Consider the following 114239-nt stretch of genomic DNA (forward strand, 5'->3'; position numbering starts at 1 on the left):
GCGCCACCTGACCAGCGTCCGGCTACGCGGCACGGCCATCGCCTGCGCCGACTGCCACACCGTGCCGAGCGCCGTGAACCACGCCACCGGCACCGCCACGTGACCTGGGGGCCTGGCCAGGACCGGTGGCCTGGTCCTGACCCCGGCGACCATCACGGCGGCCTGGGAGACGACGCCGACGTGCACCAACTACTGCCACGGGCAGGAGTGGGCGGCCAACGCGACCTACCGGCGGTGGTGACGGCGCCGAGCTGGACGGGGGACGGCGGCGCAGGTGGCGTGCAACTCCTGCCACCTGGCCCCGCCGACCTCGGCCATCCACCCGGTGCCGTACCCGACCACCACCAACTGCTCGAGCTGCCACGCCGGGTACAACTGCGTCACGTCGAACCTGGCGGCCTGCACGGTGAACCTGACCACCCACCTGAACGGGTGCCTGACTCCAGCGGCGGGACGTGCTCGTCCTGCCACGGCACGGCTGGCCGGGTCTCGGTGACGGGCACCTTCGGCCCGGTGAACACGGCCAACAACCTGCTGGCGGTGCCGCCCAACGACACGGCGGCGGCGGCCACCGGGGTGAGGGTGGGTCCGCAGCTCTCGCACGCGGTGCCGCAGACGCCGGCCCAGCAGATCTACAAGCCGGTGCTCTGCTCGGAGTGCCACGGCCTCGCGGTGAACAGCTACACCAGCGGCCCACCAACTCGGCCACCGATCTCACCTTCGCCAACGCCACCGCGGCCAACCTGGGCGGGATCATCCCGGGCATCGTGCAGAACACGGCGCCCACGGCGGACACCTGCACCACCGACCGCCACGGCGCCTCCTTCACGGTGGCGCAGCAGGGCGTGACGACCACCTGGTCGTGGAACACCGGCGTGGCGGTGGCGTGCAACTCCTGCCACGCCTCGCCCCCGACCGACCCGGTCCACACCTCGGTGCCGAAGCCCTCGGCGGCGACGGTCTGCGTGGCCTGCCACGCCTCGGTGGTGAACGCGGGCGGCACCATCGTCTTCACGGGCACGGGCGTCGCGGCCACCACGCTGCACATCGACGGGACGCGGCAGACCAGCACCGCCACCTGCTACAGCTGCCACGGCACGCTGGCGGCGGGGAACGCGGCGCCGCCGGTGGCGACCAACGGCAACACGCTGACGACGCAGCCCAAGGTGGGCGCCCACCAGAAGCACCTGACCGGGACGGCCCTGCGCTCGACGGCCATCGCCTGCGCGCAGTGCCACACGGTGCCGACGCTGATGAACCACGCCACCGGTTCGCCCAACGTGGCCTGGGGCACCCTGGCCACCGGCAGCGCCACGGTCATCCCGACGCCGGCGGCTGGCGCTGTCGCCGCGGCCTGGGAGACGACGCCGACCTGCACCAACTACTGCCACGGCGGGAAGTGGGCGGCCAACGCCAACTACCTGGGCGCCACGCCGGCGCCGACCTGGACCGGGACGGCTGCGATGGTGGCCTGTGACGACTGCCACCGGGCGCCGCCCACCAGCTCGGCGCACGTGGGGGTGACGTCCACCAAGAACTGCCAGGACTGCCACCCGGGCTACAACTGCACCACCGGGAGCATGGCGACCTGCACGGTGAACGCGGCCAACCACAGCACCGGCGCCTACGAGCCGGCGGTGACGACCTGCCGGAGCTGCCACGGGTCGGCCACCAACTTCGCCCCGCCGCTGGCGACCAACGGCTCGACCACCGGCGTGAAGGTGGGCGGGCACCAGGCGCACCTGGTGGGCACCACGCAGCGCGCCACGGCCATGGCCTGCGGCGACTGCCACACCGTGCCGACCCTGCAGACCCACTCCAACGCGGTGGTGGGCTTCACCTGGAACGCGCTGGCCACCACCGGCGGGCTGGTCCCGACGCCGTCGGCGGCCACCGGCCTGGGCGCGGCGACCACGCCGACCCTGACCACCTGGGAGGCCACGCCGACCTGCACCAACTACTGCCACGGGCAGAAGTGGGCGGCCGACGCGGTCTACCGCGGCACCATCACGGCGCCGAACTGGAACAGCGGCGTGACGCAGCAGGCCTGCGGCACCTGCCACCGGGTGGCCCCGAACAACACCAACCACACGGCGGCCAACGCCGGGACCCAGAACTGCAGCGCCTGCCACACCGGCTACGCCTGCCTGGTGACCAACCTGGCGGCCTGCACGGTGAACAAGACCATCCACATCAACGGGGTGGGGGAGGCGACCGGCGGGTCCTGCATCGTCTGCCACGCCACGACGGCGGGGGCGCGGCGACCCATCGTGCCGGAGTTTGCCCTGGCCTGGTCGCACAAGCGGTCGGCCGCCGGCGCGGTGACCAACTTCGACTGCGCCGTCTGCCACATGGAGGGCGACCCCGCCACCGGCAACGCTGTCTCGGGCGTCCACCAGAACGGTGTCATCAACCTGCGCGACCCGGATCTCGGGACCGAGATCGTCAACGTGACCTACACGGCCGCGACGGCCACCACCCCGGGCAGCTACGGCGTGGGGACCGGCGTGCTGAACATGGTCGACTTCAGCCGCAACCTCGCGAGCAACGTGCTCGAGCCGGCGGTGCAGGCCATCATGGTGAACCAGTGCCTCAGTGCCATGACGCCAACGGCGCCAACAGCGCGCTGGCGCGGGTGCCGGGCGGGACGGCGCAGAAGCCGTTCAACACCACCATCTCGGGCGCGGCCTACACCGGCGCGGGCATGACGGCGGGCGGCATCCTGGGCGGCGTGGTGGACGTGGCGGCCTCCTTCGCCACCACCAACGCCTCCTACCACCCCATCCTGGGCCAGCAGAACAACTCCTTCGTCGGCAACCTGCGCATGCAGCCGCCGTGGAACACGCGCAGCCCGGCCAAGACCCCCGGCACCATCGGCACGGTCGCCTCCTACGGCTTCCTGATCTCGTGCTGGGACTGCCACGCGCCGCTCGGCACCACCAGCGCCACCACCCCTGACCGCCACGGTCACGGCCCACGGCGGCGCCACCACGCTGCGCCAGGCCGGCTGGACGGTGAACGCCACCAACATCTGCACCGTCTGCCACCTGGTGGTCCCGCTGGTGGGCGCCACCACCAACTCGCACGGCGTGGGCTCGGCCTTCTCCGGCGGCGGCAACAGCGGCCCCGGCGGCATCGCCCGCACCTCCTGCTGGCGCTGCCACGGCAGCCTCAACACCGGCAAGCCGGCCCGGCCCATCTCGGCCCAGGACGTCCACGGCTTCAACGCCATGTCGCCCAGCCTGGGCACCGACACGCTGTGGCCGGTGGGCGGCACCAACACCTACCGCCCCTTCGGCTTCATGCGCAGCGCCGGGGCCAGCGGCATGTGGGTGACCACCAGCTGGAAGCCGCTGTCCGGGCCCAGCGTCCCGGCGGGCACCGCCACCTGCGGCGGCACCGCCGCCCTGGGCGCCGGCTGCTCGAACAACGACCACCTCGGCTACACCCCGGGCGGCGTCTACTAGCCGCGGCGGGACCAGGCGGTCGAGGCACCTGCGCGCCGCACCCTGGCTCCGGCCAGGGGCGGCGCGCTGCTTCGTGGGGAGCGGGCGAACCGCTCCACCCGAGCCGGCCGAGCGCCTGTCCAGCGGAGGCGGGGCCCTGGAGGGCCCAGACGGGGCGACGCGCTGGTATGATGAACGGACCACCCATGACGCCCGAAGACCCCACCGCCCCGGCGCCGCCGGACGCGGCCGAGCCGACCGCAGCGCAGGCCGACCCGACGCAGCCCGCCGCACCAGCCGCCGCACCAGCCACTGGTCCAGCCACTGGTCCAGCCGCGGGACCTGCCGCCCCGCCCCCCGCCGCCGCGCCGCCCGGGCGACGGCCGCCGAGCCTGGCCCAGCGGGCCTACGGCCTGCTGACGTCGCCGAAGCTGGCCATCGGCATCCTGGTGGTGGTGCTGGGGTGCTGCGTGGTCGGGGTGACGGTCTACCGGGAGGCGGCGGCCGGGGAGGTGATCTTCTCGACGCTCTGGTTCAACGGGCTCCTGGTGCTCCTGGCGGTGAGCTCGGCGGCGGCGTTCTTCAGCCGGATCTGGAAGCGCAAGGCCTCCCTGGTGCAGGCCGGGATGATCATCTTCCACCTGAGCTTCCTGGCGGTGCTGGGGGGCGTGGTGGTCAACAGCCTCTTCCACTTCAAGGGCGTCCTCAGGCTCACCGAGGGCGAGACCCTGCCCAACGGGCAGGCCGAGAGCTACGACCAGGTGGAGTACGGGCGGTTCTTCGACCCCGCCTGGCTCACCGGCGAGACCACGCTGGTGAAGATGCACACCGGCTACAAGGTGGACGGCGACGACAAGCGGGCCGCCTACGAGGATCGCGGTGGGCGAGCCGGGCGACACCACCACCGGGGTCATCTACGTGACCCGCGACCTCGAGCACGACGGGGTGCGCTACCTCTGCTCCAAGGAGGGCTACTCGGTGCTGGTGGTCATGACCGACCCGGACGGCAAGGACCTCTACGGCGTGCACGTGCCGCTGCAGAGCTACCGGCAGGCCGACGGCAGCTACCTGTACGCGGCGGGGACGCAGGTGGAGGCGGCGGCGTTCGAGTACCCACAGCCGCCCGAGCACCCCCGCGGCACCCTGCGGGTGGGCTACTGGCCCGGGGTGGAGCCGCGCAGCGGCCAGGTCAGCCTGGAGCTGCGCCCCACGGGCCGGCCGGGGTGCTGGCGGCCGAGAAGAAGGCGCTCTTGCCGGTGGGCGGGCTGCTCGACCTCGGCGACTTCAAGCTCTCGCCCAGGGAGATTCGCTACTGGGTCGGCATGGACGTGCGCTATGACCCAGGCCTCAACACCAGCCTGGCCGGCCTCTGCTTCGGGCTGCTGGGCATGGTGCTCACCTTCGCCGGCCGGCTGCGGCAGGGTGGGGCGAAGCGGCGGGCGGCACAGGGCTGACACACCGGCGCGCCGCGACCCGGCGCGCCCGAGGGGGGACGACGATGAGGACCGAGCAGGTGCTGTTCTGGGCGGCCGTGGCGCTCTACGGCGTGAGCGCCTTCAGCTACATCATCGGGTTCATGGCCCGGGCCGAGAAGCTCTTCCTGGCCGGGGTGATCACCGCCGCCCTGGGCTTCCTGCCCCACGTCGCCAGCATCGCCTGGCGCTGGGGTGTGGGCGGCGTCAACCCCTTCATCACCACCTCCGAGTCCATCGCCCTGGGCATGGCGGTGACGGTGCTGCTCTACCTGGTGGTCCAGCTCTCCACCAGCGCGGTGCGCCCCCTGGGCGTCCTGGTCATGCCGGTGGCCTTCACCATGATGGGCTGGGCCGGCACCCTGCAGACCGAGGTGACCGGGCAGCGCGTCCCGGCCCTGCAGAGCGCCTGGCTCTGGGTCCACATCGTCGGCGCCACCACCGGCTTCAGCGCCGTGCTCATCGCCGCCGCCCTCGGCCTGCTCTACCTGCTCAAGCAGCGCGGCCAGGGCGGCCTCTACGACCGCCTCCCGGCGCTCGAGGCCCTCGACGCCCTCAGCTACCGCTTCGTGGTCGGCGGCTTCACGCTCTACGGCGTGATGATCGTCTCCGGCGCCTTCTGGGCCGACCAGGTCAAGGGCACCTTCTGGAACTGGGACCCGGTGGAGGTCTGGTCCCTCATCTCCTGGCTCATCTACGGCATCTACCTGCACCTGCGCATCACCTTCGGGTGGCGCGGCCAGAAGCTGGCCGTTTATTCCATCCTGGCCATGGTCGCCATGATCGTCAGCTACTGGGGCATCCCCTTCACCATGGAGACCTTCCACTCCGGCTTCCGCATCGAGCACTAGCCGGCGCCGAGCACGCGCCGACGCCCGCACCGGCGCCGGCGCTGCCCCGGGGGGGGGAATCGAGGAGACACCGTGAAGCTGTGCATCATCAAGCCCCCGCTCCCCTTCGGCTGGACCCCGGTGGCCCCGCCCATCCTGGAGTACCTGGCCGCCCTGACCCGCCAGGCCGATCCCGACATCGAGATCGAGCTCTACAGCGCCAGCGCCACCCCGGACGTCTTCGACGACCTCCAGTGCGACCTGGCCGCCATCAGCCTGCTCACCCCCACCGCCGTGCCCGGCTACCGCATCGCCGACGGCCTGCGGGCCCGCGGCATCAAGGTGGTCCTGGGCGGCATGCACGTCTCGGCCTGCCCCGAGGAGGCCGCGCAACACGCCGACGCGGTGGTCACCGGCGAGGCCGAGGGGGTCTGGCCCCAGGTCCTGGCCGACTTCAAGGCCGGCGCCATGAAGCCCCGCTACCAGGGCCAGCAGCTCGAGCTCGAAGGCCTGCCCACCCCGCTCTACGGCATGCTCAAGCACGGCCACGACTTCCGCATCGTCAGCACCGCCCGCGGCTGCCCCTACCCCTGCTCCTTCTGCACCGTCAGCAAGGTCTTCGGCGCCAGGATCCGGATGCGCCCCATCGACGACGTCGTCAAGGACGTCGACGCCATGCCCGGCAGCCTCTACATCAACGGCGACGAGAACATCTGGTGGCTCGGCAAGACCCAGCGCGCCATCGACCTCTTCACCGCCCTCAAGGGCAGCAAGAAGCGCTGGATGGGCTTCGGCTCCCTCGCCCCCGTCCTCTCCCCCGACGGCGCCCGCATGCTCAAGGCCGCCCGCCAGTCCGGCATGCTCACCGTCTGGGTCGGCTGGGAGTCCATCACCGACCACGGCCTCGAGGAGTACCGCGCCGACCGCAAGGTCGGCATCGACCGCGAGCGCGCCGTCAAGACGCTCAAGGACGCCGGCATCGACGTCTCCCTCTTCTTCATGCTCGGCTCGCGCGCCGACTCCATCGACGACTACCGCCGCGCCGTCGACCTCGCCGACCGCCTCGGCGTCTCCATGCACCCCTCCCTCGCCGTCCCCTATCCCGGCTCCACCCTGCGCGAGCAGTACCAGCCCTTCCTCTTCAAGGACCTCGGCTGGGAGTACTACACCGGCGCCTACGCCCTCTACGAGCACCCCGACCCCCGCATGACCCCGGAGGTCCGCGAGGAGCTCTTCTACCAGACCTCCCTCGAGCTCCTCTCCCTCCCCAGGGTCCTCAAGCACATGTTCAAGGTCCCCGCCTCCGGCTTCCCACACGCCCACATCCTCTCCCTCATGAACCAGCTCCCCGTCCGCAAGGGCATGCGGATCGCCTACGAGAAGTGGAAGGTCGCCAAGGACGGCCTCCGCCACCGCCAGGTCACCTCGCCCCCCGCCTAGCGCTCGGCGCCCACCGCCCCTGCGCTCCCTCTCCCCCACCGGGGGAGAGGGCCGGGGTGAGGGGGCCCGCCCGGCTTCCGCCTACGCCGGCTGTCCGGCCGCGTCGCCCGCGGCCCGGGCCAGCCAGCGCGACAGCTCGGCCACGAACCGCTCCTGCGTCAGCCCCAGCACCGTGATCCCCTCGGCCGCCAGGAACCTGGCCGCCACCGGCCCGGGCGGCTCCGCCAGCACGGCGAAGTGCGGACCGGACGAGCCCTGCAGCACGCCGCGGGCCAGCAGCCGCTCCAGCGAGCCCTCCAGCCCGCACCCCAGGAAGAGGAAGCCGGCCCCGTGGCGGCGCCGCTGCACCGCCGGCGGGATCGGCGCCTGCGTCTCCAGCGCCACCAGGGTATCGGCCAGGTCCTCCTCGGTCGCCAGGAACGAGGAGGACGGCGGGCAGCCGCCGCGCGGCTGGTAGACCACGGTCTGGGCCTCGTCGGCACCCACCAGGCCGGGTGCGGACGCCTCGGTGAAGAAGACGCCCCCGCCGTCGCGGGGGGCCACCCCGTGCAGCAGCGCCACCGAGCGCCCGCCCGCCCGCGCCACCTCGCGCAGCAGGTCGAGCAGCGTGGCGTCGAAGGCGGTGGAGACCACCAGCGGCAGCGTGGGCAGGCCGGCCAGCAGGAAGTGGAGCGGGCTGGCCTCGCCGCGCGCCGCGAAGGCCTCGCGCAGCAGCTTCAGCAGCCCCCGCCGACCGCGCCTGCGCTCCAGCCGTCCGGCGACCTCGGCCAGGTCGCCGGCGGAGGTGGCGCCGGCGGGCCAGGCGGGCTCCGCCGGAGGCACCTCCTGGCCCGCTGCGGCCCGCTCGTCTGCCTGGTCCTTGCGGACCAGCCAGGCCGCCAGGGCCGGGTCGCTCGCCGGGAAGGGCGGGGCGCGCAGGACGGCCGGCCCGAGGAAGGGGGCCAGGCTCCCCTCGAGGAGGCGCGCAGCGATGACGTCCAGGAGCCTCGTCATCGCGCCCTCCCCTCAGGCCGCAGCGCCCTGCTGCAGGAGGCGGCCCCCCGCGCGGCCCGGCTGGGCGCGGCGGTGGTCGCCGGTGGAACGAGCTGGCAGGTGGGCCGTCACGGGGGCTGCCCTGTGCACGGCGCGTTCCAGGCCGGGGCCTGCCGCCTACCGCCCGAATGGACGCGGTGCGGCGGGTCCTGCCAGGATGGCCGCCCGGAAACCGCGCCGAACGCTGAGCAGCTTCCGGGCACAGCGCCCCCGGCGGGCTCCCGCCGGCGAACCCGCCCGCCCCGGGCGGGCTCTCACCCCTCGAACCAGCCGGGCGCCCCTGGTGGCAGCCCGTGGAGACCCGCCGTGCACCTGTCCCGCTCCGCCTTCCTGGCCCCCATCCCCGGCTCGCCCGAGGCGGTGCTGGTGCAGCCGCTCACCGGGCAGGCCTGCCTCATCGACCTGGCCCGCGGCGAGGCGCTGGCTCGGCTCGCCGCCGGAGGCGCCATGCCCGGGGGGCTCGACGAGGGAGCGCTGCGGGAGGCGCGCTTCCTGGTGGAGTCGGAGGAGGAGGACCGGGCCCTGCGCGAGGGCGCCTGGGCCGACTGGCACGCCGAGCACGCCCTGACACCCACCCAGCTCATCGTGGTGCCCACCTTCGGCTGCAACCTGCGCTGCACCTACTGCTACCAGGAGGTCTTCGACCCTTCCGGCAAGGGGCTGATCGCCCCGGAGGTGGTGGAGGCCATCTTCCGCTACGTCGACCAGCACCACGCCGCCGAGCGCCCGCGCCCGTACCTGACCCTCTTCGGCGGTGAGCCGCTGGTGGACGCGCCCGCCTACCACGAGCGGCTGGCGCAGCTGCTGGCCGGCGCCGAGACGCGCGGGCTCGGGGTGGCCACCGTCACCAACGGCTACGACCTCGAGGCCTTCGTCCCGGCGCTGGCCGCCGCCCGGGTCAAGGAGGTGCAGGTGACGCTGGACGGCCCGGCCGCGGTGCACGACGCCCGCCGGCCGCACGGCTCCGGGCGCGGCACCTTCGAGCGGATCGTCCGGGGCGTGGACGCGCTGGTGGCGGCCGGCGTGCCGGTCAACCTGCGGGTGGTGGCCGACCGCGACAACCTCCCGCGCCTGCCGGAGCTGGCGCAGCTGGCCGAGGCGCGCGGCTGGCTCGAGCTGCCCGAGCGCCGCTTCAAGACGCAGGTGGGGCGCAACTACGAGCTCTTCGGCTGCGCCGCGCGCCAGCAGCAGGGGGCCCTCTTCGACCGCGTCGAGCTGTGGGCCGAGTACCTGCGCCTGGCCGAGGCCAACCCAGTGCTCCGGCGCTTCCACCGCCCGCGCTTCCACGGGGTGCGCCACCTGGCCGAGCAGGGCGAGCTGCCGGTGCCCAGCTTCGACGCCTGCCCGGCGGCCAAGAAGGAGTGGGCCTTCACGCCCGACGGCGGCCTCTACGGCTGCACCGCCACGGTGGGCAACCCGAGGTACCGGCTCGGCTCCTTCCACCCCGAGATCCGGCACGACCAGGCGGCCATCGCCCCGTGGCGCGCCCGCAACACCGGCACCATCGCCGCCTGCCAGGGCTGCGACGTGGCGGCGGTCTGCGGCGGCGGCTGCGGCGCCCTGGCGGACTCGCAGGGACACGGCATCGGCGGGCCCGACTGCCGGCCGGTCAAGGCGCTCTACGGGCTGGGCGCCAGGTTCTACGGGCTGGGCTGACCCCGGGCCGGCCCCGGGCCGGTCCCCAGGTGGAAGCCGGCGGGCCCGGCCGCGCCCCGCCTGGCCTATGGCACCTGCCCGAGCCCGAAGGCGGCATTGGGCTGGTCCGGGGCGAAGGCCAGCACCTGCTCGAAGACCTCCCGCGCCTCCTTGTGGCGCCCCAGCTTGAGCAGCGTCCAGGCCAGGCCAGTGGCGATCTCGGCGCTGGCCGGGTAGGCCGCCAGGGCGCGCCGGTAGAGCGGCTCGGCCTCGGCGTAGCGGGACTGGCTGTAGTGGATCCAGGCCAGCCGGCCGAGGGCGGTGAAGTCGTTGGGGGCCAGCGCCAGCACCTCCAGGCCGGCCCGCTCGGCGTCCTTCCAGCGCCGGAGCGCCATCAGCGGCAGCATGGCGCCGAGCCGCGCCTCCACCGAGGCCGGCTGCAGCGCCGCCGCCTTCAGGTAGGCCTCGGCGGACTGGGCGTGGCGCCCGGCCAGGTAGTGCAGCCAGCCCTTGCGCAGCTGGGCCACGTAGGTGCCACCGGCCGGTCCGAGCCGGAGCAGCAGGTCGTAGGCCAGGTCGCGGTCGCCGCGCGCCTCGGCGGCGTAGGACTGGCGATAGAGGTCCGGACCGCCCTCCTGGGCCAGGGCCAGGGGGGTGGCGAGCAGGGCGGCGAGCAGCAGGACGGTGCGCATCGAGTCACCTCGGGTGGAGCAGGTCAGAAGGAGAAGACCAGCCCGGCGGCCAGCCGGACGGTGGTGCTGTCGACCGGCGCGGCGCCGGCCACCGGGGTGCGCCAGCCCTCCAGGTCGGCCCCCAGCCAGCCGCGCACCAGGCCGCCCATCGGGAAGCCGAGCTGCAGGCGGGCGGCCCACTCCAGGTCGTCGGGGAGGTCGAAGAGGGCCCGACCGGCCAGGTCCCAGGGGCGCCGCTGGGTGCCGAGCTCGCCCGAGAGCGCCAGGCTGAGCGGGCCGCGCCACTCCAGGCCGAGCAGCGCCGCGCCCACCTGGGCGCCGTCCAGCCACTGGCCACGCCAGCCGCCGCGCAGGGCCAGGTGGCGCCACAGCGGCAGCGCCGCCGACCCCTCCAGCTGCGCCACCGGCAGATCCTCGTACCAGGTCACCGCCCCGGCGGCCCGCCACTCCAGCCCGGCCACCGCCCAGAGCGAGAGCCCGGCGCCGGCCCCCTGGTAGCCGTACAGCTCGGTGGCGCCGTCCACCTGGGCCGTGGAGCCGGAGATGGCGGCGCCGTGCAGCGTCACCCCCCAGGCCGGCGCCGCGTACCCCAGCGACAGGTGCCCCTCGTGCTGCACCGGCGCCCCGACCGTGCCGGCCGAGGCCCCGCGGCCGCGCCCGGAGGAGGCGCTGGGCGGCACCAGCGCCCGGTAGAGGCCGCCCACGGCCAGGTGATCGGCCACCACCGCGTCGAGCGAGAGGGCCGCCACCGCCAGCGAGCCGCGCGAGGGGTGGCCGTCGGCCGAGCTGCCCGCGCCGTAGACCCCCAGCCAGGCCTGGCTGCGGGCGCCGCGCAGGGCCCGCGCGTCGTCGAGCCCGCGGCGCGCCTCCTCGGAGCTGGGCGCCAGCCTGAGCGCCGCCCGGTAGGCCTCGGCCGCCGCCGGGTACCTGCCGGCGCGCAGGAGGTGGTAGGCCCGCGCCAGCTGGAGCGGGAAGTCCTGCGGCCAGGTGGCGGCCGGTCCGGCCAGCAGCGCCGCCGCCGCCTCGTGGCGCCCCTCCGCCCCCGCGGCCGCGGCCGCCGCCATCGCGTCGTCGTAGGCGTCGGCGCGCGCCCGACCAGGCGCCGCCAGGCTGGCCGCGGCCAGCAGGGCCAGGACCGCCGCGCCGGCGCGCCCGAGGGTGGTGCGCCTAGCCACGGTCCACCTCCGCCGCGCGCTCCACCCGGCGGGCCCGCCAGGCCTCCTGGTCCAGCCGCACCTCCATGGTGCGCGGCCCGCCGGCGTCGAAGGTGGCCGTGGTCTGGAGCGCCCGCCCCCCGGCCCGGCCCTGCCCCCGCACCTCCAGCACCTCGCCGCGCCGCGTGGCCGTGAAGGACACCGCCACGCCGCCCTCCGGCAGGAACGGCTCGGCCAGGTCGGTCACCCAGCGGACCCAGCGCGGCCGGAAGCGCCGCCGCGGCAGCACGTCGTCCCAGGCCAGGCCGTCCGGCAGCTCGTAGGGCACCCGCGGCGCCGCCGCGGCCAGCAGGTGGAGCGCGCCGTCGCGCCGCCCAACCTGGTCGTAGACCACGAACTGCCGCCCCTGGTTCTCGAACCAGAGCCTCGCCCCGGTGGCCGGGCACTCCAGCGTGAGCTCGCCGAGCAGGCCGATGCGCGAGACCACCACCTCCTGGTGGACCTGCCCCTGCGGCCCCTCCACCTCGAAGGACAGCTCGCCGCCGATGGGCAGGGCGAAGGGCACCGCCCCCTCGTCGCGGCGCACCAGGCCGCGCACCACCTGGCCCTCCTCCGGCACCAGCCAGCGGTGCAGCACCGGCGCGGCCTCGTCGCCGGTGATCACGTCGGCCAGGGAGAGCTCCAGGGTGGGCGCCCCCACCCGCGGCGTGCCCTGCAGCTGGAAGTGCAGGTGCGGCACGAAGGAGCGGCCGCTGTTGCCGCAGGCGCCCAGCCGGGCCCCCTGCCGCACCACCTGCCCCTCCTTCACCTCCAGCGAGCCGGGCGCCAGGTGGGCCACCAGCGAGAAGAGCCCGGGGCCGTGCTGCAGCAGCACCAGGTTGCCGAAGGGCCGGCGCGCGTCGTGGGCGCCCGGCGCGTTGTCCGGGACGTCGCCCACCACCTTCACCACCGTGCCGTCGGCGGCCGCCAGCACCGGCAGCCGGTAGCAGCGGTGGTCCCTGAGCTCCCGCCCGTCGCCGCCGTGGGTGGCCCCGCTGGCGTCGGCCACCTCGAAGTCGAGGGCGTGGCGCCAGGCGCCGCGGTGGGTGTGGGCGCCGTCCACGCCCTGGGTCACCACCCACCGGCCGGCGAAGGGCGGGGCGAAGCGCACGCCGTGGCCCGGACCGAAGCGGGCCACCCGGGTCCGGTAGAAGGCCAGGTTGGCCTCGGGGCTGCCGGCGGCGAAGTCCACCGCCTTGGGGGCGCCGTCGCGCACCCGCTGCCGCAGCGCGGTGAGCGCCACCAGCATGGTCACGTTGAAGGGCAGGAAGAGCACCGGCAGCCCGAGCGGCCGGAAGAGCGCCAGCGCCCCGGCCGTGCCCAGGCTGGTGAGCAGCGCCGCCGCCCCGGCCAGCAGGAAGGCGGCGCGCTGCGGCACGAACCAGACGCCGCCCAGCGCCACCGCCGCCAGCATGGCGTTGGCGTGCAGCACCAGCAGGGAGGGATCGCTGGCGAAGGTGAAGACCTGGGCCGAGAGGACGGCCGACACGGCGTAGCCGAGCAGGGTCAGCAGGGTGGCGATGCGGCTGTAGAGCACCAGCGCGGCCAGCACCACCACCCCGGCGCCCAGGCTGGGCGAGAAGAGGATGGCCCCCAGGCTGCGCAGGTAGAGGTCGGCCGCGGCCGGCAGCCAGGGCGGCGGGGCCGGCGGCACCAGCGCGGGCGCCGCCCGCGCCACGATGCCCACGAACGGCGCGGCCGCCAGGGCCAGCCAGGTGACCAGCACGAAGGGCAGCGAGAGCGAGGGCAGGTCCAGGGCGGCGCCCAGCACCGAGTCGAGCGAGGCCTCCAGGAAGACCACCGCCACCACCGCCAGCGCCAGCAGCGCCGCCGCGCCCGGCCCCGGCTCGAAGAGCGCCCCCACCGCCAGGCCGATCAGCAGCGGGTTGTAGCCGTAGCGCCCGCGGGCCGAGGCCGCCTCGCTCAGGCCCAGCAGCCCCACCAGGGCCCGTCCCAGCAGCACCGCCGCCAGGCCGTGCAGGCCGAGCCGCGGCGACAGGGCGGTGGCCAGCAGCAGCAGCGCCCCCACGCCGCGGTGGTCGGCCAGGATCACCTGGGAGTAGGCGGTCAGGGCCGCCGAGAGCGCGGGCGGCAGGGCCGGCAGCTCCCCGGTGGCGGCGGCGGCGCGGCGGCCGGCCTCGGCGGTCACCGGGAGAGCCACGCCGGCACCTCCTCCTGCGCCAGCAGCGTCTCCACCGACTCGCGCCGCCGCACCAGCGAGGCCTCGCCGCGCCGGGAGATCATCACCACCGCCGGGCGGGCGGTGATGAACTGCATCCACTGGGTCACGTTGTAGGCCCCCACGTTGCGCACCACCACCCGGTCGCCGGTGGCCAGCGGCGGGAAGAGCAGCTGGTCGCGCACCACGTCGATGGCCATGCAGAGCGGCCCGTAGAGCACGGTGGGCTCGGGGGTGCCGGTCGTCTCCTGGGCCGGCACCACGTCGTGGCGGTACCAGAAGGCGGTGAAGAGCGAGTTGACGCCGGCGTCCAGGATGACGGCGCGCCGGCCGTCGGGCAGCCGCTTGTTGGCGTGCACCGTGGTGACGAGCGAGCCGGCCTCGTCCACCAGGGCCCGGCCGGTCTCCAGGAAGATGGCCGGGTCGCGCCCCTCCGGCGGCGCCAGCGCCGCCAGCCCCTCGGCGATGGCCTCGGCGTACTGGGCGAAGGAGGGCGTCACCTGGTCGCCCGGCAGGTACTGGGCGTGCAGGGTGTTGCGCGACGCGAACCCTCCGCCCAGGTCGATCCACTCCATCACCAGGCCGTGCTCGCGCAGCAGCAGGTTGGAGAGCTCGGCCAGCTTGCGCGCCTCCTGCCGGTAGGCGTCCACCTCCTGCACGAAGGTGCCGATGTGGGCGTGCAGCCCGCACAGCTGCAGCACCCCGCCCGCCTTGAGGCGGCGCACGGCGTCGAGCGCCTGGCCCGACTCGAGGTTGAACCCGAAGCGCGACCAGGGGGGCGTGCCCGGCACGGTCATGTTGACGCGGATGGCCACCTTGGGGCGCAGCCCGAGCCGCCTGGCCACCACCTCGGCCAGCGCCAGCTCGTCGAAGTGGTCGAGGTGCACCCGCACGCCGGCGCGGAAGGCCTTCTCCAGCGCCCCCTCAGGCTTGTAGGGCCCGTTGAAGATCACCTGGGTGCCGGGCACGTGGCGCAGCGCCTTGTCGAGCTCCAGCTCGCTCACCACCTCGGCCAGCGACCCCTCGCGGTGCATCACCTGGCAGACCGCGTCGAGGTAGTTGGTCTTGTAGGACCAGGCCAGCCGGGCGGTGGGCAGCCGCACCGCCAGGGCGTCGGTGAGCTCGCGGTGGCGCGACACCAGGGTCCGCTCGCTGAAGACGAAGAGCGGCGAGCCGAAGCGCTCCACCAGGGAGGCCACCGGCACGCCGTCGAGCTCGGTGAGCGGGCGCAGCCCGGTGACGCGCGAGAGCTTGTTCATGAGGCCGGCCTGGTGCTTCACCAGGGTGGGGCGCTCGTAGGGCTGCCTAGCGGGCATGGACGGCTCCGGCGGGGGTCGAGGTGGGGGAGGCGGGCGCCGGCCGGGCGGCCGGCGCCGGCAGGGCGCCCGCCGTGGCCAGCGCCTGGAAGTCGGCCATCGAGGCGATCTGGTCGAGCGAGATGCGGACGAAGAGCGTGCCGGCGCGGAAGTCGGTCATCGGCGGGACCACCTCGCCGCGGGCCAGCCTCACCACCGCCCAGGGCAGGTTCTGGCCGGCCCCGGCCGAGAGGAAGCACCAGGCCGGGAAGCGCGGGTTCACCTCGATGAGCAGGTAGCGGTCCTCCCGGGTCTTCAGGATCTCCAGCTCGCAGGGGCCGCGCCAGCGGGTCTCGGCGAAGAAGCGGCGCGCCGCCTCGAGCAGGTGCGGGTCCTTCACCGCCACCCCGGCCCAGCCCTTGCCCTTGTCGGAGAGGAGCAGCTTCTTCATGGGCACCGCGCCCACCATGCCGCCGCGCCCGTCGCCCACCGCCACCACGTCGTACTCCTCGCCCTCGTGGAAGCGCTGGGCGATGACCGGCAGCCCCCACTTCGCCACCGTGGCGTGGAAGGCGGCGGCCGCCTCGTCGGGCGCGCGGACCACCGTGGCGCCGTAGAAGACCCCCTTCACCACCAGCGGGTAGGGCAGGTCGGCCTGGAGCCGGTAGACGTCGGCGGCGTCGGAGAGCACCGCCTGGGCCGGCACGTCCAGGCCGGCCCGCTGGCCCAGGTCGGCCAGGCGCACCTTGGAGCGCAGCTCCAGCTGCTCGCGGCTGGGCAGGAACATCCGGATGCCCCACTGGCGCAGCTCCGGCTCCAGCTCGATGAAGGCCGCCAGCTCGGAGTCGAGGGTGGGGATGATCACGTCGAGCGGCCGCTCGGCGTGCACCTGGCGCAGCCGCTCGCGCAGGGCGTCGACGCCCTGGCTCGGGTAGGGCAGGAGGTAGCCGCCGGCCAGGTCGAGGTCCTGGTGGTAGAGGCCGGAGTCGAGCGCGTCGTAGGCCAGCCCGACCACCTGCCCGCCGAAGGCCGGCTCGGCCCGCAGGGCGCGGATGACCCCCACCCCCGGCGCCGGGTTGTCCGTGGCGTTGAGGCCGGTGACCGCCACCGTGAGCGGGCGGGGCGCCGCGCTCACGGGACCTCCGCGCCGGCCGGCAGCCAGCCCTGCTCGCGCACCTGCAGCAGGAACTCGCGCACGTCGCGCGCCAGGTCCGCGCCCGGCTCCACCTCGAAGGTGTCGCGCAGCGTGGCCTCGATCTCGGACTGCGGGGAGCCGCGCCGCAGCCCCTCCAGGATCACCTTGCCCGGCAGGTTGAGGCTGTAGGTCTGCCCGCCGTACGGGTCGAAGACGAACCCGCTCTCGCTCACCGCCAGATCCCGCAGCCGCTGTCTCGAGTCCATGAGGCTCCTTCTCGTGTGCCAGAGGGAACCCGCGGGGGGAGCGCCGGTTGCGGCCTTTCACCGTGCGCGAATTGTCGCAACCGGCTGAAAGGAGGAACGTTTCGTTCAGTTGAACGTTCAGCCGGACCTCGGGTGCGGCCGAGGCCAAACGCCCGGCCACTCCGGCGCGCTGCGCCTCAGGCGGACGGGGTGGGGCTTCCCTGGCTCAGGCGGCCGGGGACGACGCGGCGCTCAGGCGGCCGGGGGCGCGGCGGGCTGGTCGGGCTTCTTCGGGCCGGGCGACGCCACCACCAGGCCGGCGAAGCCGAAGAAGGCCGCCGCCACCAGGGCGTTGGAGGTGATGGCGCAGGTGCCGGTGCGGCAGCCGATGAAGTACGCGTAGGCGGCGCCGCCGAGCGCGCCCACCAGGCCGCCCAGCAGCGTGCGGCCGTGCCGCGCCAGCCAGGCGGGCGCGGTCACGGCGTCACCGGCGCCGGCGCGCCGAGCAGGGCGTCGAGCTGCCGCTTCAGGTCGGCCGGTCTGATGGCGCCGCCGGTCATGCGGACGCCGGCCTCCTCGCCGCCCCGGAAGAAGACCAGGGTGGGGCTGCCGAGCACGCCGAGGTCGGCGGCCACCTCGCGGTTGCCCTGCCGGTACATCTTGTAGACCCGGACCCGGCCGTCGTACTCGGCCGCCACCTTCTCGAGCCGCGGGGCCAGCGCCTCGCAGGGCGGGCACTCGGTGGAGAAGAAGTCCACCACCACGGGCTGAGGGGCCCGCAGCACCTTCTCGGCCCACTCCGACGCCTGGATCTCGGTGACGTGCTCGCTCATCTGGAGGTCGCTCCTGCGCAGGGGTGGCGGGGGAGGATCACCCTCCCCCGCCGGAACGTCACGTCAGTCGTGGCAGCCCGTCACCAGGCGGGACGACTTGGCGCAGCACTGCGCCGCCTGCTCGACGGCGCAGCAGGACGGCTTCGGCTTGGTCAGCATCTTCATGTGCTTCTCCTCGTTGACTGCGGTGCTCCGGCTACGACTTCAGCTGCTTCTCCAGCTTCCCCTGCAGCGCGCGGGCGGCGTCGCAGTCCTCGCAGGGCGCGTCCGCCTGCTTGGCGTGCACCTCGCAGGTCTTCAGGCAGTTGGACAGCGACTGCACCAGGATGCGCAGCTCCTTGGCGGTCAGCTCGTTCGTCGTCATGTGGTCCCCTTCACGGTGAGGCTGAGCACCCGGACGCCGCCCTTCTCGTAGGGGGCCGTCCGGACCAGCACGGTGACCTCCACGAAGCCGGCCGCGCGGACGGCGGCCAGGTACTCGGCCTCGGGGATGGCCCCACCGTAGCAGGCGGCCCAGGCGGCGGGGTCGCGGCGAACCGCCTCAGGCAGCGCCTCCTCCGACACCACGTCGGAGACCACGAAGCGGCCACCCGGGCGCAGCACCCGGCGGATCTCCCGGTAGACGGCCGCTTTGTCCGGGGCGTGGTTGATGGCGCAGTTGGAGGTCACCACCGTGGCGCAGCCGTCCGGCAGGTCGAGCGCCGCGAGATCGCCCAGCAGGAAGGAGACGGTGACGGCCTCCGCCGGCGTGGCCTGGCGCGCCGCCGCCAGCATGGCCGGGCTCCCGTCCACCCCGACCACCCGCCCGGAGGGCCCGACCAGGGCCGCGGCCCGGAGGACGTCGCGCCCCCGGCCGCAGCCGAGATCCACCACCACGTCGCCCGGCCCGGGGGCCGCCAGGTCGAGGGCGCCGCCGCACGACAGCGAGCCCGGGCGGGTCGCCAGCGCGTCGTAGCGCGCCGCGACGGCGTCGTGCAGGGCTGCCTTGGTGGGCGTGGGCGTGGTCACGAGGAGTGGGGCCCGGGCCCGATGGGGCCTGGCCTGTACCAATCAGAGCCCAGTTCCGGCCCGAGGGTTCACCCCCGTACGCGGGAGACGGCCCGCCGGTGGGTTCGCCCGGGCGCGGGCCCAGCGAGGGCGTGGCGGGCCCTCGAGGTGCGGCGCATGGCCGCGCTTGACCCGCCGGGCCCACCCCTGTTCCATGGCGCCTCGATGGCCCGCCACGACCACCGCAGCCCGCCCCGCCGCGCCCGCCTCCTCCAGGCCCTGCTGGCCGCCGGCCTCCTGGCCGGCTGCCGCGCCGCCACCCCCGCCGCGCCGGCCAGCACCGCCGCCGCCCGGCCCGAGGCGCCGCCCGCCTGGGAGGCCGACAACCCCCTGCGCCCCCTGCCCGAGCCGCCGCTCGGCAGCCCGGCCGACTTCGCCGCCGTCCCCTGGGTGACCCCGGCCAAGGTGCGGCTGGGGCGCTGGCTCTTCTTCGACGCCCGCCTGTCGGCCGACGGCACCATCTCCTGCGCCTCCTGCCACCGCCCGGAGCATGGCTTCTCGGAGCCGACGCCGCACTCCACCGGCGTCGGCGGGAAGGAGGGCGGCCGCAAGGCGCCGCCCATCCTGAACGCCGCCTTCCCGGTCTACCCCGCCTACTTCTGGGACGGCCGCGCCGCCAGCCTGCTCGAGCAGGCCAAGGGCCCCATGGTGAACCCGGTGGAGATGGGCGCCACGCACCAGGGGGTAGTGGCCACGGTGAGCCGCCTGGACGGCTACCGGCGCTACTTCGCCGAGGCCTTCGGCGACCCCGGCGTGGACATCGACCGGGTGGCCGAGGCGCTGGCCGCCTACGAGGCCACCCGCCTCTCCGGCAACTCCAAGGTGGACCGCTTCGACGCCGGCGACGAGGCGGCGCTGGACGAGTCGGAGCGGCGCGGCCGCGACCTCTTCTTCGGGCGGGCCGCCTGCAACCAGTGCCACCTGGGGCCGGGCTACACCGACGGCAAGTTCCACAACCTGGGCGTGGGCTGGCGGGAGCCGGAGCCGGGGGCGCCGGCCGCCTCGGGCTTCGCCGACCCGGGGCGGGCCGCCATCTCCGGGGACCAGCGCGACCTGGGCGCCTTCAAGACCCCGTCGCTGCGCGACTGCTCCAAGCACGCCCCGTACATGCACGACGGCTCGGTGGAGACGCTGCGCGAGGCGGTGGCGCTGTACTGGCGCGGCGGCGTGAAGAACCCCTGGCTCTCCGAGCGGATGGAGCAGGTGGGCTTCCGCCGCTGCGAGATCGACGACCTGGTGGCGTTCCTCCAGGCGCTGGACGGCGAGGGCTACCAGGACACGGCGCCCAGCGCCTTCCCGCGGTAGCCGGCCGGCGCCGCCCGGGCCGCCGCGGGGCCGCGCCGCGTCAGGGTGAAGCTGCCCACCATGGCCTCCAGCTCCTCGGCCTGGCCGTTGAGCTCGCTGGCCGCCGAGGAGGACTGCTCGGCGCTGGCGGCGTTGTGCTGGGTGACCTTGTCCATCTCCGAGACCGCCTGGTGGACCTGGTCGATGGCGCCGGCCTGGGAGCGGGCCGCGTCGGCGATCTCGCCCATCACGCCGGTCACCTTCCCCACCGAGGTGACGATCTCCCCGAGCCGGGCCGCCACCTGCCGCGCCGTGGCCTCCCCGTGGCCGGCCTGCTGCACCGACTCGCGGATGAGCACCTCGGTCTTGCTGGCCGCCTCCTTGCTGCGCAGCGCCAGCGAGCGGACCTCCTCGGCCACCACCGCGAAGCCGCGCCCGGCCTCGCCGGCGCGGGCCGCCTCCACCGCCGCGTTGAGCGCCAGCAGGTTGGTCTGGAAGGCGATGTCGTTGATGTCGCGGATGATCTGCGAGGTCCCCTCGGCCGAGGCCTTGATCTTGCCCATGGCCCCCTGCATCTCCTCCACGCTGGCGGCGCCCTGGGTGGCGGCGGCGTGGGCCTGGCGGACCAGCCCGTCGGCCGCCACCGCGTTGTCGGCGGCGTGGCGGCTGGTGCCGGCCACGGTGTCGAGCGAGCCGCCCACCGCCTGCAGCGAGGCGGCCTGCTCGGAGGCGCCCGAGGCCACCGCCTGGGCCGAGGAGGCGATCTGCTGCGACGCCCCCGAGACGTGCTCGGCCGCCGCCGCCACCTGGGCCATGGCGCCGTGCAGCGCCTCGGCGGTGGCGTTGACGGCGCGCTGGATGCGGGCGTGATCGCCCTGGAACTGGCCGGTGACGCGCGCCGTCAGGTCGCGGGCCGCCAGCTGCTCCAGCACCGCGGTGGAGGCCGTCACCGGGGCCACCACCGCGTCGAGGGTGCGGTTCACGCCGGCCACGATCTGGCGGAACTCGCCGTGGTGGCGCTCGGCGTGGGCGCGGGCGTCGAGCTGGCCGCCCACCGCCGCCGTCGCCAGGCCGTTGGCGTCCTCCACCAGGGCCCGGATGGCGGCGATGCAGCCGTTCAGGTCGTCGCGCAGGCGGGCGAAGTCGCCGGGCCACTGGTCGCGGACCTGCTCCGGGATGGCGCCCCGCGAGAGGCCGTCCACCACCAGGCGGGCCGCCTGCACCGGGCCGGTCACCGCGTCGAGCGTCCGGTTCATGCCCTCCACCACGACGCGGTAGTCGCCCAGGTGGCGCGCCGGGTCGGCCCGCGCCGCCAGCTGGCCCGCCACGCCGGCGGCCGCCAGCGCCTGCACGTCGGTCACCAGCGCGCCGATGGAGCGGCTGGCCGTGTTGAGGTCGTCCTGCAGCTTGGCGAAGTCCCCGGGCCAGGCCTCGGTGAGCGCCGGGGGGAGGTCGCCGCGGGCGATGCCGTCGAGCACCGCCCCGGCGGTCCGGATGGGACCGGTCACCGCGTCGAGCGAGGCGTTCATCCCCTCCACCACCCGGCGGAAGCCGCCCTGGTGGCGGCCGACGTCGGCGCGGGCCGAGAGGCGGCCCTCCGCGCCGGCGCGCGCCAGCGCCTCGGCGTCGGCCAGCAGCGCCCCGAGCGCGTCGATGGAGCGGTTGAGCGAGTCCTTGATGAGGTTGAAGTCGCCGCGGTAGTCGGCGGTGAGCCGCGGCGGCACGTCGCCGCGGGAGATGCGGTCGAGCCGCTCGGCGGTGGTCCGGATGGGCTCCAGGAAGGCGTCCATGGTGGCGTTCATCCCCTCCACCACCTCCTGGAAGTCCACCGCCACCCGGCCGGCGTCGCCGCGCGCCTCGAGCCGGCCCTCGGCCACGGCCCTGGTCAGGGCGCCGGCCTCGGCGGCCAGCGCCTTGACCGACCGCGAGAGCACGCGCGCGATGAGCAGCCCGGCCACCACCAGGGAGAGGCCGCCCAGCGCCAGCAGCCAGAGCACCACCTGGCGCGCTCGCGCCAGGGCCTGGCCGGCCTGCTGGCGGGCCTCCTCCACCTCCAGGCGGTTGGTCACGATGGTCTTCATCAGCCTGGCGTCGGCCTCCATCGCCTCGGCCAGGAGCGGCAGCCAGAGCTCGAAGGCCCGCCCCTGGGCCTCCCCCACCTCCGGGGCGTAGGGGTTCTGCCCGCGCCCCAGGAGCGCCTCGCGCTCCGCCAGGTGCCGGCGCACCTCCACGGCGCGGAGGCGCCAGGCCTCGATGGCCGTCCACCCGGCCTGGTAGGCCGCGGCGGTGTCGGCGCCGTGCGGCAAGGCGCTGAAGGCCTGGTGCCCCTCCTCGATCCGCGCCAGGGCCGCGTCCAGGGAGTCCATGAGGCGGCGCCGGACCTCCACCGGCATGGACCGGCCGTTGAGGAGGCCGGCCAGGTCGCGCTGCACCTCGGCCTGCCCGGTCTCGATGTCGCCGAGCGCCAGCGACGAGGGGAAGTTCACCGCCGAGGTCCGGTCGGCCCGGTCGCCGCCGTCGTCGACCAGCGCGTAGACGTAGGCAGCGCCCGCACCCGCCGCGACCACCCCCGCCACCACCGCCACCCTCAGCTTCCTCGCCAGCGTCCAGGTCATCGCCATGTGCACCCTCGATCCGATTGAGCGCACTGTGCGTTGCAGTCCCCGTGCCCGGACCGGAGCGGTCCACGTCCCTCTTCACCAGAGGTTGCGCCGGTCCAGCGCGAGGCGCCGGCCACCCGGGGTTCACCCGGCCCCGCCGCGAGACCCGGCCACCTCCCGGGAAGCCCCTGGCGCATGGTGGTGGGTCCAGGTCGGCCGGGGTGGGCGGTCCCTCCCACCCCCCGGGGCCGCGGGTGTCAGACGCCGCTGCCACACTCCGGTCCGTGCGCCGCTTCGTGACCCTGGACCTCGAGACCGTCCCCGACGAGGGGCTGGTGGCGGCGGTCGACGGCGGCCCCGGCCGGACCTACGCCGAGCAGCTGCAGCGGGTGGTGGCCGAGCGGCGAGCCCGCACCGGGGGGCGCAGCGACTTCCTCCCCCTCCCCTACCACCGCCCGGTGGCCGCCTGCCTGGTGGAGGCGGTGGAGGACGGCGGCTTGCTGGCGGTCGCCGACGTGGAGGCCTGGACCGACCGCCGCAGCGGCGAGGCCGCCTTCCTCGACCGGCTCTGGGGCCGGCTGGAGGGGGCCACGGTGGTCACCTTCCACGGGCGCGGCTTCGACCTGCCGGTGCTGGAGCTGCGGTCGCTCAAGCTGGGCGTGCCGGCGCCGCGCTGGTTCGCCGGGGCCCGCCGGCCGGGCTCACCGGAGCACCTGGACGTGAAGGAGCTGCTGGCCGCGCCCGGCGCCTCGGGCGCCGCACCGCTCGACCTGTACGCCAAGCTGGTGGGGCTGCCGGGCAAGGAGGACGTGGCGGGCGAGGACGTGGGCGCCCTCTACGCCGCCGGCGACCTCGATCGCATCGCCGCCTACTGCATGACCGACGTGGTGCAGACCTTCCTGCTCCTGCTGCGCTACCGGCTGCTGGACGGCTCGCTCACGCCGGACGGCTACGCCGACAGCGCCGCCCTGGCGCGGGAGCGGCTGCCCCGCCTGTTCGCCCGGCGGCTCACGGCCGGCGAGCAGGCCCCGCTGTCCGGCTTCCTGGACCGCTGCGCCGGCTTCTTCGGCGAGCCGGCCCGGCCGGTCCTGAGGCGCCGGGCCCTCTAGCGTCCGGCGCCGCCCGCTGGTCTCGAGGGGGCGTGGCGGCGTAGAAGGTCGCCATGGACTGGAAGATCTTCGCCGCCACCTTCACCTCCATCTTCCTCGCGGAGATGGGCGACAAGACCCAGCTGGCCACCATGTCGCTGGCGGCCGGCTCGTCGCGCTGGTCGGTCTTCGCCGGCTCGGCGCTGGCGCTGGTGGCCACCTCGCTCATCGCGGTGCTGGTGGGCGAGGGGCTGACGCGCGTCGTCTCCCCGCTCTGGCTGAAGCGCGGCGCCGGCGCCCTCTTCGTGGTGATGGGCGTGATCTTCCTGGTCTCCAAGGCGGAGTAGGCCGGCCACGGCGCGGGCGGGGCTGCAACCACCCGCCACGACACGGCTCCGGTCCCTGTCACCTCACGGGGTCCACACCTAGGGTGGCGGCGGCCCCGCCCGTAACCTGCCGGAATCAGGTGATCCGGCCCCTGGCACCGTCGCTGCACAGGGGAGAGGGCATGGCAGCACGAGCCCTCCCGCGCCCCGTCCCGTTCGTCGACGAAGTCCGGCTCCTCGCCCGGGAGAAGGACCCGGCCCTGCTCCTCGACTGCGAGGCGGTGATCCTCTTCGTGAACGAGGCCTGGGACCGCTTCGCCCGCGACAACGGCGGCGGCGAGCGGGTGGACTCGGCCGCCCTGGTGGGCACCCGCTGGTTCGATCACATCGCCGGTGACGCGCCGCGGCGGCTCCACCGGCTGCTCTTCGAGCGGGCCGTGCGGCGGCTCGGTCCCGGGCCCGGCGGCGGCGTGGTGCAGCTCAACGAGGCCAACGGCCCGGAGCTGGCGCGCCTGGTGGCCACCCACCTGACGCCCGTGGTGGGGACCGGCGGCGCGCTGACCGGCATCGCCGTGGTGCACCGCGTGGTGCGGGAGCTGCCCATGGCCGAGGTCTACCCGGTGGCGGCCGGGCACGAGGCACGCTGGCACGACGGCCAGGGTGCGGTGGAACAGTGCAGCTGCTGCCGCCGGGTGCGCCGGCCGGAGGAGCCCGAGGAGTGGGACCTGGTGCCCGGCCTGGTGACCGAGCCGCCGGAGCGGGTGCACTTCGGGTACTGCGCGCTGTGTTTGGAGCTGCACTATCCGGCGGGAGCTGGTGGGGAGCCGGAGCCGCTCTAGCGGCGACCATTCACGACAGCCCAATCCGGCGCGGCTTCAGCCGCGCCCATTCACGGCAGCCGATCCCGCCCAGTCGGGCACGAAGAACCGGCCGCCAACCAGCCCCCCAACCGGCGCCGCTTCAGCGGCGCCCATTCACGCCGCCCGATCCCGCCCAGCCGGGCAAGCAGAAACCAAGGCCCGAACACGCAGAAACGGCCGCCCCCATCCGGCGCGGCTTCAGCCGCGCCCATTCACGTCGCCCAATCCCGCCCGAACACGCAAGAACGGCCGCCCCCGAACCAGGAGGCGGCCGTCTGGCTGATCCATCTACCCGGCAGCCGCCCCCCCCACAGCTGAAAGGGCGGGATCCTGGCTCCGGCTTCGGGCGCGGCTAAAGCCGCGCCAGTACTACCCCGCCTTCTTGGCCCGGCGCTTCCGCTTGATCGACAGCGTGCGCTTGCGCTTCACCTGGGCGCGCTTGGGCTTGCTGCGGTTCGACGCCTTCCGCTTGGTGCGGTTGCTCTTCAGTGCGGCCATGTCGTTCTCTCCTTGATGGTCACGGGTGGGGGTCCTTCGAAAAGGGCGGCGGACTCTACTCCAGCCAGTCCTTGTCGCGCAGCTTCTTCGGCAGGTACTCCTCGGTGATGAAGCTGATGCCCCGCCGGGAGAGGGCCTCCAGCTCGTACTTCTGGCCCGAGTCGGCCATCTCCTGGATCTCCCGCTGCCAGCGGGCGTCCTTGAACCAGGGGTAGGCCAGCATCTGCTTGGCGCGCGACTGGTCCTGATCGTTCATCGGGATGGAGACGTTGGACGGCAGCTTGAAGGTGGTCTTGTCGAAGCTGGAGAGCCCCACGAAGCGCGCCGCCGGGACGGCCATGCGCATCGACTCGTAGGCCAGGTTGATGGAGCCCTGCTTCAGCACCGAGTAGATGTAGAAGCCCCAGGGATCGTTGTCCACGAGCACGTAGACCGGCAGGCCGAGCTCGGTGTGCAGCCGCTGCACCATGCGGCGCACGCCCCGGGGCGGCTGGCCCTGGCCGGTGACGATGACGCACTTCTCCCGCTGCCAGAACTTGTCCTCGTTGAAGCGCTTCCAGACGGCGTCCTTCTCGATGAGCAGGACGTACTTGGCCTCGCTCTTGGTGAACTGGACGACGTGGTCCTCGACGATGGACGGGACCGACCAGCCCCCCGAGCCCATGCGCCTGAGGTCGATGCTGTCGCCGGAGTCCCGCACCGTGATGGGCCCGACCATGGAGCCGCGCCCGGTGGCGAAGAGGTGCAGCTCCTCGCGCAGGGAGTCGATGGAGACCTCCAGGTCCTCGATGATGGGGTCCGACTCCTCCTGCTCCTCGAAGGTGTTCTGCTTGGTCTCCCCGAGGCCGTGCTTCGTCATGTAGTAGAGGTCGCGGATGCTGGTGGTCTTCTTGGACTCGATCAGCTCCTTGCAGGCCTCCGACACCAGGAAGGTCTGCATGAACTTCTTGGCCATCGAGACGTTGAAGAAGTAGCGCTTCTGCTTCTGGGTCCCCAGCTCGATGAGCCGCTTCTTCTTGTTGAACTCCACGTTCGCCAGCGAGCGGACGGGGATCTCCAGGAAGGGGTTCTTGCCGCCCTTGACGGCCTTGAGCACCGACTCGGCCAGCCGCTCGATCTTCTCGACCGTCCTCTTGTCCCTCGCGTCCAGGCGCGCCATGGCCTACTCCGCCTCTTCCTCGGCCCGACGCGGCCGCTTGGTGAGCTTCGTGGACTGCTCCTCGAGCTGCGCGTCCTGCTCGGCCAGCTCGGCCTCGGTCACCTTGTTGGCCAGCCCCAGGAACTCCCGCTTGATGGGGGCCGGGCTCTTGCCGGTGATCTTGCCGATCGAGTTGGCCACCTCCTCGATGTAGAGCTCGAAGATGGAGCGGCGCTGGGCCTGGTAGTCGGCGTGCTGGCGCTTGCGGATGAAGGTGGCCAGCTTGCGACCGCACTCCTGCGCGGCCAGCTGGATCTCCCGGATGATCTCCGGGTAGTGGGCCAGCGCCTCCTTGGCCTCGCTGGTGAAGGGCACCCACACCGAGGCGATGTGCACCAAGAGCGCCATGGGCCCCACCGGCAGCGACCCCTTGGGCTGGCTCAGCATGTAGTTGCGCCAGTCGGTCTTGACGATGGCGTCGGTGGTGCCGCAGGCGGCGCGCTGGAAGAGCAGCGGCACCCGGTTGGCGAAGCGGAAGAGCTCGATGGTCTTGTCGGCCGGCCAGGAGCCGCCGTAGGCCAGCCCCACCTCCACCTGGAACGGGTTGCCCCGGTACACCTTGGGCGGCCGCGTCACCGTGGCGATGAAGTAGTTGTGCCCCTTGATCTTCTCGACCCCCTCCTCGGCGGTGGCCTCGGGGACGGGGGGCGGGGCCTCGGCCCCGGCGCCCTTGCCCCGGCCCTTGCCCGGCCGCTTCTTGGAGGCCGAGTCGAGGTCCAGCTGGCCGTCGCCCTGGTCGTCCGGCCCCTCGGTCTCGATGACCGAGAGGAAGGAGACCAGGCCGCGCCGCATCAGCTCGTCGCCGATGGGGCTGAGGCAGCCGGTGGACGGCGCCATGATGCGGGTGGCCAGGATGCCCTTGTGCAGCTTCTCGGCCAGGGCCCGGTCCTCGCCGACGGCCCGCGGGCGCAGCCGCTCCTTCAGGCCGGCGTTCCTCAGGATCTCCCCCGCCACCGGCGGCGAGACCCGGCTGAAGGCGGTCTGCAGGAAGCCCTTCAGGTCGTGGCTCTTGGACTCCGCGGCCAGCAGCATCAGGGCGCCCAGCTCCACGCCGTGCGGGTGCGGCTTGATCTCCAGCGCCTCGCGCGGCAGCTCGTCGGTGGCGCGCGGGAAGGAGAGCCGGGCCTGGCGGGGGCGCAGGTAGTGGACGGTGGCGTGCGGGTTGGCCAGCGCGGTGTGCTCGACGTAGCGGTTGACGAAGCGCTGGCCGGTGCGCCAGTCGGCCACGATCTCCAGCTCGACCCGGGTGCCGTGCTCCTGGTGCCAGTCCCCCAGCTCCTCGTCGGCCACCACGGTGGGGTTGTTCTTGCGGGTGTCGATCTGGATCTCGAACTGGTGGGCCGGCTTCCCCTTGGCGGTGCGCGAGGTGACGCGGATGGGCCGCCCGGTGGTGAGCTGGCCGTACATGGCCGCCGCCGAGATGCCGATGCCCTGCTGGCCGCGCGACTGCTTGAGCCGGTGGAACTTGGAGCCGTAGAGCAGCTTGCCGAAGATCTTGGGGACCTGGGCCTTGACGATGCCGGGGCCGTTGTCCTCCACCACCACCACGAAGCGCCCCTCACCCTTGGTGAGGTCGCCCTCGCCCCTGGCGTCGAGGCCCAGGTCGCGCACCTCGATGGTCAGCTCGGGCAGGATGCCGGCCTCCTCGCAGGCGTCGAGCGAGTTGTCCACCGCCTCCTTGATGGTGGTGAGCAGCGCCTTGGAGGGGTTGTCGAAGCCGAGCAGGTGCCGGTTCTTGGTGAAGAACTCGGAGATGGAGATCTCGCGCTGCTTGGTCGCCATCTGCTCGGCGGTGGCGCGGCGGCGCGGCGTGCGGCCGGCGCGGGGGCCCTCCTCCGCCTCGGCGGCCACGGGGGCGGCCGCGGCCACCGTCGGCAGCTCGGGCTCGGGCGGCGGCGTCCGGCCGCGGCGCCCGGCTGCCCGCGGCGGGTCGGCCACCGGTCGCGTGGCCCCGGCGCGGCCCACCGTGGCCGGCGCCTGGCGCGCCGCGCCCCGCCTGGGCGGCGCCGGCTCGGGCGCCACCTCCATGAGTGAGAGCTGCCTTTCGGCCTTCACCGGCCCCTTCCCCGCCGCCGCCGCCTTCTTCGCCATCTGGCTCCCAACCCCGCGATATCGACCGGTTTCGCTTTACCACGGAGGCCCGGCGCCGGCGAGGAACCGGCCAGGGGATTGACCTGGCCGGGCAAGTGGTTAGAACGGCGACATGCCCTTCGACACCAGCCGCGTCAAGCACAACCCGGCCCCGCCGCCCGGCGCCCCGGGCGCGCCGCACCTGCCCGGCGTCGGCCGCAACTACGCCCGCACGGCCGTGCTCATGGCCGGCCTGGTGGCCCTGCTGGCCCTGGGCGGCATGGCGGTGGGCGGGCCGCGCGGGCTGCTCCTGTTCGGCGGGCTCGGCCTGGTCTTCAACTTCGTCTCCTACTGGTTCAGCGACAAGCTGGCGCTCCTGATGAACGGCGCCCGGGCGGTGACGGCCGTGGAGGCGCCCGAGCTGTACGCCAGCGTGGAGCGGCTCACCCGTCGCGCCGGGATGCCCATGCCGAGGCTCTACGTCATCCCCTCCGCCTCGCCCAACGCGTTCGCCACCGGGCGCGACCCCGAGCACGCCGCCGTGGCGGTCACCGAGGGGATCCTGCGGCTGCTCGACCGCCGGCAGCTCGAGGGCGTGCTGGCCCACGAGCTGGCCCACGTGCTGAACCGCGACATCCTCATCGCCACCGTGGCCGCCATGATGGCCGGCCTGATCAGCTCGCTGGGCTACCTGATCCGCTGGGGGTCGGTCCTCTCCGGCGGGCGCGGCGAGCGGGGCGGCGGCCCGGGCGCCCTGGAGCTGCTCGGCTGGGCCATCCTGGCGCCCATCGTGGCGCTGGTGCTGCAGCTGGCGGTGTCGCGCTCGCGGGAGTACGGCGCCGACGCCACCGGGGCGGCCTTGATGGGCGACCCCGAGCCGCTGGCGCAGGCGCTGCTGGCGCTGGAGCGCGGCAACGACCTCGTGCCCTCCGAGCGGGCCAACCCGGCCACGGCGCACCTCTTCATCGTGAACCCGCTGCGCGGCGGGACGGCCAGGCTGATGTCGCTCTTCTCGACCCACCCGCCCATCGAGGAGCGGGTGGCCCGGCTGCGCGCCCTGCGGGGCGGGCTGCCGCGGCGGGCCTGAGCGGGGAGGCCGCAGGCGGAGCGGCGCCCCGGGTCAGCCGCTGCAGCTGGTCGCGCCGCCGCTCGCCACCACCTGGAAGGGCTGCTGCACGACCCCGGTGTCCGGGTCGTTCACCAAGAGCTGGTAGTTGCCGGCGGCGGGCGCGGTGAAGGTGCAGCCCAGCGGCGCCAAGGTGCAGAAGGGGTTCGGGCAGCTGGCGGACGAGGTGCAGGCCTGCACCAGCGGGTCGAGCTGGATGATGTTGTCGCCCTGGGGCAGCGTCACCGTGCAGACGTCGGCGGTCTGGTTGCAGGTGGGGCAGATGCGCAGGTTGACCGTCACCGTGGCGCCCGCCTGCACGGCGGTGCCGCCGGTGCAGACCGGCACGCCGGCCGCCCCCCCGGAGAGCTTCGGGTTCTCGGTGGGGCAGGTGTCGCCCCCGCAGCCAGCCAGGCCGACGACGAGGACCGCGGCGAAGGCGGCGGCGAGGGTGAGGCGTCGGGTGGCGGTGGGCATGGTCTGAACTCCCTTTCCCGGAAAACCGCCGGGTACCCGGGGATCTTCCCAGAGGCCGGGAGATGCGCAAGGGGGAGGCTGGGGCTGCGACACGCCTTGCCAGCCCCCGGGCCGGGCGGCTACATCACCTCCCGGGAGCGGGAGGCCGATGCAGGCTATCGAGACGGTGGCGGTCCTGGGCACGAGCGAGGCGGCCGGCGCGGGCGCCATCCTGGCGGCGCTGGCCGGCTGCGCGGTCCGGCTCCACCACCCGGAGCCCGCCGCGCTCGACCTGGCCTTCGACGCCACCCGCTTCCGGGTGGACCTGGCCATCGAGCGCGGGCTGCTGACCCGCTCCGACCGGCAGCGCATCCTGGACGGCATCCTCTTCACCCCCGACCTCGAGGAGGCGGCCACCGGCGCCGACCTGGTGCTGGAGCTGGAGGACGATCCCGGGGGCGCCGTCGCGGCGCTGCGCCGGCTGGGCGCCCTGGTGCGCGCCACCGCGGCGCTGGCGGCGCCCACCGTGGAGGCGGCGGTGGCGCTGGCCCGCCAGGTGCCGCAGCCGGGCCGGGTGCTGGCCCTGGCGGCCGACCGGGCCAGCGGCTTCACGCGCCTGGTGGCGCGGCCGGCGCCGCTCACCACCGCCCACACGCTGCAGGCGGTGGAGGCCTTCGTGGCCAGGGTCAACGCCCGCGGGAGGCACGAGGCGTGATCGTCCGGATCGACGTCATCCCGGTGGCCCTGGAGCTGCGCCGGGTGGTGGTGGCCGAGGTGATCGGCGGCTACCACGGGCAGGCCGCGCTGGGGCGCTGGTGGCTCCCCTCGGCCGTGCTCGAGGAGGGCGAGCAGCCGGGCGAGAAGGCGGCGGCGCTGGTGAAGGCGCAGCTGGGGCTGGAGCTCTCCGGCCTGGTGGTGGTGGGCAGCCGCGCCGCGGTGGTGGGCGGGCAGCAGCACCTGGCGCTGGTCTACGCCGGCGCGGTGACGGGCGGCGAGCCCGCGCCCGGCGCGCCGGTCTCCGGCTTCGCGGCCCGCACCCTGGCCGAGCTGCCGGACCAGTGCGGCTTCTGGCACCGCGACGAGATCGCGCTGCTGGTGGCGCGCTACGAGCGGCTGCGCGACTGAGCGGCCCGCCGGCCGCGGCCCACCGGGGCCGCCGGACGCCGGTCTTCCCCCGCCGGCCCGGGCGCCCCATCCAGGGCGCGGCAACCAGCCTGGCACCCCGAAGCGGCTTGCCGCGCCCCGGGGCGCGGGCTAGGTGAGCGCCCATGACCGCTCCCCTCCTCGCGATGCTCCTCGGCGCCACCTCCCTCAAGGTGGGCGACAAGGCCCCCGACTTCACCCTGCCGGACCAGGACGGCGCGCCCGTCTCGCTCTCCGCCGCCCTCAAGGCCGGACCGGTGATCCTGGCCTTCTACCCGAAGGCCTTCACCCCCGGCTGCAACAAGCAGAACTCCAACTTCCGCGACAAGTACGCCGAGGTGGAGCAGAAGGGCGCCCGCGTCTTCGGCGTCTCCACCGACACCGTCGAGACCCAGAAGAAGTTCAAGGCCGAGTTCAAGCTCCCCTACACCCTGCTCTCCGACGCCGACGGCAAGGTGGCCAAGCTCTACTCGGGCACCATGCCGCTGGTGGGCGTGGCCAACCGCGCCAACTTCGTGGTGGCCCAGGACGGCACCATCTCGCAGATCGTCGAGGGCGGGGACGCCGTCGACCCCAACTCGGCCATCGCCGCCTGCCCGCTCAGGAAGAAGGGGTGACCGTGGGGCTCCTCGCCACCCTGCTGGACCAGGTGCGGCGCCGGGTCCTGGGCGTCTCCCCCGAGGAGCTGCGCTACACCTTCGCCGACGTGCGCAACGAGCTGCGCGCCACCCGCGAGGAGCTGAAGAAGGAGATCGAGGAGGTGCGCCGCGAGGTGGTCGCCTCGCGGCGCGACGGCGTGGACCGGGTGGCGGGGCCGGAGCGGCCCGTCGCCGAGGCCTAGACCCCGGCCTTCTGCTCCGGCTCGGTGACCAGCAGGCGCCGCACCACCGCCTCGCCGCCGGCCGTCGCCACCCGCGTGCCCTCGGCCCAGTGGGCCCGCCGCAGGTAGCCGAGCCCGAGCCGCCCGGAGGGCGCGTCCACGGCGCTGGTCACCGCGCCCACCTCGACGCCGCCCACCGAGAGCGGCGAGCCCGGCCCCGCCGCCGCCGGCAGCGCGAGCTGCACCAGCCCCTTCTGGATCTGCCCGCGCTGGGTGGCCCGCAGCACCACCTCCTGCCCGATGTAGCAGCCCTTGTCGAAGGCGATGCCGGCGCGCGTCAGCCCGGCCTCCATGGGGAGCCGGCTGCCGTCCATGTCCTGGCCGAAGCGGGCGAAGCCGCCCTCCACCCGCAGGATCTCCAGGTCCTGCTCGTCGAGCGCCGCCGCGCCGGCGGCCAGCAGCGCCGCGCGGAGCCGCTCCGCCACCGCCAGGGGCGCCACCAGGTCGAGCCCGGGCGCGCCGCGCCGGCCGTTCTGGTGGGCCCAGACGCCCAGGGTGGCCACCGCGGCCGCCAGGGCCACGGCCGGCTCGCCACCTGGCCCGGCCGCCAGCGCCCCACCCGTGAGCGGCACCACCGCGTGGGTCTCCGAGAGGTCCTCGAAGACCACCTCGTCCATGATGACGAACTTCTCCAGGAGCCCCTTGGTCTCGGCCAGCGAGCGCGGGTCGAGGTCGAGGAGCACCCCGTCCTCCAGGCCGAGCAGGTGGCCCTCGCCGAGCAGGTGGCCCTTGGCGGTGAGGAAGCAGGCGTAGGTGGTCCGGCCGGGGGCCAGGCCGTTCACCACCTGGGTGCACATGCGGTGCAGGTAGTCGTGGGCGTCCCGCCCGGTGGCGCGCAGCAGGGCGCGGGCCTGGAGCGGGCCCACGGCCAGGGCGCTGCGGGCGGACTCCAGTCGCTCGGTGGGCGTCATCGGAGACCGGACCTTAGCGGCGGCGCGGGTCGGCCACAACGCCGCGGCTCAGCCCCGCTGCGTCGCCACCACGCCGGCCAGCACCATGGCCCCGCCCACCACGAAGGCGCCGGTCACCGGCTCGCCGTAGAGGGCGAAGGCCAGGGCCGCGGTGAGCACCGGCTGGGTGTTGGACCAGATGGCCACCCGGCTGGCCTCCGTCTTGCCGAGCGCCCAGTAGTAGATGAGGTAGGCGGCGATGGAGGTGAGGAACACCAGGTAGAGCACGCTCCACCAGCCCACCGCCGAGAGCCGGGTGAAGCTGGCGGCGTCGGAGAGCCACAGGCCGAAGGGCAGGTAGAGCAGGGTGCCGATGGTGATGGTCACGCCGGTCATGGCGCGCACGCCGTACCGCTCGGCGTAGAACTTGCCGCCCACCGCGAAGATGGCCCAGGCCACCACCGCCAGCAGGATGCAGAGGTCGCCGACGAGGCCGCGCCAGGCCCCCTCCGCGCCCACCGCCCCGCGCCCCAGGAGCACCACCACCACGCCGGCGAAGGCGGTGAGGATGCCCGCCACCTTCCACGGCGTGGCGCGCTCGCCGAGCCGCCAGCGCGCCAGCAGGAAGACGAAGATGGGGGTGAGCGCGTAGAGCAGGGCCCCGTGGCCCGGCGTGGTGAGGGCCAGGCCGTAGAGGAAGAAGCCCTGGTTCACCGGGATGGCCACCACGCCCAGCAGCGCCAGGCCCCACAGGTCGCGCCGCGGGATGACCACCCGGCTGCGCCACCAGAGCGCCGCGTAGAAGAGGCCGGTGAGGCCGAAGCGGACCAGCGCCAGCTCGAAGGGCGAGAGCTCGGCCAGCGCCCGCTTGGCGGCGAGGTAGGTCCCGGCCGCGATGACCGAGTGGACGAACATGACGAGCTGCACGTTCACGGGGGGCGCAACCTACCGCACCGGACGGGCCCGAGGCGACCGGCGCCGCCCACCCGACCGGCGGGCCCGGCGCGACCGGCGCGGCCGCGAGGCGGGGACCGGCGGGTCAGGCCCGGCCGAGCCGCTCGAGCGCCCAGGCCGCGGCGGCGCGGACGCCCTCGTGGGGGCTCTGGAGGAGCGGCCGGAGCAGCGGCGCCCAGCGGGCGTCGCCCGACTCGCCGGCCAGGAGGGCGGCGTTGCGCTGCAGGCCGTCCTGGCGGGCCCGCGCCAGCGCGGTGCCGTGGAAGCGGCGGGCGTACTCGGCGGGGGTGAGCTGGAGCAGCTCCTCCAGGCGGGGCTCCGCCTGGCCCTCGCGCGGCAGGAGCTCCGGGTCGGACGAGGGCGGCACCTCGGCGTTCCACGGGCAGGCCACCTGGCAGTCGTCGCAGCCGAAGACCCAGCCGCCGAGCCGCCCCATCATGGCGTCCGGCAGCGGCCCGCGCCGCTCGATGGTCCAGAAGGAGAGGCAGCGCCGCGCGTCCACGTAGCCCGGCTCCGGGATGGCGCCGGTGGGGCAGGCCGGCAGGCAGGCCTGGCAGGTGCCGCAGCGCTCCCGGGCCGGCGCGTCCGGCTCGAGCTCGAGGTCGGTGAGCAGGGTGGCCAGCAGCACCCAGGAGCCGTGGCGGGGGGTGATGAGGCAGCCGTTCTTGCCCACCCAGCCCAGGCCGGCCCGCTCGGCCCAGGCCTTCTCCATCACCGGCGCCACGTCGGCGCTGGGGAAGAAGCGCGCCCCGGGCGCCTGGGCCGCCAGGTCGGCCACCAGCCCCTTCAGCTTCTTCTTCAGCACCGCGTGGTAGTCGCGGCCGCGGGCGTAGCGGGCCACCCGCCCCTCCCCCGGGCCCGGCTCCGCCCGCTCGGCGCTCCGGTAGGAGAGCGCCAGCGCCACCACGCTCCGCACCCCGGGCAGGAGCCGCGCCGGGTCGAGCCGCTCGGCGCGCTGGGTGGAGAGCCAGGCCATCTCGGCCTGGTAGCCGCGCTCGAGCGCGTGGTCGAGCGGGCCGGGGTCGAGCGGCGCCGCCCGCGCCACCCCCACCTCGTGGAAGCCGGCGCGGTGGGCCGCCGCCTTGACGGCCGGGCTGTCGAGGGGTGGGGGCACGCGGCCGTTCTAGCGCGCGTCGGGGGGCCAAGCGACGCACATCGGCCGAAAAATGGACGGGATCGATATCGCCCCTACCATGGCCCACCATGGCGAGAAGACTGGATCTTCACCCGTGGGACCGGCTCCCTGGCACCGCGGCACGCGGCGCCGGCTGGGCGCTGGCGCAGGGCGACTGCCTGGCGGCGCTGGAGAAGCTGCCGCCGGCCTCGGTGGACCTGTGCTTCGCCGACCCGCCCTACATGCTCTCCAACGGCGGCTCCACCTGCCAGTCCGGCAAGCGGGTCTCGGTGGACAAGGGCCAGTGGGACGTCTCGCGCGGCGTGGCCGGCGACCACGCCTTCCAGACCGAGTGGCTGCGGGCGGTGCGCCGGGTCCTCAAGCCCTCCGGCACCCTGTGGGTCTCGGGCACGCAGCACGTCATCTTCTCCATCGGCTTCGCGCTGCAGGAGCTCGGGTACCACCTGCTCAACACCGTCACCTGGTACAAGCCCAACGCCTCGCCCAACCTGGCGTGCCGCATGTTCACGCACTCCACCGAGATCCTGCTCTGGGCCAGCCCCATGAAGCAGAAGCCGCTGGGGCACCGCTTCAACTACAAGGCCATGAAGCAGGAGAACGGCGGCAAGCAGATGCGCGACCTGTGGGCCATCACCGAGCAGCCGGTGCCGGGCGGCGAGCAGGTCATCTGGCCCCTGCCCACCCCGCCGCCGCGCGAGAAGGCCCACGGGCGCCACCCCACCCAGAAGCCGGTGGCGCTGCTCGACCGGGTGGTGGCGGCCAGCGCCTCCCCCGGCGACCTGGTGCTCGATCCCTTCTGCGGCTCCGGCACCACCGGCGTGGCCGCGGTGCGGGCCGGCTGCCGGTTCCTGGGGCTGGAGATGGATCCGCAGTACGTGGAGCTGGCGGCGCGGCGGCTCAAGAGCGTCGAGGCCGAGGCGGGCGCGGTGGCCGGGGCAGTGGCCCAGGCCAGGTAGGCCGGGCCGGCGTCTGCCAGGGAGCCGACGGCCGCGGGGCGCCTCCGATCGGCCGCCCCCAGCCGCGCCATTTCCGCGCAGCCCCAAGTCGGCGTCGGCGCGGTGACCCCCCGGTGACGCACCGCCGACAGGTCCAGGGCATGCGCGCCCTCCTGGTCCAGCCGCGATCACCCGTCACCTACTGGAGCTACGAGCACAGCCTGCCCTTCGTGGGGAAGGCCACCACGCTCCCGCCGCTGGGGCTGGTTACCCTGGCCGCCCACCTGCCGGAGCGCTGGGACTTGCGCCTGCGCGACCTCAACGTGGCCCCGCTCACCGAGGCCGACCTGGCCTGGTCGGAGGTGGTGCTGCTCTCCGGCATGCTGGTCCAGGCCGACTCGATGCAGGAGGTGCTGCGCCGCGCCCGCGCCGCGGGGCGGCGCACCGTGGTGGGCGGCCCGGCCGCGGCCGGCTCGCCGGGGCTCTTCGACCTGGCCGACCACCTCTTCCTGGGCGAGGCGGAGGGGCGGCTCGACCTCCTGGTGCGGACCCTGGAGGCGCCGGGGACCTCGCCGCCGCGCCTGCTCTCGCCGGCGGGCGACGACCGGCCGGACCTGGCCCTGGCGCGCGTGCCCCGCTTCGATCTCCTGGAGGTCACGCGCTACGCCAACCAGGCGCTGCAGTACTCGCGCGGCTGCCCCTTCCACTGCGAGTTCTGCGACATCGTCGAGCTCTACGGCAGCGTCCCGCGCGTCAAGACCACCGCCCAGGTGGTGGCCGAGCTCGACGCGGTGTACGCCCGCGGCGCCCGCGGCGCGCTCTTCTTCGTGGACGACAACTTCGTGGGGAACCGGCGCGAGGTGGCCCGCCTGCTGCCGGTGCTGCGGGCCTGGCAGGCGCAGCACGGCTTCCCGTTCGAGTTCCTCACCGAGGCCAGCGTGGACCTGGCGACCCACCCGGAGCTGGTGGCCGGGATGGTGGCGGCCGGCTTCTCCGCCGTGTTCCTGGGCATCGAGACCCCCTCGCGCGAGGCCCTCGGCCAGGCCGGCAAGACCCAGAACCTGCGCATGCCGCAGGAGCGGGCCGTCGAGGACCTCACCGTGGCCGGGCTGGAGGTCTTCGCCGGCTTCATCGTGGGCTTCGACAGCGACCAGCCGGACATCTTCGAGCGGCAGCTCGAGTTCATCTCCAGCCTGCCCATCCCGCGCGCCATGGTGGGGGTGCTGACCGCCCTCCCCGGCACCAGGCTGTGGCGCCGGCTGGAGCAGGAGGGCCGCCTCCGCCCGGACACGGCCGCCTCGGGGGACGCCTTCGCCCGCCCCAACTTCCAGCCGGCCATGGACGAGCGGACCCTGCTCCTCGGCTACCGCCGCCTGCTGGCGGCGCTCTTCGACGCCGACGGCTACTACGCCCGCGCGGCCCGCCACCTGGCGCTGACGGCCTTCCGGCCCGGCGCCGCCGCCTACGGCTCGGCCGTGGACGGGGCCACGGCGCTGGCGCGGGCGGTCTGGCGCATCGGCCTGCGCGGGCCGCGCCGGGCCCACTTCTGGCGGCTGCTGGCGGCCGCGCGGCGGCGGGGCCTGGCCGCCGTGCCGCGGGCCATCACGCTGGCCATCGTCGGCGAGAGCCTCATCCGCTACACGCAGGAGGTGGTGCTGCCGCGCCTCGACGCGGCGCTGGCCGCCCTGCCGCCGGCCGCCCTGCCGCCGGTCACCCGCCCGCCAGCGCAGGCCGCCGGGATCCCGGCAGGGGCGCATCCGCTAGTGACCCTCCCCGCGGTCCTCCGGCGGGCGCCGGGCGCGGCCCTGGGGGCAGGGTCGGCGTGAGCCCCGGCGCCCTTCTCCCTTGACGGATCCCCGTGGTACACGCATCGGCGTGAGAGGCTCCCCCCCGCGGCACCCCGACGACCCGAAGGCAGAGTTCTCCGCGCTCGAAGGCATCATCCAGGATGCCTCCGAGCTGAAGCCTGGCGACCGCCTCGTCTACCCGAGCCAGGGCGTCTGCGCCGTGATCGGCGTGGAGGTGAAGGAGATCGCCGGCCAGCGGCTGGAGCTGGTGCGGATGCGGCGCGAGGAGGACGGCGCCGCCGTCATGATCCCCAAGGGCAAGGTCCCCCTGGTGGGCCTGCGGCGGGTGGCCTCCGGCGAGCTGATGGAGGGCGTCTTCCACTACCTGGCGGCGGATCACGACGACCCGGAGCTGGACTGGAAGGTGCGCCACCGCGACAACGCCGATCGGCTGGTGGGTGGCGGCGTGCTGGGCGTGGCCGAGGTGGTGAAGGGGCTGCACGCACTCTCCCTCCTGCGCCCCCTGCCCGCCAAGGAGCGCGAGCAGTACGACAACTCCCGGCACCTGCTGGTGAGCGAGGTGGCGGTGTCGCTCCACGTGCCGCCCGGCGTGGCCGAGGACTTCATCGACTTCGTCCTCATCAAGCCGGCGGGCGTGGTCTTCAAGCTGAAGCCGCCGCCCAAGCCCATCCTCATGCCCAACCGGCCCAAGCGGAAGCGGTTCGTGGTGGACGACGAGGGCGACGGGCTGGAGGGGCTCGGGCTCGACGACCTGGGCATCGACGGGCTGGGCGCCGTGGGCGGGGAGACGCCAGCCGCCGAGGGCGAGAGCGCCGAGGGCGGCGAGGAGTCCGAGGGGGCCGAGGGCGAGGGTGAGGGTGGCGAGACCGCTGCCGCGCCCGTGCCGGCGCCCGCGCCTGCGACTGCGCCGAAGAAGGCCGCCAGGCCGGAGCCCGTCCCCGCGACGTCCAGGGTCGCCAAGGTCCCGCCGGCTGCCAGGCCTGCGCCGGCCATGAAGCCCGCGCCGGCCGCGAAGCCCGGCCCGGTCGGAAAGCCTGCGCCGGCCCCCAAGCCTGCTCCGGCCGCCAAGGCCGCGCCGGAGAAGGCGGCCAAGGCGACCAAGCCCGTGAAGGCCGCCGCGAGCCCGCCGCCCGCGCCGAAGAAGGCGCCGGCCAAGGTCGCCCCCGCCAAGAAGCCGAAGGCCCCGGCCAAGAAGGCCGCGCCGGCGCCGAAGAAGCCGGCCCCCAAGACGCCCGCCAAGGGCGGAGGGAAGAAGAAGTGATCCGGCTCGTCACCCTCGACAAGGTCGATCCGACCGACATCGCCGCCTTGAAGCAGACCCTCTGGGCCACCTTCGGCCTGGGCACCGACTACGCCGGCGACCGCGCCATGCCCGCCGGCCTGGCGGCCAAGGACGGCCGGGTGGACGCGCTGGCGCTGCTCGAGGCGGTGGAGCCCATCCGCCTGGTGGCCGACGACAAGGTGCTCTACCTCCTGAACGCGCCCCTCTCGCTGCCCGCCAGCCCGCTCGGCGAGCCGCCCTGCTGGGGCTTCGCCGAGTACGGGCGCCAGCGCTCGGTCATCACCCTCTCGAAGCTGCCGACCCGCGGCGTCACCGAGGCCTCCATCGAGATCTGGAGGAAGCGCCTGGCGCGCGAGGCCATCCACGTCATCGGGCACCTCTGGGACCTGCACCACTGCTACGACGCCCGCTGCGCCATGCACCCGTCCTGGTCGCAAGGCATCGCGGCCGCGCCCGAGTCCGACCTCTGCACCTTCTGCCGCGAGAAGAGCGAGCGGAAGGTGAAGCTCGCCAAGTCCTGACCGTCGGCTGATGCCGGGCCGCCTGCTCGCCGGGGCGCTGGCCCACCTGCGGGACCTCCTGGCGGCCCAGGCGGCGGGCTGGGTGGCGACCGCCCGGCGGCGGCTGCGGCAGGCCTGGGCCAACCGGCCGTCCGGCGCGCGGGGCCTCGCCATCACCCTCTCCGCCGGCCTGGTGGGGGCCAGCCTGGCCGCGCTGGTGGCCCAGGCCAGCCTGCCGGAGCGCCTGCCCGACGGCCTCGCCTGGCGAGGCGCGGCAGCGCTCCTGGCCCGCGACGCCCGCCCCGGCGACGCGGTGGTGGTGGCGCCCGCCTGGCTGGAGCGCGCCCGCGAGGTGGCGCCAGCCGGCCTCGTGGTGCTCACCCCGACGCGCCTCGTGGGCGAGGACCTGCCCGGCGTCCGCCGCGTCTGGCTCCTCTCGGCGTCCGGCGCGCCGCGGGCCGGCTGGGAGGTCGAGGTGGAGCTGGGACGCCGCGCCGTCCGCTCCGACGCCCAGGCGCTGGGGGCGCTCGAGGTGATCCGCTTCGACCTGGCGGAGCCGGTCCTCCCGCTGGCGTCGCTGGTGGAGCGGGCGGTGGAGCTGGGGGCGACCGCGACCCCGACCCCGACCGCGACCCCGACCCCGACCCCGACCCCGACCGCGACCCCGACCCCGACCCCGACCGCGACCCCGACCCCGACCCCGACCCCGACCCCGACCGCGACCGCGACCCCGACCCCACCCCCCCGCCTCGTCACCCTCGACGTCGGAGGCGTACCGCACCGCTGCCTGGTGCTGGAGACCGTGGCGGGCCAGGCCGTGGTGCTGGCCCTGCCCGCCACGCCGCTCGGAAGGACGCTGACGGGGCGGGTGGTGCTGCTGCCCGGCCCCGGCGACGCGCCGGTGCGGGTGTCGCTGCAGGCCGCGGGCGAGGAGGTGGGGGCGCTGGAGCTCGACGCGGCGCACCCGGGCCAGGCCTTCCGGCTCGACACCTCGCGGCTGGCCGGCCGGTCCCACGACCTCTCGGTGGTGCTCACCGCGGCCGGGTCCCCGGCCCGCCCGGCCTGCCTGGAGGCGCTGGCGCTCCCATGACCTGGCGCAGCCGCATCGCCGCAGGGTGGCTCCTCGTCGCGCTGGGCGCGGGAGCGTGGCTGGCCGGGGCGCCGGGCGTGCCGACCGGCGAGGCGCGCACCCTGGCCGACGGCCGGCAGGTGGCCGGGCTGCTGGTGCGGGCGCCACGAGCCCCCGCGGAGGCAGCGCGCGGCCTCGAGGCGCTCTCCGCAGGGGCGCGCCGGCCGCTCCTGGCCGAGGCGCTGCACGGCTTCGCCGCCGAGGGTGGGGAGCAGCTGGGGCTCGGGCCGCTGCGCGGCGCGCGGCTGGGCGCCGTGGTGGTGACCGCCCTGCTGGCGGCCCTCCTGTCCCTGGCCGCCTTCGACCTGGCCGGCCTCACCGGCGCGCTGCTGGCGCCCGCCTTGCTGCTGCTCTGGCCGCGCCAGGTCTCGGCCTCCCTGCTCGCAACGCCCGACCAGGCGGGCGCGCTCCTCTGGCTGGCCGCGCTGGCCTCCGCCGCGCGCAGCCTCGACGCCCCCACCCGGCTGGCCCGCACCCGCGCCGGCACCTGGACCGGGGTCCTCACCGGCGCCGCCGCCGCGGTCCGCCCCGACCTCTGGACGCTCCTGCCGCTGCTGGCCACCCACTGGCTGCTCGGCCGGCTCCACCTGTGGCGCCTGGCGCGCCGCGCCCCCGCCCCGCTGGAGCTGCCGGCCGACGAGCCGGTGGAGAGCTGGGCGGCCCGCCTCCGCCGCGTGCCCACCGCGCTGGGCGCGGCGGCCCTGCTCGGCCCGGCGCTGGCGGCCCTGGCCTACCCGTGGCTCTGGGGCGCCCCGCTGCCGCGGGCCCTGGCCGCCCTGCCCCTGGCCCACGGCGCCGGAACGCCGCTGCCGGTGAACCCGCTCCTGCTGGCCGCCGCCGCCGTCCCGGCTCCCCTGCTGCTGCTGGCGCTCCTCGGGCTGGCCCACGCCGCCGTCCGGTTGCTCCGCGCCATGGCCTCCGGCGACGGGCGCGTGGCGCGGACGGAGGCCCTGTGGCTGCTCGGGGCCGGGGTGCCGCTCACCCTGGCGGGCGCCGGGCTGGCGCCCCGGGGACCTGGGCTCACGCCGCTGGTCCACGCGCTGCCGGTGCTGGCGCTCCTCGGCGCGCGGGTGGTGGAGGCGCTGGCCCGCCTGGCCTGGCCCTCCAGGCAGGCCGCGCTGGCCGCCGCCCTGGGGCTGGCCGCGCTCTACCCCGGCCTGCGGGCCGCGGCGCTCGCCTTCCCGCACGGCGCCTCGGCCTGGGGCGAGCTGGTGGGTGGCGCGCCCGGCGCGGCCGGGCTCGGCTGGCCGCGCCAGGACGGGGGCGAGGCGGTGCGCGCCCTGCTGCCGGCCCTGGTGGCCCACGCCCCACCCGGCACCCGGGTGGCCTGGCTCGGGGTGGCGCCGGAGGCCGTGGCCCGGTACCGGCGCGCCGGGCTGCTGCCCGCCAGCCTGCTCGACGCCCCCTCGGCCGACCAGGCCGACCTGGTGGTGGCCGCCCTCGGGGGCGCTCCCCGAGACGCGCTGCAGGAGGCCTGGCAGGCGCTCGGCTCGGCTCGCGCCGAGGCCGGCGTGTACCTCGACGAGGTGCCCCTGGCGCAGGCCTTCGCGCGCGCCGGCGGCTGGCGCTAGGAGGAGCGGATGGTGAACCATCGGACCATGCTGGCGGCGGTGGTGCTCGGCGCCACCCTGGGCCTGCTCGCCAACCTGCTGGGCGGCCAAGCGCCCTGGATCGGCTGGGTGGTGACCACCCTGGCCCAGCCGGTCGGCCAGCTCTTCCTCCGGCTGCTCTTCATGCTGGTGGTGCCGCTGCTCTTCTCGGCGCTGGTGCTCGGCCTGTGCGAGCTCGACCTCGGCCAGCTCGGCCGCATGGGCGCCCGCATGCTCGGCTACACGGTGGTGGTCTCGACGGTGGCGGTGCTCATCGGCATGACGCTGGTGAACCTGGTGGGCCCGGGGCGCGGGCTGCCCGACGAGGTCCGGACCCTGGCGCGCGCCGGCGCCGGCGCCATCGCCGCCGCCCCCGCCCCGGCCGCGGTCGGGCCGGCCCTGGTGGTGATGCTGGTGCCCGACAACCCCATCAAGGCGGCCGCCAGCGGCGACATGCTGGGCGTCATCGTCTTCTCGCTGCTCTTCGGGGTGGCGCTGGCGCTCACCCGCACCGAGGCGGCGCGCCGGCTGCAGGGCGGCATCCAGGGGCTCTACGACGTCTCCATGACCCTGGTGCACGGCGTGCTCAAGCTGGCCCCCCTGGGCGTGGGCGCGCTGCTCTTCACGCTGACGGCGCGGCTCGGCGGCGAGGCGCTGCGCCCGGTGGCGCTCTACGTGCTGGTGGTGGTGGGCGGGCTGCTCCTCCACCTCTTCGGCGTCTACTCGCTGTCGGTCTGGTTCCTCGGCGGCATGAGCCCGCGCGCCTTCTTCAGGGGCTCCCGCCTGGCCCTGGTGACCGCCTTCTCCACCGCCTCCTCGTCGGCCACCCTGCCCACCGCGCTCGACGTGGCCGACCGCGAGCTGAAGCTGCCGCCCAGGGTGGCCCGCTTCGTCCTCACCGCCGGCTCGGCCATGAACCAGAACGGCACCGCGCTCTTCGAGGGGGTCACGGTGCTGTTCCTGGCGCAGGTCTTCGCCGTGCCGCTCTCGCTGCCGCAGCAGGCCCTGGTGATGCTCATCTGCGTGCTGGCCGGCATCGGCACCGCCGGCATCCCGGGCGGGTCCATCCCGGCCCTGGCCATGGTGCTCGGCGTCTTCGGCATCCCGGTGGAGGGGATCGGCCTGATCCTGGGGGTGGATCGCCTCCTCGACATGTGCCGGACCACCGTGAACGTGGCCGGCGACCTGGCCGCGGCCGTCTACGTGGCGCGCCACACCGACCCACCCGGACGAGTTGCCGCACCCCCCGCCGCATCCTGACCGGTCCGGTCGGGGATGCGTACAATGGGCGGATGAGCGACCCGGGGGGGAGCGCTGGCCATCCCAGCGGCGACAAGCGCTTCAAGATGCTCGACGCCGCGCTGCGGCGGCAGCAGTACCAGTCTGACGCGCTGCTCGAGATCCTGCACGCGGCCCAGGAGCTGTTCGGGTTCCTGTCCGACGACGTGCTCACCTACGTCGGGCGCGGGCTCAAGCTCCCGCTCAGCCGGGTCTACGGCGTGGCCACCTTCTACAACCTCTTCACCCTCGAGCCGAAGGGCGCCCACACCTGCACGGTGTGCCTGGGCACCGCCTGCTACGTGAAGGGAGCCGGCGACATCCTGCAGGGGCTCACCGAGGCCCACGGCGTCAAGGCGGGCGGCACCACCGCCGACGGCCAGGTCTCGGTGGTGGTGGCCCGCTGCGTCGGCGCCTGCGGCGCGGCCCCGGCGGTGGTGTTCGACCACCAGCTCACCGGGCAGCAGACCAGGGCCGCGGTGCTGGAGCGGGTCAAGGCCTGGCGGAGCGCACCATGAACGCCGAGGAGCTGCAGGAGATCGTGGAGCGCGAGCTGGCGCGGCAGGAGACGCGGCGCCACCGGGTGGCGGTCTGCACCGCGGCCGGCTGCCTCTCGCTCGGCTCGGACCGCGTCAAGGCGGCGCTGGTCCGCGGCGTGGAGGAGGCGCAGCTGGCCGACGAGGTGGAGGTCTTCGGCACCGGCTGCCTGGGCCTGTGCGAGGCCGGCGCCCTGGTGCAGGTGGACTCGCGCCAGGCCGACGGCCACGTCTGCCGCTGCCTCTACGAGAAGGTCACCGAGGCCCGCGCCGTCGAGCTGGTGCGCCAGCACCTCGCGGGCGGCGCGCCGCTCCCGTCCGGGCAGCTCCCGCTCGACGACCCGTTCTTCGCCCGGCAGCACCGGGTGGTGCTGCAGGGCTCGGGGGTGCGGGACCCGGAGCGGCTGGAGAGCTGCCTGGCCGCCGGCGCCTACCAGTCGCTGCAGAAGGCCCTCACCGAGCTGACGCCCACCGACGTCATCGCCGAGATCACCGCCAGCGGGCTGCGCGGGCGCGGCGGCGGCGGGTACCCCACCGGCCTCAAGTGGTCCACCGTCCACAAGGCCTCCGGCCCGAAGAAGGTGGTCATCTGCAACGCCGACGAGGGCGACCCCGGCGCCTTCATGGACCGCTCGGTGCTGGAGGGCGACCCGCACCGCGTGCTGGAGGGCATGGCCATCGCGGGCTACGCGGTGGGCGCCGAGCAGGGGTTCGTCTACGTGCGCGGCGAGTACCCGCTGGCCATCGACCGGCTCAAGGTGGCCCTCAAGCAGGCCGAGCGGCTGCAGCTCCTCGGCAACCGCATCTTCGAGACCGGCTTCAACTTCCGCATCGACCTGCGCATCGGAGCCGGCGCCTTCGTGTGCGGCGAGGAGACGGCGCTCATCGCCTCGGTGGAGGGGCGGCGCGGCACCCCGCGCCCGCGCCCGCCCTACCCGGCGGTCAGCGGCCTGTGGGGGCTGCCCACCCTCATCAACAACGTGGAGACCTTCGCCAACGTGGCGGAGGTGATCCGCGGCGGCGGGGCGGCCTTCGCCGCGGTGGGCACCGAGCGCTCCAAGGGCACCAAGGTCTTCGCCCTGGCCGGCAAGATCGCGCGGACCGGGCTGGTCGAGGTCCCCATGGGGACCACCCTCCGCGAGATCGTCTTCGACATCGGCGGCGGCATCCCGGACGGCAAGGCCTTCAAGGCGGCCCAGACCGGCGGCCCCTCCGGCGGCTGCATCCCGGCGCAGCACCTCGACCTGCCGGTGGACTACGAGTCGCTGGTGCAGGTCGGGTCCTTCATGGGCTCGGGCGGCCTCATCGTCATGGACGAGACCTCCTGCATGGTGGACGTGGCGGCCTTCTTCATGGAGTTCTGCCGCGACGAGTCCTGCGGCAAGTGCGTCCCCTGCCGCGCCGGCACGGTGCAGATGCACTCCCTGCTGCAGAAGCTGACCCACTTCGAGGGGAGCGAGGCCGACGTCGCCCAGCTCGAGGAGCTGGCCGAGCTGCTCAAGGCCACCAGCCTGTGCGGCCTGGGCCAGGGCGCGCCCAACCCGGTGCTCTCCACGCTGCGCTACTTCCGCGACGAGTACCTGGCCCACGTGCGCGAGAAGCGCTGCCCGGCCGGCGTGTGCAAGGGGAGCGCCCCCGCGGCGTCCGCCGGCGCGCCGGCGGCGGAGGTGTCGCCGTGACCGTCAAGACCCTCACGCTGGACGGCAAGCCGGTCTCGGCCCGCGAGGACGAGACCATCCTGGACCTGTGCCGCGAGCACAAGGTGCCGCTGCCCACCCTGTGCCACCTGGAGGGGCTGGGCGCGGTGGGCGCCTGCCGGCTCTGCCTGGTGGAGGTGAAGGGCTCGCCCCGCCTCCACCCAGCGTGCACCCTGCGCGCCGAGGAGGGCATGGAGATCACCACCGGCTCCGACCGGCTCAAGCGCTACCGCAGGCAGATCGTGGAGCTGCTCTTCGCCGAGCGGAACCACGTGTGCGCCATCTGCGTGGTCAACGGCCGCTGCGAGCTGCAGGACGTGGCCTACGCGGTGGGGCTGGACCACGTGCGCTACCAGTACCGCCACCCGCCCACCGAGCTGGACGCCAGCCACCCCCGCTTCATGCTCGACCAGGGGCGCTGCGTGCTGTGCACCCGCTGCGTGCGGGTCTGCGACGAGCTGGAGGGGGCCCACACCTGGGACGTGGCCGGGCGCGGCGCCGCCTCCCGCGTCATCACCGACCTGAACCAGCCCTGGGGCAAGAGCGAGTCCTGCACCTCCTGCGGCAAGTGCGTGCAGGTCTGCCCCACCGGCGCCCTCTTCGAGAAGATCCAGCCGGCCGGCGGCACCGTGAAGCGCCGCGACTTCCTCACCTACCTGAAGACCGCCCGGGAGAAGAAGCAATGGATCCGCTGAGCCCGCCGCCCCGCCGCCCCGAGGTGCCCGGCGCCGCGGCCCGGCCCGGGGAGGCCGCCCCGTGAAGCCCCGCGTCGCCACCGTCTGGCTGGGCGGCTGCTCCGGCTGTCACATGTCGCTCATGGACCTCGACGAGCGCCTGCTCGACCTGGCCCCCCGCATGGACCTGGTCTTCTCGCCCATCTGCGACGTCAAGGTCTTCCCCGAGGACGTGGCCCTCACCCTGGTGGAGGGGGCGGTCTGCAACCAGGAGCACGTGGAGATGGCCCACCGGCTGCGGGCCCGCTCCCGCCTGGTGCTGGCCTTCGGCGACTGCGCCGTCACCGGCAACGTCACCGCCATCCGCAACGCCCTGGGCACCGCCCTGCCGGTGCTGGACCGCGCCTACCGCGACGCCTCCGACCTGCAGCCCCAGCTGCCCTACGAGCCCGGCATCGTGCCGCCGCTGCTCGACCGGGTGCTGCCGCTGCACCAGGTCATCCAGGTGGACGGGTTCCTGCCCGGCTGCCCGCCGCACGCCGACCTCATCTACGCGGTCCTCGACGACGTCCTCTCCGGCCGCGCCCCGGATCTCTCCGGGAAGCTCCGGTACGGGTAGCCCATGAGCCAGCGCATCGTCATCGACCCGGTCTCCCGCATCGAGGGGCACGCCAAGATCACCATCCACCTCGACGGCAACGGCGAGGTGACCGACGCCCGCTTCCACGTCACCGAGTTCCGCGGCTTCGAGAAGTTCTGCGAGGGGCGCTCCTTCCGCGAGATGCCGGTCATCACCGCCCGCATCTGCGGCATCTGCCCGGTGTCGCACCTGGTGGCCTCGGCCAAGGCCACCGACGCCCTGCTGGCGGTGGACATCCCGGAGACCGCCAAGCTGCTGCGCCAGGTGGTCAACCTGGCCCAGCTGGTCCAGTCGCACGCCCTCTCCTTCTTCCACCTCTCCAGCCCGGACTGGGTGCTGGGCTACGACTCCGACCCGGCCAGGCGCAACGTCTTCGGGCTGGCCGAGGCGCGGCCGGAGCTGGCCCGCGAGGGCATCCGGCTGCGCAAGTGGGGGCAGGAGGTCATCGAGACGGTGGCCGGCCGGCGCATCCACCCCTCCTGGTTCGTGCCCGGCGGGGTGGCCTCGCCGCTCACCGCGGCCGGGCGCGAGAAGATCCTGGCCGGCCTGCCCGAGGCGCTCGACGTGGCCCGGCGCACGCTGGAGGGCTTCGCCCGCACGCTGGAGGCGCACCACGAGGAGGCCCGGGTCTTCGGCAACTTCCCCTCGCTCTTCATGGCGCTGGTGGGGCCCGACGGCGAGCTCAGCCACACCGACGGCAAGCTGCGCTTCGTGGACGAGCTGGGCGACGTGGTGGCCGACCAGATCGACCCCAAGGACTACCAGACCTGGATCGGCGAGGCGGTCGAGCCCTGGAGCTACCTCAAGTTCCCCTACTACAAGCCGCACGGCTACCCCGAGGGGCTCTACCGGGTGGGGCCGCTGGCGCGCCTCAACTGCTGCAGCCGCGCCGGCACGCCGCTGGCCGACGAGGCGCTGGCCGGCTTCCGCCAGCTGGGGCGCGGCGCGGTGCTCTCCTCGTTCCACTACCACTACGCCCGGCTCATCGAGATCCTCTACGGCATCGAGCGCATCGAGCAGCTGCTGGCCGACCCCGAGATCCTCTCGGAGGACGTCTGCGCCGTGGCCATGCGCAGCCGCCGCCGCGGCGTGGGGGCCTCGGAGGCGCCGCGCGGCACCCTCTTCCACGACTACCAGGTGGGGGCGGGGGGCGTGGTGACGAGGGTGAACCTGCTCATCGCCACCGGGCAGAACAACCTGGCCATGAACCGCACCGTGGCCCAGATCGCCCGCCACTTCGTCTCGGGCCGCACGCTCGAGGAGGGGCTGCTCAACCGGGTGGAGGCCGGCATCCGGGCCTTCGACCCCTGCCTGTCCTGCTCGACCCACGCGGCTGGTAAGATGCCGCTGGCGGTGGAGCTCCTCGGCCCGTCCGGCGAGCTCCTCGACACCGTCTCGAGGTGACGCGTGATCCTGCTGCTGGCGCTCGGCAACGGCTCCCGGGGTGACGACGGGGTGGGCGTGGCGCTCGGCCGGGCGCTGGCCGCCAAGCTGCCGCCCGGCTCGGTGCACGTGGAGGAGGCCATGCAGCTCCTGCCCGAGCACGCCGAGGCGGCGGCGCGATCCGAGGCGGTGGTCTTCCTGGACGCCACCGTGACCGGCGCGCCCGGCGAGGTGCACGCCCACCACGTGACCACCCGGGCGCCCCGCGAGGCGCTGCTGCACGCCCTGACCCCCGAGGAGATCCTGGGGCTGGCGCGGGTGGCCTACGGGAAGGCGCCGCAGGGGCTCCTGGTCACCGTGGCCGGCAAGGACTTCTCCTTCGTGGAGCGGCTCTCCGACGAGGTCCTGGCGGCGGTGCCGGCCGCGGTGGACAAGGCGCAGGCCTGGCTGGCGCCCTACCTGGCGCGCTGAGCCACGACCCTGGCCGGGGCGTGAGCGTCCGGTTGACAACCGGGATCATTGGACTTAGTCCAAGGTGATGGCCACCCCGCTGACGGAGCAGCTCCGCGCCCACGGCATCCAGCCCTCCGCCCAGCGGCTGGCGGTGGCCGAGTACGTGCTCCGCACCCTCGATCACCCCAGCGCCGACGAGGTGCTGGCCCGGGTGCGCGGGCGGGTGCCCATGATCTCGCGGGCCACCGTCTACAACACCTTGAACCTCCTCGTGGAGAAGGGGCTGCTGCGCCAGTTCGTGCTGGCCGAGGGGCGCCTGGTCTTCGATCCGCACGTGGCGCCCCACCACCACTTCGTGGACGACGAGAGCGGCGCCATCCACGACGTGCCCTGGGACGCGCTGGAGGTGCGGCGCGTCGAGAAGCTGCAGGGGCTCGACGTGCGCGAGTACCAGGTGGTGCTGCGCGGCCGCCGCGGCGCGGCCCGCCAGGCCCGCTGACCGGCGCCTCCCCATCCGGGACCCTCGCTTCGGCTGGCGTCGCGGTTAGACGATGTCTAAATCTATCCTATGTCCAAGTCCAACGTGACCCCGATGCCGTCGCCCAAGGAGACCGTCATGTACCGCTCGCCCAGCCGCCTGCCCGAGGCCGCGCGCGCCCAGATCGCCGAGGCGCTGGGCGGCACCCTCGCCGACGGGCTCGACCTCCACTCGCAGATCAAGGTGGCCCACTGGAACGTGAAGGGGCCCCACTTCGCCGCCTTCCACCCGCTCTTCGAGGGGTTCGCCACCGCCCTGGCCGGCTTCAACGACCAGGTGGCCGAGCGGGCCGTCACCCTGGGCGCCCGGGTGGGCGGCACCAGCCGCCACGTGGCCCGGGGCTCGCGCCTCACCGAGCCGCCGGCCGAGGTGGTGCGCGACCTGGAGCTGGCCGGGCAGCTGGCCGACCGGATCGACCAGTACCTCGACGGCGCCCGGGCTGCGCGCGGCGTGGCCGAGCAGGCCGGCGACCAGGACACCCAGGACCTGCTGACCGGCGTGGTTGAGGAGTTCGAGAAGAACGGCTGGTTCCTCCGGGCGTCGCTGGAGCGGTGACGCACCGGGCCTCGCGCCCCCGCGGCGCCCCCCGGCGCCCCGGCGGTGCGCGGCCCGAGCAGGCCCGGATGAGGCTTCTCGGGCCGGCCACGCGCCGGCCCGCAGGTGCGCCCGGCCCCGGATTCACGGCGGATTTCGGTCTCGGTGCCGCCGCCGGGGTCGGGCGGCTGTCTGCCCGGCTTGCCAACGTCCGTGGAGCCCGTATGTTGAGCCCGTCACACGCAGCTCGTCATGGGGGCGAACTGGCTTCGACGGAGGATGGCAGGCACCAGGTGCGCGCCGTGGTTGGTCAGCAGGCCACGTAAAAAGCAGACCACGCAGACACGCGAACGAGCCCATGGCTCTCGCGGCCTAAAGTGCCGCGACGTTCCCCCGCAATCGTCGGGTAGCGGGATCGGACGACAGCACCGACTGGACCTGGGTGGGAGCCGAGCCGCCTTACCTGGGTCGAGATCAAAGGGCGAGAACGTGATCGGTTGCAGGCCCGGAGGTTGCCGGTCACGTACACACTCCGGGATACGCGCGTAGAACCTGTCGCTGAATATCTTTCGGACCCGGGTTCGATTCCCGGCGCCTCCACTCGGTAGATTGAAGCCCCCGGGAGCGATCCCGGGGGCTTCGTCGTCCTGGCGAACCGGTCCACTTCGGACGTCCGAAGTGCCCCTCGGCCCGCCCGTCATCCCGCGGTGCGGGCCGCCGATCGGATACCATGGCCCGCTGGAGGCGGACCCGGACCCTCGGGGGGATCATGACCGGAAGCGCTCGCTGGATCGTGCTGGTGGCCCTCGTCGCGGCGGCCCTGGTGGCCTCGCCGCGCTCCCCCCTGCCCCTGCGCCCCACGGCCGCCCTCGCGGCGCCAGCGCAGGATTCGCCTGCGGGCGGAGGGGTGGCGAAGGCGGCCGAGAAGGGCGGTGCATGGTGCGAGCGCGCCTGGTTCGGTGTGTCGGCCAGGTTCGCGCCCCGGATGCCCAAGTCGACGGACCCCGAGCTGGTGAAGGCTTGGCAGGCCTACGGGGCCAGCTGCGCTGGCACCGTGGCCTACGAGGGTCGGCTGGCCATGGCCTATGTGCTGACCGGCCAGTCCGAGCTGGCCAAGGGCGTCCTCGCGCCGCTCGATCGGCGCGGCGGCCCGTATGGCCACCTGGTGGACTTCGGCTGGATCCTGATCGATGCCGTCGCGGTGTTCCAGGGTGTTCCGGAGGAGGCCGCCTTGGCAGGGCTCGCCGAGCGCCTCAGGGTCCACACCGCGCGATTCCCCGAGTCGATGGAGGGTCTCTCCATGCTCGGGGCGCTCCGCACCATGCTCGGCCAGCACGAGGCCGCGGTCGCGGCGCTGAGCAGGTGCACCAGCGCGCCGCTCATCGACCTCTCCGGAGTCCACAGGAACCTCACCATCTCCCTCGCCGCGCTCGAGCGTTACGAGCTGGCCAAGGCGTCGGCGGAGGCCGCGCTGGAGCTCAGGCCGGAGCTGACCTCCGATCCCCAGTGGGTCTACGCGGTGGCGACCACCTGGGCCGCGCTGGGCGATCTGACGACCGCCGGGAAGGCGCTCCAGTCCATCGGCCTGGAGCAACCGGCCGTGCGGGAGGACCCCCGGTACCGGCAAGCGGTCCAGTTCGTGCTCGAGCGGAAGAAGGCCAGCGCGGCGCGCAAGTAGCGCCGGCCTGCTCCTCGCTCCGGGATTCGGTGCCGGACAACGGTGGCCGCGGCGCCTCCACCTCAGAGGCCCCCGGGAGCGATCCCGGGGGCTTCGTCGTCTCGATGGCGGGGGCCGTGGAGGTCGGGACGCCGTCCCCGCTGGCCTGCCGCCCGCCTATCCCTCCGAGCGACCAGCGGCGTCACGGTCGCGCTCGTACCGCCGCGCGAGCGGGAACGGCGGCAGCCAGGACTCCCGGCGGATGGTCCACAGCTCGTAGGTGGGCCGCAGCTGGTCCGGGGCGTCCAGCGAGCCCAGGTTCACCTCGAGCTCGTCTCCGCTGCGCGAGAAGACCGACGAGCCGCAGCGCGGGCAGAAGGACCGCCCCGCGTAGTCCCGGACCTCGCCGTCGATCGTCACCGCCTCCTGCGGGAAGACCGCGGAGGCGTCGAAGAGGGCCCCGTGGTGTTTCCGGCAGTCGAGGCAGTGACAGATCCCGACCCGGTGAGGGCGCCCCGTCGCGACGAGGCGAACGTCACCGCACAGGCAGCCACCAGCGAAGCGTTCCATGGCAAACGTCCTGGAGCCCGAGCGCTCGGAGGGTCTACCGGGCGCCGCGCCGCCGGGGGGAGGCCCCCTTGGGTCCGCGCGGGCCCTTGCGCCTCACCGACCGGGTGGCTACATACTGAACCATATGGTTCAGCTTTCACGCAACCCCCTCGACGCCTCGTTCGCCGCGCTCTCCGACGCCACCCGGCGCGGCGTGCTCCTGCAGCTCGGCCGCGCCGACGCCTCGATCACGGACCTCGCCGAGCGGTTCCAGATGACGCTGACGGGCATGAAGAAGCACGTCGGCGTCCTGGAGCGGGCCGGGCTGGTGACCACGGAGAAGGTCGGCCGCGTGCGGACCTGCACGCTCGGGCCCCGCCAGCTCGAGGAGGAGACGGCCTGGCTCGAGGGCCACCGCCAGCGCTGGGCCGAGCGGTTCGACGCGCTGGAGGCGGTCGTCCAGGAGCTCAATCGGAAGGAGCGGATCAAGTGAAGAACTCGACCACGGTGGAGCGGAAGTCGGAGCGGGAGCTCGTCGTCACGCGCACGATCGACGGGCCGCAGCGCCTCGTCTGGGAGGCGTGGACCAGCTCCGAGCTCTTCGGGAGATGGTGGGTACCGAAGTCGGCCCCCATCTCCCTCCTCTCCTGCGAGCTGGACGTCCGCGTCGGGGGGAGCTACCGCCTCGAGTTCGGCTTCGACGGGCAGACCATGGCGTTCTTCGGGAGGTACCTCGAGGTCACGCCCTGCTCGCGCCTCTCCTGGACCAACGACGAGGGCGGCGAGGCCGCCGCGGCCATCACCACGGTCACGCTCGAGGAGCGCGACGGCAAGACGCTGCTCACGATGAGCGACCTCCACCCGTCCAAGGAGGCGCTCGACGCCGCGCTCTCCTCCGGGTCGACCGACGGGACGCCCGAGACGATGGACCAGCTCGAGGCGCTGGTCGCCACGCTGCCGAGGTGAGGGAGGGCGCCTGTGGCCTCACCGCGCGGCGCGGGGAACGGTCACGGCGCCGCACTGCCCTCCGCGGGCACCGTCTCCTCCGCTCAGCGGCGGGCCCCACCCCTCCCCACCCCCACGTCCACGACCACCGGGGCCTTCCCCCTCCAGGTGGCCCACGCCGTCGGGCTGGTCACGAGCTGGCACATGAAGTCGGCCACGTTGGCCATGCGCGTCTGACCGGGCGCGAAGAGGCCGTTCACCAGCCCCTCGTGCACCGTGTACTCCGAGACGCCGCCCTCCAGCAGCGTGTCGGGCCTGACCACCGCCCACTCCAGGAACGGGCCGGCTGACCCGAGGCGCTCCTGCAGGAAGTCGGCGGCGCGCTGGTTGTCCCTGGCGGGCGGGAGCAGGCCGCGGAGCGCCCACAGGAAGGCCTTCTCGAATGCTCCCCGGCGGGTGTCGAGCCCGCCCGGGCGATGCACCGAGACGCTGGTCATGAGGATGAACCTGGCCGGGCTGGCCGGGCGCAAGGCCTCGATGGCCCGGCACAGCCTGGTGGTGGCCTTCGTGACGAGATCGTGCGGCGGCCCGAGGACGCCCCTCACGGTGAGGGTGTGGCCGAGGCACGAGACGACCGCGTCGCAGCCGCGGAGGTGGCCCTGCAGGTCCTGGTCGGAGAGCGACAGCAGGCTGCCCTCGACCAGGGCCACGCGGGGGTGCGCCGCCATCCCGGCCGGCACCCCCTGGGTGGAGCGGACGATGGCCCGGACGCCGAGGCCGCGAGCGAGGAGTTGCTCGAGGACGCGCCGGCCGGTCCGGCCGGTGCCGCCGACGAGGAGCACGGTCTGCTGGTCGGGCAGGGAGGTCCCCATGGCAGCTCCTTCCATCGTCACGGCCCCGGCGGCGTCACCGTGAGGAGCGAGGAGAACACCCGCCCCACCACCCGCCACAGCGCCCGGACCAGCAGGAACAGCGCCACCAGGGTGCCGAGGGCCACCGCCAGCGAGAGCCAGGGGTGCTCCCACACGGCCCAGGCGAGGCCCGCCACCAGCCCGAGTTCGCCGGCCGTGGCGGCCGCGTTGCTGACCGGCTCGGGCGAGGCGTCGATGGTGGCCCGCAGCGCCAGCTTGGTGACGTGGGTGGTGAGACCCAGGGCCCCGCCGAGGATGCCGGCGACCACGGCCAGTCGGGGGTCGCCCCAGGTGGCGAGCACCGCGATGGCAGCGGCGGCGAAGGGCCGGATGGCGGTGTGGACCGCCTCCCAGGTCGTGGCGACGACCGGCAGGAGCAGCGCCAGCGACTCCACCAGCGCCACCGCGCCGGCGGCGCCGAAGACCCATGGCTCGGTGAGGAGCCCGAGCGCGCCCGGCAGCGGCCCGATCCACCCGAGGTGCCCGGCCAGCCCCACGAAGGCCGCCGTCGCGTACAGGCTGATGCCGGACGCGAAGGAGAGGCCGAGGGCCTGGGCGAGTGCGGTGAGTGGTTCCATGTGATGGCCTGGGTCCGGCTCCAGGGTAACCCCATTCGAAGGCGATCTCGCGCCTCGGCCCGAGGACGGCCAGCCCTTGGCCGGACGTGGGGCCGAGCTCCCGGTCAGGGGCCCTGGGATCCGGCCCCCGGAGAGGGACGGCAGGCTGCCCTCGACCAGGCCGTCATGCGACCCGCCGCCACGCCCCAACGCCCTGCCTTGACGCTCCAGCCCGTCGGGCCTGGAATCACCTCGTATCGGGATCCATCGGATTGCTCCTCGTCAACTGCGCGGGAGAGCGGACATGGCCAGGAGAGCGCCGTCCCACGCTTCGGACGCCCTGCGCGCAGCACCGCTGCTCCGAGGCATCGCCGCCGTGGCCGCCTTCGCCACGGCGTTGGCCAGCGGCGCCGGCGCTGGTGCGCAGGCAGCGGCCCCACTCGCCACCTCGGCACCGGCCACGACCCCCGAGCCGGTCGTCGGCCGGTGGGAGCTGACGGGCGCGATGAACGTCCCGCGCAGCTCCCACTCGCTCACCGTGCTCGCCGACGGGAGGGTCCTCGCGGCGGGAGGCTGCACCGGGGCGTACGTCACCTTCGAACCGGACCTCTCCTGCGGCCGCACGGACCTCGCCGAGCTCTACGATCCGGCCACTGGGCGCTGGACGCTGACGGGCACCATGAACGAGCCGCGCGCCTTTCATGCGGCGGTGCTGCTGCGCGACGGACGGGTGCTCGTGGCGGGCGGCTGGTCACCCTGGAGCATGTCCCCCACGGCTGCCGTCTGGAGCTCCGAGCTCTACGACCCCTCGACGGGCCGCTGGGCGCAAAGTGGCGCCATGACCCAGGGGCGGGCGGCGGCCTCCCACGACCTCTCCCTGGTGGTGCTCCCCTCGGGCAAGGTGCTCTTCCCTGGCGGGGTTGACCGGTCCGGTCTCGCCTTTGCGGCTTCCGCCGACCTGTACGACCCTGCGTCCGGCTCCTGGACGCCGACCGGACCGATGGTCGTGCCCCGATCGAACCCAACCGTCGTCCTGCTCCCGTCGGGCCAGGTCCTGGCGGTCGGGGGGCTGGCCGCGTGGGGCGAACAGGTGGGGTTCTTCGTGGATCCGCTCTACTCCCTCGGCCTCCCGGGCACCGCGACCGCCGAGCTGTACGATCCGGTCCATGACACCTGGGCGCCCACCGGGCCACTTGGTCGACCGGTGCAGTGGAACACGCTCACCCTGCTCCCCGCGGGCGAGGTGCTGCTCACCGGCGGCCAGGTGCGGTTCGGCGCAGACTGGCTGGGCCACAACGCCAGCGACCAGGCGGCCCTGTACGACCCCGCCACCGGGACGTGGCGGGCGGCGGACCCCATGCTCCACCGGCGAGCCTATTCGCAGGCAGTGCGCCTCCCCTCAGGGCGGGTGCTGGTCGCCGGTGGCAACTGGACCATCGACGGTGGCTCGCGGGGAGACCTCTACCCCGCCTTCCAGCCCGAGGTCTTCGATCCCGGCCGCGGCGCGTGGTCCCGAACGCCCGTTCTTCGCCACTACCTCCTCGGCTTCGGCGCGGCCACCCTCCTGCCGACCGGCGAGGTGCTGTACACGGGTGGCCTGATCGACGACCTCTCCGCCTTCGAGTTCGTCGAGGGCTGGTGGGCCTTCGCCATCTCGGCCGCACAGGTCTTCCACGAGGGAAGTCCGGGGGGCGGCCCATGAGACGCCTTGCCTTGGCGGTCATGCTCGCCGCATGCGCCCGCTCCGAGCCCGCCTCGGGCACGTGGGTGCAGTCGGTGGTGGAGCTGCCGGCGAACGCCGCCGAGGTCGTCGACGCGGTGGCCGCGCTCCCCGAATGCGAGGCGCTGTGCCAGGGCGGCGCGATCGACTGGCGCGCCGAGACCGCCTGCGGCGCCGACCTCTCCTGTGGTGGCTCGGTGGCCTTCTCGAGCTGCACCTTCCTGCGCGAGGCTCCCGCCCGGATCGAGGTCGTGATGCACGCCGACGCCTGGGAGGGGGCACCCGAGCACCCGGCGCTCTCGCCCCTGGCCCACGCGCTGTGCCACGTCTGCGGGTACCTGGACGGTCCCGATGCCGAGGTCCAGGCAGACGCCTGTGCGCGGCGGGCCAGGCTGCGCCAGGGGAGCGGCTGCTCGCCGGCCGAGCCCGCTTCACGGCTGTGGACCCAGGCGACGGTGGACCTCCCTGCGCACGCCGCCGAGGTGGTGGAGGCGGTGGCCTCCCTTCCTGAGTGCGTGGCGGTCCGCCAGGGGGGTGTGATCCACTGGCGCAGCGCCGTGTCGTGCGGGACCCTCATTCCCTCCGTCGCCTGCGCGTACCCCTTCGAGCGGCCCCGCCGAATCGAGATCGTGATGCGGGGCGACGCCTGGCAGGGGACCCCGGCGGCCCCCGAGGTCTCGACCCTGGCCCACGAGCTGTGTCACATCTGCGGCTACATCAACGGTCCCGACCGCGGCGAGGCGAAGGCCAGCGCGTGCGCCATCAGGGCTGCCAGGCGCGCCGGGAGGGGGATGTAGCGGTGGCGACCCGAGGGAGTTCCTCACTGCGGTGACCGTTCGGTCTCCGGGCGGTCACCGATGAGGCTTCCGGTCCTGCGGGTGGATTCCCCGCCGGACCGTTCCTAAGTTCACCGAGCCCGCCCTCGAGGCGGCCTACGGAGGTGGACATGGGGACGATCTCGGTGACGGCCTTCATCTCGATCGACGGCGTGATGCAGGGGCCGGGCAGCCCGCTGGAAGATCCCAGCGGCGGCTTCACCAGTGGCGGCTGGCTGGTGCCGTACTTCGACGAGGTCTTCGGCGGCTTCATGGACGGCGTGTTCGCCACGCAGGCTGGCTTCCTGCTCGGCCGCCACACCTACGACATCTTCGCCTCGCACTGGCCGAAGGTGACCGACCCCGCCGACCTGGTGGCCACCAAGCTCAACACCCTGCCGAAGTACGTGGTGACGACGCGGCCGGGCCTGGGCTGGGGCCCGGTGACGGTCGTCACGCTGAAGGACATCGCCCGGCTGAAGGCGTCGGTCGACGGCGAGCTCCAGGTGCACGGGAGCCCGCAGCTGGCGCGGTCGCTCCTCGGCGCCGGGCTGGTCGATTCGATGAACCTGCTCGTCGCCCCCGTGCTCCTGGGGAGCGGGAAGCGGCTCTTCGGCGCGGAGGGCACCAGCGGGTGGTCGCTCACCAGCTCGCTGCGGTCCGGCACCGGCCTGATCATCAGCCAGTACCGCCGCGCCGGCGCGGTGCCGCAGGGCACCGTCCCCCCGCCGCAGTAGCAGGCCTGGGCACGCGGGCGCAGCGGATCCACCGCGGCGCGGGCGAACCAGGCGATATCGGTCCAAGCGTCCGAACCATCCGTCTGGGGGAGGGGCCCGGCCGCTCCGCCAGGCCCAGGCGGCGACCGCCGCCAGGCCGGAGGGGCCCGCTACCTCACCAGCACCGCGGCCCGCTGCTCTGCGGCCTTGAGATCCGCAGCCAGCGCCCGCACGGCGTGCACGTCGAACCCCAGGGCCCGGGCGCTCGACATGACCTCCCGGGCGGCGCGCGCCCCGACCTCGGGCTCGTCGAGCCGCGCCAGCGCCGAGGTGAGCCGCACCAGGTGGAGGTCCACCAGCTCGGGGCCGGCCGGCAGCTCCTCGTCGTGGTGGCGCGCGCAGACGTCGGAGAGGTACCCGGGCAGCCCCCAGGCCCGCAGCGCCGCCGCCCCGATCTCCACGTGGGCCTGCTCCACCGCCCGCTCGGCGACCGGGCCGGTCACGGCGGCGCCACCCGCGGCCCCGAGCCGGTGCAGCGCCGAGCGCCCGAGCGCCAGCCCCACGTCGTGGAGCAGCCCGGCCAGCCAGACCTGATCGCTGTGGGCCCCGCGCAGCCGGAGGGCGGTGGCCGACGCCGCGGTGGCCACCGCCACCGCCCGGGTGAACAGCCGGGTGGAGGGCGCGCCGCCGCCGGGCTGGGCGGTGAGGAGCAGGGCCCGCGCCGAGACCGCGCTGGCCACCCGCCCGACCTCCTGCAGGCCGAGCCGGGCCACCGCCTCGCGGACCGATCCCGCCTCGCTCACGCCGCGGAAGGCGGCCGAGTTGGCCACCGCCAGCACGTCCGCGGCGAGCCCGGGATCCCGGGAGATGAAGCCGGCCACGCCGCGGGCGTCGGCCGTGGGGCTGTGGACCTGCTCGATGATCTGGAGGGCCACCGCGGGGAAGGAGACGAAGTGCTCCCGCCCCGTGGCGTCCGTGGCGAGCTGGGTCGCCAGGGCCGAGGCCGCCTCGCGCTCCGCCAGCGGCGCCGGGAGCGGCTCGAGGGGGACCGCGACCTTGAGGGCTCGGGCGAAGGCCGAGAACGGGACGGCGGGATCGGGTGGAGCCTCCGGCACCGCCGGCGGCGGCGGGGCGCGGCGGGCTGGCGCCGCCGGCTTCGGCGGCTTCGGCGGCGCGGTCTTGGCCACCACCTTCGGCGGCGGGGCCGGCGCGGCCCCTGGCTCCGACGCCGCCGGCGCCCGCTGCAGCGAGGCGCCGAGGGCGCGCCAGGTCCTGTTGAGCCAGCCCTCGGCGGGCGCGGGCCGATCGGACGGCGCGGGTGGAGCCGCCTCGGGCGCCGGCTTCGGCTCGGCCTGGACCACCGGAACCGGCTCAGGGGCGGCCGCCGAGGGTGGCGCGGGCTCGACCGAGGGCGCTGCCGGCTGGGCGGGCGCAGCCTCCACCTCGACCGGTGCCGCGGCGGCGGGCACGGCCACCGTGGCCGGTGGCGCGGCGGCGCCCTTCATGAGGGCCGCCAGCTCCTCCGGGGTCAGGGGCTTGTCGTCGTCCACTGCAGCGGCCGGCGCCGCGGGCTCGGGCTCGGGCGCCGCCGCTGCGGTCCCGCCCTTCACGATGGCCGCCAGCTCCTCCGGGGTCAGGGGCCGGTCGTCGTCCTCCACTGCGGCCGGCGCCGCGGGCGCTGGCTCGGGCGCCGCCGCCGCGGTCCCGCCCTTCACGATGGCCGCCAGCTCCTCCGGCGTCAGGGGCCGGTCGTCGTCCTCCGCGGCGGCCGGCGCCGCGGGCTCAGGCTCGGTCGGTGGCGCCGCGGCGGCCGCGGGCGCCGGCAGGGCCTCGCCCTCGAGCAGACCATGGTTCCTCTCGTCACCCGGCTCCACCGGCGTGAGCCCGGACCCGGACTGCGCCGCCTGGAGGGCGCCGGGGTCGGGTGGGGTCGGGCCGATGCGCGCCCTCACCCGGAGGGTGGCGGCCTCCACCACCGCCTCGGCCTGGCTGCCGTCGCCGAGGTCCGCGTAGGCCACCACGCACTGCAGGAGCGCGGCGGCCGTCAGGAGGTCCTGGGTGGCCACGGGCGCGATCCTGCCCGCGCGCCGGCGCTCCGGCAGCGGGACCCGCGGCAGCCGGAAGGCCTCCTCGATGGCGGCCCCCGCCCAGGCCGGCTCCCTGGTCAGCTCGACGGTGAGCCCGGCGCCGCGGATGAGCTCGGCCACGCGCTCCGGCCCCGACAGCCCCGCAAGCCGCGACAGCGCCGCCGGCTCGTCGCACAGCACCAGGCGCGGCTGGGTCCGATCGCTGGCCTGCACCGAGACCTCGCCCTGCACCAGGCTGCGCCCCCAGGTGAAGGCCACGTGCAGCTGCTCCTCGGTGTCGATGAGCTCCCAGGCCTTGCTGGCCCAGAAGGCCCCGGCCGCCGTGAGCAGGGCGCCGATGGCCTCCGGCCTCGAGGCCCCGTGGTCGATGCCCGAGGCGAGCTCGTAGGCCAGCTGCGCCCGCGCCCGGAGGACCTCGGGCGGGAGCGGCGCCACCGAAAGCCCCAGGGGGCCGGCCGCCTCGGCGAGCGGGGGCTCGCAGCTGAGCGGCTGTCCGTCCACCGCCTCCCGCAGCGCCGCGAGCCCCTGCGGCTCGCCCGGCGCGAACCGGAGCTCCAGCGTCCCGTTCGGGCGGACGGCGGCGAAGGCGAAGGACGGAGTCGGCGAGGACGAGACAGGACCGAGTCGGAATGCGTGGATCATGGCCCTCCCGCCCGCGGCGGTGTCTGCGGCGACGGTACCACGGCCCCCCGGGGCGACCCGGGCCGCGGCCCACCGCACCGGCGCCGCGGCGCAGGTGCCCGGTGACCCGGCGCCGCCGGGTCCGTGGCGGGCGCAGGCTGCCGGCTGGCGCCACCGGCGGCCCACCCCAGCTATCCTCCCCGCCATGCGCGCCCGCCTGAAGAGCCTCCGCTGCGACGACATCCCCGACCTGGCGGCCTGGGCCCCGCCCGTGCCGGACTCGTTCGCGGTCCCGCTGGTGCTGGAGGTGGGCGCGCTGGGCCTGAAGGGTCGGGAGCGGTTCGACCTGCTGGCGGTGACGCCGCGCTGGCTCCAGGAGCGGCACGGCGCCGACGGCGCGGTGCTCGGGCGCGGGCTGCTGCTGGTCTTCTCGTGGGACCTGGCCAGGATCCGCCGCTTCCTCTCCCGCCAGGTGGAGGGCTGCTCTGGCCACACCTGGCCGGAGGTGGCCCGCCGGGTCTCGCGCATCGCCCTCTGGGAGGGCGACCACGGCAACGTGGTGGGGCTCGAGTAGGGCGCTCGGGTCGGGCGGCGGCCGCCACCGGCGGGCCTCCCCGCCCAGGCGGTGCGCCGTGACCGGCGCGCCGCCGCCCCCCCGGTTACCTCACTGCCGGAGGGAGCCCCATGCCACCGGAGACGAGCCGACGCACCGCCGCCTTCCACCGCCTCCACGAGCGCGGCTGCTTCGTCATGCCCAACCCCTGGGACCAGGGGAGCGCCCGGTACCTGCAGCACCTCGGCTTCCAGGCTCTGGCCACCACCAGCGCCGGCCTGGCCTTCTCGCTCGGCCTGCCCGACGGGGCCGTGCCGCGCGCCGCCGTGCTGCGCCACGTGGGCGACCTGGTGGGGGCCACGGAGCTGCCGGTGAGCGCCGACTTCGAGGCGGGCCACGGGTCCGACGCGGCCGGCGTGGCCGAGAGCGTGCGGCGCTGCGTCGAGACCGGCGTGGCAGGGCTGTCCATCGAGGACGCCACCGGTCGGCGCGAGGCGCCGCTCTTCGAGCTGTCCGAGGCGGTGGAGCGGCTCGAGGCGGCGCGCGCCGCCATCGACGCGTCGGGCGCCGGGGTGCTCCTCACGGCCCGCTCCGAGTGCCACCTGACGGGTCACCCGGACCCCCTGCGGGAGTCGCTGCGCCGGCTGGAGGCCTATGCGGCGGCAGGCGCCGACTGTCTCTACGCGCCCGGCCTCCGCACCCGGGAGGCCGTCGCAGCGGTGGTGCGGGCGGTGGCGCCGAGACCGGTGAACGTGCTGGTCGCCGCGCCGGGGTTCAGCGTCCGGGAGCTGGAGGACCTCGGGGTGCGCCGGGTCAGCGTGGGTGGGGCGCTGGCGCGCACCGCCCTGGGAGCCTTCCGGCGAGCGGCCGAGGAGCTGGCCCAGCACGGGACCTTCGGCGGCCTCGCTGGGGCGGTCTCCCACTCCGACCTGGAGGCCTTCTTCCGGCTCTCGCCCCCCTTCCAGGGCACTTTCCGCCGTTGAGAATCCCTACGGTGGCCTCCACAGGGCCTCCGGCGAGCGGACCGGACTGTAGAGCGGTGTTGAAGTCCTCGACCTCCGCCGGCACCCCCGGAGGCCCCTTCCCGGGCGGTCCCGCCCCCGATCCACCGGAACTCCAGGCGCTTGCCGACGCGGACCGGAGTCGGCCCGAACCTTGCTGAAGCGATGGTGCAGAAGGCAACACCACACGGGACGCACGAAGGAGACCGCCATGATGACCGCCATCGAAATCCTCCAGACCCTCGGCTTCGTCCTCGTCGCCTCGCTGGCCCGCGCGGCGTTCCTGGTCGGCGTCATCGCGATCGTCTCCATCCCGCTCGTCCTCTTCGCCTACTCGGTGCGCGCCGCCGAGTCCTTCTGGAGCCGGCACCACCTGGCGCCGGCGCACCGCCACGGCTGACCAGCCACACCGCCGCCGCTGACGCCGCGGCGGCGCAGGACCGAACACTCCCCCTCCCTGCCCGCACCACCGGAGCGCGCCATGACCACCCAGGACTTCCTCGCCACCTACGACGCCAAGGTGATGGAGTACCTCCTCGCCCTCGCCTACCTCCTGCTCTTCGTCCCCATGTGGAAGTTCGTGCACGGCTCGCCGCGCACCGCCGAGGCCACCGCCGGCGCCCGCGCGGCCGCCAGCGCCGCCGCCGCCCCCACCGCCCACCCGGCCCTCGGCTGGTTCCACGTCCCCGACGGCATCGCCCTGGCCACCGGCCACACCTGGGCCCGCGCCGACGCCGACGGCCTGGTGACCGTGGGCATCGACGACTTCGCCCAGAAGCTGGTGGACCCGGAGACCGTGGTGCTGCCCACCACCGGCGACCACGTCCTGCAGGGCCAGCCGGCCTTCGCCGTCGGCGACCTGGTCACCACCGTGCCCATGCTCTCCCCGGTGGACGGCGAGGTGGTGGCCGTCAACGCGGCCGCCCGCGACCAGCCGGCCGCGCTGCGCGACCCGTACGGCGCCGGCTGGCTCTTCAAGGTGAAGGTCCCCGCCGCGGCCAGCCGCGCCCACCTGATGGTCGGCGAGAAGGCCCGGGCCTTCCTGGAGCGCGCCGCCGAGACCCTCTCCGGCCAGCTCAACCCGGAGCTCGGCTACGTGCTGCAGGACGGCGGCACGCCCATCCACGGCATCGCCAAGGCCCTGGCGGGCGAGGGCTGGGCCACCCTGGCCAGGCGCTTCTTCCGCGCCGGGCCGTAGCCCGGCCCCCCGCACTGGCAGGCACCCGCGGCGCCCTCCGGTGGGGCGCCGCGCCCGCTTCCCCTCATGGACGCGCGGCCACAACCCTGCTCTACATCGCGCCCGTGAACATCCAGCTCGTCAACCGGCAAGCCACCCTCTCCACCGCGCGGCTGCAGGCCATGCTCGCCTTCCTGGCCCCGCGCTTCGGGCAGGTGTCCAGGCCCGTGCTGGTCACCGTGCTCCTGCGCCGCTGGGGTCGCCAGCTCGGGCGGGCCTACTGGCCGACCCGCGGCGGCAAGCGCCAGCGCGAGACCCGGCCCGGCTGCTACGACCTGCGCATCTTCGTGCCGTCCTCCTTCACCTGGTCCTTCCCGCTGACCCGCACCTACCGGGAGGAGGCCGGGCCGGCCCGGCTGGAGGACCTGGAGGAGCTGTACCTGCACGTCCTGGCCCACGAGCTGCGCCACGTCGAGCAGTTCGACGCCTGCCAGCGCCTCTGGCCGCACGGCATGCCGGTGGCCAGCCCCGCGCCCGGCGGGCCCACCCACCTGCCCTTCGGCCGCTCCTTCCGCGCCTACGTGAAGCAGCACTGCGCCCACGGCTCCAGCGAGGTGGACGCGGAGACCGCCGCCCACGGCCACCTGGCCGCCTGGCGGGAGCAGGCCCCGGAGTCCGGCCTGGCCATGGCCATGGGGGCCTGATTCCGGCGGCTTGTCCCTTGGGCCCGGGACGGGGCGGTGCGCTCAGGGGCGATACCGTCGTATGGTGCAGCGATGCCGCCTCGTCGACCGGTCGCTCCGCCACATCCAGTGCTGACCCTCCCGGTGGTCTTCAGGGTCGGTGAGCACTCCCTGACCATCACCTTCGTGGCCGAGGGCCGCTGGACCGTGAGCGTGGACGGCGGACCTCAGTCCCGGACCTACCGCACCCAGGTCGAGGCCTGGGAAGAGGGCGTCCGGGCTGCCGACGAGCAGGACCGCCGCCCCAGCGCCTGACCCAGGGCGGCCCCACCGCCCGCGAGACACCGCCTCAGATCCACCGCAGCGGCGCGAGCCCGCCCGTCCGGCTCAGGCTCGCTCCAGCGCCGTCGGTCCGCGCCGCGCCGGCCCCGCGGGCCACGGCGCCACGAGCACCGCGGGGCTGCGACACGGGAGCAAGTGCTTGCGCTCCGGCGCCTCGGCGCGAGCTCGCTCGGCGGTCAATCATGGACTTCTTCAGTCGGCATGCACCGCGTCGCCGCCCTACTCCGAAGCGCATTTCAGCACACTGAGCCGCCCGTTCGTCGCCGGTCTTTGGTATGGTGCGCCGCTCCCAACGGACGCCCTCTTCACTCCCCTGTGTGTTGCGCGCATCTCGTCGCGGCCCTCCCGGGTCGCTGCACATCCACGAAGGAAGGACGCTCTCATGAAGCTGCTCTCGGACTCGATCGGACGAAAGGTCCTGATGGCCGTGACGGGCCTGCTGATGGTCCTGTTCGTCGTCGGTCACCTGCTCGGCAACCTCAGCATCTTCGCCGGCGCCAACGGCCTCAACGCCTACGCCCAGAAGCTGCATGACCTGGCCCCGGTGGTCTGGATCACCCGCATCGTGATGTTCACGGCGGTGGTGGTCCACCTCATCCTCTCCATCCAGATCACCCTGGAGAACGAGGCGGCCAACCCGACCAAGTACGCGGTGAACCGCTCGCTGCGCGCCACCTTCGCCTCCAAGTCCATGATCTGGACGGGCCTGCTGCTGGGCGCCTTCATCACCTACCACCTGCTGCACTTCACCGTGCGCGTCACCCCCGGCCTGGCGCTGGGCACCGACTCGCTGGACCGCTTCGACGTCTTCACCATGGTGGTGACCGCCTTCCAGCGCGCCCCCACGGCGCTGCTCTACGTGGTGGGCATGGTGGCGCTCTTCCTCCACCTCTCCCACGGCGCGCAGAGCAGCCTGCAGACGCTCGGCCTGGGCAACGACAAGACCCTGCCGGTCTACGGCACGGGCGGCCGCGTCCTCTCCACCATCTTCCTGATCGGCTACGGGGCCATCCCCGTCGCAATCCTCCTCCACCTGATCGGTTAAAGGGGAAACCAACGTGATCCTCGACGGCAAGGCGCCTACCGGGCGCATCCAGGACTCCTGGGACAAGCACCGCTTCGACTCGCTCAAGCTCGTCAACCCGGCCAACAAGCGCAAGTACAAGGTGCTGGTGGTCGGCACCGGCCTGGCCGGCGGCTCGGCCGCGGCCACGCTGGCGGAGCTCGGCTACCAGGTGGAGGCGTTCTGCTACCAGGACAGCCCCCGCCGCGCCCACTCCATCGCCGCCCAGGGCGGCGTGAACGCGGCCAAGAGCTACCCGAACGACGGCGACAGCATCTACCGGCTGTTCTACGACACCATCAAGGGCGGCGACTTCCGCGCCCGTGAGGCCGACGTCTGGCGCCTGGCCCAGGTCAGCAACAACATCATCGACCAGTGCGTGGCGCAGGGCGTGCCGTTCGCGCGCGACTACGCCGGCTACCTGGACAACCGCTCCTTCGGCGGCGCCCAGGTCTCCCGCACCTTCTTCGCCCGCGGCCAGACCGGCCAGCAGCTCCTGCTGGGCGCCTACTCCGCCCTCTCCCGCCAGATCGGCCTCGGCACGGTGAAGATGTTCGCCCGCACCGAGATGCTCGACCTGGTGGTGGTGGACGGCGAGGCCAAGGGCATCACGGTCCGCGACCTGGTCACCGGCGAGGTCCGCACCCACGTGGGCGACGCGGTGGTGCTGGCCACCGGCGGGTACGTCAACGTCTTCTACCTGTCGACCAACGCCATGGGCTGCAGCGTCAGCGCCATCTGGAAGGCCCACAAGAAGGGCGCCTACCTGGCCAACCCCTGCTACACGCAGATCCACCCGACCTGCATCCCGCAGGCGGGCGACTACCAGTCCAAGCTGACGCTGATGTCGGAGTCGCTGCGCAACGACGGCCGCATCTGGGTGCCGAAGAAGAAGGAGGACTGCAACAAGTCCCCCAACGACATCCCCGAGGAGGATCGCGACTACTACCTCGAGCGCAAGTACCCGTCGTTCGGCAACCTGGCGCCCCGCGACATCGCCTCGCGCGCCGCCAAGGAGCAGTGCGACGAGGGGCGCGGCGTGGGCCCGGGCGGCCGCGGCGTGTACCTGGACTTCTCGGCGTCCATCAAGCGCCTCGGCGAGGCCACCGTCCGCGAGCGGTACGGCAACCTCTTCGAGATGTACGAGCGCATCACCGACGAGAACGCCTACCAGCGCCCCATGCGCATCTACCCGGCGCCGCACTACTCCATGGGCGGCCTGTGGGTGGACTACAACCTGCAGAGCAACATCCCGGGCCTGTTCGTGCTGGGTGAGGCGAACTTCTCGGTGCACGGGGCCAACCGGCTGGGCGCCAGCGCCCTGATGCAGGGCCTGGCCGACGGCTACTTCGTCATCCCCTACACCATCGCCAACTACCTGGCGCAGACCAAGCCGGGCAAGGTGAAGGCCGACAACCCGGAGTGCCTCAAGTCGATCGCCGACGTGAAGCAGGAGCGCGATCGCATGCTCGGCATCAACGGCAAGAAGACCGTCACCGAGTTCATGCGCGAGGTCGGCACGCTGATGTGGAACAACGTCGGCATGGCGCGCAGCGACCAGTCGCTCAACGAGACGCTCCAGCAGATCCCCGCCATCCGCGAGGAGTTCTGGAAGAACGTCAAGGTGACCGGCAGCGGCGAGGAGCTCAACCAGCAGCTGGAGAACGCCGGCCGCACCTCGGACTTCATCGACTTCGCCGAGCTGCTGACGCGCGACGCCCTGCACCGCCAGGAGTCCTGCGGCGGCCACTTCCGCACCGAGTACCAGTACCCGGACGGCGAGGCCAAGCGCGACGACGCCAACTTCGCCTACTCGGCGGCCTGGGAGTTCAAGGGCACGGGCGCCCAGCCCGAGCTCCACAAGGAGCCGCTCAAGTTCGAGAACGTCCACCTCGCGGTCAGGAGCTACAAGTAATGAGCGCGCACGCCACGGACCACGCCGCCGCTTCCGGTACGGAACACGCGACCATGAACCTCACCCTGATCGTCTGGCGTCAGGCCGGCCCCAAGGAGCCGGGACGCTTCGAGACCTACCAGGCCAAGAACATCACGCCCCACCACTCCTTCCTGGAGATGCTGGACGTGGTCAACGAGGACCTGATCAAGGCGGGCAAGGACCCCATCGCCTTCGACCACGACTGCCGTGAGGGCATCTGCGGCATGTGCTCCGCGGTGGTCAACGGCGTCCCGCACGGCGGCCAGCAGCGCACCACGCTCTGCCAGCTGCACATGCGGAAGTTCAAGGACGGCGACGCCATCTACCTCGAGCCCTGGCGCGCCCGCGCCTTCCCCATCCTCCGCGATCTGGTGGTGGACCGGGGCGCGCTCGACAAGCTGATCCAGGCGGCCGGCTTCGTCTCCTGCCACACCGGCGGCGTCCCCGACGGCAACGCCGTGCTGGTCGGCAAGCCGGAGGCCGACTACGCCATGGACGCGGCCGAGTGCATCGGCTGCGGCGCCTGCGTGGCCGCCTGCCCCAACAGCGCCGCCATGCTGTTCGCCGGCGCCAAGGTGTCGCAGCTGGCCGAGCTGCCGCAGGGCCAGGTGGAGGCGCCCCAGCGCGTCGCCGCCATGATCAAGGCCATGGCCGACAACGGCTTCGGCAACTGCTCCAACCACTACGAGTGCGAGGCGGCCTGCCCCAAGGGCATCAAGGTGAAGTTCATCGCCCGCATGAACCGCGAGTTCGTCAAGGCGCTGGCGCTGGAGAAGTTCGGCGCCATCTCCACCGAGCGGATCAGGTCGGAGTAGCGTCCACGCCGGCCTGGCCGGCGGACACGACGGGGCAGGGGCGCCGCGCCCTTGCCCCGTTCCCATGTCCTGGGCCCGGCCCCGGCCGCGCCCCCAGTGAGGAGGAGCGGTGAGCCTCGACCCCGACCTGACGGCGCTGCTCACGCGGGTGCTCACCGCCCTGGAGCCGCTCATCCCGCGGCCGGTGCCGCCCATCGACTGGGCCACCTGCCACGCCGCCAACTGGCGGCGCGGCGCGGTGGGCGGGGCGCTCGAGCCGGTGCCCGGCATCGAGGGCCTGCGCCTCGAGGACCTGCTGGGCATCGAGCCCCAGAAGGCCACCCTGGAGCAGAACACCCGCCAGTTCCTGGCGGGGCTGCCGGCCAACAACGCGCTGCTGTGGGGCACGCGCGGCACCGGCAAGTCCTCGGTGGTGCGGGCCCTGCTGGGCGCCTACGCCGGCCAGGGGCTGCGCATCATCCAGGTGGACAAGGACGACCTGGTCAGCCTGCCGGCCATCGTGGACGCGGTGAAGCGGGAGCCCTGGCGCTTCGTGGTCTTCGCCGACGACCTCTCCTTCGAGACCGGCGACGCCAGCTACAAGGTGCTGAAGAGCGCGCTGGACGGCTCGGTCTACGCCCTGCCGGACAACGTGCTGCTCTACGTCACCTCCAACCGGCGCCACCTCATCCCGGAGTACGAGAGCGACAACCGCGGCGCCATGCTGGTGAACGGCGAGATCCACCACGGCGAGGCGGTGGAGGAGAAGATGTCGCTGTCCGGCCGCTTCGGCCTGTGGGTGCCCTTCCACCCCTTCAGCCAGGACCTCTACGTGGAGGTGGTGCGCCAGTGGGTCGGCAAGCTGGCGGCCCGGGCCGGCGCCACGGTGGCCTGGTCCCAGGCCTCCGCCGACGAGGCCATCCTCTGGTCGCAGCGCAAGGGCGACCGGAGCGGCCGCATCGCCTTCCAGTTCGCCAGCGCCTACGTGGGGCGCACCGTCATGGCCACGCGCGCCGGCGCGCCCTGAGGGCCGGCGCGCCCGCCCGGGCTCACCCGGCCGCGGCGCCCAGCAGCTCCTGGTCCACCACCTCGCGCAGGTAGCGCGAGCCCACGAAGCCCACCACCCGGTGGACCTCGCGGCCACCCCGGAAGAAGAGCACGGTGGGCGTGCCCATGACGCCGAGCCGCGCCGCCACGTCGCCGGCCTCGGCCGCGTTCAGCTCCGCCACCTTGACGCGGCCCTGGTAGTCGCGCGCCAGGTCCATCACGATGGGCTCCAGCGTGGCGCAGGGGCCGCAGCCGGGGCTCCAGACGTCGAGCACCACCGGCAGGCCGGAGCGGGCCACCTCGGCCAGGTAGTTCTGGCCGGTCACGTGCACCGGCTGGACCCGCGGCGCGCGCGATCCGAAGAGCTTGGCGAGGAGTCCCATCGAGTCCCTTCCAGGGCAGGCCCCGCGAGGGCGGGGCATCCGGTGGGAGCGCGTCGGGGCTCGACCGGTTCCGGTTCGACCGGTCCAGGCGCAGGCGGGGCCCAGGTGAACCTTCCCGCCGCCGGACCGGCTCACAGGGACAGTCCCGCTCACCCTTGCCGACCCCACCCGTGACCACCCCGCCCACACCGCCCACACCGCCCACGTCGCCCCGCCCTGCCTGGCGTGCTCGCCTCGACCGCCTGAACGAGCGGCGCTGGTTCCGCTGGGGGCGCGACCTCCTGGTGGTGCTGGTGGTGCTGGCCGCGGCGGGCGCCTGGCAGACGCGCGGCCACCTGGCGGCGGGCGTGGCGCCGGACCCTCTGCTCACCACCCTGGACGGCGCCCCGGCCTCGCTGCGCGCCTACCGCGGCAAGCCGGTGCTGATCGCCTTCTGGGCCCCGTGGTGCACGGTCTGCAAGGCCGAGTCCGGCAACCTCGCCTGGGCGCAGCGCCTGGTGGGCGATCGGGCCCACGTCATCTCGGTGGCCACCGCCTTCGAGGACGTGGCCGAGGTGCGCGCCTTCGTGGCGGAGCACGGGCTCACCGTGCCGGTGCTCCTCGGGTCCCAGGAGGCGCTGCGCGACTTCCGGCTGGAGGCCTTCCCCACGGCCTACTTCCTGGACGCCGAGGGGCGCGTGACGCGCTCGGTGGCCGGGTACACCACCACGGCCGGCCTGGTGGCGCGGCTGCTCTGGTAGGGCGCCGCCCCGGCGACTGGTTGCACCTCCGACGATCCGCGGCGCGCCAGCGCGGGTCGCTCGCGCCGCGGACACGCCCGGAGCGCAGGCCCGGACACGCTCCCCTTCAACGTCGGCTTGCGCCCCGGCGCGTGGAGTTGGAACGCGCGACTGTCGAGACCGGGTCGCACTCACCAGCTTCTCCACAGTCGACTGCGCTCCCGGTGCACCGCGAGGTGCCACGGGCCAGCGCAGGCGCCGAACGTCACGTCCAGCGGGCCGCCGCCCTGCGGCGGGCCAGGAGGTCCTCATGGCGACCACGTCCACGCAGCGTCACCACCCGCGCGCCGGCACCTTGGCGCACCTCTCCGGGGCCCTGGCGCTGGTGCTCACCCTCGCCGCCTGCGGCGGCGGCAGCGGCGAAGCGGGTCCGCAGGGGCCGGCGGGTCCGTCGGGGCCGGCCGGCACCGGCGGTGGCCCCACCGGGCCCCAGGGCGAGGTCGGTCCGGCAGGGCCGGCTGGTCCCGCCGGCGCCGACGGGCTGGTCGGCCCGGCCGGCCCACAGGGGCCGACGGGGCAGACCGGCCCTCAGGGCCTGCTCGGCCCCGTCGGCCCGCAGGGCCCCGCCGGCACGCCCGGCGCCGCTGGCGCGCCAGGTCCGGCCGGGCTCAGCTGGCAGGGCGCCTGGTCGGCCGGGTCCAGCTACGCGCCGCTCGACGCGGTCACCTTCGCCGGCTCGAGCTGGGTGGCCAGGGCCAGCACCCTGGCATCCCCTCCGGTGGCTGGCGCCGACTGGGATCTCCTGGCCGAGGCTGGGCTCGACGGCGCCGCCGGACCGGCCGGCGCCGCTGGCCCCGCAGGGCCCGCTGGTCCGCAGGGGCTGGCTGGCGCCGACGGCCTCGACGGCGCGCTCGGGGCGACGGGCCCGGCTGGAGCCACCGGGCCGCAGGGTCTGACCGGCGCGGCGGGTCCAGTCGGTCCCCAGGGGCCGCAGGGGCTCATCGGGCTCACCGGACCGGCTGGCCCGCAGGGGCTCGCGGGCATCGCCGGCCCGATCGGACCGGCCGGCGCCCAGGGGCTGACCGGCGCGGCTGGCTTGACCGGCGCCACCGGCCTCACGGGCGCCGTCGGTCCGGCTGGCCCGGCCGGTCCGCAGGGGCTGCAGGGGCCGCAGGGCACCTTCGGGCCCATCGGTCCCGTTGGGCCCGTCGGGCCCATCGGCCTGACCGGGCCCACCGGCCTCACCGGCGCGGCGGGCCCGGCGGGCGCCACCGGAGCGACGGGCGCCATCGGCCCCGCCGGCCCGCAGGGGCTGCAGGGCCTGACCGGCGCGGTCGGCCCGGCTGGTCCGCAGGGGCTGGTGGGCCCGGCGGGCGCCACCGGAGCGACGGGCGCCATCGGCCCCGCCGGCCCGCAGGGGCTGCAGGGCCTGACCGGCGCGGTCGGCCCGGCTGGTCCGCAGGGGCTGGTGGGCCCGGCGGGAGCCACGGGCGCAGCCGGCGCGACCGGCGCCCAGGGACCGATCGGCCCCCAGGGCCCCTCTGGCCTGATCGCGGTCACCGAGGCCAGCGGCGGCGACGTCACCGGCATCCCCCAGGACCTCGGCTGCGTCGCCACCGGCGTCGGGGACAGCGGCATGCTCTTCATCGCCCCCACCGCGAACGTGCAGGTCGGCCCCGGCCAGGCCGTCACCGCCACCGCCACCACCCACATGGGCGGGACAGGCGGGGCGGCCGCCTCCAACCTGTCGCTCAACGTCTGCTACGCCGGCAGCGACGGGCTCATCGTCTCGGACGGCAACTTCCTCGGCTCCGATGGGCTGCAGCCCATCTCGGTGGGAGCCGGCTCCTCGCTGCCCCTCTCCCTGACCCGCACCTACTCCTCGCTGGTGCTGCCGCCGGACACCTACGACGTGGGGCTGTGCGGCTGCGTCCACACCACCACCGACCAGTGGAGCATCGACTGGAGCACCCTGACGGTGAGCGTGCTGCAGGAGTAGGCGCCGGCGCCGCCTCCGCCCAGCACGCGCCACCCGCCGCGATCGGCCCCCACCCCGGGCCGGTCGCGGCTGTTCACCTTCCGTGAACTCCGGGCGGGGCGCACCGGGCGGGGCCGCGGCTGGACGTCACCCCAGGTGAACTGGCGCTTTCGCCCCGCGGCGTGGACGGAGTTCACCCGACTGTCGAGACCTGGTCGCGCTCCCTAGCTTTCGCCGGACACCTGAACCGCCGGTGCACCTCGTGGTGCACCCCGGTCGGCCTGGACGAAGCACCCGACACGCCGCGCCGCGAGGCGCCGCCACTGGAGGTCCGACATGTCCCGCACCGCCCGCACCCACCACCACCACCCTGGTTCGTCCGCCGGCCCGCCGCTCGGCCGCGGGCTGGTCGCCGTGCTCACCGCCGCCCTGCTGGCCGGCACGCCCGCCTGCCGCCAGGCGCCGCCCCAGGCCCCCGCGCCGGCGCGCCAGGAGGCGGTGGCGCCGGTGGGCCAGGGCTTCACGCTGAACGCCTCCGACCTGCGCTTCATCCGGCAGCAGATCCGCATCGCCGAGGCCCACGCCGCCGGCGGGCAGCTCTTCGGCCCCGGCCCGGACCAGGTGCACGACGTCCGCCTCCCCTTCGGCCTGCGCACCGTGGACGGCACCTTCAACAACCTGGTGCCGGGGCAGGAGGACTTCGGCGCCGCCGACCAGGCCTTCCCGCGCCTGGCCCCGGCCGACTTCCGCGCCGCCGAGGCCGGCACCTCCTACGCCCAGAAGAAGGGGCTGGTGCAGGACTCCCAGCCGCGCCTGGTGAGCAACCTGGTGGTGGACCAGACCCCGGCCAACCCGGCCGCCCTGGCCGCCGCCGGCGCCGGCGCCCTGCCCGACTTCTCCGGCACCCTCTTCATCCCCAACGTGGCGCCCGACGTCGGCCTCTCGGCCCCCTACAACTCGATGTTCACCCTCTTCGGCCAGTTCTTCGACCACGGCCTGGACCTCGTCACCAAGGGCGGTGGCACGGTCTTCGTGCCGCTGCAGCCGGACGATCCGCTCTTCGTGCCGGGCAGCCCCACCAACTTCATGGTGCTGACCCGCGCCACCAACCGGCCGGGCCCCGACGGCGTGATCGGCGACGACCCCGCCACGCCGGCGGACGAGAGCGCCGACGACGTGCAGGAGGCCATGAACACCACCACCCCGTTCGTCGACCAGAACCAGACCTACACCTCGCACCCCGCCCACCAGGTCTTCCTCAGGGCCTACCGGCTCGACGGGGCCGGCCGGCCGGTGGCCACCGGCAAGCTGCTGGACGGCGCCATCGCCGGCAACATCGGCAGCTGGAGCGAGGTGAAGGCGCAGGCGGCCGCGCTGCTCGGCCTGGCGCTCTCCGACGCCGACGTGACCGACGTGCCCCTGCTGGCCACCGACCCCTACGGCCGCTTCCTGCGCGGCCCGAGCGGCTTCCCGCAGGTGGTCTTCCCCGGCAACGTGCTGGTGGAGGGGAATCCGGCCGCGCCGGTCTCGGTGGCCGGCGCCGTCCGCACCGGCCACGCCTTCCTCGACGACATCGCCCACCACGCCGCGCCCGTCGGCGACCACGACGGCAACCCGGCCACGCCCCGGCGGGCCCTCCTGCCCGACGCCGACCCCGGCACCGCCGACGATCTCGACCCGGCCACCTACGACGACGAGCTGCTGGGCGCCCACTTCGTCACCGGCGACGGCCGCGGCAACGAGAACATCGGCCTCACCATGGTGCACAGCGTCTTCCACGCGGAGCACAACCGGCTGGCCGACGACGTGCACCGGCAGATCGGCCTGCTGCTGACCACCGCCGAGGCGGCCGACTGGGCCGCCGTGAACCCGGCCAGCGGCTGGGACCACGGCGAGCGGCTCTTCCAGGCGGCCCGCTTCGTCACCGAGATGGAGTACCAGCACCTGGTGTTCGAGGAGTTCGCCCGCAAGGTGCAGCCGCAGGTGAACCTCTTCGCCGGCTACCACACCGAGATCGACCCGGCCATCTCCGCCGAGTTCGCCCACACCGTCTACCGCTTCGGCCACTCCATGCTCACCGAGGTGGTGGCCCGGGTGAACGCCGACGGCACGCCCAACGACCTGTCGCTCCTCGACGCCTTCCTCAACCCGCGGGCCTTCAACGACGGCGGGCCGGCCGGCACCCTCACCGCCGAGCAGGCGGTGGGCAGCATCGTGCGCGGCATGACCCGCCAGGTGGGCAACGAGCTCGACGAGTTCGTCACCGAGGCGCTGCGCGACCGGCTGCTCGGGCTGCCGCTGGATCTCGCCACCATCAACCTGGCCCGCGGCCGCAGCGAGGGCGTGCCGCGCCTCAACGACGCGCGCCGCCAGTTCTTCGCCGCCACCATCAACTCGGCGCTGGCCCCGTACCAGAGCTGGGCCGACCTGGGCGACGGGCTGCGCCACCGCCTGTCGCTGGCCAACTTCGTGGCCGCCTACGGCACCCACCCGTCCATCAGCGGAGACCTGGCCGCACGGCGCGCCGCGGCGGCCCTGCTGGTGGCGGCCGATCCGGCCGATCCGGCCACCCCGGCCGACGCCTTCGACTTCATGGTCGGCGCCGGCGCCTGGGCCGCGGTGGGCGGGCGCAGCCCCACCGGCCTGGAGGACGTCGACTTCTGGGTGGGCGGCCTGGCCGAGAAGCAGGCCCCCTTCGGCGGGCTGCTCGGCTCCACCTTCAACCACGTCTTCGAGACCCAGCTGGAGCGGCTGCAGGACGGCGACCGGCTCTACTACCTGACCCGCACCGCCGGCCTCAACCTGCTGGTCCAGCTGGAGGGCAACTCCTTCGCCGAGCTGGTGATGCGCAACTCCGACGCCACCAGCCTGCCGGCCGACGTCTTCTCGCGCCCCGACTTCCTCTTCGACCTGGCCGCGCTCGGGGCCAGCGGCCCCATCCTGGACGACCCGGCCACCCCGGACGACGAGTCCCTCATGGCCGACCTGCGCCGCCTGCCGGACGGCACGGTCCGCTACACCGGCCCGGCCCACGTCATCTGGGCCGGCACCGACGATCCGGCGGTGGTGGACCGCATCTCCTCCAGCGAGGGCGACGACACCCTGCGGGGCAACGGCGGGCGGGACGTCATGGAGGGCGGGTCCGGCAACGACCAGTTCATCGGCGGCGAGGGCGACGACATCCTCACCGACGCCTTCGGCGACGACGTCCTCAAGGGCGGCCCCGGCGACGACGCCATCAGCTCGGGCCCCGGCTTCGACCTCAACATGGGCGGGCTGGGCAACGACTTCGTGGTGGGCGGCTCGGATCCCACCGAGACCTTCGGCGGCCCGGGAGACGACTTCATCTTCGCCGGCGACTCCACCGACACGGTCTTCGGCGACGACGGCGACGACTGGATCGAGGGCGGCGGCCAGGCCGACCTGCTGCAGGGCGACAACGGGGCGCCCTTCCAGAACGACCCGAACGCCCCCGGCCACGACGTCATCATCGGCGACGGCGGCGACGACGACTACGACGCGGAGGGCGGCGACGACATCATGGTGGCCGGCCCGGGCGTCGAGCGGAGCGAGGGCATGCTCGGCTTCGACTGGGTGACCCACAAGAACGACCCGCAGCCGGCCGACGCCGACCTGTTCCGCCTCGGGCTCCTGCCCCCTGACCAGGACGCGCTGCGCGACCGCTTCGACCTGGTGGAGGGGCTCTCCGGCTGGCGCTTCGCCGACCTGCTGCGCGGCGACGACGGCGACGCCACCACCATGGTGGGCCACGAGCTGGACGCCGCCGGCATCGCCCGCATCCAGGGGCTCTCGGCCGTCCTGGGCGAGGCCAGCGCCTTCACCGGCGGCAACGTCCTCCTGGGCGGCGCCGGCAGCGACCTGCTCGAGGGGCGCGGCGGCGACGACGTCATCGACGGCGACGCCTGGCTGGACGTCTCCATCCGGGCGCCCGACCTCTCCACCCCGGACCCGACCGACTCCCGGCTGGTGGACGGCATGGCCGCCGTGCGGGCCGACGTCTTCTCGGGCCGCCTCCACCCGGGCGAGCTCTCCATCGTGCGGCGCATCCTCACCGCCGGCGCAGGCCCGGCCGACGTGGACACCGCGGTCTACTCCGGCGCCCGCGCCGAGTACCTGGTGGCCCGCAACGCCGACGGCACCGTCACGGTGGACCACCAGGGCGGCCTCGACGGCCGCGACACCCTCAGGAACGTGGAGCTGCTGGCCTTCACCGACGGCACCATCCCGGTGCCCGTGAACTCCCTGGCCTCCGGCACCGTCACCCTCTCCAGCCTGACGCCGGTGGAGGGGCAGCTGCTGGTGGCCACCAGCACCGTGGCCGACGCCGACGGCATCGACGCCGCCACCTTCCGGCTGGTCTGGCAGGTGGAGACGGCGCCCGGTCTCTTCGCCGAGGTCGCGGTGGGCGACACCTTCCGCCCGGACGACCCGGTGGCGGGCCGCCGGCTGCGGGTGGTGGCGACCTTCCTGGACCTGGCCGCCGTGCCGGCCCAGGAGTCCGTGGCCTCCTCCATCACCGCGGCCGTCACCGCGGTCAACGACCCGCCCACCGGCGCGCCGCAGCTCAGCGACACCACGCCGTCGGTGGGGGCGCCGCTCTCGGCCCTCACCGCTGGGCTGGCCGACGCCGACGGGCTGGGACCGTTCACCTACCAGTGGCAGGCCGACCGGGTGAACATCGCCGGCGCCGCCGCCCGCGCCGTGGGCTTCACGCCCACCGCGGCCCAGCTCGGGCGGCAGCTCACCGTGGTGGTGACCTGGACCGACGGGCAGGGCTTCACGCAGGCGGTGGCGTCGCCGGCCTCGGCGGCGGTCACCCCCGCGGCCGGACCCATCGCCAGCGTGGTGGCGGCCTTCGACTTCGGCCGGCGCCGCGTCAACACCACCACCCTGGGCCAGCTCACCGTCACCAACCCGGGCAGCGCCCCCCTGGTGATCTCCGCGGTGACCAGCTCGGGCGCGCCGTTCGTGACGCCCTCGCTGGGCACCTGCGCGGCGCCGCTGGCCCCCGGGCGGACCTGCCGGGTCACCGTGACGTTCCGGCCCACGGCCCTGGGCGCCTTCGCCGGGACCCTCACCCTCACCAGCAACGCCATCAACAGCCCCACCCAGGTGGCGCTGACCGGCCTGGTGCGGTGAACCACCGGTGACCCGGTCCGCCGGGTCACCGGGACGTGGCGGCGGCCGCCGGGGCTCCCCTGCCCTGGCGGCCGCCTCGCCTCGTCAGCGGGCCAGCTCCTCCAGGTAGTCCACGAAGGAGCGGACCGCGTCGTCGAACCCCTTGAGGCGCGGGTTCTTGCTGACGATGAGGTAGTACTCGTCCGGCGCGTGGGCGCCGCCGCCGTGGCCCAGGCCGAAGTGGCCGGAGGCCAGCGAGAGCGGCGGGCTGGTGAAGACCCAGCCCGGGTAGGAGCCGGCGGTGCGCGGCCAGAGCTGCGCGTCGACGCCGGCCTGGCGGTAGGTGGCCAGCTGCTTCTGGATGAGCGGCGCGTCGGCCGGGGTGGAGGTGGGGTCGTAGCCGCCGCTGGGGTTCACCTCCAGGTCGCCGAAGCCGCGCCGCGCCAGGTGGGCCCTGAGCGCCGCCACCGCCCCGTCGTAGGTCATGCCGGGCACCAGCCTGAGGTCGAGCTTGGCCACCGCGCGGTGCGGCAGCACCGTCATGCCGCCCGGCCCCGTGTGGCCGGCCACCAGCCCCTCGATGTTCACGGTGGGGCGGGAGACCAGGTCGGCCAGCGAGTCGCGCCAGCCGGCGTCGCGGGCCCATCGCGTCACCCCGAGCTGCTGCTTGGTGGCCTGCTCGCTCTGGCGCACCGCCGCCAGGTCCACCAGCCGGGCCTCCTCGGCCGAGAGCGGGCGGGCCTGCTCCGCGAAGCCCTCGATGGCCGGCGTGCCGTCGGCCTTCACCAGCGTGGCCAGCGCCTGCACCAGGTGGAAGGCCGGGCTGTCGAGCCGGGCCCGGTTGCCGGAGTGGACGTCCCGGCTCGGGCCGCGGCCCCAGCGCGCCCCGCTGGCCACCAGCTCCAGCTCCACCACCCCCTTGGCCCCCAGCGCCACCGTCACCTCGCCGTCGGCCCCCTGCGCGGCGCTGGGCATGAAGACGCCCACCGTGCGGGCCAGGGCCGCCGACACCTCGGGCCGGCGCACCACCTGGGCGAAGTGCGGCGAGCCGATCTCCTCCTCGCCCTCCGCCACCAGCACCAGGTTGACCGGCAGGGGCCGCCCGGCGGCGCGGTAGGCGTGCAGGGCGGCCAGGAAGGCCGCCTGCGGCCCCTTCTGGTTGACGGTGCCGCGGCCCATCATGACGGTGCCGAAGCCCGGCCGCTCGACCAGCCGGCCCTCCAGCGGCGGCGCGCTCCAGGCGGCCGGGTCGAACTGCTTCACGTCGTACATGAAGTAGAGCCCCACGGTTCGCGCCGCGCCGGCGTCCAGGGTGGCGAAGACGCCAGGCTTGCCGTCGGTCGGCACCCGCTCCACCCGCTGGAAGCCGGCCTCGCGCAGGAGCGCCATCATCCGCTCGGCGCCCGCCTCGGTGTTGAGCCCCTCGGCGGCGATGGTGGGCAGCGCCACCCAGGCCTGCAGGCGTGCCACGTTCCCGGCGTGGTGCGCCGCGACCTCGGCGTAGACCGGCTCGAGGCCCGGTGCGGCGGCGAGCAAGGCGAGGAGGAGCGGGGTCATGGTGAGGCCTCCGGTGGCGCGCGGGACACGTGTGGGGACCGGGAGGTTAGGCCGCTGCCCGGGTGGCGGGCAACGCCGGCGGCCTCCCGGCTGGCCCGGCAGCCGCCCGGGAGCGTCGCCGCTCCGGTCGGGGGGCGCTGGCGGTGGGTTTTCGGAGAATGGCCCGGATCGGTCTCCCCCAGCCGGGGTTGCAGGCCGGGCGCGCCTCCCGGGGCGGGGCGGCGGCCCCGTCCGCACAGCCCCAGGTGCGGTGCAACACGTGGTAGTTCCCTGCGGAACGTCGCGCCGGCTTACTGTAGGCCCCCCCCTTGCAGGGACCACACCCCTATGATCGCCAAAGAGACCATCGTGAAGAAGGTCGCCCGCCTGCTCGGCCTGGCGGCGACGGAGGGCGCCGGCTGGACCGTCGCCGCCTTCAAGGTGGCCCGGACGCGGACCCGCGCGGTGCTGCTGGAGGCGGCCAGCCTGCTCGGCCTCAGCGGCGTCTCCAAGCTCAAGAAGGAGGACCTGGCCCGCCAGGTCGTGGACGTCCTGAAGGAGATCCGGAAGGCCGCCGGCCGGGCCACCGAGAGTTCGTCGGCGCCCGCCAGGACCGCCGCCAAGGCCAGGCCGACCAAGGCCGCACCCGCAGCCGAGCCCGAGGAGATCACCACGCCCCCGAAGACGCCCCCCAAGGCGAAGGCCGCACCGGACGCCGCAGCCAGCCCCCCCGCCCAGCCCGCCAGGTCCGCCGAGCCCGCCGCGCCCGCCGCGCCCGTGAAGGCGAAGGCGAAGGCCGCCAGGCCGGCCCCCCGGCCCGAGGCCGCCCAGGCGGCGGCCGCGCCGGCCGGGGCCGCGCCGGAGCACGACCCCTCCACGGCCGCCAAGCTCGACCTGGGCCCGGCCGGGCGCAGCGAGCCCCACGTGGCGCAGATCCCCTGGGGCTACGGGCAGGACCGGGTCACCGCCGCGGCCATCGACCCCGACCGGCTCTACGCCTGGTGGGAGGTCACCGACGTGGCCATCGAGCTGGCCCGGCACCGGCTCGGGGAGCGCGGGGGGCACGCCTCGCTGGCGCTGCGGGTCTTCGACACCAGCGGGCTCATCTTCGACGGCAGCAACGCCCACTCCTCCTTCGACCACCGCGTCGACCGCGCCGCGCGCCAGTGGTTCTTCGTCATCGGCAAGCCCACCTCCTCCGCCTACGTGGAGCTGGGGCTGGTGGCGGACGACGGGGCCTTCGCCCGCATCGCCCGGTCCGGCCGGGTGGACTTCCCGCGCAAGGACGCGGTGGCCTGGGCCGAGCCGGAGTGGATGACCGTGATCGAGGGCCGGGCGCAGCACCACGGCCCGGCGGCGGGTCGCGGCCCGGACGGCTCGCCGCAGGGCTCGGCCCCGGCCGGCGGCGGCGCGGCCGGCGGCGGACCAGCCGGTGGTGGGCCGGGCGGCGCGCCGGGTCCGACGGGGAGCCAGGCCGCCGGGGCAGGCCCGGTCCGCTGGGTCACCTGGGTGGAGGGCGCGGCGCCGGGCTTCGAGGCCGCGCCGCTCTGGATCCTGCGCCAGACCGCCACCGGCAGGCAGCTGCTGGTGGGAGAGCGCTTCGAGGACCGCGTCGAGTGGCGCGAGGTGTCCGCCGAGGGCTGGTACCAGCTGGCCGGACCGGCCGAGTGGCAGGAGGCCAGCACCGTCACCTCCTGGGAGGCGGGCCCCTTCCAGCACCCGGTGGAGGTCCTGGACGTGGTGCGCGAGGCCTGGCAGGGGCGCTCCTACGGCTACCAGGTCGGTCCGGTGACCCACGTGGTCCACGGCCCCTGGGAGGTCGTCATCAAGAACCTGGGCGCCTCGGTCTCGCGCTCGGTGGTGGCGCGCTGGCAGGTCTACCGCTCCTGGGTCACCGACGCCGGCGGCGAGGTGCGCGTCTCGCCGCTCGGCGAGGCGCCCACGGCCGGCCGGCCGGGCGCCTCGGAGCTCTTGCTGGCCGGGGCCAGCGAGCGGCGCTGGGTGGCGGCCAGCGAGCTCAGGCTGGGCGGCGCCAGCGAGCTGTGGCGCCTCGGCGCCAGCGAGCTCCGCCTGCGCGGCGCCAGCGAGCGCGCCTGGCTGGGCGGGAGCGAGCGGGTGGCGCAGGGCGCCAGCGAGCGGGCCGGCCAGCGCGGCAGCGAGGCGCGGCTGGCGGGCGGCAGCGAGGCCCGCCTGGGCGGCGCCAGCGAGGGGCGCCTGGGTGGCGGCAGCGAAGGGCGGCTGGGCGGCGCCAGCGAGGCCAGGCCAGCCGGCCCGGCCGGCGAGCCCGGCGGGTATCCGACGGTCGGGGAGGCGTGATCATGGCCAAGGGGTACTTCGCGCTCGTCCTGCACGCCCACCTGCCGTTCGTCCGTCACCCGGAGGATCCCACGGTGATGGAGGAGCAGTGGCTCTACGAGGCCATCACCGGCACCTACCTGCCGCTGCTGCAGGTCTTCGAGGGGCTGCACGCCGACCGCGTGCCGTTCCGCGTGACGGTGTCGCTCTCGGCGCCGCTGCTCTCGATGCTCACCGACGACCTGCTCAAGCAGCGCTTCGCCGAGCACCTCGACAAGCTCATCCTGCTGACCGACCGCGAGCTGGAGCGGACCCGGCCCGAGCCGGCCTACCACCGGCTGGCCCAGCTCTACGCCGACCGGTTCCGGGCGCTGCGCCACACCTGGCGCTGCCACGAGGGCAACCTGGTGCGCGCCTTCCGGCGCCTGCAGGAGGCCGGCTGCGTGGAGGTCATCACCTCCACCGCCACCCACGGCTTCTTCCCCATGATGGATCGCAACTGGGCCGCCATGCGGGCCCAGGTCCACGTGGCCGCCGACCAGTACGAGCGCCACTTCGGCCGGCGGCCCAAGGGCATGTGGCTGGGCGAGTGCGGCTACGTGCCGGGCTGCGACGAGCTGCTGCGCGAGGCGGCGATCCGCTACTTCATGGTGGACACCCACGCGGTGCTCTTCGCCGACCGGCGCCCGGCGGCGGGGTCCTACGCCCCGCTCTACTGCCCCAGCGGCGTGGCCGCCTTCGCCCGCGACACGGAGTCGTCGCAGCAGGTCTGGAGCGCCAAGGAGGGCTACCCGGGCGACCCGCACTACCGCGACTTCTACCGCGACGTGGGCTTCGACCTGCCGCTCGACTACATCGGCCCGTTCGTGCACGCCACCGGGCTGCGCATGTACACCGGCGTGAAGTACCACGCCATCACCCACGACAAGCTGCACGACAAGTGGATCTACGACCCGGAGGCGGCGCGCCGCCGGGTGGGGAGCACGCCACCCACTTCCGCCAGAACCGGGTGCGGCAGGTGGAGGCGCTGGCGCCCCACCTGGACCGGCCGCCGCTGGTCCTCAGCCCCTACGACGCCGAGCTCTACGGCCACTGGTGGTACGAGGGGCCCCAGTTCCTCGACGACGTCTTCCGCCAGCTCCACTTCGACCAGGGCACGGTGGAGGCCATCACGCCGGGCGACTACCTCGAGCGCCACCCCACCAACCAGGTGGCCACCCCCAGCCTCTCGTCCTGGGGCGCCAAGGGCTACGCCGAGTACTGGTGCAACGAGACCAACGCCTGGACCTACCGGCACGCCCACGTGGCGGCCGAGCGCATGGTCGAGCTGGCACGGCGCCACCCGGACGCCACCGGCCTGACCCGGCGGGCCCTCAACCAGGCCGCCCGCGAGCTGCTGCTGCAGCAGTCGAGCGACTGGGCCTTCATCATGACCACCGGCACCACCGTGCCCTACGCCACGCGCCGCTTCAACGAGCACACGGTGCGCTTCACCCGGCTCTACGAGGACCTCAAGGCGGGCCGCCTGGACGAGACCTACCTGGCCGAGCTGGAGGGCAAGGACAACGCCTTCCCGCACGTCGACTACCGCGTCTACGCGACCTGAGGCATGGACCACCGCGCCCCGCTGAAGGTCCTCGTGGTGGCCTCCGAGGTCGCCCCGTTCGCCAAGACCGGCGGGCTGGGCGACGTCATCGGCGCCCTGCCCAAGGCGCTGCACCGGCGCGGCATCGACGCGCGGGTGGTGGCGCCCCTCTACGCCGGCCTGGACTGGAACGCCCTGGAGCGGCTGGACGGCGCGGTGGACGTGCCCATGTGGTGGGGCACCGCCCGCGCCGGCGTCCGGCTGGGGCGCGCCCCCGGCAGCGACGTCCCCGTCTACTTCCTCGAGTACCACCGCTACTTCGACCGGCCCTTCCTCTACGGCCGGCCCGGCGAGGGGTACGACGACAACCTGGAGCGCTTCACCTTCCTGTCGCGCGGGGCGCTGGAGCTGTGCAAGTCCCTCAACTTCCTGCCCGACGTGATCAACGCCAACGACTGGCAGACGGCGCTGGTGCCGATCTACGTGAACACGGTGGAGTGGGGCAAGCCGCTGCACGCCGCCGCCACCGTCTTCACCATCCACAACATGGCGCACCAGGGCGTCACCGGGCCCGGCTCGCTCTTCGTCACCGGGCTGGGCCAGGGCCACTTCCACCCGGGCGAGCTGGAGCACTTCGGCGCCCTCAACCTGATGAAGGGCGGGCTGGCGCACGCCACCCTGCTGTCCACGGTCAGCCCCACCTACGCCGAGGAGATCCAGACCCCGGCCTTCGGCTGCGGCCTGGACGGCCTGCTGGCGTCGCGGCGCGCCGACCTGCGCGGCATCCTGAACGGCATCGACGTGGACGAGTGGAACCCGGCCAGCGACCCGTTCCTGCCGGCCAGCTACTCGGCCGAGGACCTGGCCGGCAAGGCCACCTGCAAGGCCGCCCTGCAGCGCGAGGCCGGCCTGCCCGAGGACCCCGGCGTGCCGCTCTTCGGCCTGGTGGGGCGGCTCACCGGGCAGAAGGGCTCCGACGTGGTGGCCCACACCCTGGAGCGGGTGCTGGGCTGGGACGCCCAGGTGGTGCTGCTGGGCGCCGGCGACCGCGAGGCCGAGCACTTCTTCGGCACCCTCTCGGCGCGCCGCCCCGACCGCTTCAAGGCCTGGATCGGCTTCGACAACGGCCTGGCCCACCGCATCGAGGCCGGCGCCGACTTCTTCGTCATGCCCTCGCGCTTCGAGCCCTGCGGCCTGAACCAGCTCTACAGCCTGCGCTACGGCACCCTGCCCATCGTGCGGGCCACCGGCGGCCTCAAGGACACGGTGGAGGGGTACGACGAGGCCAGCGGCGGCGGCACCGGCTTCGTCTTCGGCGACCTGACCCCGCAGGCGCTGGGCGACACCATCGGCTGGGCCCTCTCCACCTGGTTCGACCGGCCCCACCACGTGGACGCCATGCGCCGCCGCGCCATGGCCCAGGACTTCTCCTGGGACCACGAGGCGGCCGCCTACGAGCGGCTCTACCTCGACGCCTACCAGCGACGGCGCGGCCACGCCTTCCCGGGCTGGGTGCTGGGGCGGGACGGCCGGCGCTGACCGGCCGGGGGCCCCGCCTTCCCCTTCCAGGCGAGGGCGCGGGACCGGACGCCGCGGCCCCCCCCCGCTCGCCGCCGACGTGCGTGCCGTCCCCACCTCCACCCTCCAGCCCGGGCGGAGTGGGTCGTCCTGGGTGGCGCGCGAACCACCCCGGGTCAGGACCGCCCGCGCCGCCGCGCACACCGCACCGGCCGCCTCCCCCGCAGAACGCCCCGACACTCGCCCGTTGGCGTGTCCGCGAAGGCGGCCGTCCGCCGCCACCCTGCTGGCACGCCGGTGGCAATCGACCAGGGCCGAACCGAGGGATCACATGCCCACCGCCACCATCCTGATCGTCGACGACGACGCCACCCTGCTCGAGTCCCTGGGGCGCGCCCTGGGGCGCACCTACCGGGTCCTGCTGGCCGAGAGCGGCGCCGACGCCCTCCAGCTGCTCGAGCAGGAGACGGTGGACGTGGTCGTCTCCGACCACCACATGCCCGGCATGACCGGCGCCCAGCTCCTGCAGCAGGTGGCGACCCGCCGGGAGGGCACGGTGCGCATCCTCTCCTCCGCCCAGCCCGATCTGGCCATGGCCATCAAGGCCATCAACCAGGGAGACGTCTTCCGCATCCTGGTGAAGCCGGTCGAGCTGGCCGAGCTGCAGGTGGCGGTCCACCTGGCCGTCGAGAAGCTCCAGCTGGAGCGCGAGCACCGGGCGCTGCGCTCGCTGGTGGCCGCCCACCCCGAGCTGGAGCGCGAGCTCGAGCAGCGCCTCTCCGCCCTCTGGCCCTCGAAGGGAGCCACCCCGTGACGCTCCGCACCTGGTCGATCCTGCTCGGCTGCGCCGGGCTGCTCGGCGCCGCAACGCCGGGCGTCGCCCTCGAGGAGGCGGGCGGCGACCTGGCCGCCGTCCAGCGGCGCGGCGTGCTGCGCCACGTCGGGGTCCCCTACGCCAACTTCGTCACCGGCAGCGGCGACGGGCTGGACGTGGAGCTGGTGACCCTCTTCGCCAGGAAGCTCGGGGTCCGCTACGAGTACGTCAGGACCGAGTGGGGCAAGGCCATCCCCGACCTGGTCGGCAAGCTGGTCTCCTCCAAGGTGGGCCTGGACCAGGCCGCCCCGGCCCCCATCCGCGGCGACGTGCTCGCCAACGGCGTCACCATCCTGCCCTGGCGCGAGCGGGCGGTGGCCTTCTCGGCCCCCTACTTCCCGACCCAGGTCTGGGTGATGGCGCGCGCCGACTCGCCGGTGCAGCCCATCCGCCCCTCCGGCAGCATCGAGAAGGACATCGAGGCGGTGCGCGCCCTGCTGGCGGCTCGCCGCCTCCTCAGCGTGCCCGGCACCTGCCTGGAGCCGTCGCTCTACCAGCTCGAGCCCACCGGGGCGAAGGTGGTGACGCTCAAGGTGGAGCTCAACGAGGTGGCCCCGGCGCTGCTCAAGGGCGACGGCGAGCTCTCCCTGCTCGACGTGGCCGACGCCATGATCGCCCTGGAGAAGTGGCCCGGGAAGCTGAAGGTCATCGGCCCCATCAGCGCGCCGCAGGAGATGGCGGTGGCCTTCCGCAAGGACGCCCCGCAGCTGCGCGCCGCCTTCGACGCCTTCCTGGCGGAGGCGCGCCGCGACGGCACCTACGACCGGCTGGTGGCCAGGTACTTCCCCGAGGTGCACCTCTACTTCCCCAAGGCCTTCGCCAGGGTCGGGGCCAAGGGGCCCTAGGTGGCGGCGGCGGACCGCCTGGCCGCCGAGGGCCGGCGGGGCTGGCGCAGGTGGCGCCTCGGCGCCATCGTCGCCGCCGGCGCCATCCTGGTGGCCCTGGTGGCCACCCTGCTCTGGGTCAACTACCGGTCTGCCACCCGCGTCCGCCAGCAGGTGCTGGCGCAGCACCAGAAGGCCTTCCAGCTGCGGGCCGCCGCCCTGGCCCACTTCGTCTCCTCGGCCGGCGAGGACCTGCGCTACCTGGCCGACTCGCGCGAGGTGGCCGGCTTCTACGAGAACCGCGACCTCGGCATGAGCATGGAGTACGGGCTCGGCATGAGCCTGTTCCCGGTGCGGGAGCGGCTGCGCGCCCTGGTGGTGGGCGTGGGCCTGCCCGGCCCGTCCCGCTTCACCGGCGTGGCGCTGATCGACGCCGACGGCACGCGGCTCTCCGAGGCCGGCGAGCGGGTGGAGGCGCTGCCGGACCACCAGCCCGAGCCGGTCCGCCAGGGCGGCGACGCCACCCGGGTGGAGCTGAGCGAGGACCGGCGGCGCCTGGTGGTGACCCGCACCCACTGGTTCAAGGGGCGCTTCGCCGGCCGGGTCGTCGGCTGGCTCCGGCCCGGGAGCGTGGCGGCGGCCATGGCCGGCGAGGAGGGGACCGAGGACACCGCCTCCACCTACTTCATCCTGGACGCCGCCGGCCGCTCCTACCAGCCGGCCCCGGAGCTGCCGGAGCCGGCCCTGCCGCCCGGCCTGGCCGACCTGCCCAGCGACGGCCGCATGGTCGAGCTGGCGTCGGCCGACGGCCAGGAGGCGGTGCTGCTCGGCCTGCGGGTGGGCCTGCCTGGCCAGCCGCTCTCGGTGGTGGACGTGGACGATCTCGGGGACCTGGTGGGCCCGGGGTCTCCGGCCGCCAGCCTCCTGGGGCTGGCGCTGGCCGCCGCGGCGGTGCTCGGCGTGGTGCTCTTCGCCGTGCACGCCACCACCCGCTCCCTGGCGCTGGGGATCCGGCTGGAGGAGTCGCTGTGGCGCGAGCGCGAGGTGGGGGAGAAGCACGCCGCGCTGGAGCGGGTGGAGCGCGAGCGGCGCCGGCTCTGGCAGGCGGTCAACCAGAGCCCGGCCCTGGTGGTCATCACCGACGCGCAGGGGCAGGTCGAGTTCGTCAACCCCACCTACGAGCGGCTCACCGGCTACGCCGAGGCGGAGGCGCTGGGCCGGCAGGCCGGGCTGATCCGCTCCGGCGCCCACCCGCCCGCCTTCTACCGGGAGGTGGCGCGCACCCTGGCCGGCGGCGCCACCTGGAGCGGCGAGCTGTGCGCCCGCAAGCGCTGGGGCGAGCTCTTCTGGCTGGCCCTCTCCATCTCGCCGGCCCGCGACGAGCAGGGCGTGGTGACCCACCTCATCGCCCTGGGCGAGGACATCACCGCCAGGCGCCTGGCGGCCCAGGAGCTGGAGCGGGCCCGCGACGAGGCCCAGGCGGCCAACAAGGCCAAGAGCGCCTTCCTGGCCAACATGTCCCACGAGATCCGCACCCCCCTCAACGCCATCCTGGGCTACTCGCAGCTCATGACCCGGGACGACGCGCTGGGTGAGGGCTCGCGGCGCAGCCTCGAGATCATCAACCGGAGCGGGGAGCACCTGCTCTCGCTGCTCAACGAGGTGCTGGAGATCTCCCGGATCGAGGCCGGCCGGGTGGTGCTGGAGGCCGCCCCCTTCGACCTGCACGCCATGCTCCGCGACCTGACGGGCATGTTCCTGCTCAAGGCCCGCGACAAGGGGCTGGAGTTCGAGGTGGAGCGTGGCCCCGAGCTGCCCCAGGTGCTGGTGGGCGACGAGGGCAAGGTGCGCCAGGTGCTGGTGAACCTGCTCGGCAACGCCGTCAAGTTCACCCGCCAGGGCGGCGTGGTGCTGCGGGTGGAGGTCCTGCGCAGCGGCGCCCGGCTGCGGCTGCGCGCCGAGGTGACCGACACCGGGCCCGGCATCGCCCGCGAGGAGCTGTCGCGGCTCTTCCGCGAGTTCGAGCAGACCTCCAGCGGCCGCGCCCTGCAGAGCGGCACGGGGCTGGGCCTGGCCATCAGCCGCGGCTATGCCCGCCTGCTGGGCGGCGACCTGACAGTCACCAGCGAGCCCGGCCAGGGGTCGGCCTTCCGCCTCGAGCTGCCGGTCGAGATCGGGGCCGCCGCCGCGGCGACGGCGCCGGCGGCGCGCCGGGTGGTGGCGCTGCGCGGGCCCGGCCCTGGCCCCCGCATCCTGCTGGTGGACGACCAGGAGGCCAACCGCGACTGGCTGCGCCAGGTGCTGCAGGCCATCGGCTTCGAGCTGCGCGAGGCGGCCGATGGCCACGCCGCCATGGCGGCCTGGCGCGCCTGGGCCCCGGCGCTGGTGCTGATGGACCTGCGCATGCCGGGCATGGGCGGCCTGGAGGCCACCCGCGCCATCCGCGCCGAGCCGGGCGGCGCCGCCACCCGCATCGTGGTCCTGACCGCCAGCGCCCTGGAGTCGGAGCGCGACGAGGTGCTGGCCGCCGGGGCGGACGCCGTCCTCACCAAGCCGGTGCGCGAGCCGCGCCTCCTCGAGCTGATGGGCCGGCTGCTCGGGCTGGAGTACCTGGAGGCCGAGCCGCCCGCCGCCCCGGCCACGGCCGGCGCGGACCTGACCCCGGCCGGCCTGGCCGGCGTGCCGGCCCCGCTGCTGGAGGCGCTGCGCCAGGCCACCCGCCGCGGCGACATCGACCGGATGGGCCAGCTCATCGACGAGGTGGACGGCTCGTCCGCGCTCGCCGCCGCCGCCCTGCGGGCGCTGGCCGCCCGCTACGACTACGACGCCCTGCACCGCGCCCTCGGGTGACCCCCCGGCGCGCCAACCCCCGGACCACCCATGGACCTGCCCCAGCCCTCCCCCACCCACCGCGGCGACATCCTGGTGGTGGACGACACCCCCGAGAACCTGGCCCTGCTGGCCGCCATGCTGAAGGGGCGCGCCTACCACGTGCGGGCGGTGCCCAGCGGGGCGCTGGCCCTCCGGGCGGCGCAGGCCGAGGCGCCCGACCTGGTGCTGCTCGACATCTCCATGCCGGAGCTGGACGGCTACGAGGTGTGCCGGCGCCTCAAGGCCGATCCGGCCCTGCGCGAGATCCCGGTCATCTTCCTGTCCGCCCTCTCCGAGACCTTCGACAAGGTGAAGGCCTTCCAGGCCGGCGGGGTGGACTACGTCACCAAGCCGTTCAAGGTGGAGGAGATGGCGGCCCGCATCGAGACCCACCTCTCGCTGCGCCGCCTGCGGCTCGACCTGGAGCAGCGCAACCAGGAGCTGGCGCGCAGCTACGGCCGGCTGGAGGCGCTGGAGCAGGCCCGCCAGGCGCTGGTGCAGATGGTGGTGCACGACCTCAAGAGCCCGCTGGCCTGCATCCAGCTGAGCGCCGACCTGCTGCGGCAGGACGCCGGCCTGGTCGGCGAGCACTTGCAGTCGCTGGAGGACGTGCGCAGCATGTCCCGGGTGATGAACCGCATGGTGCTCGACGTGCTCGACGTGGCCCGCACCGACCAGGCCGGCCTGCGCGCCTCGCTGGCCCCGCTCGACGTGCGCGGGCTGCTGGCCGACCTGTCGCACGAGGTGCGCGGCCTGGCCGGCCGGGCCAGGAAGTCGCTGGCCGTCGAGGTGGACGGGGGGCTGCCGGAGCTGGTGTCGGCCGACCGTGACCTGGTGCGCCGGCTGCTCCTCAACCTGCTCGACAACTCCATCAAGTACGCCCCGCGCGACAGCCAGGTGTCCCTGGTCGCGCGGCCGGCCGGCCCGGCCGGCTGGCGCCTCGAGGTGCGCGACACCGGGCGCGGCATCCCCGAGGCGCACCGCCAGCGGATCTTCGAGCCCTACGCCCGGCTGGAGCGCGACCTCGACCAGAGCGCCGGCGTCAGCCGGGGCCTGGGCCTGGCCTTCTGCCGCATGGCGGCCGAGGCGCACGGCGGGCGCATCTGGGTGGAGGAGAACCGACCGCAGGGCAGCGCCTTCCTGGTGGAGCTGCCGCTCGACCCCCGGGCCGCGCCGGCGATCCGGCCGGCGGAGGCCGCCCCGGCGCCGTGACCTTCGAGGCCGACGCCACCCTGGCGGTCCGCGCCCTGGCCGCCTACCTGGCGCGCGCCCGCGCCGGCCAGGGGCCGGTGCTGGAGCAGCCGCCGCTGGCCGAGCTGGCGGGGCGGCTGGAGGTGGCGCGCCACCTGGCGGAGGGCGGCCTGACCGGTCCGGCCCTGGGCGCCTGGCTGGAGCGCTACCTGGAGGCCACCACCCGCCTCCACCACCCGGGCTACTACGCCCACCAGGTGGCGGCCCCGGCGCCCTCCGGCGCCATCGGCGCGCTGGTGGACGGGCTCACCAACAACCCGGGCGCCATCTACGAGATGGGGCCGGCGGCGGCCACCATCGAGTTCGTGGTGGTCAACTGGCTGCTCGGCAAGGTGGGCTGGCGCGCCCCGGCGTTGCCGCCGGCGCCGCCCGGCGACGAGGTGGACGGCCAGCCGGTGGGGGGCGGCGCGCTCACCCACGGCGGCTCGCTGGCCAACCTGACCGCGCTGCTGGCGGCCCGCGCGCGCGTCGACCCCGCCGCCTGGCAGGCCGGCGGGCGGCGCGACCTGGTGGTGCTGGCGCCGGCGGCGGCCCACTACTCGGTGTCGCGCGCCGTGGGGATCATGGGGCTCGGCCAGCGGGCCCTGGTGGCCGCGCCGGCCGACGCCGACGGGCGGCTCCTGCCCGACCGCCTGCCGGCGGCGCTGCGGGCCCTGGCGGACGAGGGCCGGAGCGTGCTGGCGGTGGTGGCCAACGCCTGCAGCACGGCGCTCGGGCTCTACGACCCGCTGCGCGAGGTGGGCGCCCTGTGCCGCGAGCAGGGCCTGTGGCTGCACGTGGACGGCGCCCACGGCGCCTCGGCGCTGCTCTCCCCGGCGCTGCGCGGGCGCCTCGACGGCCTGGAGCTGGCCGACTCCCTCACCTGGGACGCCCACAAGCTGCTGCAGGCCCCCACCCTGTGCGCCGCGGTGCTGGTGCGCGACCACCGCGCCCTCGACGCCGCCTTCCGGCAGGACGCCAGCTACCTGTTCCACGACAAGGAGGCGCCGGGCTTCGACTTCATGCCCCGCACCGTGGAGTGCACCAAGGCCGCCCTGGGGCTCCGGCTCTTCCTGGTGGCGGCGGCCGGCGGCGAGCGGGCCCTGGCGACCCACGTGGAGCGGCAGGTGGCGCTGGCCACCACGGCCGCGGCCCTGCTGGCGCGCCAGCCGGGGTTCGAGGTGGCGGCGGCGCCCGAGTCGAACATCGTCTGCTTCCGGGTGGAGGGCAGCGACGCCCTGCAGCTGGAGCTGCGCCGGCGCCTGCTGGCGGGCGGGCGCCACCACGTCTCCAGCGCCGAGGCGCGCGGGCGGCGCTGGCTGCGGCTGGCCCTGATGAGCCCGGCCACCGACCTGGCCGAGCTCCGGCGCCTGGCGGCGGCGGTGCAGGCCGCCTGGGCGGAGGCCCGCGCCGCCGGCTGGTGACTAGAGCAGCTTGTGCGGCATCGACTCGCGCCAGCCGCTCGAGGTGATCTGCACGAAGTTGAGCTTGCGCTGCAGCTCCTTGATGGTCTGGGAGCCGGCGTAGGTGAGGCCGGAGCGCAGCCCGCCCACCAGGTCCGCCAGGATCAGCTCCTCGTCCTCGCGGTAGGGCACGGTGACCGCCACCCCCTCGGCGGTCTTCCACTCGGCGATGCCGCCGTGGTGCTCCTCGGCCACCTCGCGGCTGGCCATGCCGCGGTAGCTCTTGACCCACTTGCCGTCGGCGTCCTGGGCCCGCTCGCCCGGGGTGGGCCGGGTGCCGGCCAGCATGCCGCCGATCATCACGAAGTCGGCCCCGAAGGCCAGCGCCTTGACCACGTCGCCGGCGTAGCGCAGGCCGCCGTCGGCCACGATGGAGCGGTCGCAGCGGGCGCAGTCCTGGATGGCGGTGAGCTGGGGCACCCCGTGGCCGGTCTTGACGCGGGTGGTGCAGACGCTGCCCGGCCCGATGCCCACCTTGATGATGTCGGCCCCCACCGAGGCCAGGTAGTCGGCCCCGGCGTAGGTGGCCACGTTGCCGGCCATCAGGCAGGCGTCGGGCAGGAGCTGCCGCAGCCGCTTGAGCGTCTTGCCCACGTACTTGGCGTGGCCGTGGGCCACGTCCACCACGAAGTGGGTGGCGCCGGCGTGGCGCAGCGCCTCGGCGCGCTCCAGCTCCTCCTCGGAGGTGCCCACCGAGACGAAGACCGTGCCGCTGCAGGCGCGGAACTCCTTGACGTTGCGCTCCACCGACATCATCCGGTGCAGGACGCCGATGCCCCCCCGGGCCCCGATGAAGTTGGCCATGGCCGACTCGGTGATGGTGTCCATGTTGGCGGTCATCACCGGCAGCCGGAGCGAGAGCTTGCCGGTGCGGTCGGTGACCGAGGTGTCCACCAGCTGGCGCGACTCGTAGTGGTTGTAGGCCGGGATCAGCAGGACGTCGTCGAAGGTGAAGGCTTCGCGCATGGCGGGGGCTCCTGGGGGCGAGCCGCCACCACCGCACGCCCCGTCCCGGACGGCAAGATTTCGGCCCGACGCCGGCCCCCCATGCCAGACTCCCCGTCCCGTGCTGGCCGCCTACGTCACCGGCCACGGCTTCGGCCACCTGACCCGCCTGTGCCAGGTGCTGGCCGAGGTGCGAGCCCTGGCCCCGGACCTGCCCATCACGCTCACCGGCGTGGTGCCGGAGGCCCTGGCCCGCCGCGCCGTGGCCCCGCCGCTCACCCTGCGCCCGGTGGCCTGCGACGCCGGGCTGGTGCAGCGGGACGCCCTCACCATCGACGAGCCCGGCTCGGCGGCCGCCTGCCGCGCCTTCGACGCCGGCTGGGACGGGCGGCTGGCCGCCGAGGTGGCCTTCCTCCAGGCCAGCGGGGCGCGGCTGGTGCTCTCCGACGTGCCCGCCCTGCCCTTCCTGGCCGCGGCCCGGGCCGGCCTGCCCGCCTACGGCCTGGGCAACTTCTCCTGGGACTGGATCTACCGCCACCTGGCCGGCCGGGAGCCCTCCCTCCTGGGGTCGGCGGCGCGGGCGGCGGCGGCCTATGGCGAGGCCACCCGGCTGCTCGAGCTGCCCTTCGCCGGCGACCTCTCGGCCTTCCCGCGCCGCACCGCGGTGGGGCTGGTGGTGCGGCGCCCCCAGCTGGGGCGGGACGAGGCCCGCCGGCGGCTGGGGCTCGACGGGCGGCCCACCGCGCTGGTCTCCTTCGGCGGGATCGGGCTGCCTGGGCTGGACCGGGAGGCGCTGGACACCGACCCCGGCCTGGCCTGGCTGCTGCCCGAGGACCTGCCGGCCGCGCGCCTGGCGGCCCTGGGGCTCGACTACCCGGACGTGGTGGGGGCCGCCGACGTGGTGGTCAGCAAGCCGGGCTACGGCATCGTGGCCGACTGCGTCGGCGCCGGCACCCGGCTGGTCTACACCGAGCGCGGCGACTTCCCGGAGTACCCGATCCTGGTGCGGGAGCTGCCGCGCTGGCTGGCCGCGGTGCACGTCCCCAACGCCGAGGTGCTGGCCGGGCGGCTGGCCGGCCCCGTCCGGCGGGTCCTCGACCTGCCACGGCCGGCGCCGCCGGGACCGCTCGACGGGGCGGCCCGCGCCGCGGCGCTGCTGCTGGCGGCGCTGCCCGGCTGACGGGGCCCGGGCGCGACGCGGGCCGGCGCCGCCCGGTCCGGGCGCGGCGGCGACCCGTGCGGCCGGCGCTACCCCAGCGCCTTCACGGCCGCCAGCACGTCCGGGAAGATGGCCTCGGCCGACTGCGACGCGCCGATGACCTTCACCTCGGCGGGCGGCAGCTTGGAGACCTCCTCGAGGTAGAGCTGGCGCTGCTTGACCAGGTCGGCCGGCGTGAAGAGCGGCGCCAGCGCGGCGCCCAGCTCCCGGGCGGCCGTCTCGGGCGTCACGTCCACGAAGACCGTCAGGTCCGGGCGGACCTCGCCGCCCGTGGAGAGGCCGCGGGCCCGCGCCTCCAGCACGTTCAGGTCCTCGCGGAACCAGTCGTGCCCCTTCAGCCCGGCGTAGACGATGGAGGAGAGCGTGAAGCTCTTGCAGAGCACCGTCTCGCCCTTGGCCAGGTGGTCGCGGCTCACCGCGGCGACCCGGGCCCGCCCGGCCAGCTCGAAGAAGAAGTCGGGCTCGAAGCGGCCGTAGCGCCAGCTGCCGTCCAGGCCGCTGGCTCCCATGAGCTGGGCCCGGCCGCTGTCGGCGCTGTCGATCTCGTAGACCGAGGTGCCCGCCGCGGTCAGCGCGGCGCGCACCTGGTTCACCAGGTCCACGATGAGCCGGCCAGTGCCGTAGATCCCCTCGAAGACGATCAGCTTGCCCTTCTTCATCTTTCGCTTCCTCGCGGGTCTGGGTGGCGGCGCGCGCCGGCCGGCGGAGGTCGTCCGCCGGGGCGCGCCCCGAGTCTAGCCTACAGGACGGCCTTGAGGGCCTCGCCGGTGGTGGCGCGCCGCTGCTTCTCGACCTCGCGGGGGTCCACCTCGACGTGCTTCTCGTCGGGCGTGATCTTGAAGAGGGGCTGCCCCTTCTGCACGATGGTGCCCTCCCCGCCCTGGATGACGATCTTGTCGAGCGTGCCGGAGAACTGGGCCCGCACGGTGTTGAACATCTTCATCACCTCGATGATGTAGAGCGGCTGCCCCTTGTCGAAGTGCATGCCCTCGGTGACGAAGCGGGGGCGGCCGGGGGCCTCCTGCCCGTAGTACATGCCGCCCGAGACGGAGACGATCTCGTCGGCCTTGGTGACCGGGGGCGGCACCAGCACCTTCTTCATGCGGAGCTGCAGGTCCGGGTCGTTGAGGTGCACCGGGATGGTGACGTCGAGGTTCTCCTCCACCTTGAAGTCGAAGAACTTCACCTTCTCGGCGATCATGAAGAGCAGCCCCAGCAGCTCGTTGCCGGCCGAGTAGCCCCGGTGGGCGGCCTGGATCTTCCCCCAGGTGGCGGCGTCGTGGCCGCCCTGCGGCGCCTCGCTCTCCAGGATCTTGTCGAGCTTGAAGAACTCCTCCTTCTCCAGGGAGAAGGTCTTGCGCAGCGCCTGGTAGAAGCGGATGGCCTTCTGCAGCAGCTCGTCGTCGTGGCCCCAGATCACCTCGGCGGCGGGCGCCTTCGGATCGTAGGCCATGTTGAGGTACTGGTAGGTGTCGTTGAGGATGCCCAGCGGGTTGCGCAGCCAGATCAGCCGCCCGCCCTCCAGCCGGTAGTTCTTGCGGTTCAGGCTGAGCCACCCGGCGAAGAGGTGCGGGTCCTCCAGCAGCCGCTCCATGGGCCGGGTCAGCAGCGTGCCCTTGCGGTCCAGCACCTCCGACATGGCCTTGGCCACCGCCGGGTCGTCCGGCGCCTCCACCGCCATCCGCTTGGCGTAGGTCTTCTTCATCTCGAGGAAGGCGTAGACCGTGTCGATCTTGTTGGCCTCGTCCTTGAGCTGGCCCACCAGCGTCAGGTAGGGGACCACGAAGCGGGTGGTCGGCTTGGCCATGACGTTCTGGCCGATGAACCAGTTGACCAGGCCGTAGTGGAACTCCAGGTTGGTGGCCACGTTCTGGCCGCGCAGGCTGGTGGTGCCCAGCACCCGGGAGAGGTGCAGGTAGCTGGCCAGCCGGTCCTCGCCCTTGGTGAGCAGCAGGGCGATGTTGGAGTCGTAGGCGCCCGCCACCCGGTACCGCATGAACATGCCGGTGTCCGGGTTGACCAGGCTGATGCCCTGGTCGTCGCGGATCTCGCCCTCGATGGGCTTGGACCAGAAGCGGATGACGCCGCCGGCGTGGGGCGACAGCGAGGCGTCGGTGGCGTTGAGGCGGGCCTCGGCCGAGGCGCCGAAGCGGGGGAGGCGCTCCGGCTTGGGCAGCCGCTTCTTGTGGCGCGCCAGCAGCGCCATGGCCTCCACCAGCGACTCCACCACGAAGAAGTCGGCCGGATCCTTCGGGTTGGTGAACTTGAGCGAGTAGCAGAGCTCCGAGACGCGGTGCTCCACCTGGATGCGGGTGTTCACCTCCATGAAGTAGTAGCGGTCGCGGTCGACGATGCACTCGAAGGTCGAGGCCGAGTCGAGCCCCACCGCCACGCCGAAGCGGGAGGCGTCGTCCTCCATGCGCCTGAGGATGTCGAGGTCGGTCTTGAGCGACCTGGCCTCGGCGGCGTTGCCGGCCTGCTCGGCGCGGGCGATGCCGGCCCGCAGGCTCTCCTGCGTCACCGAGATCTCCAGCAGCTTCTGCTCGTGCATCTGCAGCGAGCAGTCGCGGCCGCCCAGGGTGACGCACCACTCCCCGTTACCGACCAGCTGGATCTCGTTGTGGCGGGTCTGCTCGATGTTGAGCTCGACCAGCACGTTCTTGTTGTCGCCGACGCCGGTGGCCTTGACCTCGTTGAGCACCTCGCGGGTCAGGGCCGGCGCCTCGACGGCCGCCGCCTCGATGGCCTTGGCGTCGGCCTTCTCCAGCGTCAGCAGCGAGCCGCCCAGGATGCGCTGGCCCTTGCCGCCGCCGCCGCCGATGGCCTTGAGGCGCACCCGGCTCTGCGGGTACTTCTGGAACATCTCGGTGACCTCGCGCTGCACCTGCAGCCCGAGCTCGTCGATGGTGTAGAGGTCGAGGCCCTTGGCGTAGGAGGCCATCAGGATCAGGTCGGCCAGCGCCTCGAGCGGCAGCGTGGCGTCGGCGCTCGCCTTGGCGTCCAGGGCGATGCCGTTGGCCTTGGCCAGCGCCAGCAGCGCCTCGCGGCTGCCGTGCTTGGTCACCAGGGTCTTGGCGGTGACGTTGTTGACGCCCGGGGTGGTGCTGACCCCCACCTCCAGGGCGGTCCGCTTGGCCTCGTCCTTCTTGCCGGCGCGGGCCTGGGTCGTCGAGTTGGGGCCGATGAACTTGAGGCCGGCCTTCTCGATGGTGGCCACGAACTCCTCGTCCTCGGCCATGAAGCCGTAGCCGGCGAAGACCGAGTCGTAGCCGTTGTCGTGCGCGATCTGCACGATCTGGTTCATGCGCTCGACGCGCTCCTCCTTGGAGGCGCCGGTGTAGTCGGGCACGCGGTGGACGCGGCTGGTGTCGGTGAGCTGCCGCAGCTCGGGGGCCAGGGCGTTGGGGTAGACGATGGAGTCCTTCTCGGAGAGCAGGATCCCGAAGTGGGTGATCCCCATCTCGGCGAAGACGTCCATGGCCTCCTTGCGGATGGGGCCTCGGCAGACGATGAGCGGCTTGAGGTCGGTGCAGGCGAAGGAGCGGACCCACTCCGAGGCCGCGCCGGCCAGGCGGCGGTCGCGGTGGATGAGCGGGTTGTGGCGGTACAGGTCGGTGGGCTGGGCCATCGGTCTCTCTCTCCGGGCGTTCTGTCCGTGCGGGGTGGCGGGCCTTCGGCTCAGTGGAACTCGCGCTGCGGGCCGGTCATGGGCGACGGCTTGTAGTGGCGCATGAGCCAGTTCATGTTCTCGCCGAGCGCCTTGCGCAGGTCGGTGGGCATGACGATCGAGGAGATGGAGCCGAGCGCCAGGCCCTCCTTCGGGTTCATCAGCTCGCGCTCGTAGCGCTGGTTGAGCAGGGCCTCCTGCGCCTTGCCCCACTCGGCCGCCTCCTTCTCGGCGTCCTTCTTGGCGGCGGCGCCGTCCATGCCGGCGGTGGTGCGGGTGGCGGTGCCCTTCTTCACCATGTCGGCGACGGTGGCGCGGATCTTCCGGACCTCGTCCTTGTAGACGAACTCCTTGCCGGCCGGGCCCATGACGGCCAGGCGGGTGGTGGGCAGCGCCAGCACCAGGTCGGCGCCGGTGGGGTAGTTGTTGTAGGAGGCGTAGGCGCCGCCGAAGGCGTTGCGCAGGATGAGCAGGATGCGCGGGGTGCGCACGTCCACGATGGCGTCCAGCATGGAGCGGCCGGCCTGCACGATGCCGCGCGCCTCCTGCTCGCGACCGGGCAGGAAGCCGGTGGTGTCCTCCATGAAGATGATGGGGATGTTGTAGATGTTGCAGAAGCGCACGAACCTGGCGATCTTCAGCGCCGTGTCGCAGTCGATCTGGCCGGAGCCCACGGCGCTGTTGTTGGCCACGAAGCCCACCACGTGGCCGCCCAGGCGCCCGAAGGCGGTGACCGCCTCGCGCGCGCGATCCGGCTGGATCTCGAAGTAGTCGCCGTAGTCGCACACCTGCTGGATGATGATGGACACGTCGAAGGGGGTGTTGAAGCCGCTCGACGAGTTGAAGGCCTTCTTCAGCAGCGTGTTGATCTCCCAGGTCTTGCGGTCGATGGGGTCGCTGGTGGGCTGGAAGGGCGAGAGCGTGCCGTTGGTGTCCGGGATGTAGGAGAGCAGCCGGACCGCCTGGCGCAGCGCCCCCAGCTCGTCCTGCACCGTCAGGTCGGCCACGCCGGAGTTGCCGTGCACCTTGGGGCCGCCCAGGTCCTCGGGCGTGATGTCCTCGCCCAGCACCGACTTCACCACGCCCGGGCCGGTCAGGCCGAAGAAGGTGTCGTTGGGCTGGATGACGAAGCTGCCCTGGCGCGGCAGGTAGGAGCCGCCGCCGGCGTTGAAGCCGAACATGCACATGATGCTGGGCACCACGCCGCTGATCTTGCGGAGCGCGGTGAAGGCCTCGGCGTAGCCGTCCAGGCCGCCGACGCCGGCCGGCACGTAGGCGCCGGCCGAGTCGTTCATGCCGATGAGCGGCATGCCCTTCTCGCCGGCCATGCGGAAGAGGCGCGCCAGCTTGTTGCCGTTGGTGGCGTCCATCGAGCCGGCGCGCACCGTGAAGTCGTGGCCGTACACCGCCACGTCGCGGCCGTTGATGTCGAGGATGGCGGTGACCAGCGAGGCGCCGTCGAGGTTCTTGCCCCAGTTCTGGTAGAGGACGTTGGGATCCTTGGGCGAGAGCACCTTGAGCCGCTCCCACACGGTCATGCGCTTCTTGAAGTGCTGCTTCTCGATGGCGTCGACGGGCACCGAGCGGATGGGGCGCTGGATGAGGTCGTACCCCTCCTTCATGGCCTCCTCGTAGGGGCCGTGCGCCCGGGAGATCTCGCCGGGGATGTTGAACTCGACCTTCTCGGTGGGATCGAGCGGGTTCGTCAGGGTCGGTCGGATGGCCTTGGTGGTCATGGGCTCGCTCCTCGGGAGACGCGGTGGAGACTGCCGTGCTGCCTGCGGCCCGAGCGGTCATCGAGCGGATAGGTCAATTAACCCGCGCGCTTGCGACGGCCGTCGGACTGTCCGGAAAAGGACGTGCATCCTGACAAGGCCGCAGCCCGGAGGCAAGGCTTTCGGGTGAACGCTGCGACGATCTTGGGGCGTGCCAGCGCGCATTTCGTGGCGCAGCGCGGCACGCTGCCGGGGACAGGGGAGTCGCCTGGCCGACGTCATCGCCGGCTTACGCCCCGCATACCCTGCTACCGGTATCCCCCGATCGTGACCTATGTTCAGGGGACACGCTGAGGAGCGCATCATGATCGAGCTCGTCCTGGACCTGGAGCCCTCGGCTCTGCTCCACGCCTGGCGCAAGGACACCGGCCGCCTCTTCCTCGACACCCCGCGCGCACCGCGCCAGCGGGGCAAGGCGGCGATCCGCATCAGGCTGGTGGGCTCCAAGGTGGCCGCGACCGTGGTCGGCACCGTGGTGAGCGCCCACCAGCAGCAGCAGCTCCACCGGCTCGAGCTCCAGCCGGAGGAGGCCAGCCTGCCGGCGCTCCGCATGCTGCTCGCCGCCGCCGAGGGCACCGCGGTGCCCTACCAGCAGCGGCCGCTCCGCTACCTGGCCCGCGTGCCGGTGGTGGTGGCCACCGACCAGGGCGAGGTGCTCATGACGACCTTCTCCGTGTCGCCGGGCGGCTGCGGCATCGCCTGGTCCGGGCCGCCGCCCACCATCGGGCGCGCCGTCCGGCTGCGCGTCGGGCCCCAGGCGCGGCCCGCCGACCTGTGGGGCACCATCCGCTGGATCGGGGCGCGCGGCCCCAGCTCCACCACCGGCGTCCGCCTGCTGGCCGGCGACACGGTGCTGGCCCCCTGGACCGACCTGCTGGCGCAGCTGGAGCTGAGCGGCGCGCCGCGCTCCTGAGCCGGCGCCGCGCCGGGCTACTGGCCGGGCAGTGGCTCGGGCAGCGCGGTGTCGAAGATGACCCGCTCGCTCAGGGCGTCGCGGGTGCGCATCCGCACCACGTCCACCAGCAGGGTGGGGCCCGGCGGGCCGGGCTGCGTGCCCACCACCACCACCTCCAGGTCGTGCACCACGGTGCGCAGGGAGTTGCCGCGGACGAACTGGCGCGCCCCGTCCTCCGAGACCTTGAGGGTGGAGAACTTGTCGCCGTTGCGGAAGGCCACCAGGAAGGCCAGGCCCTGGCGGCAGAAGTCGGCCCCCTCGAAGCGGATGACCGACCCGTTGCGCACCCCGGTGGGGAAGCCGCGCCGCTGCAGGTCGTAGGCGCCGAGCTGCTGCCGCACCGGCATGGTCCAGGTCTCGTGCTTCCAGGCCTGGCGGGTGGCCGCCTCGAGTCGCGGCCGCGACGCCGCCATGGCCGCCTGGCGCGCCGCCTCGTCCCGCTCTCCGCAGACGTCGCCCCAGGCCAGCGCCAGGCGCGGGTCGGGGTCGGCGCTGGTGCGCAGCCCGTAGAGGAGCCCGGCCTCGAGCGGGCCCAGGATGGCGAGGCCGGCCCAGTGGGCGGCGGGGTCGCTGCGGCCGCGCAGCGAGGCGCAGCCACCGAGCAGCAGGAGAGTGGCGAGTGCGGCAGCGACCTTCATCGGCGTGGCCCCCTGGCGGCGGAGGGTCCGCGCACCGCGGGCATTGTAGCCGCTTCGCCGGCCGGGGAGAGGCCACGACCGAGGGACGCGGCGGGCGCAGCCCGACCAGCGCGCCGGTGCGACCAGCGCGCCGGCCCGGCCGGATCGGCCGGGTGGCCTCCTAGGTGGTGCGCACGCCCAGGTTGGCCACCGGCTGGGCCTGCTCGGCCCGCATCCAGGCGTTGGTGTTCAGCTCCACCGCGTCCTGGTGGGTCCCGGCCGGCATCACCAGCGTGGGCACCCGCTCCAGCCGCTCGTCCACGAAGATGGGCAGGCCGAAGAGCGCCAGCGGCGGCTCGGCGCCCAGCTCGCAGGGCGCGAAGCGCGGCGCGAACTCCTGCTCCGGGACCAGCTCGGCGCGCACGCCGGTGGCCTCCTCCAGGGCCGACAGGCTGACCCGATCGGTGGCCGCCACCACCGCGATGGCCATGCGCCCGCCCAGGCGCACGATGACGGGCTTGGCGACGCGCCTGCCGGTGACGTGGTCGGCCGCGGCCAGCTCCTGCGCCGTCATGGCGACGGGGTGGACGTGGTGGGCGAACCCGTGGTGCTGCTGCCGCAGGTACGACTCGATCAAGGCCGGGATCATCGGGACCTCCTCGTCGGAGCGCTCCTCCGCGCTGGCCCCATCCTGCGCCGCCCGGATCGGCCTCCGCCACGCCCCGGGCGGATGGTCCCGGCCGGGCTGCGCCCGGACGCCCAGGGGGGGCAGGCCACTCCTGCTGCCGCCCCTCACTCCCCGATGATCTTCACCAGCACCCGCTTGACCCGGCGGCCGTCGAACTCGCCGTAGAAGATCTGCTCCCACGGGCCGAAGTCGAGGGCCCCCTCGGTCACCGCCACCACCACCTCGCGCCCCATGATCTGGCGCTTCAGGTGGGCGTCGGCGTTGTCCTCGCCGGTCCGGTTGTGCTGGTAGGTGGCCGGGCTGGCGTCGAACGGGGCCAGCCGCTCCAGCCAGGCGGCGTAGTCGCGGTGCAGCCCGGCCTCGTCGTCGTTGACGAAGACCGAGGCGGTGATGTGCATGGCGTTGACCAGGCACAGCCCCTCCTGGATGCCGCTCTGCCGCAGCACCGCCTCCACCTGCGGCGTGATGTTCACGAAGGCCACCCGCTCCGGGGTGTTCATGTTGAGGGTCCAGCGGAACGACTTCACGGGTGGCTCCTGCGGTGGTGGCGGCCGGCGGCGCCGGCGGCGGGGAGCGCCACGATAGGCGAGGCCGGGGGTGGCGGCGAGCGGCGCGGCCCGGCCCGGCCGCGGTAGCATGCCCGGCACCATGCCCTCCCCGCCGCCACCCGCCGCCGCCCCACCCCGGCGCGAGGTGCTCTGCGGCGACGGGGTGGCCTGGCTGGCGCGCGGCCCGCTGCCCCCCGGCCACGCGCTGGTGACCTCACTGCCGGACCACTCCGAGCTGCCCAGGCTGGGCGTGGAGGGCTGGCGCCGCTGGTTCGTGGAGACCGCCGCGCTGGCCTGCCGGGCGGTGGCCGACGACGCGGTGGCGGTCTTCTACCAGACCGACGTGAAGCACGACGGCCGCTGGATCGACAAGGCGCACCTGGTGTCCTGCGGGGCCGACCTGGCCGGGGCCCACCTGCTCTGGCACAAGGTGGTGTGCCGCGCGCCGCCCGGCACCACCACCTTCGGCCGCCCGGCCTACGCCCACCTGCTCTGCCTGAGCCGCGGGCTGCGGCTCGAGCCCGGGCGGTCGTCGCCCGACGTGCTGCCGCGCCTCGGCGAGATGACCTGGGCGCGGGCCATGGGGCGGGAGGCCTGCGAGCTGGTGGCCCGCTTCCTGGTGGCCCACACCACCTGCCGCACCGTGGTCGATCCGTTCTGCGGGGTGGGCACCATGCTGGCGGTGGCCAACGCCCACGGCCTGGACGCCGTGGGCGTGGAGCTGTCGTCCAAGCGGGCCGGGCGGGCGCGGACGCTGGTGCTCGGCCCCGCGGCCGCCGGCTAGAGCGGCACCTTCTCGTCGCGCACCACCGCGTCGGCCAGCAGCCGCTTGGCCTGCAGGAGGCCGGTGGCGTCGTAGCGGGTGAAGCGGCGCACCCCGCCCAGCAGCAGCGTGGCCTGGTCCCCCTCGGCGACGTAGAAGGCGGCGCGGCGGGCCGCCGTGGCCACCTTCTCGCAGGCCGCGAAGGTGTGCACCTTGACGGCCGCCGCCGCCAGCCCCCGGCCGGCCTGGCTGCGGCCGGGCGCGGTCTTCTCGGCCCGCAGCAGCGCGCTCTCGGCCGCGAAGGCCTGGATGGCCACGTCGGCCAGCGCCAGCAGCACCTCCTGCTCGTCCTTGAGCTTGTCGCCGAAGCGCTGCACCGCGGCGCCGGACAGGACCAGGAAGACCCGCTTCAGGTTGGCCACCGCCACCTTCTCGGCCGCGAAGGGATCGCCGGGGTCGAGGGCGTCGAGGGCGGGCGTCAGCAGCGCCTCGGTGGCCTTGATGGCCTCGCGCTGCAGCGGCAGCTCGCCCTTCAGGGCGCGGCGCAGGATGGTGCCGGGCACCAGCAGCCGGTTGATCTCGTTGGTCCCCTCGAAGATCCGGTTGATGCGCTCGTCGCGGTAGAAGCGCTCGGCGGCGTACTCCTGCGTGAAGCCGTAGCCGCCGTGGATCTGCACCACGTCGTCCACCACGTCGGCCAGCACCTCGCTGCAGAACACCTTGGCGATGGCGCACTCGATGGCGTACTCCTCGATGGCCGCCTGGTAGCGCTCGTAGTAGCCGGGCGTCCCCTTCTCCAGGGTGGCCAGCCGGTCGTCGATCATCCCGGCCAGCCGGAAGACCAGCGCCTCCGAGGCGAAGAAGTCGGCGGTGCGGTCGGCCAGCTTCTCGCGGATGGCGCCGAAGCTGGAGATGGGCACGCCGAACTGCTTGCGCACGTTGGCGTAGGCCGCCCCCACCCCGATGGCCTTGCGGGCCGCGCCGTTGGTGGCGGCGCCCAGCTTGAAGCGCCCCACGTTCAGCACGTTGAAGGCGATCTTGTGCCCCTTGCCGATCTCGCCGAGCAGGTTCTCCACCGGCACCTTGGCCCCCTCCAGGATCACCGTGGTGGTGGAGGAGCCCTTGATGCCCAGCTTCTTCTCCTCGGGCCCGATGGTGACCCCCTCGAAGCCGCGCTCCACCAGGAAGGCGGTGAAGTGGGTGCGGTCGATCTTGGCGAAGACCGTGAAGAGCGAGGCGAAGCCGCCGTTGGTGATGTACTGCTTGGTGCCGTCGAGCAGGTAGTGCGTCCCGTCCGGCGACAGGGTGGCCCGGGTGGTGCCGCCCAGGGCGTCGCTGCCGGCGCCCGGCTCGGTGAGGCAGTAGGCGGCGGCCCACTCCCCGGAGATGATCTTGCCGAGGTAGCGCTCCTTCTGCGCCTCGGTGCCGTAGTAGACCAGCGGCAGGGTGCCGATGCCGCTGTGGGCCGAGTAGGCCACCGAGAAGGCCCCGCCCGCCCCCATCCGGTCGGCCGTCAGCACGCTGGCCACCTTGTCGAGCTCCAGGCCGCCGTAGGCCTGCGGCGCGTCGATCATGAGGAGCCCGGCGTCGCCGGCCTTCTTCATGAGCGCGGCGGCCAGCCCGGGCTCCTGGTGCTCCAGCCGCTCGGCCACCGGCAGGACCTCGTCCTTGACGAAGGACTCGGTGGTGTCGGCGATCTGCCGGTGCTCCTCCGACAGGTCCTCCGGGGCGAACACGTCGGCCGCCGCCACCGCGGTGATGAGGTACTCCGCCCCCTTGTAGAGCTTCGTCATGGCCGTCTCCTCCTCAGACCCGCTCGAAGATCCCGGCGGCGCCCATGCCGCCGCCGACGCACATCGACACCACCCCGTAGCGGCCGCCGCTCCGCCCCAGCTCGCCGAGCAGGGTGGCCGTCAGCTTGGCCCCGGTGCAGCCGAGCGGGTGGCCCAGCGCGATGGCGCCGCCGTTCGGGTTGACCCGGGCCGGGTCGAGCCCGAGGGCCCGCACCACCGCCAGCGCCTGCGCCGCGAAGGCCTCGTTGAGCTCCCAGGACGCCACGTCGGCCACCGTCAGCCCGGCCCGCGCCAGCGCCGCCGGGATGGCCTCCACCGGGCCGAGCCCCATCACCTCCGGCGCCACCCCCCTCACCGAGAAGGCCACGAAGCGGGCCAGCGGCTTGACCCCGGCGCGCTTCAGGAAGGCCTCGGAGACCACCAGCACCGCGGCGGCGCCGTCGGTCATCTGCGAGGAGTTGCCGGCGGTGACGCTGCCGTCCACCTTGAAGGCCGGCCGCAGCGCGCCCAGCCCCGCCGCGGTGGTGTCGCGCCGCACCCCCTCGTCGGCCCGCACCACCTCGGCGCGCTTCACCAGCGTGCCGTCCTTCAGGGCCACCGACTCCACCTCCACCGGCACCAGCTCGGCGTCGAACCGCCCGGCGTCCTGCGCCGCCGCGGCGCGGCGGTGGCTCTCGGCGGCGAAGGCGTCCTGGTCGGCCCGGCCGACGTGGTGCCGCTCGGCCACCAGCTCGGCGGTGATGCCCATGGAGGCGTAGGACTCGGGCCAGCTGCCGGCCAGGCCGGGGTTGGCGGAGAACTTCTGCCCGCCCATGGGGATCATCGACATGGACTCGGTGCCGCCGGCCACCAGGCAGTCGGCGCCCCCGGCCAGGATCCGCTCGGCCGCGCTGGCGATGGTCTGGAGCCCCGAGGCGCAGAAGCGGTTGATGGTCTGGCCCGGCACCGAGACCGGCAGCCCGGCCTTGAGCGCCGCCACCCGCGCCACGTTCATGCCCGCCTCCCCCTCCGGGAAGGCGCAGCCCAGCAGCACGTCCTCCACCAGCGCCGGGTCGACGCGGGTGCGCTCCAGCAGCGCGCGGATGGCCAGCGCGGCCAGGTCGTCGGGCCGGACGTCCTTCAGCTTCCCCTTCTTGGCCTTGCCGCCGGGCGTGCGGACCGCGGCGAGGATGTAGGCAGCGCTCATGGATCGGTGGACCTTTCGGTGGCTCGGCGTGTGGCGGGAGAGGGGGCCTGGGGCGCCGGTCGGGGCGGGCGGGCCGCGGCGGGCCCGGGCCGCCGCCGGCCGCGGTTCAGTTGCGCAGCGGCTTGCCGCGCTGGAGCATGTGCTGGATGCGCTGCTGGGTCTGCGGGCGGCCGCAGAGCGAGACGAAGGCCTCCCGCTCCAGGTCCAGCAGCCACTGCTCGGTGATGGGCGTGCCGGCCGGCACGTCGCCGCCGGTGATGACCCCGGCGATGACCTTCCCCAGCACCTCCTCGTAGGGGGTGATGAACCCGCCCATGCGCATGTTCCAGAGCTGCGAGACCAGGCTGGCCGCCACGCCGCGGCCCGGCGCCGCCAGGCCGGTGGCCGGCTGGGCCGGGCGCCAGGTGGCGGCCAGCGCCAGCACCCTCAGCTTGGCGTCGTGCAGCTGGTGATCGGCGCTCAGGCTGACCTGGTCGCCGTGGCGGAGGAAGCCCAGGCCCGCCAGCTCGGCCGCCGAGGTGGAGACCTTGGCGGTGGCGATGGTGGAGAAGTGCTTGAAGATGAAGGGCGACACGTCGGTGTCGAACTGCTCGGCCAGCCGGATGGCCCGGAGCGCCAGCTCCTTGGTCCCGCCGCCGGCGGGCAAGAGCCCCACCCCGACCTCCACCAGCCCCATGTACGTCTCGGCGTGCGGCGCCAGGCCGGCCGCGTGCAGGCTGGTCTCGCAGCCGCCGCCCAGCGACAGGCCGTGCGGGGCCGCCACCACCGGCACGCGGGCGTACTTCACCGCCATCAGGGCGCGCTGGAAGGCGCGCACCTGCAGGTCCACCTCGTCCCAGGCCCCCTCGGCGATGGCCGCCAGCAGCAGCGCCAGGTTGGCGCCGGCCGAGAAGTTGGGCCCCTGGTTGCCGATGACCAGCCCCTGCCCCTCGGTCTCGGCCCGGTGGATGGCCTTGTGGAACATGGCCAGGGTGTCGGCCCCGATGGCGTTCATCTTGGCGTGGAACTCCAGGCAGAAGACGCCGTCGCCCAGGTCGAGCACCGAGGCGCCGGGGCTGCGCTCCACCTCGCGCCCCGCCCGGCGCAGCAGGGTCAGGTCCACCACGTCGGGGGGCGCCTCCACCTCGCGCCAGGCGCGGGTGGCCAGGTCGAGGAAGCGGCGCCGCCCCCCCTCGAAGGCGTAGAACGCCTCCACCCCGCGCAGGGCCGCCGGCACCGGCACCCCGTCGGCCTCGGCCCGCGCCACGAAGGCGGCCACCCCGATGGCGTCGAAGAGCTCGAACGGCCCCAGCTCCCAGTTGAAGCCCCAGCGCATGGCGCGGTCCACCGCCACCACGTCGTCGGCGATCTCCGGGATGCGGTGGAAGGCGTAGAGCAGGGTGTCGCGCAGGTTGCGCCAGGCCAGCTCGGCGGCCGGGTCCTTCCCCGCCAGCACCGTCCGCACCCGCGCCGCCGGATCCTCCAGCCCCTTGGCGGCCTCCACCGAGGCCGGCCTGGGCCGCCGCGAGGGGGCGTACTGGCCGGTGGTCCAGTCGAGGAAGAGGGTCTCCGGCTTCTCGCCGCGGGTCTTCTTGAAGAAGCCCTGCCTGGCCTTGTTGCCCAGCAGCCCCTGCTTCACCATCTCGCCCACGAAGGGCGGCAGCTGGAAGGTGTCGCGCCGCTCGTCGGAGGGCAGCAGGTCGTAGGAGTTGCGGGCCACGTGGGCCAGCGTGTCGAGCCCCACCAGGTCGGCGGTGCGGAAGCAGGCGCTCTTGGGGCGGGCCGTGGCCGGGCCGGAGACCGCGTCCACCTCCTCCACCGTGAGGCCGAGCGCCACCATGTGGTGGATGGCGTTGCACATGGAGAAGACGCCGACGCGGTTGGCCACGAAGTTGGGGGTGTCCTTGCCGATCACGATCCCCTTGCCGAGCCGGCGCGAGAGGAAGTCGGACACCCCGGCCGCCACCGCCGGGTCGGTGTGGCGGGAGGAGACCACCTCGACCAGGCGCATGTAGCGCGGGGGGTTGAAGAAGTGGGTGACCAGGAAGCGCGGCCGCAGCGCCGCCGGCAGCGCCTCGGCCAGCTCGTTCACCGACAGGCCCGAGGTGTTGCTGGAGAGGACGGCGCCGGGCTTGAGGTGCGGGGCGATGCGCTCCGCCAGCAGCGCCTTCTTCACCGCCATGTTCTCGACCACCACCTCGATGACCCAGTCGCACGCGGCCAGGCGCGGCAGGTGGTCCTCCAGGTTGCCGGGCTCGATGCGGGCGGCGTCGGCGGCCAGGTACAGCGGCGAGGGCTTGAGCCTGGCCAGGCCGGCCACCGCGGCGGCGGCCAGGCGGCTGCGCACGGCCGGATCGGCCAGGGTGCGGCCGGCCGCGGCCTCCTCGGGCGCCAGCGCGGTCGGCACCAGGTCGAGCAGCAGCACCGAGAGGCCGGCGTTGGCGAGGTGGGCGGCGATGGTGGCGCCCATGACGCCGGAGCCGAGCACGGCGACCCGCTCGAAGCGCGGCGTGGCGGGGCGGGAGGGGGCAGCTGCGGAGGTCATTCACGGGCTCCGGGTGGCGGGCGCGGGGAGGAAGGCGGGCCTGAAGGGCGGCTGTTGATTTTGCAGTCAACGGGCCGGGAGTCCCAGGCCGAAAGTGATCCCTCAAGGGGTGACCCTCTCAACGTGGACGGCTTTGGTCCTCGCATTTCTTGCGGAATTCCAGGCTGTCGCGCACGAGGCCACCTGGTCCCCTTCGTCGACCGGCCAGCGCCTGATCCCGCAGGGGCGCGAGAACGCTCCGGATCCGCCCCCGGGCCTGGCTGGTGCGCCATGTGCATCCATGCGGAAGTCCAGAGTTTTCGGACTGTCTCGCTCCACATTCATCGCGCTGGGCGAAGGCAGGGCAGCCAGGGAGCATCCAGGATCGGTGGGCCTCACGAGGTCCCGCAGCGCGACCAACGACCCGCACCACCCCTCTCCCCGTGAGCGGGGAGCCAGGAGAACAGACGTGGCCAACAAGATCATCGACGACTGCAGCAGCTGCGGCGCCTGCGAGGCGGAGTGCCCGAGCGGGGCCATCGCCGAGGGCGACGACCACTACATGATCGACGCCTCCAAGTGCGACGAGTGCGCCGCGCACGGCGGCGAGCCGGCCTGCATGTCGGTCTGCCCCAGCGACAGCATCGTCAAGCTGGAGATGTAGGACCCGCCGGCGCTCGCCGGTGATCCGCGCGGAGTCCTGGGGCACGCCCTGGGCTCCGCGTCGTCGTTTCTGGCGGCAGGGGTCGCGGTCGGGGTCGCGGTCGGGGTCGGGGTCGGGGTCGCGGTCGCGGTCGCGGTCGCGTGGCCTCCCCGACCGCCCCGCGCTAGACATGCTCCCATGAACTACCGCACCCTCGGCGCCAGCGACCTCACCGTCTCGGAGATCGCGCTCGGCTCCTGGCTCACCTTCGGCGGGGGCGTGGATCGCGTCGCCGCCGAGGCCTGCGTCCGGGCCGCCTTCGACGCCGGCATCAACTTCATCGACACCGCCAACGTCTACGGGCGCGGCGCGGCCGAGACCTTCCTGGGCGAGGCGCTGCGCGGCGTGCCGCGCGACCGGTACGTGCTGGCCACCAAGGCCTACTTCCCCATGTCGGAGCTCGACCAGGGGCTCTCGGCCGCGCAGATCGCCAAGCAACTCGACGCCTCGCTGGCGCGCCTGCGGGTGGACCACGTGGACCTGTACCAGTGCCACCGCTACGACGGGGCCACGCCGCTCGAGGAGACCATGGCGGCGCTCGACGCCGCGGTCCGGCAGGGCAAGGTGCGCTGGCTCGGCTTCTCCGAGTGGACCCCGGCGCAGGTGCGCGCGGCGCTGGCCCTGCCCTTCACCCGCTTCGTCTCGTCCCAGCCGCAGTACTCGCTGCTGTGGCGCGGGCCCGAGGCGGAGCTCTTCCCGCTCTGCGCCGCCGAGGGCATCGGGCAGATCGTCTGGTCGCCGCTGCGCCAGGGGATCCTGACCGGCAAGTACCGGCCCGGGGCGGCGGCGCCGTCCGACTCGCGCGCCGCCAGCCCCGCCATGAACGCCTTCCTGGGGGAGAAGCTGGACGACGCCGTGCTGGCGCGGGTGCAGCGGCTCCAGCCCATCGCGGCGGAGCTGGGCCTGACCACCCCGCAGCTGGCGCTGGCGTGGGTGCTGCGCCGGCCCGAGGTCACCTCGGCCATCATCGGCGCCTCGCGCCCCGCGCAGGTGCTCGAGAACGCGGCCGCCTCCGGCGTGGCGCTCGACCCGGCCACGGTGGCGCGGGTGGAGGCGGCGCTGGCGGGCTGAGCGAGCGCCGGCGAGCGGGCGCCGGTGTCCGTGGCGGCGCTACACTGCCGCCGTGCCCCACCTGCCCACCGCGGCCCGCGCCGCCGCCGCCCTCCGCTCCGCCCGCGCCCTCCTCGTCACCGCCGGCGCCGGCATGGGGGTCGACTCGGGGCTCCCCGACTTCCGCGGCGACCAGGGCTTCTGGAAGGCCTACCCGCCCTACCAGGCGCTCGGCCTCTCCTTCGTGGACGCGGCCAACCCGGCCCGCTTCGAGGAGGACCCTGCCTTCGGCTGGGGCTTCTACGGCCACCGGCTCGCCACCTACCGCGCCACCACGCCCCACGCCGGCTTCGCCCTGCTGCGGCGCTGGATCGCCGAGCTGGGGCTGGAGTGGTTCGTGGTCACCTCCAACGTGGACGGCCAGTTCCAGCGGGCCGGCTTCGACCCCGATCGGATCGACGAGCACCACGGCTCCATCCACCACCTGCAGTGCACCGCGCCCTGCTGCCAGGAGATCTGGGAGAACGACGAGGAGGTGCCGGTGGACCTGGCCACCATGCGGGCCGCCCGGGTGCCGCGCTGCCCGCGCTGCGGGGAGCCCTCCCGGCCCAACATCCTCATGTTCGGCGACTGGGCCTGGATCCAGGACCGGCAGCAGGCGCAGGCGGCGCGCTTCCGGCGCTTCCTGCAGGAGGTGGAGGGGGCGCCGCTGGTGGTGGTGGAGCTGGGGGCCGGCACCGCCATCAGCACCATCCGCTCCCTGGGCGAGGCCCTGGCCGATCGGGCCGGCGCCACCCTGGTGCGCATCAACCCGCGCGAGCCGGACATCCACCCGCCGCACCTCGGGCTGCCGGTCGGCGCCCTCGAGGGGCTCCGCGCCGTCGACGGGGCGCTGCGCGGCTGACGGCGGCGCCGGAGCCCCTGGCCGTCGCTGGTCCGGCCGGGCCACCGCTCCGGCCGCGGCGCCCGGGAGGGGGCGCGCGGCGGCGCCCCGTCCGGTCCGGCCTTGACCCGGGGGGCCACGTCGCCTACTCCTACCGCTGTCGGCAGCCTCCCCCCACCAGCATGTACGATCCGCTCGCTCCCCTCCTCGCAGATGGCGTCATCGACGAGGTCCTCTCCCGCCTGAAGAGCGGCAAGGAGGCGGACCTGTGGCTGGTGCGCCACAAGGGCGAGGTGGTGGCCGCCAAGGTCTACAAGGAGCGCAAGTCCCGGTCCTTCAAGAACGACTCGGCCTACAAGGAGGGGCGCCAGGTCCGGAACTCGCGCACCCAGCGGGCCATGGACAAGGGCAGCCGGTTCGGCCAGGCCGCCGCCGAGGAGGCCTGGAAGTCGAAGGAGGCCGACGCCCTGCACGCGCTGCACGCCGCCGGGGTGCGGGTGCCCCGGCCGGTCATCTTCTACGAGGGCGTGCTGCTGATGGAGCTGGTGCTCGACCCCGAGGGGCACCCGGCCCCGCGGCTCATCGACGCCCACGTCACCGACGAGCACGCCCGCCCGCTCTACGAGGACCTGCGGGTGCAGGCGGTGCGGATGCTCTGCTGCGACCTGATCCACGGCGACCTCTCGCCGTACAACGTGCTGGCCGGCCGGGACGGCCCGGTGGTCATCGACTTCCCGCAGGTGATCGGCGCGGCCCACAACAGCCAGGCCGAGCGGTTCTTCCAGCGCGACCTCGACAACCTGCGTCGCTTCTTCGAGTCCTTCGACCACTCGCTGCGGTCCAACTCCGGGGATGCCCGCGAGATCTGGCGGGCCTACCAGCGGCGCGAGCTGACGCCGGAGTTCGCGCCGAGCGGGCGGCCACCCAAGGAGGAGCCGCGCCAGGCGCGCCAGGAGCGCGGCGGGGCGGAGCACCGACGGCCGGACCAGAGAAGGCCGCAGGACGGACGCCCGCGTGACGAGCGCCCAACCCACGAGCGGCCTCAGGGCGGGCGGCCACCGCGCGACCAGGCGCCGGGCGGACGGCCGCCGCACGGCAGGCCACAGGACGGCCACCCGGCCCAGCCCCACCCCGTCGGCGGGCCGCCACAGCACGGCCGGCCGCACGGTGGTCGGCCGGAGCAGGCCAGGCCGCCGGAGGGGCGGCCACACCAGGACCGCCCGCCACACGACCGCCCGCCACTCGACCGCGCCCCACACGACCGGCCGCAGCGCGACCGTCCGCGCGACGGGCGGCCCGGTGAGAGTCGTCCGCCGCAGGGCCAGCGCCCGGGTCCGCCGCAGGGCCAGCCTCGCCAAGGTTCACCGCGAGGGCAGGGCGGCGGCCATGGCCAGCCCCCACAGGGAGGCCAGGGTGGGCGGCGGCCGCCGGATCACACCCCGAGGCGGGAGCCTCCAGCGCCCGAGGTGGTCAAGGTGGTCAGGCCTCCTGCGGCCTCGCCGGCGCCTCCGCACCAGGGCCGACCTGCCCATCCCAGGGGCCGCCCGGCCGGCGAAGGCGGCGAGAGCCAGCGTCCGGCCCAGGGCGGCGGACCGCGTCCGGGCCAGGGTGGCGGCCAGCGTCCGGCGCAGGGCGGCGGCCAGCGTCCGGGCCAGGGCGGCGGACCGCGTCCGGGCCAGGGCGGCGGCCAGCGTCCGGCCCAGGGCGGCGGCCAGCGTCCGGGCCAGGGTGGCGGCCACGGTCGCCGGCGCGGCTGACCCGCGCCGGGGCCAGCCCTACCCCTCCCGACCGCACAGCGTCGCGTTGGCCACCAGCCCGAGGCCCACCGCGGCGCCGCAGGACGCCACCACGCCGGGCCAGCCCCAGGCCTGCCAGGCCAGGCCTGGCAGCACCGAGCCCAGCGTGCCGCCCAGGTAGTAGAAGGTGAGGTAGAGCGCGCTGGCGCCGCCCTTGGCGGTCCGTGCGCTCTGGTTCACGAAGGCGGGCGCCACCGCCTGCGCCGTGAAGGTGCCGAGCACCAGCACCACCAGCCCGGCCACCAGCACCGGCAAGGAGCCGGCCAGCGCGGCGGCCATGCCCACCAGCTCCACCGCCAGGCCCCAGCCGATGAGGGTGCGGGGCGCGATGCGTCCGGCCAGGCGGCCGGCCACCGGCGAGGCCAGCACGCCCGCCGCGTAGACCAGGTAGACCGAGGAGACCAGGCTGGTGGAGAGGCCCCACCGCCCGGTCAGGTGGTACGGCAGGTAGGTGAAGATGCCGATCCAGCCGAAGAACAGCGAGGCGCCCACCAGGAAGGCGCCCAGCAGGCGCGGCGAGCGCAGGTGCCCGAGCATGCCGCGGGTGGCGGCGCGGAAGCCGACCGGCGCGGCCACCCGGGCCGGCGAGAGCGCGCGCGCCAGCCCCAGGGCGGCCAGCAGCGTGAGGGCCGCGAACCCCACGAAGGCGGCGCGCCAGCCGAGGTGGGCGGTCACCCAGCCCGCGCCCACCCGGCCCAGCAGCCCGCCCACCACGCTGGCCCCGATGACCCCGCCCACCACGCGCGCCAGGTCCGCGGCGCGGAAGCGGTCGCCGGCGTAGGCCACCGAGACGGCCGTCATGCCCGGCACGAAGAGCCCCTGCAGCGCCCGGAGCGCGGTCAGCGCCCCCAGCGACGGGGCGAAGGCGCAGGCCAGCGTGGCCAGCGAGAGCAGCCCCACCGCGCCCGCCATGACGCGGCGGCGCCCCAGGGCGTCGGAGAGCGGCCCGTAGAAGGCCGCCGCCCCGGCGATGGCCAGCACCACCGCGCTCACCGTCAACCCGGCGCGCGCCGGCCCCACCCCGAACTCCTCGGAGAGGAGCGGCAGGATGGGCTGGGTCAGGTACATGTCCGCGTAGGCCGCCACCGTCCCGGCGTAGAGCGCCCAGATCTCGCGGCGGCCGGGTGGAGGTGGGGGCGGGCTCACGGCCCGGACCTTAGCCGGACGGGCCGGCGCCCGGACACGGCCCCGTTCTTGGACCGCGGCCCTGGTGGCCTGTAGGATGGCCGCCACCTCCCCATGACGACCACGGTCAGCTGCGTTCGATGCGGGACCACGGTGCCTCGCCCCGCGGACAAGCGCGCACGGTGTGCCGCCTGTGGGACCGCCCTGCCGCTCTTCGACGACGACCCGACCCTGAAGGTGCCGGACCTGCCGCCGCTGGCGCCGTTCTCGAGCCGGCTGCCGCCGCTGCCGGCGCCCGTGGGGGCCGATCGCTTCACCCAGAGTGAGATCCTGCCGGACCAGCTGCCCGCGCCGGAGGGCGGCTACGAGGACTTCACCCTCGAGCCGACCGGCGAGCGCGCCCTGGCGCCCGCCGCCGGGGCTCCCCCGCCGCCGGACGCCGGGAGCCCCGTGACCCCGCCCGAGTCCGCCGCGGCGGTGCAGCGGCGGGTGACGCC

At 74.4% G+C, this 114239-nt stretch carries 100 protein-coding genes, 1 other RNA gene and 1 pseudogene (1 of these 102 running past the window's edge); 67 read left to right on the forward strand and 35 right to left on the reverse strand.

What is annotated here, in order from left to right:
• Window positions 1-274 precede the first annotated feature (274 nt).
• The 6 genes from IPO09_10175 (at window position 275) to IPO09_10200 (ending at window position 7188) form a co-directional block, all read left to right on the forward strand.
• On the forward strand, window positions 275-496 hold the full coding sequence (locus tag IPO09_10175; protein MBK9517701.1) for a hypothetical protein: 222 nt from the start codon (window positions 275-277) through the stop codon (window positions 494-496).
• A gap of 160 nt (window positions 497-656) precedes the next feature.
• Complete coding sequence (locus tag IPO09_10180) at window positions 657-2708, forward strand: hypothetical protein (protein ID MBK9517702.1); 2052 nt, start codon at window positions 657-659, stop codon at window positions 2706-2708.
• A gap of 306 nt (window positions 2709-3014) precedes the next feature.
• Complete coding sequence (locus tag IPO09_10185) at window positions 3015-3467, forward strand: hypothetical protein (protein MBK9517703.1); 453 nt, start codon at window positions 3015-3017, stop codon at window positions 3465-3467.
• 185 nt (window positions 3468-3652) lie between these two features.
• A complete protein-coding gene (locus tag IPO09_10190) occupies window positions 3653-4900 on the forward strand; it encodes a hypothetical protein (GenBank protein MBK9517704.1) in 1248 nt (415 codons plus the stop codon).
• A gap of 44 nt (window positions 4901-4944) precedes the next feature.
• Window positions 4945-5769 (forward strand): cytochrome c biogenesis protein CcsA, encoded by an 825-nt coding sequence (ccsA, locus tag IPO09_10195; protein ID MBK9517705.1) that lies wholly within the window; start codon window positions 4945-4947, stop codon window positions 5767-5769.
• Window positions 5770-5841: 72 nt separating this feature from the next.
• Complete coding sequence (locus IPO09_10200) at window positions 5842-7188, forward strand: radical SAM protein (protein ID MBK9517706.1); 1347 nt, start codon at window positions 5842-5844, stop codon at window positions 7186-7188.
• A gap of 81 nt (window positions 7189-7269) precedes the next feature.
• Here IPO09_10200 and IPO09_10205 read toward each other — a convergent pair whose 3' ends face one another.
• Entirely contained in the window at window positions 7270-8181 is a 912-nt protein-coding gene (locus IPO09_10205) for an SIR2 family protein (protein MBK9517707.1), read from the reverse strand.
• A 345-nt stretch (window positions 8182-8526) separates the two neighbouring features.
• Between IPO09_10205 and IPO09_10210 the strand changes: the two genes are divergently transcribed.
• Window positions 8527-9876 carry a radical SAM protein gene (locus tag IPO09_10210; GenBank protein ID MBK9517708.1) on the forward strand — a complete coding sequence of 450 codons (1350 nt, stop codon included), beginning with the start codon at window positions 8527-8529 and terminating at the stop codon, window positions 9874-9876.
• A gap of 65 nt (window positions 9877-9941) precedes the next feature.
• On the opposite strand, the gene IPO09_10215 is transcribed toward IPO09_10210, so the two are convergent.
• The 10 genes from IPO09_10215 to IPO09_10260 all read right to left on the reverse strand — a co-directional run bounded on the left by IPO09_10215 (window position 9942) and on the right by IPO09_10260 (window position 18435).
• On the reverse strand, window positions 9942-10547 hold the full coding sequence (locus IPO09_10215) for a tetratricopeptide repeat protein (GenBank protein MBK9517709.1): 606 nt from the start codon (window positions 10545-10547) through the stop codon (window positions 9942-9944).
• 23 nt (window positions 10548-10570) lie between these two features.
• Window positions 10571-11722, reverse strand: a complete 1152-nt coding sequence (locus IPO09_10220) for a hypothetical protein (protein MBK9517710.1) — start codon at window positions 11720-11722, stop codon at window positions 10571-10573.
• Window positions 11715-13901 carry an urea transporter gene (locus tag IPO09_10225; protein ID MBK9517711.1) on the reverse strand — a complete coding sequence of 729 codons (2187 nt, stop codon included), beginning with the start codon at window positions 13899-13901 and terminating at the stop codon, window positions 11715-11717. Before IPO09_10225 ends, IPO09_10220 begins: the two co-directional genes overlap by 8 nt.
• Window positions 13886-15235, reverse strand: a complete 1350-nt coding sequence (locus IPO09_10230) for a diaminopimelate decarboxylase (GenBank protein MBK9517712.1) — start codon at window positions 15233-15235, stop codon at window positions 13886-13888. Before IPO09_10230 ends, IPO09_10225 begins: the two co-directional genes overlap by 16 nt.
• Window positions 15225-16349, reverse strand: coding sequence for an ATP-grasp domain-containing protein (locus IPO09_10235; protein ID MBK9517713.1), 1125 nt, complete (start codon window positions 16347-16349; stop codon window positions 15225-15227). Before IPO09_10235 ends, IPO09_10230 begins: the two co-directional genes overlap by 11 nt.
• A complete protein-coding gene (locus IPO09_10240) occupies window positions 16346-16615 on the reverse strand; it encodes a PqqD family protein (protein MBK9517714.1) in 270 nt (89 codons plus the stop codon). The genes IPO09_10235 and IPO09_10240 overlap by 4 nt, the downstream gene beginning before the upstream one ends.
• A gap of 231 nt (window positions 16616-16846) precedes the next feature.
• Window positions 16847-17074, reverse strand: coding sequence for a hypothetical protein (locus tag IPO09_10245; GenBank protein MBK9517715.1), 228 nt, complete (start codon window positions 17072-17074; stop codon window positions 16847-16849).
• Window positions 17071-17427: a thioredoxin fold domain-containing protein gene (locus IPO09_10250; protein MBK9517716.1), complete on the reverse strand. Its 357-nt coding sequence runs from the start codon at window positions 17425-17427 to the stop codon at window positions 17071-17073. Before IPO09_10250 ends, IPO09_10245 begins: the two co-directional genes overlap by 4 nt.
• 196 nt (window positions 17428-17623) lie before the next feature.
• Window positions 17624-17791 (reverse strand): hypothetical protein, encoded by a 168-nt coding sequence (locus IPO09_10255; protein ID MBK9517717.1) that lies wholly within the window; start codon window positions 17789-17791, stop codon window positions 17624-17626.
• Complete coding sequence (locus IPO09_10260) at window positions 17788-18435, reverse strand: methyltransferase domain-containing protein (GenBank protein MBK9517718.1); 648 nt, start codon at window positions 18433-18435, stop codon at window positions 17788-17790. The genes IPO09_10255 and IPO09_10260 overlap by 4 nt, the downstream gene beginning before the upstream one ends.
• 156 nt (window positions 18436-18591) lie before the next feature.
• On the opposite strand from IPO09_10260, the gene IPO09_10265 reads away from it, so the two are divergent.
• Entirely contained in the window at window positions 18592-19779 is a 1188-nt protein-coding gene (locus tag IPO09_10265; GenBank protein ID MBK9517719.1) for a cytochrome-c peroxidase, read from the forward strand.
• On the opposite strand, the gene IPO09_10270 is transcribed toward IPO09_10265, so the two are convergent.
• Entirely contained in the window at window positions 19743-22379 is a 2637-nt protein-coding gene (locus IPO09_10270; protein MBK9517720.1) for a chemotaxis protein, read from the reverse strand. The genes IPO09_10265 and IPO09_10270 overlap by 37 nt on opposite strands.
• A gap of 263 nt (window positions 22380-22642) precedes the next feature.
• Between IPO09_10270 and IPO09_10275 the strand changes: the two genes are divergently transcribed.
• The 3 genes from IPO09_10275 to IPO09_10285 all read left to right on the forward strand — a co-directional run bounded on the left by IPO09_10275 (window position 22643) and on the right by IPO09_10285 (window position 24611).
• Window positions 22643-23467 carry a 3'-5' exonuclease gene (locus tag IPO09_10275; protein MBK9517721.1) on the forward strand — a complete coding sequence of 275 codons (825 nt, stop codon included), beginning with the start codon at window positions 22643-22645 and terminating at the stop codon, window positions 23465-23467.
• Between the two features lie 53 nt (window positions 23468-23520).
• Window positions 23521-23793: a TMEM165/GDT1 family protein gene (locus IPO09_10280; GenBank protein ID MBK9517722.1), complete on the forward strand. Its 273-nt coding sequence runs from the start codon at window positions 23521-23523 to the stop codon at window positions 23791-23793.
• A gap of 161 nt (window positions 23794-23954) precedes the next feature.
• Window positions 23955-24611 (forward strand): hypothetical protein, encoded by a 657-nt coding sequence (locus IPO09_10285; protein MBK9517723.1) that lies wholly within the window; start codon window positions 23955-23957, stop codon window positions 24609-24611.
• Window positions 24612-25185: 574 nt separating this feature from the next.
• Here the strand turns inward: IPO09_10285 and IPO09_10290 are convergent.
• Both IPO09_10290 and IPO09_10295 read right to left on the reverse strand, forming a co-directional pair.
• A complete protein-coding gene (locus IPO09_10290; protein MBK9517724.1) occupies window positions 25186-26289 on the reverse strand; it encodes a DNA topoisomerase IV subunit A in 1104 nt (367 codons plus the stop codon).
• Window positions 26290-26292: 3 nt separating this feature from the next.
• On the reverse strand, window positions 26293-28419 hold the full coding sequence (locus IPO09_10295; protein ID MBK9517725.1) for a DNA topoisomerase VI subunit B: 2127 nt from the start codon (window positions 28417-28419) through the stop codon (window positions 26293-26295).
• 112 nt (window positions 28420-28531) lie between these two features.
• Here IPO09_10295 and IPO09_10300 point away from each other — a divergent pair, with 112 nt between their 5' ends.
• Window positions 28532-29485, forward strand: coding sequence for a zinc metalloprotease HtpX (locus IPO09_10300; GenBank protein ID MBK9517726.1), 954 nt, complete (start codon window positions 28532-28534; stop codon window positions 29483-29485).
• A 33-nt stretch (window positions 29486-29518) separates the two neighbouring features.
• On the opposite strand, the gene IPO09_10305 is transcribed toward IPO09_10300, so the two are convergent.
• Window positions 29519-29980, reverse strand: a complete 462-nt coding sequence (locus IPO09_10305; protein ID MBK9517727.1) for a hypothetical protein — start codon at window positions 29978-29980, stop codon at window positions 29519-29521.
• Between the two features lie 148 nt (window positions 29981-30128).
• On the opposite strand from IPO09_10305, the gene IPO09_10310 reads away from it, so the two are divergent.
• The 4 genes from IPO09_10310 (at window position 30129) to IPO09_10325 (ending at window position 31943) form a co-directional block, all read left to right on the forward strand.
• Complete coding sequence (locus IPO09_10310) at window positions 30129-30674, forward strand: hypothetical protein (GenBank protein ID MBK9517728.1); 546 nt, start codon at window positions 30129-30131, stop codon at window positions 30672-30674.
• Entirely contained in the window at window positions 30671-31084 is a 414-nt protein-coding gene (locus IPO09_10315; GenBank protein MBK9517729.1) for a hypothetical protein, read from the forward strand. The genes IPO09_10310 and IPO09_10315 overlap by 4 nt, the downstream gene beginning before the upstream one ends.
• Before the next feature lie 143 nt (window positions 31085-31227).
• Window positions 31228-31719: a peroxiredoxin gene (locus IPO09_10320; protein MBK9517730.1), complete on the forward strand. Its 492-nt coding sequence runs from the start codon at window positions 31228-31230 to the stop codon at window positions 31717-31719.
• A 2-nt stretch (window positions 31720-31721) separates the two neighbouring features.
• Complete coding sequence (locus IPO09_10325) at window positions 31722-31943, forward strand: hypothetical protein (protein MBK9517731.1); 222 nt, start codon at window positions 31722-31724, stop codon at window positions 31941-31943.
• On the opposite strand, the gene IPO09_10330 is transcribed toward IPO09_10325, so the two are convergent.
• The 3 genes from IPO09_10330 to queG all read right to left on the reverse strand — a co-directional run bounded on the left by IPO09_10330 (window position 31940) and on the right by queG (window position 34940).
• A complete protein-coding gene (locus tag IPO09_10330) occupies window positions 31940-32893 on the reverse strand; it encodes a folate-binding protein (protein MBK9517732.1) in 954 nt (317 codons plus the stop codon). The two genes, IPO09_10325 and IPO09_10330, sit on opposite strands and share 4 nt — an antisense overlap.
• Before the next feature lie 48 nt (window positions 32894-32941).
• Window positions 32942-33787, reverse strand: coding sequence for a DMT family transporter (locus IPO09_10335; protein ID MBK9517733.1), 846 nt, complete (start codon window positions 33785-33787; stop codon window positions 32942-32944).
• 124 nt (window positions 33788-33911) lie between these two features.
• Window positions 33912-34940, reverse strand: coding sequence for a tRNA epoxyqueuosine(34) reductase QueG (queG, locus tag IPO09_10340; protein ID MBK9517734.1), 1029 nt, complete (start codon window positions 34938-34940; stop codon window positions 33912-33914).
• Window positions 34941-35029: 89 nt separating this feature from the next.
• Between queG and IPO09_10345 the strand changes: the two genes are divergently transcribed.
• The 17 genes from IPO09_10345 to IPO09_10425 all read left to right on the forward strand — a co-directional run bounded on the left by IPO09_10345 (window position 35030) and on the right by IPO09_10425 (window position 51615).
• A complete protein-coding gene (locus IPO09_10345) occupies window positions 35030-35917 on the forward strand; it encodes a site-specific DNA-methyltransferase (GenBank protein MBK9517735.1) in 888 nt (295 codons plus the stop codon).
• A 140-nt stretch (window positions 35918-36057) separates the two neighbouring features.
• Window positions 36058-37722 (forward strand): B12-binding domain-containing radical SAM protein, encoded by a 1665-nt coding sequence (locus tag IPO09_10350; protein ID MBK9517736.1) that lies wholly within the window; start codon window positions 36058-36060, stop codon window positions 37720-37722.
• Window positions 37723-37771: 49 nt separating this feature from the next.
• A complete protein-coding gene (locus tag IPO09_10355; GenBank protein MBK9517737.1) occupies window positions 37772-38965 on the forward strand; it encodes a CarD family transcriptional regulator in 1194 nt (397 codons plus the stop codon).
• A complete protein-coding gene (locus tag IPO09_10360; protein ID MBK9517738.1) occupies window positions 38962-39507 on the forward strand; it encodes a hypothetical protein in 546 nt (181 codons plus the stop codon). Before IPO09_10355 ends, IPO09_10360 begins: the two co-directional genes overlap by 4 nt.
• 10 nt (window positions 39508-39517) lie before the next feature.
• Window positions 39518-40576, forward strand: a complete 1059-nt coding sequence (locus tag IPO09_10365) for a hypothetical protein (protein ID MBK9517739.1) — start codon at window positions 39518-39520, stop codon at window positions 40574-40576.
• Window positions 40573-42186 carry a hypothetical protein gene (locus IPO09_10370; protein MBK9517740.1) on the forward strand — a complete coding sequence of 538 codons (1614 nt, stop codon included), beginning with the start codon at window positions 40573-40575 and terminating at the stop codon, window positions 42184-42186. The genes IPO09_10365 and IPO09_10370 overlap by 4 nt, the downstream gene beginning before the upstream one ends.
• Window positions 42187-42195: 9 nt before the next feature.
• Entirely contained in the window at window positions 42196-43464 is a 1269-nt protein-coding gene (locus IPO09_10375; protein MBK9517741.1) for a dicarboxylate/amino acid:cation symporter, read from the forward strand.
• A gap of 32 nt (window positions 43465-43496) precedes the next feature.
• Entirely contained in the window at window positions 43497-44000 is a 504-nt protein-coding gene (hoxE, locus tag IPO09_10380; protein ID MBK9517742.1) for a bidirectional hydrogenase complex protein HoxE, read from the forward strand.
• Window positions 43997-45697: an SLBB domain-containing protein gene (locus IPO09_10385; GenBank protein MBK9517743.1), complete on the forward strand. Its 1701-nt coding sequence runs from the start codon at window positions 43997-43999 to the stop codon at window positions 45695-45697. Before hoxE ends, IPO09_10385 begins: the two co-directional genes overlap by 4 nt.
• Entirely contained in the window at window positions 45694-46410 is a 717-nt protein-coding gene (gene hoxU / locus IPO09_10390; GenBank protein MBK9517744.1) for a bidirectional hydrogenase complex protein HoxU, read from the forward strand. Before IPO09_10385 ends, hoxU begins: the two co-directional genes overlap by 4 nt.
• Window positions 46411-46522: 112 nt before the next feature.
• Window positions 46523-47008 carry an oxidoreductase gene (locus IPO09_10395; protein MBK9517745.1) on the forward strand — a complete coding sequence of 162 codons (486 nt, stop codon included), beginning with the start codon at window positions 46523-46525 and terminating at the stop codon, window positions 47006-47008.
• Window positions 47009-47011: 3 nt separating this feature from the next.
• The gene (locus tag IPO09_10400) at window positions 47012-48433 is read left to right on the forward strand and encodes a Ni/Fe hydrogenase subunit alpha (protein ID MBK9517746.1); all 1422 of its coding nucleotides are present in this window, start codon (window positions 47012-47014) and stop codon (window positions 48431-48433) included.
• A gap of 3 nt (window positions 48434-48436) precedes the next feature.
• On the forward strand, window positions 48437-48883 hold the full coding sequence (locus tag IPO09_10405) for a hydrogenase maturation protease (GenBank protein ID MBK9517747.1): 447 nt from the start codon (window positions 48437-48439) through the stop codon (window positions 48881-48883).
• Window positions 48884-48950: 67 nt separating this feature from the next.
• On the forward strand, window positions 48951-49364 hold the full coding sequence (locus IPO09_10410) for a transcriptional repressor (protein ID MBK9517748.1): 414 nt from the start codon (window positions 48951-48953) through the stop codon (window positions 49362-49364).
• A 117-nt stretch (window positions 49365-49481) separates the two neighbouring features.
• Window positions 49482-49958 (forward strand): DNA starvation/stationary phase protection protein Dps, encoded by a 477-nt coding sequence (gene dps, locus IPO09_10415; protein MBK9517749.1) that lies wholly within the window; start codon window positions 49482-49484, stop codon window positions 49956-49958.
• 233 nt (window positions 49959-50191) lie between these two features.
• Window positions 50192-50540: a transfer-messenger RNA gene (gene ssrA, locus IPO09_10420) on the forward strand.
• A gap of 304 nt (window positions 50541-50844) precedes the next feature.
• Complete coding sequence (locus IPO09_10425) at window positions 50845-51615, forward strand: tetratricopeptide repeat protein (protein ID MBK9517750.1); 771 nt, start codon at window positions 50845-50847, stop codon at window positions 51613-51615.
• A gap of 156 nt (window positions 51616-51771) precedes the next feature.
• Here the strand turns inward: IPO09_10425 and IPO09_10430 are convergent, their stop codons facing one another.
• On the reverse strand, window positions 51772-52164 hold the full coding sequence (locus IPO09_10430) for a GFA family protein (GenBank protein ID MBK9517751.1): 393 nt from the start codon (window positions 52162-52164) through the stop codon (window positions 51772-51774).
• A gap of 124 nt (window positions 52165-52288) precedes the next feature.
• Here IPO09_10430 and IPO09_10435 point away from each other — a divergent pair, with 124 nt between their 5' ends.
• Together IPO09_10435 and IPO09_10440 are read left to right on the forward strand one after the other, a co-directional pair.
• Complete coding sequence (locus IPO09_10435) at window positions 52289-52636, forward strand: winged helix-turn-helix transcriptional regulator (GenBank protein ID MBK9517752.1); 348 nt, start codon at window positions 52289-52291, stop codon at window positions 52634-52636.
• Window positions 52633-53109: an SRPBCC family protein gene (locus IPO09_10440; GenBank protein ID MBK9517753.1), complete on the forward strand. Its 477-nt coding sequence runs from the start codon at window positions 52633-52635 to the stop codon at window positions 53107-53109. The genes IPO09_10435 and IPO09_10440 overlap by 4 nt, the downstream gene beginning before the upstream one ends.
• A gap of 83 nt (window positions 53110-53192) precedes the next feature.
• Here IPO09_10440 and IPO09_10445 read toward each other — a convergent pair whose 3' ends face one another.
• Window positions 53193-53960, reverse strand: a complete 768-nt coding sequence (locus IPO09_10445) for an NAD(P)H-binding protein (GenBank protein MBK9517754.1) — start codon at window positions 53958-53960, stop codon at window positions 53193-53195.
• Between the two features lie 17 nt (window positions 53961-53977).
• Window positions 53978-54577 (reverse strand): DUF4126 domain-containing protein, encoded by a 600-nt coding sequence (locus IPO09_10450; GenBank protein ID MBK9517755.1) that lies wholly within the window; start codon window positions 54575-54577, stop codon window positions 53978-53980.
• A gap of 355 nt (window positions 54578-54932) precedes the next feature.
• Between IPO09_10450 and IPO09_10455 the strand changes: the two genes are divergently transcribed.
• From IPO09_10455 to IPO09_10465, 3 genes are all read left to right on the forward strand, one after another.
• A complete protein-coding gene (locus tag IPO09_10455) occupies window positions 54933-56258 on the forward strand; it encodes a hypothetical protein (GenBank protein MBK9517756.1) in 1326 nt (441 codons plus the stop codon).
• A gap of 20 nt (window positions 56259-56278) precedes the next feature.
• On the forward strand, window positions 56279-57073 hold the full coding sequence (locus IPO09_10460; protein MBK9517757.1) for a hypothetical protein: 795 nt from the start codon (window positions 56279-56281) through the stop codon (window positions 57071-57073).
• Between the two features lie 149 nt (window positions 57074-57222).
• Window positions 57223-57828, forward strand: coding sequence for a dihydrofolate reductase family protein (locus IPO09_10465; protein ID MBK9517758.1), 606 nt, complete (start codon window positions 57223-57225; stop codon window positions 57826-57828).
• A gap of 149 nt (window positions 57829-57977) precedes the next feature.
• On the opposite strand, the gene IPO09_10470 is transcribed toward IPO09_10465, so the two are convergent.
• Window positions 57978-60536 (reverse strand): HDOD domain-containing protein, encoded by a 2559-nt coding sequence (locus IPO09_10470; protein ID MBK9517759.1) that lies wholly within the window; start codon window positions 60534-60536, stop codon window positions 57978-57980.
• Between the two features lie 184 nt (window positions 60537-60720).
• Here IPO09_10470 and IPO09_10475 point away from each other — a divergent pair, with 184 nt between their 5' ends.
• The 10 genes from IPO09_10475 to IPO09_10520 all read left to right on the forward strand — a co-directional run bounded on the left by IPO09_10475 (window position 60721) and on the right by IPO09_10520 (window position 69091).
• Window positions 60721-61089, forward strand: a complete 369-nt coding sequence (locus IPO09_10475) for an immunity 8 family protein (GenBank protein ID MBK9517760.1) — start codon at window positions 60721-60723, stop codon at window positions 61087-61089.
• Between the two features lie 110 nt (window positions 61090-61199).
• A complete protein-coding gene (locus IPO09_10480; GenBank protein MBK9517761.1) occupies window positions 61200-62051 on the forward strand; it encodes an isocitrate lyase/phosphoenolpyruvate mutase family protein in 852 nt (283 codons plus the stop codon).
• A gap of 232 nt (window positions 62052-62283) precedes the next feature.
• Window positions 62284-62469: a hypothetical protein gene (locus IPO09_10485; GenBank protein MBK9517762.1), complete on the forward strand. Its 186-nt coding sequence runs from the start codon at window positions 62284-62286 to the stop codon at window positions 62467-62469.
• Between the two features lie 81 nt (window positions 62470-62550).
• Window positions 62551-63267, forward strand: coding sequence for a glycine cleavage system protein H (locus tag IPO09_10490; protein MBK9517763.1), 717 nt, complete (start codon window positions 62551-62553; stop codon window positions 63265-63267).
• 104 nt (window positions 63268-63371) lie between these two features.
• Window positions 63372-63950, forward strand: a complete 579-nt coding sequence (locus tag IPO09_10495; GenBank protein MBK9517764.1) for a hypothetical protein — start codon at window positions 63372-63374, stop codon at window positions 63948-63950.
• Window positions 63951-64058: 108 nt separating this feature from the next.
• Window positions 64059-64244: a hypothetical protein gene (locus IPO09_10500; GenBank protein ID MBK9517765.1), complete on the forward strand. Its 186-nt coding sequence runs from the start codon at window positions 64059-64061 to the stop codon at window positions 64242-64244.
• A gap of 409 nt (window positions 64245-64653) precedes the next feature.
• Window positions 64654-65316 (forward strand): succinate dehydrogenase cytochrome b subunit, encoded by a 663-nt coding sequence (locus IPO09_10505; protein MBK9517766.1) that lies wholly within the window; start codon window positions 64654-64656, stop codon window positions 65314-65316.
• Window positions 65317-65329: 13 nt separating this feature from the next.
• On the forward strand, window positions 65330-67249 hold the full coding sequence (locus tag IPO09_10510; GenBank protein MBK9517767.1) for a fumarate reductase/succinate dehydrogenase flavoprotein subunit: 1920 nt from the start codon (window positions 65330-65332) through the stop codon (window positions 67247-67249).
• Between the two features lie 53 nt (window positions 67250-67302).
• On the forward strand, window positions 67303-68085 hold the full coding sequence (locus IPO09_10515) for a succinate dehydrogenase/fumarate reductase iron-sulfur subunit (GenBank protein ID MBK9517768.1): 783 nt from the start codon (window positions 67303-67305) through the stop codon (window positions 68083-68085).
• Window positions 68086-68194: 109 nt separating this feature from the next.
• Window positions 68195-69091: an ATP-binding protein gene (locus tag IPO09_10520; GenBank protein MBK9517769.1), complete on the forward strand. Its 897-nt coding sequence runs from the start codon at window positions 68195-68197 to the stop codon at window positions 69089-69091.
• Window positions 69092-69113: 22 nt separating this feature from the next.
• On the opposite strand, the gene IPO09_10525 is transcribed toward IPO09_10520, so the two are convergent.
• The gene (locus tag IPO09_10525) at window positions 69114-69494 is read right to left on the reverse strand and encodes a thioredoxin family protein (GenBank protein MBK9517770.1); all 381 of its coding nucleotides are present in this window, start codon (window positions 69492-69494) and stop codon (window positions 69114-69116) included.
• A gap of 242 nt (window positions 69495-69736) precedes the next feature.
• Between IPO09_10525 and IPO09_10530 the strand changes: the two genes are divergently transcribed.
• The 3 genes from IPO09_10530 (at window position 69737) to IPO09_10540 (ending at window position 77351) form a co-directional block, all read left to right on the forward strand.
• A complete protein-coding gene (locus IPO09_10530; protein MBK9517771.1) occupies window positions 69737-70234 on the forward strand; it encodes a TlpA family protein disulfide reductase in 498 nt (165 codons plus the stop codon).
• A 289-nt stretch (window positions 70235-70523) separates the two neighbouring features.
• Entirely contained in the window at window positions 70524-72212 is a 1689-nt protein-coding gene (locus tag IPO09_10535; protein MBK9517772.1) for a collagen-like protein, read from the forward strand.
• Between the two features lie 315 nt (window positions 72213-72527).
• Window positions 72528-77351, forward strand: a complete 4824-nt coding sequence (locus IPO09_10540) for a choice-of-anchor D domain-containing protein (GenBank protein ID MBK9517773.1) — start codon at window positions 72528-72530, stop codon at window positions 77349-77351.
• Window positions 77352-77435: 84 nt separating this feature from the next.
• Here the strand turns inward: IPO09_10540 and IPO09_10545 are convergent, their stop codons facing one another.
• Window positions 77436-78887, reverse strand: coding sequence for a M20/M25/M40 family metallo-hydrolase (locus IPO09_10545; GenBank protein MBK9517774.1), 1452 nt, complete (start codon window positions 78885-78887; stop codon window positions 77436-77438).
• Between the two features lie 327 nt (window positions 78888-79214).
• Between IPO09_10545 and IPO09_10550 the strand changes: the two genes are divergently transcribed.
• The 8 genes and pseudogenes from IPO09_10550 (at window position 79215) to IPO09_10585 (ending at window position 91487) form a co-directional block, all read left to right on the forward strand.
• Window positions 79215-81182: a DUF4912 domain-containing protein gene (locus IPO09_10550; protein ID MBK9517775.1), complete on the forward strand. Its 1968-nt coding sequence runs from the start codon at window positions 79215-79217 to the stop codon at window positions 81180-81182.
• A gap of 2 nt (window positions 81183-81184) precedes the next feature.
• Window positions 81185-82767 (forward strand): annotated as a pseudogene (locus IPO09_10555) (DUF1957 domain-containing protein).
• A gap of 3 nt (window positions 82768-82770) precedes the next feature.
• Window positions 82771-84285: a glycogen synthase GlgA gene (glgA, locus tag IPO09_10560; GenBank protein MBK9517776.1), complete on the forward strand. Its 1515-nt coding sequence runs from the start codon at window positions 82771-82773 to the stop codon at window positions 84283-84285.
• Between the two features lie 310 nt (window positions 84286-84595).
• Window positions 84596-85078, forward strand: coding sequence for a response regulator (locus IPO09_10565; protein MBK9517777.1), 483 nt, complete (start codon window positions 84596-84598; stop codon window positions 85076-85078).
• Window positions 85075-85983, forward strand: a complete 909-nt coding sequence (locus IPO09_10570; protein MBK9517778.1) for a transporter substrate-binding domain-containing protein — start codon at window positions 85075-85077, stop codon at window positions 85981-85983. Before IPO09_10565 ends, IPO09_10570 begins: the two co-directional genes overlap by 4 nt.
• Window positions 85984-88812: a response regulator gene (locus IPO09_10575; protein MBK9517779.1), complete on the forward strand. Its 2829-nt coding sequence runs from the start codon at window positions 85984-85986 to the stop codon at window positions 88810-88812.
• Between the two features lie 30 nt (window positions 88813-88842).
• Window positions 88843-90045, forward strand: a complete 1203-nt coding sequence (locus IPO09_10580) for a hybrid sensor histidine kinase/response regulator (GenBank protein MBK9517780.1) — start codon at window positions 88843-88845, stop codon at window positions 90043-90045.
• The gene (locus IPO09_10585) at window positions 90042-91487 is read left to right on the forward strand and encodes an aminotransferase class V-fold PLP-dependent enzyme (protein MBK9517781.1); all 1446 of its coding nucleotides are present in this window, start codon (window positions 90042-90044) and stop codon (window positions 91485-91487) included. The genes IPO09_10580 and IPO09_10585 overlap by 4 nt, the downstream gene beginning before the upstream one ends.
• Here the strand turns inward: IPO09_10585 and IPO09_10590 are convergent, their stop codons facing one another.
• Window positions 91488-92492 carry a guanosine monophosphate reductase gene (locus tag IPO09_10590; protein MBK9517782.1) on the reverse strand — a complete coding sequence of 335 codons (1005 nt, stop codon included), beginning with the start codon at window positions 92490-92492 and terminating at the stop codon, window positions 91488-91490.
• Window positions 92493-92592: 100 nt separating this feature from the next.
• Between IPO09_10590 and IPO09_10595 the strand changes: the two genes are divergently transcribed.
• A complete protein-coding gene (locus IPO09_10595; GenBank protein MBK9517783.1) occupies window positions 92593-93651 on the forward strand; it encodes a hypothetical protein in 1059 nt (352 codons plus the stop codon).
• 68 nt (window positions 93652-93719) lie between these two features.
• Here IPO09_10595 and IPO09_10600 read toward each other — a convergent pair whose 3' ends face one another.
• The 3 genes from IPO09_10600 to IPO09_10610 form a co-directional block, all read right to left on the reverse strand.
• The gene (locus IPO09_10600) at window positions 93720-94349 is read right to left on the reverse strand and encodes a hypothetical protein (protein MBK9517784.1); all 630 of its coding nucleotides are present in this window, start codon (window positions 94347-94349) and stop codon (window positions 93720-93722) included.
• An 80-nt stretch (window positions 94350-94429) separates the two neighbouring features.
• Window positions 94430-97318, reverse strand: a complete 2889-nt coding sequence (locus IPO09_10605; protein ID MBK9517785.1) for a biotin carboxylase — start codon at window positions 97316-97318, stop codon at window positions 94430-94432.
• Window positions 97319-97368: 50 nt separating this feature from the next.
• Complete coding sequence (locus IPO09_10610) at window positions 97369-99093, reverse strand: acetyl-CoA carboxylase carboxyltransferase subunit (protein ID MBK9517786.1); 1725 nt, start codon at window positions 99091-99093, stop codon at window positions 97369-97371.
• A 343-nt stretch (window positions 99094-99436) separates the two neighbouring features.
• Between IPO09_10610 and IPO09_10615 the strand changes: the two genes are divergently transcribed.
• Window positions 99437-100045, forward strand: coding sequence for a PilZ domain-containing protein (locus IPO09_10615; protein ID MBK9517787.1), 609 nt, complete (start codon window positions 99437-99439; stop codon window positions 100043-100045).
• A 17-nt stretch (window positions 100046-100062) separates the two neighbouring features.
• Here the strand turns inward: IPO09_10615 and IPO09_10620 are convergent, their stop codons facing one another.
• The 3 genes from IPO09_10620 to IPO09_10630 all read right to left on the reverse strand — a co-directional run bounded on the left by IPO09_10620 (window position 100063) and on the right by IPO09_10630 (window position 101892).
• On the reverse strand, window positions 100063-100725 hold the full coding sequence (locus tag IPO09_10620) for a DUF4852 domain-containing protein (protein ID MBK9517788.1): 663 nt from the start codon (window positions 100723-100725) through the stop codon (window positions 100063-100065).
• Between the two features lie 160 nt (window positions 100726-100885).
• A complete protein-coding gene (locus tag IPO09_10625) occupies window positions 100886-101353 on the reverse strand; it encodes a YbaK/EbsC family protein (GenBank protein ID MBK9517789.1) in 468 nt (155 codons plus the stop codon).
• Between the two features lie 143 nt (window positions 101354-101496).
• On the reverse strand, window positions 101497-101892 hold the full coding sequence (locus IPO09_10630; GenBank protein ID MBK9517790.1) for a YjbQ family protein: 396 nt from the start codon (window positions 101890-101892) through the stop codon (window positions 101497-101499).
• 136 nt (window positions 101893-102028) lie between these two features.
• Here IPO09_10630 and IPO09_10635 point away from each other — a divergent pair, with 136 nt between their 5' ends.
• A complete protein-coding gene (locus IPO09_10635) occupies window positions 102029-102724 on the forward strand; it encodes an SAM-dependent methyltransferase (GenBank protein ID MBK9517791.1) in 696 nt (231 codons plus the stop codon).
• Here the strand turns inward: IPO09_10635 and IPO09_10640 are convergent.
• From IPO09_10640 to IPO09_10650, 3 genes are all read right to left on the reverse strand, one after another.
• Window positions 102721-104496, reverse strand: a complete 1776-nt coding sequence (locus IPO09_10640; protein MBK9517792.1) for an acyl-CoA dehydrogenase family protein — start codon at window positions 104494-104496, stop codon at window positions 102721-102723. The genes IPO09_10635 and IPO09_10640 overlap by 4 nt on opposite strands.
• A 13-nt stretch (window positions 104497-104509) precedes the next feature.
• On the reverse strand, window positions 104510-105682 hold the full coding sequence (locus tag IPO09_10645; protein MBK9517793.1) for an acetyl-CoA C-acyltransferase: 1173 nt from the start codon (window positions 105680-105682) through the stop codon (window positions 104510-104512).
• 106 nt (window positions 105683-105788) lie between these two features.
• The gene (locus IPO09_10650; GenBank protein MBK9517794.1) at window positions 105789-108206 is read right to left on the reverse strand and encodes an enoyl-CoA hydratase/isomerase family protein; all 2418 of its coding nucleotides are present in this window, start codon (window positions 108204-108206) and stop codon (window positions 105789-105791) included.
• 448 nt (window positions 108207-108654) lie between these two features.
• On the opposite strand from IPO09_10650, the gene IPO09_10655 reads away from it, so the two are divergent.
• The 4 genes from IPO09_10655 (at window position 108655) to IPO09_10670 (ending at window position 112578) form a co-directional block, all read left to right on the forward strand.
• A complete protein-coding gene (locus IPO09_10655) occupies window positions 108655-108849 on the forward strand; it encodes a 4Fe-4S binding protein (protein MBK9517795.1) in 195 nt (64 codons plus the stop codon).
• 177 nt (window positions 108850-109026) lie between these two features.
• Window positions 109027-109959, forward strand: a complete 933-nt coding sequence (locus IPO09_10660; GenBank protein MBK9517796.1) for an aldo/keto reductase family protein — start codon at window positions 109027-109029, stop codon at window positions 109957-109959.
• Window positions 109960-110092: 133 nt separating this feature from the next.
• The gene (locus IPO09_10665; protein MBK9517797.1) at window positions 110093-110842 is read left to right on the forward strand and encodes an NAD-dependent deacetylase; all 750 of its coding nucleotides are present in this window, start codon (window positions 110093-110095) and stop codon (window positions 110840-110842) included.
• A 161-nt stretch (window positions 110843-111003) separates the two neighbouring features.
• A complete protein-coding gene (locus tag IPO09_10670) occupies window positions 111004-112578 on the forward strand; it encodes a hypothetical protein (protein MBK9517798.1) in 1575 nt (524 codons plus the stop codon).
• Window positions 112579-112596: 18 nt separating this feature from the next.
• On the opposite strand, the gene IPO09_10675 is transcribed toward IPO09_10670, so the two are convergent.
• Window positions 112597-113685, reverse strand: coding sequence for an MFS transporter (locus IPO09_10675; GenBank protein ID MBK9517799.1), 1089 nt, complete (start codon window positions 113683-113685; stop codon window positions 112597-112599).
• 210 nt (window positions 113686-113895) lie between these two features.
• Here IPO09_10675 and IPO09_10680 point away from each other — a divergent pair, with 210 nt between their 5' ends.
• Window positions 113896-114239: the 5' end (the start) of a hypothetical protein gene (locus tag IPO09_10680; GenBank protein MBK9517800.1), read on the forward strand. Its footprint extends 1015 nt past the window's final position; the window shows 344 of its 1359 coding nt (coding positions 1-344); its start codon is at window positions 113896-113898; the stop codon falls past the right edge of the window.

The organism is Anaeromyxobacter sp., assembly GCA_016718565.1.
Classification (GTDB): Bacteria; Myxococcota; Myxococcia; order Myxococcales; family Anaeromyxobacteraceae; genus JADKCZ01.

Excerpts from the sequence above, each read along its gene's own strand:
- IPO09_10190 (MBK9517704.1), top strand. The coding sequence starts at position 3,653 with ATGACGCCCGAAGACCCCACCGCCCCGGCGCCGCCGGACGCGGCCGAG.
- IPO09_10590 (MBK9517782.1), bottom strand. The coding sequence starts at position 92,492 with ATGCGCGAAGCCTTCACCTTCGACGACGTCCTGCTGATCCCGGCCTAC.
- IPO09_10385 (MBK9517743.1), top strand. The coding sequence starts at position 43,997 with ATGAACGCCGAGGAGCTGCAGGAGATCGTGGAGCGCGAGCTGGCGCGG.
- IPO09_10255 (MBK9517717.1), bottom strand. The coding sequence starts at position 17,791 with ATGACGACGAACGAGCTGACCGCCAAGGAGCTGCGCATCCTGGTGCAG.
- dps (MBK9517749.1), top strand. The coding sequence starts at position 49,482 with ATGTACCGCTCGCCCAGCCGCCTGCCCGAGGCCGCGCGCGCCCAGATC.
- IPO09_10205 (MBK9517707.1), bottom strand. The coding sequence starts at position 8,181 with ATGACGAGGCTCCTGGACGTCATCGCTGCGCGCCTCCTCGAGGGGAGC.
- hoxE (MBK9517742.1), top strand. The coding sequence starts at position 43,497 with ATGAGCGACCCGGGGGGGAGCGCTGGCCATCCCAGCGGCGACAAGCGC.
- IPO09_10280 (MBK9517722.1), top strand. The coding sequence starts at position 23,521 with ATGGACTGGAAGATCTTCGCCGCCACCTTCACCTCCATCTTCCTCGCG.
- IPO09_10450 (MBK9517755.1), bottom strand. The coding sequence starts at position 54,577 with ATGGAACCACTCACCGCACTCGCCCAGGCCCTCGGCCTCTCCTTCGCG.
- IPO09_10470 (MBK9517759.1), bottom strand. The coding sequence starts at position 60,536 with ATGATCCACGCATTCCGACTCGGTCCTGTCTCGTCCTCGCCGACTCCG.
- IPO09_10630 (MBK9517790.1), bottom strand. The coding sequence starts at position 101,892 with ATGAACACCCCGGAGCGGGTGGCCTTCGTGAACATCACGCCGCAGGTG.
- IPO09_10365 (MBK9517739.1), top strand. The coding sequence starts at position 39,518 with ATGCCGGGCCGCCTGCTCGCCGGGGCGCTGGCCCACCTGCGGGACCTC.
- IPO09_10615 (MBK9517787.1), top strand. The coding sequence starts at position 99,437 with ATGATCGAGCTCGTCCTGGACCTGGAGCCCTCGGCTCTGCTCCACGCC.
- IPO09_10550 (MBK9517775.1), top strand. The coding sequence starts at position 79,215 with ATGATCGCCAAAGAGACCATCGTGAAGAAGGTCGCCCGCCTGCTCGGC.
- ccsA (MBK9517705.1), top strand. The coding sequence starts at position 4,945 with ATGAGGACCGAGCAGGTGCTGTTCTGGGCGGCCGTGGCGCTCTACGGC.
- IPO09_10395 (MBK9517745.1), top strand. The coding sequence starts at position 46,523 with ATGTCGCTCATGGACCTCGACGAGCGCCTGCTCGACCTGGCCCCCCGC.
- IPO09_10445 (MBK9517754.1), bottom strand. The coding sequence starts at position 53,960 with ATGGGGACCTCCCTGCCCGACCAGCAGACCGTGCTCCTCGTCGGCGGC.
- IPO09_10515 (MBK9517768.1), top strand. The coding sequence starts at position 67,303 with ATGAACCTCACCCTGATCGTCTGGCGTCAGGCCGGCCCCAAGGAGCCG.
- IPO09_10660 (MBK9517796.1), top strand. The coding sequence starts at position 109,027 with ATGAACTACCGCACCCTCGGCGCCAGCGACCTCACCGTCTCGGAGATC.
- IPO09_10535 (MBK9517772.1), top strand. The coding sequence starts at position 70,524 with ATGGCGACCACGTCCACGCAGCGTCACCACCCGCGCGCCGGCACCTTG.
- IPO09_10335 (MBK9517733.1), bottom strand. The coding sequence starts at position 33,787 with ATGTTCGTCCACTCGGTCATCGCGGCCGGGACCTACCTCGCCGCCAAG.
- IPO09_10645 (MBK9517793.1), bottom strand. The coding sequence starts at position 105,682 with ATGAGCGCTGCCTACATCCTCGCCGCGGTCCGCACGCCCGGCGGCAAG.
- IPO09_10240 (MBK9517714.1), bottom strand. The coding sequence starts at position 16,615 with ATGGACTCGAGACAGCGGCTGCGGGATCTGGCGGTGAGCGAGAGCGGG.
- IPO09_10580 (MBK9517780.1), top strand. The coding sequence starts at position 88,843 with ATGGACCTGCCCCAGCCCTCCCCCACCCACCGCGGCGACATCCTGGTG.
- IPO09_10435 (MBK9517752.1), top strand. The coding sequence starts at position 52,289 with ATGGTTCAGCTTTCACGCAACCCCCTCGACGCCTCGTTCGCCGCGCTC.
- IPO09_10345 (MBK9517735.1), top strand. The coding sequence starts at position 35,030 with ATGGCGAGAAGACTGGATCTTCACCCGTGGGACCGGCTCCCTGGCACC.
- IPO09_10430 (MBK9517751.1), bottom strand. The coding sequence starts at position 52,164 with ATGGAACGCTTCGCTGGTGGCTGCCTGTGCGGTGACGTTCGCCTCGTC.
- IPO09_10650 (MBK9517794.1), bottom strand. The coding sequence starts at position 108,206 with ATGACCTCCGCAGCTGCCCCCTCCCGCCCCGCCACGCCGCGCTTCGAG.
- IPO09_10605 (MBK9517785.1), bottom strand. The coding sequence starts at position 97,318 with ATGGCCCAGCCCACCGACCTGTACCGCCACAACCCGCTCATCCACCGC.
- IPO09_10610 (MBK9517786.1), bottom strand. The coding sequence starts at position 99,093 with ATGACCACCAAGGCCATCCGACCGACCCTGACGAACCCGCTCGATCCC.
- IPO09_10670 (MBK9517798.1), top strand. The coding sequence starts at position 111,004 with ATGTACGATCCGCTCGCTCCCCTCCTCGCAGATGGCGTCATCGACGAG.
- IPO09_10540 (MBK9517773.1), top strand. The coding sequence starts at position 72,528 with ATGTCCCGCACCGCCCGCACCCACCACCACCACCCTGGTTCGTCCGCC.
- IPO09_10410 (MBK9517748.1), top strand. The coding sequence starts at position 48,951 with ATGGCCACCCCGCTGACGGAGCAGCTCCGCGCCCACGGCATCCAGCCC.
- IPO09_10525 (MBK9517770.1), bottom strand. The coding sequence starts at position 69,494 with ATGGGACTCCTCGCCAAGCTCTTCGGATCGCGCGCGCCGCGGGTCCAG.
- IPO09_10565 (MBK9517777.1), top strand. The coding sequence starts at position 84,596 with ATGCCCACCGCCACCATCCTGATCGTCGACGACGACGCCACCCTGCTC.
- IPO09_10640 (MBK9517792.1), bottom strand. The coding sequence starts at position 104,496 with ATGACGAAGCTCTACAAGGGGGCGGAGTACCTCATCACCGCGGTGGCG.
- IPO09_10475 (MBK9517760.1), top strand. The coding sequence starts at position 60,721 with ATGCGCGCCCGCCTGAAGAGCCTCCGCTGCGACGACATCCCCGACCTG.
- IPO09_10250 (MBK9517716.1), bottom strand. The coding sequence starts at position 17,427 with ATGAGCGAGCACGTCACCGAGATCCAGGCGTCGGAGTGGGCCGAGAAG.
- IPO09_10285 (MBK9517723.1), top strand. The coding sequence starts at position 23,955 with ATGGCAGCACGAGCCCTCCCGCGCCCCGTCCCGTTCGTCGACGAAGTC.
- IPO09_10625 (MBK9517789.1), bottom strand. The coding sequence starts at position 101,353 with ATGATCCCGGCCTTGATCGAGTCGTACCTGCGGCAGCAGCACCACGGG.
- IPO09_10635 (MBK9517791.1), top strand. The coding sequence starts at position 102,029 with ATGCCCGGCACCATGCCCTCCCCGCCGCCACCCGCCGCCGCCCCACCC.
- IPO09_10675 (MBK9517799.1), bottom strand. The coding sequence starts at position 113,685 with ATGTACCTGACCCAGCCCATCCTGCCGCTCCTCTCCGAGGAGTTCGGG.
- IPO09_10490 (MBK9517763.1), top strand. The coding sequence starts at position 62,551 with ATGACCACCCAGGACTTCCTCGCCACCTACGACGCCAAGGTGATGGAG.
- IPO09_10290 (MBK9517724.1), bottom strand. The coding sequence starts at position 26,289 with ATGGCGCGCCTGGACGCGAGGGACAAGAGGACGGTCGAGAAGATCGAG.
- IPO09_10480 (MBK9517761.1), top strand. The coding sequence starts at position 61,200 with ATGCCACCGGAGACGAGCCGACGCACCGCCGCCTTCCACCGCCTCCAC.
- IPO09_10350 (MBK9517736.1), top strand. The coding sequence starts at position 36,058 with ATGCGCGCCCTCCTGGTCCAGCCGCGATCACCCGTCACCTACTGGAGC.
- IPO09_10505 (MBK9517766.1), top strand. The coding sequence starts at position 64,654 with ATGAAGCTGCTCTCGGACTCGATCGGACGAAAGGTCCTGATGGCCGTG.
- IPO09_10400 (MBK9517746.1), top strand. The coding sequence starts at position 47,012 with ATGAGCCAGCGCATCGTCATCGACCCGGTCTCCCGCATCGAGGGGCAC.
- IPO09_10665 (MBK9517797.1), top strand. The coding sequence starts at position 110,093 with ATGGGGGTCGACTCGGGGCTCCCCGACTTCCGCGGCGACCAGGGCTTC.
- IPO09_10600 (MBK9517784.1), bottom strand. The coding sequence starts at position 94,349 with ATGAAGAAGGGCAAGCTGATCGTCTTCGAGGGGATCTACGGCACTGGC.
- IPO09_10305 (MBK9517727.1), bottom strand. The coding sequence starts at position 29,980 with ATGCCCACCGCCACCCGACGCCTCACCCTCGCCGCCGCCTTCGCCGCG.
- IPO09_10230 (MBK9517712.1), bottom strand. The coding sequence starts at position 15,235 with ATGCCCGCTAGGCAGCCCTACGAGCGCCCCACCCTGGTGAAGCACCAG.
- IPO09_10460 (MBK9517757.1), top strand. The coding sequence starts at position 56,279 with ATGCTCGCCGCATGCGCCCGCTCCGAGCCCGCCTCGGGCACGTGGGTG.
- IPO09_10265 (MBK9517719.1), top strand. The coding sequence starts at position 18,592 with ATGGCCGCGCTTGACCCGCCGGGCCCACCCCTGTTCCATGGCGCCTCG.
- IPO09_10375 (MBK9517741.1), top strand. The coding sequence starts at position 42,196 with ATGGTGAACCATCGGACCATGCTGGCGGCGGTGGTGCTCGGCGCCACC.
- IPO09_10320 (MBK9517730.1), top strand. The coding sequence starts at position 31,228 with ATGACCGCTCCCCTCCTCGCGATGCTCCTCGGCGCCACCTCCCTCAAG.
- IPO09_10215 (MBK9517709.1), bottom strand. The coding sequence starts at position 10,547 with ATGCGCACCGTCCTGCTGCTCGCCGCCCTGCTCGCCACCCCCCTGGCC.
- IPO09_10370 (MBK9517740.1), top strand. The coding sequence starts at position 40,573 with ATGACCTGGCGCAGCCGCATCGCCGCAGGGTGGCTCCTCGTCGCGCTG.
- IPO09_10270 (MBK9517720.1), bottom strand. The coding sequence starts at position 22,379 with ATGGCGATGACCTGGACGCTGGCGAGGAAGCTGAGGGTGGCGGTGGTG.
- IPO09_10465 (MBK9517758.1), top strand. The coding sequence starts at position 57,223 with ATGGGGACGATCTCGGTGACGGCCTTCATCTCGATCGACGGCGTGATG.
- IPO09_10310 (MBK9517728.1), top strand. The coding sequence starts at position 30,129 with ATGCAGGCTATCGAGACGGTGGCGGTCCTGGGCACGAGCGAGGCGGCC.
- IPO09_10295 (MBK9517725.1), bottom strand. The coding sequence starts at position 28,419 with ATGGCGAAGAAGGCGGCGGCGGCGGGGAAGGGGCCGGTGAAGGCCGAA.
- IPO09_10485 (MBK9517762.1), top strand. The coding sequence starts at position 62,284 with ATGACCGCCATCGAAATCCTCCAGACCCTCGGCTTCGTCCTCGTCGCC.
- IPO09_10620 (MBK9517788.1), bottom strand. The coding sequence starts at position 100,725 with ATGAAGGTCGCTGCCGCACTCGCCACTCTCCTGCTGCTCGGTGGCTGC.
- IPO09_10330 (MBK9517732.1), bottom strand. The coding sequence starts at position 32,893 with ATGACGCCCACCGAGCGACTGGAGTCCGCCCGCAGCGCCCTGGCCGTG.
- glgA (MBK9517776.1), top strand. The coding sequence starts at position 82,771 with ATGGACCACCGCGCCCCGCTGAAGGTCCTCGTGGTGGCCTCCGAGGTC.
- IPO09_10545 (MBK9517774.1), bottom strand. The coding sequence starts at position 78,887 with ATGACCCCGCTCCTCCTCGCCTTGCTCGCCGCCGCACCGGGCCTCGAG.
- IPO09_10300 (MBK9517726.1), top strand. The coding sequence starts at position 28,532 with ATGCCCTTCGACACCAGCCGCGTCAAGCACAACCCGGCCCCGCCGCCC.